At 44.6% G+C, this 95049-nt stretch carries 127 protein-coding genes, 1 rRNA gene, 2 pseudogenes and 1 other annotated feature; of the genes and pseudogenes, 13 read left to right on the plus strand and 117 right to left on the minus strand.

Annotated elements, in window-relative coordinates:
* Positions 1-394: 394 nt before the first annotated feature.
* Together MH117_RS24425 and MH117_RS24430 are read right to left on the minus strand one after the other, a co-directional pair.
* Positions 395-619 (minus strand): hypothetical protein, encoded by a 225-nt coding sequence (locus MH117_RS24425; protein ID WP_028543547.1) that lies wholly within the window; start codon positions 617-619, stop codon positions 395-397.
* A 250-nt stretch (positions 620-869) separates the two neighbouring features.
* Positions 870-1484: a stage II sporulation protein M gene (locus MH117_RS24430; protein ID WP_239333435.1), complete on the minus strand. Its 615-nt coding sequence runs from the start codon at positions 1482-1484 to the stop codon at positions 870-872.
* Between the two features lie 130 nt (positions 1485-1614).
* Here MH117_RS24430 and pdaB point away from each other — a divergent pair, with 130 nt between their 5' ends.
* On the plus strand, positions 1615-2379 hold the full coding sequence (pdaB, locus tag MH117_RS24435) for a polysaccharide deacetylase family sporulation protein PdaB (protein WP_239333437.1): 765 nt from the start codon (positions 1615-1617) through the stop codon (positions 2377-2379).
* Positions 2380-2405: 26 nt separating this feature from the next.
* On the opposite strand, the gene MH117_RS24440 is transcribed toward pdaB, so the two are convergent.
* Entirely contained in the window at positions 2406-2966 is a 561-nt protein-coding gene (locus MH117_RS24440; RefSeq protein WP_239333439.1) for a KinB-signaling pathway activation protein, read from the minus strand.
* A 190-nt stretch (positions 2967-3156) separates the two neighbouring features.
* On the opposite strand from MH117_RS24440, the gene gerD reads away from it, so the two are divergent.
* Complete coding sequence (gene gerD, locus MH117_RS24445) at positions 3157-3831, plus strand: spore germination lipoprotein GerD (RefSeq protein ID WP_239333441.1); 675 nt, start codon at positions 3157-3159, stop codon at positions 3829-3831.
* An 89-nt stretch (positions 3832-3920) separates the two neighbouring features.
* Here the strand turns inward: gerD and MH117_RS24450 are convergent, their stop codons facing one another.
* From MH117_RS24450 to rpsI (MH117_RS24470), 5 genes and pseudogenes are all read right to left on the minus strand, one after another.
* A complete protein-coding gene (locus tag MH117_RS24450) occupies positions 3921-5048 on the minus strand; it encodes an Mrp/NBP35 family ATP-binding protein (protein ID WP_239333443.1) in 1128 nt (375 codons plus the stop codon).
* Positions 5049-5118: 70 nt separating this feature from the next.
* Entirely contained in the window at positions 5119-5916 is a 798-nt protein-coding gene (cwlD, locus tag MH117_RS24455) for an N-acetylmuramoyl-L-alanine amidase CwlD (RefSeq protein ID WP_239333445.1), read from the minus strand.
* A gap of 90 nt (positions 5917-6006) precedes the next feature.
* The gene (gene sat / locus MH117_RS24460) at positions 6007-7185 is read right to left on the minus strand and encodes a sulfate adenylyltransferase (protein WP_239333447.1); all 1179 of its coding nucleotides are present in this window, start codon (positions 7183-7185) and stop codon (positions 6007-6009) included.
* 27 nt (positions 7186-7212) lie between these two features.
* Positions 7213-7905: a phosphoadenylyl-sulfate reductase gene (locus MH117_RS24465; protein WP_239333449.1), complete on the minus strand. Its 693-nt coding sequence runs from the start codon at positions 7903-7905 to the stop codon at positions 7213-7215.
* A gap of 360 nt (positions 7906-8265) precedes the next feature.
* Positions 8266-8331, minus strand: a pseudogene (rpsI, locus tag MH117_RS24470) (30S ribosomal protein S9); the annotation flags it as partial.
* A gap of 224 nt (positions 8332-8555) precedes the next feature.
* Here rpsI (MH117_RS24470) and MH117_RS24475 point away from each other — a divergent pair.
* Positions 8556-8960, plus strand: a complete 405-nt coding sequence (locus MH117_RS24475) for a hypothetical protein (protein WP_239333451.1) — start codon at positions 8556-8558, stop codon at positions 8958-8960.
* Positions 8961-8993: 33 nt separating this feature from the next.
* On the opposite strand, the gene MH117_RS24480 is transcribed toward MH117_RS24475, so the two are convergent.
* A complete protein-coding gene (locus MH117_RS24480; protein WP_275444823.1) occupies positions 8994-9200 on the minus strand; it encodes a helix-turn-helix domain-containing protein in 207 nt (68 codons plus the stop codon).
* 108 nt (positions 9201-9308) lie between these two features.
* On the opposite strand from MH117_RS24480, the gene MH117_RS24485 reads away from it, so the two are divergent.
* The 5 genes from MH117_RS24485 to MH117_RS24505 all read left to right on the plus strand — a co-directional run bounded on the left by MH117_RS24485 (position 9309) and on the right by MH117_RS24505 (position 10842).
* Positions 9309-9476: a hypothetical protein gene (locus tag MH117_RS24485; RefSeq protein WP_239333453.1), complete on the plus strand. Its 168-nt coding sequence runs from the start codon at positions 9309-9311 to the stop codon at positions 9474-9476.
* A gap of 204 nt (positions 9477-9680) precedes the next feature.
* Positions 9681-9869, plus strand: a complete 189-nt coding sequence (locus MH117_RS24490) for a hypothetical protein (protein WP_239333455.1) — start codon at positions 9681-9683, stop codon at positions 9867-9869.
* A 14-nt stretch (positions 9870-9883) separates the two neighbouring features.
* Positions 9884-10072 carry a hypothetical protein gene (locus tag MH117_RS24495; protein ID WP_239333457.1) on the plus strand — a complete coding sequence of 63 codons (189 nt, stop codon included), beginning with the start codon at positions 9884-9886 and terminating at the stop codon, positions 10070-10072.
* 57 nt (positions 10073-10129) lie between these two features.
* Positions 10130-10333: a hypothetical protein gene (locus MH117_RS24500; protein ID WP_239333459.1), complete on the plus strand. Its 204-nt coding sequence runs from the start codon at positions 10130-10132 to the stop codon at positions 10331-10333.
* A gap of 50 nt (positions 10334-10383) precedes the next feature.
* Complete coding sequence (locus MH117_RS24505; RefSeq protein WP_239333461.1) at positions 10384-10842, plus strand: hypothetical protein; 459 nt, start codon at positions 10384-10386, stop codon at positions 10840-10842.
* Between the two features lie 46 nt (positions 10843-10888).
* Here MH117_RS24505 and MH117_RS24510 read toward each other — a convergent pair whose 3' ends face one another.
* The 39 genes from MH117_RS24510 to MH117_RS24690 all read right to left on the minus strand — a co-directional run bounded on the left by MH117_RS24510 (position 10889) and on the right by MH117_RS24690 (position 36075).
* Positions 10889-11545 carry an N-acetylmuramoyl-L-alanine amidase gene (locus MH117_RS24510; RefSeq protein ID WP_239333463.1) on the minus strand — a complete coding sequence of 219 codons (657 nt, stop codon included), beginning with the start codon at positions 11543-11545 and terminating at the stop codon, positions 10889-10891.
* Positions 11535-11777, minus strand: a complete 243-nt coding sequence (locus MH117_RS24515) for a hypothetical protein (protein ID WP_239333465.1) — start codon at positions 11775-11777, stop codon at positions 11535-11537. The genes MH117_RS24510 and MH117_RS24515 overlap by 11 nt, the downstream gene beginning before the upstream one ends.
* A gap of 3 nt (positions 11778-11780) precedes the next feature.
* Entirely contained in the window at positions 11781-12035 is a 255-nt protein-coding gene (locus MH117_RS24520) for a hemolysin XhlA family protein (RefSeq protein WP_239333467.1), read from the minus strand.
* Between the two features lie 87 nt (positions 12036-12122).
* Positions 12123-13511 (minus strand): hypothetical protein, encoded by a 1389-nt coding sequence (locus MH117_RS24525; protein WP_239333469.1) that lies wholly within the window; start codon positions 13509-13511, stop codon positions 12123-12125.
* Positions 13504-14037, minus strand: coding sequence for a putative phage tail protein (locus tag MH117_RS24530; RefSeq protein ID WP_239333471.1), 534 nt, complete (start codon positions 14035-14037; stop codon positions 13504-13506). The genes MH117_RS24525 and MH117_RS24530 overlap by 8 nt, the downstream gene beginning before the upstream one ends.
* On the minus strand, positions 14030-15076 hold the full coding sequence (locus tag MH117_RS24535; protein ID WP_239333473.1) for a baseplate J/gp47 family protein: 1047 nt from the start codon (positions 15074-15076) through the stop codon (positions 14030-14032). Before MH117_RS24535 ends, MH117_RS24530 begins: the two co-directional genes overlap by 8 nt.
* The gene (locus tag MH117_RS24540; RefSeq protein WP_239333475.1) at positions 15069-15509 is read right to left on the minus strand and encodes a DUF2634 domain-containing protein; all 441 of its coding nucleotides are present in this window, start codon (positions 15507-15509) and stop codon (positions 15069-15071) included. Before MH117_RS24540 ends, MH117_RS24535 begins: the two co-directional genes overlap by 8 nt.
* A complete protein-coding gene (locus MH117_RS24545; protein WP_239333477.1) occupies positions 15509-15769 on the minus strand; it encodes a DUF2577 family protein in 261 nt (86 codons plus the stop codon). Before MH117_RS24545 ends, MH117_RS24540 begins: the two co-directional genes overlap by 1 nt.
* The gene (locus tag MH117_RS24550) at positions 15769-16755 is read right to left on the minus strand and encodes an XkdQ/YqbQ family protein (protein ID WP_239333479.1); all 987 of its coding nucleotides are present in this window, start codon (positions 16753-16755) and stop codon (positions 15769-15771) included. Before MH117_RS24550 ends, MH117_RS24545 begins: the two co-directional genes overlap by 1 nt.
* Positions 16752-17162: a hypothetical protein gene (locus MH117_RS24555; RefSeq protein ID WP_239333481.1), complete on the minus strand. Its 411-nt coding sequence runs from the start codon at positions 17160-17162 to the stop codon at positions 16752-16754. The genes MH117_RS24550 and MH117_RS24555 overlap by 4 nt, the downstream gene beginning before the upstream one ends.
* Before the next feature lie 12 nt (positions 17163-17174).
* Positions 17175-18380 carry a phage tail tape measure protein gene (locus tag MH117_RS24560; protein WP_239333483.1) on the minus strand — a complete coding sequence of 402 codons (1206 nt, stop codon included), beginning with the start codon at positions 18378-18380 and terminating at the stop codon, positions 17175-17177.
* A 348-nt stretch (positions 18381-18728) separates the two neighbouring features.
* Positions 18729-19460, minus strand: coding sequence for a phage tail tape measure protein (locus tag MH117_RS24565; RefSeq protein ID WP_239333485.1), 732 nt, complete (start codon positions 19458-19460; stop codon positions 18729-18731).
* A 17-nt stretch (positions 19461-19477) separates the two neighbouring features.
* Positions 19478-19606, minus strand: a complete 129-nt coding sequence (locus tag MH117_RS26620; RefSeq protein ID WP_275444824.1) for a hypothetical protein — start codon at positions 19604-19606, stop codon at positions 19478-19480.
* A gap of 38 nt (positions 19607-19644) precedes the next feature.
* A complete protein-coding gene (locus tag MH117_RS24570) occupies positions 19645-20034 on the minus strand; it encodes a hypothetical protein (RefSeq protein WP_239333487.1) in 390 nt (129 codons plus the stop codon).
* A gap of 48 nt (positions 20035-20082) precedes the next feature.
* The gene (locus MH117_RS24575; RefSeq protein ID WP_239333489.1) at positions 20083-20508 is read right to left on the minus strand and encodes a phage tail tube protein; all 426 of its coding nucleotides are present in this window, start codon (positions 20506-20508) and stop codon (positions 20083-20085) included.
* Between the two features lie 12 nt (positions 20509-20520).
* Positions 20521-21600 (minus strand): phage tail sheath C-terminal domain-containing protein, encoded by a 1080-nt coding sequence (locus MH117_RS24580; RefSeq protein WP_239333491.1) that lies wholly within the window; start codon positions 21598-21600, stop codon positions 20521-20523.
* A 5-nt stretch (positions 21601-21605) separates the two neighbouring features.
* Entirely contained in the window at positions 21606-22043 is a 438-nt protein-coding gene (locus MH117_RS24585; RefSeq protein WP_239333493.1) for a phage tail terminator family protein, read from the minus strand.
* Positions 22044-22472, minus strand: a complete 429-nt coding sequence (locus tag MH117_RS24590) for an HK97 gp10 family phage protein (protein WP_239333494.1) — start codon at positions 22470-22472, stop codon at positions 22044-22046.
* On the minus strand, positions 22469-22798 hold the full coding sequence (locus MH117_RS24595; RefSeq protein ID WP_239333496.1) for a head-tail adaptor protein: 330 nt from the start codon (positions 22796-22798) through the stop codon (positions 22469-22471). Before MH117_RS24595 ends, MH117_RS24590 begins: the two co-directional genes overlap by 4 nt.
* 1 nt (position 22799) lies before the next feature.
* A complete protein-coding gene (locus MH117_RS24600) occupies positions 22800-23060 on the minus strand; it encodes a head-tail connector protein (protein WP_239333498.1) in 261 nt (86 codons plus the stop codon).
* 60 nt (positions 23061-23120) lie between these two features.
* On the minus strand, positions 23121-24341 hold the full coding sequence (locus tag MH117_RS24605; RefSeq protein ID WP_239333500.1) for a phage major capsid protein: 1221 nt from the start codon (positions 24339-24341) through the stop codon (positions 23121-23123).
* A gap of 15 nt (positions 24342-24356) precedes the next feature.
* Positions 24357-24968 carry an HK97 family phage prohead protease gene (locus MH117_RS24610; protein ID WP_239333502.1) on the minus strand — a complete coding sequence of 204 codons (612 nt, stop codon included), beginning with the start codon at positions 24966-24968 and terminating at the stop codon, positions 24357-24359.
* Positions 24952-26148 (minus strand): phage portal protein, encoded by a 1197-nt coding sequence (locus tag MH117_RS24615; protein ID WP_239333504.1) that lies wholly within the window; start codon positions 26146-26148, stop codon positions 24952-24954. Before MH117_RS24615 ends, MH117_RS24610 begins: the two co-directional genes overlap by 17 nt.
* A 13-nt stretch (positions 26149-26161) precedes the next feature.
* The gene (locus tag MH117_RS24620; RefSeq protein WP_239333506.1) at positions 26162-27910 is read right to left on the minus strand and encodes a terminase large subunit; all 1749 of its coding nucleotides are present in this window, start codon (positions 27908-27910) and stop codon (positions 26162-26164) included.
* The gene (locus MH117_RS24625) at positions 27903-28268 is read right to left on the minus strand and encodes a P27 family phage terminase small subunit (protein WP_239333508.1); all 366 of its coding nucleotides are present in this window, start codon (positions 28266-28268) and stop codon (positions 27903-27905) included. The genes MH117_RS24620 and MH117_RS24625 overlap by 8 nt, the downstream gene beginning before the upstream one ends.
* A 92-nt stretch (positions 28269-28360) precedes the next feature.
* Entirely contained in the window at positions 28361-28666 is a 306-nt protein-coding gene (locus MH117_RS26895) for an HNH endonuclease (protein WP_481857297.1), read from the minus strand.
* Positions 28667-28827: 161 nt separating this feature from the next.
* Positions 28828-29382, minus strand: coding sequence for a site-specific integrase (locus tag MH117_RS24630; RefSeq protein WP_239333510.1), 555 nt, complete (start codon positions 29380-29382; stop codon positions 28828-28830).
* Between the two features lie 269 nt (positions 29383-29651).
* Complete coding sequence (locus tag MH117_RS24635) at positions 29652-30125, minus strand: sigma factor-like helix-turn-helix DNA-binding protein (RefSeq protein WP_239333512.1); 474 nt, start codon at positions 30123-30125, stop codon at positions 29652-29654.
* A gap of 65 nt (positions 30126-30190) precedes the next feature.
* Complete coding sequence (gene dnaN / locus MH117_RS24640) at positions 30191-31276, minus strand: DNA polymerase III subunit beta (RefSeq protein ID WP_239333514.1); 1086 nt, start codon at positions 31274-31276, stop codon at positions 30191-30193.
* Positions 31277-31285: 9 nt separating this feature from the next.
* A complete protein-coding gene (locus MH117_RS24645) occupies positions 31286-31624 on the minus strand; it encodes a hypothetical protein (protein ID WP_239333516.1) in 339 nt (112 codons plus the stop codon).
* A complete protein-coding gene (locus MH117_RS24650; RefSeq protein WP_239333518.1) occupies positions 31593-32180 on the minus strand; it encodes a hypothetical protein in 588 nt (195 codons plus the stop codon). The genes MH117_RS24645 and MH117_RS24650 overlap by 32 nt, the downstream gene beginning before the upstream one ends.
* 134 nt (positions 32181-32314) lie before the next feature.
* Positions 32315-33622, minus strand: coding sequence for a replicative DNA helicase (locus tag MH117_RS24655; RefSeq protein WP_239333520.1), 1308 nt, complete (start codon positions 33620-33622; stop codon positions 32315-32317).
* Positions 33619-33921 carry a replicative helicase loader/inhibitor gene (locus MH117_RS24660; protein WP_239333522.1) on the minus strand — a complete coding sequence of 101 codons (303 nt, stop codon included), beginning with the start codon at positions 33919-33921 and terminating at the stop codon, positions 33619-33621. The genes MH117_RS24655 and MH117_RS24660 overlap by 4 nt, the downstream gene beginning before the upstream one ends.
* Positions 33848-34834, minus strand: coding sequence for a phage replisome organizer N-terminal domain-containing protein (locus tag MH117_RS24665; protein WP_239333524.1), 987 nt, complete (start codon positions 34832-34834; stop codon positions 33848-33850). The genes MH117_RS24660 and MH117_RS24665 overlap by 74 nt, the downstream gene beginning before the upstream one ends.
* Before the next feature lie 55 nt (positions 34835-34889).
* Positions 34890-35051, minus strand: a complete 162-nt coding sequence (locus MH117_RS24670; RefSeq protein WP_239333526.1) for a hypothetical protein — start codon at positions 35049-35051, stop codon at positions 34890-34892.
* A 9-nt stretch (positions 35052-35060) separates the two neighbouring features.
* Positions 35061-35342, minus strand: coding sequence for a hypothetical protein (locus MH117_RS24675; RefSeq protein ID WP_239333528.1), 282 nt, complete (start codon positions 35340-35342; stop codon positions 35061-35063).
* Positions 35339-35584 (minus strand): ORF6C domain-containing protein, encoded by a 246-nt coding sequence (locus MH117_RS24680; protein ID WP_239333530.1) that lies wholly within the window; start codon positions 35582-35584, stop codon positions 35339-35341. The genes MH117_RS24675 and MH117_RS24680 overlap by 4 nt, the downstream gene beginning before the upstream one ends.
* Positions 35581-35898: a DUF771 domain-containing protein gene (locus MH117_RS24685; protein ID WP_239333553.1), complete on the minus strand. Its 318-nt coding sequence runs from the start codon at positions 35896-35898 to the stop codon at positions 35581-35583. The genes MH117_RS24680 and MH117_RS24685 overlap by 4 nt, the downstream gene beginning before the upstream one ends.
* An 18-nt stretch (positions 35899-35916) precedes the next feature.
* Positions 35917-36075 carry a hypothetical protein gene (locus MH117_RS24690; RefSeq protein ID WP_239333555.1) on the minus strand — a complete coding sequence of 53 codons (159 nt, stop codon included), beginning with the start codon at positions 36073-36075 and terminating at the stop codon, positions 35917-35919.
* Positions 36076-36303: 228 nt separating this feature from the next.
* On the opposite strand from MH117_RS24690, the gene MH117_RS24695 reads away from it, so the two are divergent.
* From MH117_RS24695 to MH117_RS24710, 4 genes are all read left to right on the plus strand, one after another.
* Positions 36304-36624 carry a helix-turn-helix domain-containing protein gene (locus MH117_RS24695; protein ID WP_239333557.1) on the plus strand — a complete coding sequence of 107 codons (321 nt, stop codon included), beginning with the start codon at positions 36304-36306 and terminating at the stop codon, positions 36622-36624.
* A gap of 33 nt (positions 36625-36657) precedes the next feature.
* Positions 36658-37098 carry an ImmA/IrrE family metallo-endopeptidase gene (locus MH117_RS24700; protein WP_239333559.1) on the plus strand — a complete coding sequence of 147 codons (441 nt, stop codon included), beginning with the start codon at positions 36658-36660 and terminating at the stop codon, positions 37096-37098.
* Between the two features lie 71 nt (positions 37099-37169).
* Entirely contained in the window at positions 37170-37358 is a 189-nt protein-coding gene (locus MH117_RS24705) for an Arm DNA-binding domain-containing protein (RefSeq protein ID WP_239333561.1), read from the plus strand.
* The gene (locus MH117_RS24710) at positions 37330-38532 is read left to right on the plus strand and encodes a site-specific integrase (protein ID WP_239333563.1); all 1203 of its coding nucleotides are present in this window, start codon (positions 37330-37332) and stop codon (positions 38530-38532) included. The genes MH117_RS24705 and MH117_RS24710 overlap by 29 nt, the downstream gene beginning before the upstream one ends.
* Positions 38533-38584: 52 nt before the next feature.
* Here MH117_RS24710 and rpsI (MH117_RS24715) read toward each other — a convergent pair whose 3' ends face one another.
* The 61 genes and pseudogenes from rpsI (MH117_RS24715) to MH117_RS25020 all read right to left on the minus strand — a co-directional run bounded on the left by rpsI (MH117_RS24715) (position 38585) and on the right by MH117_RS25020 (position 85097).
* Positions 38585-38977 carry a 30S ribosomal protein S9 gene (gene rpsI / locus MH117_RS24715; protein ID WP_028543538.1) on the minus strand — a complete coding sequence of 131 codons (393 nt, stop codon included), beginning with the start codon at positions 38975-38977 and terminating at the stop codon, positions 38585-38587.
* A 20-nt stretch (positions 38978-38997) separates the two neighbouring features.
* A complete protein-coding gene (rplM, locus tag MH117_RS24720; protein WP_239333565.1) occupies positions 38998-39435 on the minus strand; it encodes a 50S ribosomal protein L13 in 438 nt (145 codons plus the stop codon).
* A gap of 258 nt (positions 39436-39693) precedes the next feature.
* A complete protein-coding gene (gene truA / locus MH117_RS24725; protein ID WP_239333567.1) occupies positions 39694-40470 on the minus strand; it encodes a tRNA pseudouridine(38-40) synthase TruA in 777 nt (258 codons plus the stop codon).
* Positions 40471-40653: 183 nt separating this feature from the next.
* Entirely contained in the window at positions 40654-41019 is a 366-nt protein-coding gene (gene rplQ, locus MH117_RS24730) for a 50S ribosomal protein L17 (RefSeq protein ID WP_239333569.1), read from the minus strand.
* A gap of 33 nt (positions 41020-41052) precedes the next feature.
* A complete protein-coding gene (locus MH117_RS24735) occupies positions 41053-41997 on the minus strand; it encodes a DNA-directed RNA polymerase subunit alpha (RefSeq protein ID WP_028543534.1) in 945 nt (314 codons plus the stop codon).
* 136 nt (positions 41998-42133) lie between these two features.
* Positions 42134-42529, minus strand: a complete 396-nt coding sequence (rpsK, locus tag MH117_RS24740) for a 30S ribosomal protein S11 (protein ID WP_028543533.1) — start codon at positions 42527-42529, stop codon at positions 42134-42136.
* Positions 42530-42545: 16 nt separating this feature from the next.
* The gene (gene rpsM / locus MH117_RS24745; RefSeq protein WP_028543532.1) at positions 42546-42914 is read right to left on the minus strand and encodes a 30S ribosomal protein S13; all 369 of its coding nucleotides are present in this window, start codon (positions 42912-42914) and stop codon (positions 42546-42548) included.
* An 18-nt stretch (positions 42915-42932) separates the two neighbouring features.
* Complete coding sequence (gene rpmJ / locus MH117_RS24750; protein ID WP_003333770.1) at positions 42933-43046, minus strand: 50S ribosomal protein L36; 114 nt, start codon at positions 43044-43046, stop codon at positions 42933-42935.
* A 98-nt stretch (positions 43047-43144) separates the two neighbouring features.
* A complete protein-coding gene (gene infA / locus MH117_RS24755; RefSeq protein ID WP_006676514.1) occupies positions 43145-43360 on the minus strand; it encodes a translation initiation factor IF-1 in 216 nt (71 codons plus the stop codon).
* 2 nt (positions 43361-43362) lie between these two features.
* Entirely contained in the window at positions 43363-43674 is a 312-nt protein-coding gene (locus MH117_RS24760) for a KOW domain-containing RNA-binding protein (protein WP_239333571.1), read from the minus strand.
* Positions 43675-43683: 9 nt separating this feature from the next.
* Positions 43684-44436 (minus strand): type I methionyl aminopeptidase, encoded by a 753-nt coding sequence (gene map, locus MH117_RS24765; protein ID WP_239333573.1) that lies wholly within the window; start codon positions 44434-44436, stop codon positions 43684-43686.
* Positions 44437-44441: 5 nt separating this feature from the next.
* The gene (locus MH117_RS24770; RefSeq protein WP_239333575.1) at positions 44442-45086 is read right to left on the minus strand and encodes an adenylate kinase; all 645 of its coding nucleotides are present in this window, start codon (positions 45084-45086) and stop codon (positions 44442-44444) included.
* Between the two features lie 145 nt (positions 45087-45231).
* On the minus strand, positions 45232-46530 hold the full coding sequence (gene secY / locus MH117_RS24775) for a preprotein translocase subunit SecY (RefSeq protein WP_239333577.1): 1299 nt from the start codon (positions 46528-46530) through the stop codon (positions 45232-45234).
* Positions 46530-46970 carry a 50S ribosomal protein L15 gene (rplO, locus tag MH117_RS24780; protein ID WP_239333579.1) on the minus strand — a complete coding sequence of 147 codons (441 nt, stop codon included), beginning with the start codon at positions 46968-46970 and terminating at the stop codon, positions 46530-46532. Before rplO ends, secY begins: the two co-directional genes overlap by 1 nt.
* A 90-nt stretch (positions 46971-47060) precedes the next feature.
* Positions 47061-47246 (minus strand): 50S ribosomal protein L30, encoded by a 186-nt coding sequence (gene rpmD, locus MH117_RS24785; protein WP_239333581.1) that lies wholly within the window; start codon positions 47244-47246, stop codon positions 47061-47063.
* Between the two features lie 13 nt (positions 47247-47259).
* Positions 47260-47757, minus strand: a complete 498-nt coding sequence (gene rpsE, locus MH117_RS24790) for a 30S ribosomal protein S5 (RefSeq protein WP_028543525.1) — start codon at positions 47755-47757, stop codon at positions 47260-47262.
* A 26-nt stretch (positions 47758-47783) separates the two neighbouring features.
* Positions 47784-48152 carry a 50S ribosomal protein L18 gene (rplR, locus tag MH117_RS24795; RefSeq protein WP_239333583.1) on the minus strand — a complete coding sequence of 123 codons (369 nt, stop codon included), beginning with the start codon at positions 48150-48152 and terminating at the stop codon, positions 47784-47786.
* 62 nt (positions 48153-48214) lie between these two features.
* A complete protein-coding gene (gene rplF / locus MH117_RS24800) occupies positions 48215-48757 on the minus strand; it encodes a 50S ribosomal protein L6 (protein ID WP_028543523.1) in 543 nt (180 codons plus the stop codon).
* Positions 48758-48790: 33 nt separating this feature from the next.
* Complete coding sequence (gene rpsH / locus MH117_RS24805; RefSeq protein WP_028543522.1) at positions 48791-49189, minus strand: 30S ribosomal protein S8; 399 nt, start codon at positions 49187-49189, stop codon at positions 48791-48793.
* Positions 49190-49221: 32 nt separating this feature from the next.
* A complete protein-coding gene (locus tag MH117_RS24810) occupies positions 49222-49407 on the minus strand; it encodes a type Z 30S ribosomal protein S14 (RefSeq protein ID WP_028543521.1) in 186 nt (61 codons plus the stop codon).
* A gap of 101 nt (positions 49408-49508) precedes the next feature.
* On the minus strand, positions 49509-50051 hold the full coding sequence (rplE, locus tag MH117_RS24815) for a 50S ribosomal protein L5 (RefSeq protein WP_028543520.1): 543 nt from the start codon (positions 50049-50051) through the stop codon (positions 49509-49511).
* A 26-nt stretch (positions 50052-50077) separates the two neighbouring features.
* The gene (gene rplX, locus MH117_RS24820; RefSeq protein ID WP_084159035.1) at positions 50078-50431 is read right to left on the minus strand and encodes a 50S ribosomal protein L24; all 354 of its coding nucleotides are present in this window, start codon (positions 50429-50431) and stop codon (positions 50078-50080) included.
* A gap of 38 nt (positions 50432-50469) precedes the next feature.
* Complete coding sequence (rplN, locus tag MH117_RS24825) at positions 50470-50838, minus strand: 50S ribosomal protein L14 (protein WP_028543518.1); 369 nt, start codon at positions 50836-50838, stop codon at positions 50470-50472.
* A 36-nt stretch (positions 50839-50874) separates the two neighbouring features.
* Positions 50875-51141 (minus strand): 30S ribosomal protein S17, encoded by a 267-nt coding sequence (rpsQ, locus tag MH117_RS24830; RefSeq protein WP_028543517.1) that lies wholly within the window; start codon positions 51139-51141, stop codon positions 50875-50877.
* Positions 51142-51203: 62 nt separating this feature from the next.
* Positions 51204-51404: a 50S ribosomal protein L29 gene (gene rpmC, locus MH117_RS24835; protein WP_028543516.1), complete on the minus strand. Its 201-nt coding sequence runs from the start codon at positions 51402-51404 to the stop codon at positions 51204-51206.
* A complete protein-coding gene (gene rplP, locus MH117_RS24840) occupies positions 51394-51828 on the minus strand; it encodes a 50S ribosomal protein L16 (protein WP_028543515.1) in 435 nt (144 codons plus the stop codon). The genes rpmC and rplP overlap by 11 nt, the downstream gene beginning before the upstream one ends.
* A gap of 2 nt (positions 51829-51830) precedes the next feature.
* Positions 51831-52496, minus strand: coding sequence for a 30S ribosomal protein S3 (gene rpsC, locus MH117_RS24845; protein WP_239333642.1), 666 nt, complete (start codon positions 52494-52496; stop codon positions 51831-51833).
* A gap of 13 nt (positions 52497-52509) precedes the next feature.
* Positions 52510-52842 (minus strand): 50S ribosomal protein L22, encoded by a 333-nt coding sequence (rplV, locus tag MH117_RS24850; RefSeq protein WP_028543513.1) that lies wholly within the window; start codon positions 52840-52842, stop codon positions 52510-52512.
* 33 nt (positions 52843-52875) lie between these two features.
* On the minus strand, positions 52876-53154 hold the full coding sequence (rpsS, locus tag MH117_RS24855) for a 30S ribosomal protein S19 (protein ID WP_239333593.1): 279 nt from the start codon (positions 53152-53154) through the stop codon (positions 52876-52878).
* Between the two features lie 71 nt (positions 53155-53225).
* Positions 53226-54056: a 50S ribosomal protein L2 gene (rplB, locus tag MH117_RS24860; protein WP_239333595.1), complete on the minus strand. Its 831-nt coding sequence runs from the start codon at positions 54054-54056 to the stop codon at positions 53226-53228.
* Positions 54057-54089: 33 nt separating this feature from the next.
* Positions 54090-54380 (minus strand): 50S ribosomal protein L23, encoded by a 291-nt coding sequence (gene rplW, locus MH117_RS24865; protein WP_028543510.1) that lies wholly within the window; start codon positions 54378-54380, stop codon positions 54090-54092.
* Positions 54380-55003 carry a 50S ribosomal protein L4 gene (rplD, locus tag MH117_RS24870; protein ID WP_239333597.1) on the minus strand — a complete coding sequence of 208 codons (624 nt, stop codon included), beginning with the start codon at positions 55001-55003 and terminating at the stop codon, positions 54380-54382. The genes rplW and rplD overlap by 1 nt, the downstream gene beginning before the upstream one ends.
* A 25-nt stretch (positions 55004-55028) precedes the next feature.
* A complete protein-coding gene (gene rplC / locus MH117_RS24875; protein ID WP_239333599.1) occupies positions 55029-55652 on the minus strand; it encodes a 50S ribosomal protein L3 in 624 nt (207 codons plus the stop codon).
* A 47-nt stretch (positions 55653-55699) separates the two neighbouring features.
* On the minus strand, positions 55700-56008 hold the full coding sequence (rpsJ, locus tag MH117_RS24880) for a 30S ribosomal protein S10 (RefSeq protein WP_005544556.1): 309 nt from the start codon (positions 56006-56008) through the stop codon (positions 55700-55702).
* Positions 56009-56362: 354 nt separating this feature from the next.
* Positions 56363-57721: a globin-coupled sensor protein gene (locus tag MH117_RS26625; RefSeq protein WP_275444829.1), complete on the minus strand. Its 1359-nt coding sequence runs from the start codon at positions 57719-57721 to the stop codon at positions 56363-56365.
* Between the two features lie 237 nt (positions 57722-57958).
* Positions 57959-59149 (minus strand): elongation factor Tu, encoded by a 1191-nt coding sequence (gene tuf / locus MH117_RS24895; protein ID WP_239333601.1) that lies wholly within the window; start codon positions 59147-59149, stop codon positions 57959-57961.
* Positions 59150-59256: 107 nt separating this feature from the next.
* Complete coding sequence (gene fusA, locus MH117_RS24900; protein ID WP_239333603.1) at positions 59257-61335, minus strand: elongation factor G; 2079 nt, start codon at positions 61333-61335, stop codon at positions 59257-59259.
* A 56-nt stretch (positions 61336-61391) separates the two neighbouring features.
* Positions 61392-61862, minus strand: a complete 471-nt coding sequence (gene rpsG, locus MH117_RS24905) for a 30S ribosomal protein S7 (protein ID WP_028543504.1) — start codon at positions 61860-61862, stop codon at positions 61392-61394.
* 50 nt (positions 61863-61912) lie between these two features.
* Entirely contained in the window at positions 61913-62332 is a 420-nt protein-coding gene (gene rpsL / locus MH117_RS24910; RefSeq protein WP_028543503.1) for a 30S ribosomal protein S12, read from the minus strand.
* Positions 62333-62474: 142 nt separating this feature from the next.
* Complete coding sequence (locus MH117_RS24915) at positions 62475-62726, minus strand: ribosomal L7Ae/L30e/S12e/Gadd45 family protein (protein WP_239333605.1); 252 nt, start codon at positions 62724-62726, stop codon at positions 62475-62477.
* Between the two features lie 283 nt (positions 62727-63009).
* Positions 63010-66627 (minus strand): DNA-directed RNA polymerase subunit beta', encoded by a 3618-nt coding sequence (gene rpoC / locus MH117_RS24920; protein WP_239333607.1) that lies wholly within the window; start codon positions 66625-66627, stop codon positions 63010-63012.
* A gap of 191 nt (positions 66628-66818) precedes the next feature.
* Positions 66819-70361, minus strand: a complete 3543-nt coding sequence (gene rpoB / locus MH117_RS24925; RefSeq protein ID WP_239333609.1) for a DNA-directed RNA polymerase subunit beta — start codon at positions 70359-70361, stop codon at positions 66819-66821.
* Between the two features lie 409 nt (positions 70362-70770).
* Positions 70771-71379, minus strand: coding sequence for a class I SAM-dependent methyltransferase (locus MH117_RS24930; RefSeq protein WP_239333610.1), 609 nt, complete (start codon positions 71377-71379; stop codon positions 70771-70773).
* A 146-nt stretch (positions 71380-71525) separates the two neighbouring features.
* Positions 71526-71888: a 50S ribosomal protein L7/L12 gene (gene rplL, locus MH117_RS24935; RefSeq protein ID WP_028543498.1), complete on the minus strand. Its 363-nt coding sequence runs from the start codon at positions 71886-71888 to the stop codon at positions 71526-71528.
* A 68-nt stretch (positions 71889-71956) separates the two neighbouring features.
* Entirely contained in the window at positions 71957-72460 is a 504-nt protein-coding gene (gene rplJ, locus MH117_RS24940; RefSeq protein ID WP_239333612.1) for a 50S ribosomal protein L10, read from the minus strand.
* 55 nt (positions 72461-72515) lie between these two features.
* Positions 72516-72681, minus strand: a sequence feature (ribosomal protein L10 leader region).
* A gap of 92 nt (positions 72682-72773) precedes the next feature.
* The gene (gene rplA / locus MH117_RS24945; RefSeq protein WP_028543496.1) at positions 72774-73466 is read right to left on the minus strand and encodes a 50S ribosomal protein L1; all 693 of its coding nucleotides are present in this window, start codon (positions 73464-73466) and stop codon (positions 72774-72776) included.
* Positions 73467-73526: 60 nt separating this feature from the next.
* Positions 73527-73952, minus strand: coding sequence for a 50S ribosomal protein L11 (gene rplK, locus MH117_RS24950; RefSeq protein WP_239333614.1), 426 nt, complete (start codon positions 73950-73952; stop codon positions 73527-73529).
* A gap of 77 nt (positions 73953-74029) precedes the next feature.
* Positions 74030-74563 carry a transcription termination/antitermination protein NusG gene (nusG, locus tag MH117_RS24955; RefSeq protein ID WP_028543494.1) on the minus strand — a complete coding sequence of 178 codons (534 nt, stop codon included), beginning with the start codon at positions 74561-74563 and terminating at the stop codon, positions 74030-74032.
* Between the two features lie 24 nt (positions 74564-74587).
* On the minus strand, positions 74588-74779 hold the full coding sequence (secE, locus tag MH117_RS24960; protein WP_028543493.1) for a preprotein translocase subunit SecE: 192 nt from the start codon (positions 74777-74779) through the stop codon (positions 74588-74590).
* Between the two features lie 38 nt (positions 74780-74817).
* Positions 74818-74967, minus strand: coding sequence for a 50S ribosomal protein L33 (rpmG, locus tag MH117_RS24965; RefSeq protein WP_028543492.1), 150 nt, complete (start codon positions 74965-74967; stop codon positions 74818-74820).
* Between the two features lie 368 nt (positions 74968-75335).
* Positions 75336-75992 (minus strand): RNA polymerase sporulation sigma factor SigH, encoded by a 657-nt coding sequence (gene sigH / locus MH117_RS24970; RefSeq protein WP_028543491.1) that lies wholly within the window; start codon positions 75990-75992, stop codon positions 75336-75338.
* Positions 75993-76326: 334 nt separating this feature from the next.
* Positions 76327-76872, minus strand: coding sequence for an NYN domain-containing protein (locus MH117_RS24975; RefSeq protein ID WP_239333616.1), 546 nt, complete (start codon positions 76870-76872; stop codon positions 76327-76329).
* Between the two features lie 5 nt (positions 76873-76877).
* Positions 76878-77618: a 23S rRNA (guanosine(2251)-2'-O)-methyltransferase RlmB gene (gene rlmB / locus MH117_RS24980; protein ID WP_239333618.1), complete on the minus strand. Its 741-nt coding sequence runs from the start codon at positions 77616-77618 to the stop codon at positions 76878-76880.
* 101 nt (positions 77619-77719) lie between these two features.
* Complete coding sequence (locus MH117_RS24985) at positions 77720-78160, minus strand: Mini-ribonuclease 3 (protein ID WP_285109335.1); 441 nt, start codon at positions 78158-78160, stop codon at positions 77720-77722.
* A gap of 20 nt (positions 78161-78180) precedes the next feature.
* Entirely contained in the window at positions 78181-79626 is a 1446-nt protein-coding gene (gene cysS, locus MH117_RS24990) for a cysteine--tRNA ligase (RefSeq protein ID WP_239333620.1), read from the minus strand.
* A gap of 200 nt (positions 79627-79826) precedes the next feature.
* Positions 79827-80471, minus strand: a pseudogene (gene cysE / locus MH117_RS24995) (serine O-acetyltransferase); the annotation flags it as partial.
* A gap of 21 nt (positions 80472-80492) precedes the next feature.
* The gene (locus MH117_RS25000) at positions 80493-80666 is read right to left on the minus strand and encodes a hypothetical protein (RefSeq protein WP_239333622.1); all 174 of its coding nucleotides are present in this window, start codon (positions 80664-80666) and stop codon (positions 80493-80495) included.
* 402 nt (positions 80667-81068) lie between these two features.
* On the minus strand, positions 81069-82529 hold the full coding sequence (gene gltX / locus MH117_RS25005; protein WP_239333624.1) for a glutamate--tRNA ligase: 1461 nt from the start codon (positions 82527-82529) through the stop codon (positions 81069-81071).
* 61 nt (positions 82530-82590) lie between these two features.
* Positions 82591-83073 carry a 2-C-methyl-D-erythritol 2,4-cyclodiphosphate synthase gene (gene ispF, locus MH117_RS25010; RefSeq protein ID WP_239333648.1) on the minus strand — a complete coding sequence of 161 codons (483 nt, stop codon included), beginning with the start codon at positions 83071-83073 and terminating at the stop codon, positions 82591-82593.
* 184 nt (positions 83074-83257) lie between these two features.
* Complete coding sequence (ispD, locus tag MH117_RS25015; protein ID WP_239333626.1) at positions 83258-83968, minus strand: 2-C-methyl-D-erythritol 4-phosphate cytidylyltransferase; 711 nt, start codon at positions 83966-83968, stop codon at positions 83258-83260.
* A 43-nt stretch (positions 83969-84011) separates the two neighbouring features.
* Entirely contained in the window at positions 84012-85097 is a 1086-nt protein-coding gene (locus MH117_RS25020; protein WP_239333628.1) for a PIN/TRAM domain-containing protein, read from the minus strand.
* A 220-nt stretch (positions 85098-85317) separates the two neighbouring features.
* Here MH117_RS25020 and MH117_RS25025 point away from each other — a divergent pair, with 220 nt between their 5' ends.
* Positions 85318-85713 (plus strand): nucleoside triphosphate pyrophosphohydrolase family protein, encoded by a 396-nt coding sequence (locus tag MH117_RS25025; RefSeq protein WP_028543482.1) that lies wholly within the window; start codon positions 85318-85320, stop codon positions 85711-85713.
* Between the two features lie 94 nt (positions 85714-85807).
* On the opposite strand, the gene pssA is transcribed toward MH117_RS25025, so the two are convergent.
* The 8 genes from pssA to rrf form a co-directional block, all read right to left on the minus strand.
* Entirely contained in the window at positions 85808-86539 is a 732-nt protein-coding gene (gene pssA / locus MH117_RS25030) for a CDP-diacylglycerol--serine O-phosphatidyltransferase (RefSeq protein ID WP_239333630.1), read from the minus strand.
* Between the two features lie 50 nt (positions 86540-86589).
* Entirely contained in the window at positions 86590-87669 is a 1080-nt protein-coding gene (disA, locus tag MH117_RS25035) for a DNA integrity scanning diadenylate cyclase DisA (protein WP_028543480.1), read from the minus strand.
* A 16-nt stretch (positions 87670-87685) separates the two neighbouring features.
* Positions 87686-89053: a DNA repair protein RadA gene (radA, locus tag MH117_RS25040; RefSeq protein WP_239333632.1), complete on the minus strand. Its 1368-nt coding sequence runs from the start codon at positions 89051-89053 to the stop codon at positions 87686-87688.
* 229 nt (positions 89054-89282) lie between these two features.
* Complete coding sequence (clpC, locus tag MH117_RS25045) at positions 89283-91727, minus strand: ATP-dependent protease ATP-binding subunit ClpC (RefSeq protein WP_239333634.1); 2445 nt, start codon at positions 91725-91727, stop codon at positions 89283-89285.
* 51 nt (positions 91728-91778) lie between these two features.
* Positions 91779-92885 (minus strand): protein-arginine kinase McsB, encoded by a 1107-nt coding sequence (gene mcsB / locus MH117_RS25050; protein WP_239333636.1) that lies wholly within the window; start codon positions 92883-92885, stop codon positions 91779-91781.
* A gap of 50 nt (positions 92886-92935) precedes the next feature.
* Positions 92936-93490, minus strand: coding sequence for a protein-arginine kinase activator protein McsA (gene mcsA, locus MH117_RS25055; RefSeq protein ID WP_239333638.1), 555 nt, complete (start codon positions 93488-93490; stop codon positions 92936-92938).
* 96 nt (positions 93491-93586) lie between these two features.
* Positions 93587-94051: a CtsR family transcriptional regulator gene (locus MH117_RS25060; RefSeq protein WP_028543475.1), complete on the minus strand. Its 465-nt coding sequence runs from the start codon at positions 94049-94051 to the stop codon at positions 93587-93589.
* 881 nt (positions 94052-94932) lie between these two features.
* Positions 94933-95049, minus strand: a 5S ribosomal RNA gene (gene rrf / locus MH117_RS25065).

A 95049-nucleotide genomic window follows, 5' to 3' on the forward strand; every position in this document is an offset into this window, starting at 1 on the left:
GAGATAAATCTCGTGATTCTTAACATTCCCGTTCAATGCGCTTCATGATCAAGATCATGTCCTTCATTCAACGTTGCTCGTTGTTCAGTTTTCAAGGAACAATTGTAAGTTACTTTCTTTTCTTCACCGCCGTTCAGCGGCGACTTTTATAATATATCATGTTGTTCAATCGAAGTCAACAACTTTTTTTAAGTTTATTTCTTCAATTCAACTTCTGTTTCTTCTTTAAGCTTGTTCGCTCAAGAAGGGAACGAAAGATAATTTATCATAAATTGATATTATACGTCAACCCTTTTTTCAAAAAAGTTTGAAAGTTGGTTATCCCCGCTCTTTCTTGCCTGCCCCATCACATTCATACAGTGAACTTTCTCAATACCAGACTACAGTCGGATAACTACATCGGAATTAACCTGTGATTGCGCGCATAGCGCGACAAGTCTTTGGGTGTCGCAATACGGGCATACATCCTAAATACAGTTCGGTATCTAGCAGCGATAGCTCTGCGAACATCTTTGTCTAATCGATTATCTCCTAGATCCAACAGCATTTCATCCAGCTCTTTGCGCAGCATATAACCTAGCTCTTTACATTCCTGTTCATTAAATAGAAATCCCAACATGGCTACTAACCCCCTTAACAACTTCGACTTACGTTTAAAAGAACAAAAGCGGTCCGCTCTCTTTGTCAATGATGACGAGCTGTCCTCGTTATGCGTGACTAAGATGGACCGCTTTACTGTTATGCTCATTTTTACTGATTTTTATCACTATGTGTGTGCTTATTTTAAGATATTGCTAAGACTACCTAAGCAAATCTGATAGTTACATGCCAGTATGCAGTTTCAAATCGTAATTTAGAAATGCATTTACTTAAGCTGCTCCACTCATCAACCAGAACGTTATTGTACTTTCTATAATAGCCGCAACCAGCAACACTAAAGTAATCCAAACTGCTCCCGCTGCCGTCTTCTTCGTCCACATTCCAATGGTTGGGTTAGCTGTATTGGATCGATAACGCTTACTCATACGCTGCAATACAAGAACACCAAATCGCATTCCAAATGCTGCCGCTATCAGGATGGCTGGTATCTCTAATATGCCGTGTGGCAGCAATCCACGAACGACAACGGTAAGGAGATCCACGTTGTTTTCTGACATAACCCTGATCAAAAAACCTATAACCATACCGTTAATGACTAAAAAACCCAAGGGTAGCAGACCAAAGGCTATCCCTGCAAACATGATAAAGATTGCCTTTAATGCATTATTGTAAAAAATAAACACAAAAAAGGATAACTCTTTGTTTGAAGAATTCGACAGTGAATCTTTAATCTGTCCGATCCCTTCAAGCTGTTGCTTCAAAAAGGTTTCTAACCCGCTCCAACCATGACCAATAAAATATCCCCCAACAAACAAAACGCACGCTAATGCGATATACCATTTGATTTCATTAAGTGTTGCGCAAAACGATCGCAAGCTCAACATGGTCTTCGTCCCTCTCCCTTTTGTAAGTCATAATTCTATTAACTCAGCATACAGTGTATTAAACAAGCGTGACAAGCCCGCAATGGCCTGCCGCTAACGTTAGCTACGTAACGAGAGGAGCGCACGTTGCATGAATTCTTTTTATGTGTTTAGCGGTAAAAAAATTAAACGCGTCTTCTTCCTGATTGTTGCCGCATTATTTGCGGCAGGTGTTGTCTATGTGGAAAGCGACAATATTACTGTCTTTTCAGAAGGAAGTCCTTCCGCTATTTACAGCATTCCAACCGACAAGAAAGTTGTGGCTCTTACGTTTGACATCAGCTGGGGAGACAAGCGTACACAGCCAATTTTGGACATCCTGCAGCAGAAGGACTTAAAAAAAGCAACCTTCTTCTTATCTTCTCCATGGAGCAAAACGCATACTGATACGGTAAAGAAGATGGTTGAGGCCGGTTATGAAATTGGTAGTCATGGGCATAAGCATGTTAATTACAGCAGCTTAAATGATGATGAAATTCGTAAGCAGATTTCGACCGCACATCAAATGTTATCTGAAATTACGGGCAAAGAGCCTAACTTAATCCGAATGCCTAATGGAGACTTTGACAAACGTGTGCTACGTATTGCTGAGCAGCTTAATTATAAAGTTATCCAGTGGGATACAGATTCTCTGGACTGGAAGAACATCGGAGCGGACAACATTACGAAGCGTGTTATTGACAGAGCCCATCCAGGAGACATCATTTTGATGCATGCCAGCGACTCGAGCAAGCAGACTCACCTTGCACTGCCTGCTATTATCGATCAGTTAAGGGCCAAGGGCTATGAGTTCGTCACCGTGTCCGAATTAATCCAACAAACAGAAATGAAAAATAAAACGATACAAGATCAATAATATGTAAAAAAGCTGACGGATATCCGTCAGCTTTTGGCTGTTACAGGTAAAACTTCTGTATTTGCGGTATTTGAACGTAAAAGGCGGTGCAGAATTAAAATCTGATAAGCATTACATGAAACTAAAGGAATAAATACAAACCAGGTTGCCATATGGCTGACATTTAAAGCAGACAATGTCTCAATGGTCGTCGCTACAATCATAAAGAACATGGTTGGAATGAACGCTGCGCGATTCGTGCCTTTGACTTTGAATAAGGTTACAACAATGGCCACAATAAGCATCGCAACTCCAATGATTACATCAGAGGTTATATCCCGTTCCTCACCAAGCATCGTGCGTAAAAACATAACATCAAGCAGAACAAATACGGTTAAGACGACTTGAATATACTGCCAGCCTTTTTTGAACAGACCCAGGGCAATATAATTAAGCGTCAAATACGCAAAGAATCCCATCTGTGCATATACGCTAATCATAAAGCCGCTAATGGCCAATTGGAACACGTTAATTACAACGTCTACAGGGCCTCTAAGGTTACCTAACTCTTGCTGGAACAATTGCATGGACAGTCCTGTCAGCAACATGACTGCTCCCCCCACGCACAAGGTTGTCCAAAATAAGAAAGACCATTTTCTAAGATTCAAGGGGCTCCACCTCCGCAATGTTCATTATTTTACCAATATTCGCATAAAAAAACTATCGCTTTCGAACATAATTCATAAATTATTCCGCCATACTACGCGTGAAGTGAGATGAGAAAGGAGTTCCATGACTATGCGATTAGCGGTCATCCGTACTACTTTATTAGGTATTGCACTTATGTTGTTAGTCACCTCCTGTGACCAAGACCAGCAGGCTTCCAGCAATCAAATGGATTACAAGGAACTTAAAACGATGGTCGTTGATATTCTTAAAACAGAAGAAGGGCAAAAAGCGATTCAAGAGGCGCAAGGCTCCACCAATAACGTTCAAATGCAATCCATGAATATGCAGCAGCAGGAGCAAGTACGACTCGCTGTAAAAGATACACTTGTATCGCCCGATTACCATAAGGTGCTTGAGCAGGTGATGAAGGATCCTAAATTTGCAGGGGAATTCGCCAAAGCAATCAGTAAGGAAAATAAACAGCTTCATAAAGAGCTGATTAAAGATCCTTCCTATCAAAAGTCAGTTGGGGATATATTAAAGTCACCTGACACGATGAAGGCTTATCTGGATGCCATGAAATCACCTGAATATCGAAAACAAATGATGACCTTAATGAAAGATGCCATGAACAGTCCGATGTTTAAGCTTGAAGTGATGGAGATTATGTCTAAGGTTGTAAAGGAAGAGCTTCAGCCTAAAGAAGAAAAATCCAAAGGTGATGGGCAAAGTAGTGAATCGGGTGAGGAATCCGGTTCGTCAGGCGGGGACAGCGAAGGCGGTCAAGATAAGAAAAATAGCTAGCCTCACCTCATATTTGAAAGGGTGACTAAAGGGAGCGTGATAACACGCTCCCTTTTAAAAGTATGCGTATTCATAATTACTTAAAACAATTAAATGGTTCCTTCATTATCTAACAATGACTGTGCTAATTCCAAATACAAACCACCTATCTTGGAATCAGCTTTATATACGGATGGTGAAAAGTCAGGTTCAGAAGGATGATTATCAGGCGCCCCTAATGGAATCTGTGCCAGCAGCTTCGTGGACAATGCTTCTGCCAATCTTCCTCCGCCTCCGCGACCGAATACATACTCTTTCTCGCCACAAGATCCACATTCTAGATAAGCCATATTTTCCACAACACCTATAATCTCATGCTTGGTTGAAATCGCCATCGTACCGGCGCGCGCTGCAACAAATGCGGCAGTTGCATGTGGTGTAGTTACAATAATCTCCTTGCTGTGTGGAAGCATTTGATGAATATCGAGGGCTACATCTCCGGTACCCGGCGGCAAGTCAAGCAGCACAACGTCCAGTTCTCCCCATTCCACCTCTTGGAAAAAGTTGCGCAGCATCTTGCCAAGCATAGGACCTCGCCATACAACCGGACTGTTATCTTCTACAAAGAAACCCATAGACATAACTTTGACTCCAAAACGCTCTATTGGAATGACCCGTTCATTCACAATGACTGGTCTATCCTCAATTCCCATCATATCTGGGACGCTGAAGCCGTAAATATCGGCATCGATCAGGCCCACTTTCTTCCCTAATCGCGCCAATGCTACCGCCAAGTTCACCGTAACTGTTGACTTGCCAACTCCGCCTTTTCCACTAGCAATCGCAATAAAGGTTACGTTAGAGGACGCCGCAAGCAGTGGACTAAGATTCTCTAATCCTGCACCATGACCTTGTGGAGCACGCTCAGATGAGGTTCCCTGGTTAGAATCCGGCTGAGCTGCCTGAATACCAATGGCTGATAATTCCTGTTCAGAGGCAATTCTGGTACGCACATGTACATCTGCAACGTCTAAGGTATGAACACGGCGCTTAATCTCCTCGATGAGCTGTTCACGCTGCTCTGCAGATGCATTGTCTGGTGCAACGATGGCTGTCAGTGAAACTTGATCAGGCTTGATCATCATGTCACGAATCCATTGGATGTCGGTTAAGTCACGTCCGCTTACTGGTTCTTTAATCCCTTGTAGCACGTCTATACACTGTTCCCTAGTTATCAAGCGAAGCACCTCGTCTCTATCTATACTTGAGCATTATACTTCCTCCATACATGTCCATTATATCACACCGTTAATCATTACCAACGGATTCTCCAGACATGTAACGCAAAATGCCCTTGTATACAGACGCAGCTACTTTTAGTTGGTACTGTTCATCAGCAAGCTGCCTGGATTCCTCAGGATGCGACAAAAAGCCTACCTCGACCAAAGCTGATGGAATCTTCAGCATACGCAGCAAATATAAATTTCGATCGTCCGACTTGGCCACACGTTCGGTATTTTCCAGATTGCGTCTAATTTCTAATTGTATGAACTTGGCCAGCAATTCATTGTTGGGCATACTCTTGGCATAGAACGTTTGTGCACCACTCCATCTATTGGATGGGATACTATTCATATGTATGCTGATCAACAAATCCGCTTGCTTCTCTGAAATAAATTGGACTCTGCGGTTTAAATCTTCCGCTTTTCGCTTGGCGTATCCCTTCGTATCCTTGTCCGCCAGATCATAATCCCCTTCTCTAGTCATAACCACAACAGCCCCTGCCTGCTGTAAGTAATCCCTCAATTGGAGAGCTATCGCGAGATTAATATCTTTCTCAATAACACCTTGCTTGCTGCTTGCACCACCATCTGCCCCGCCGTGACCTGCATCTATAGCTACTATTTTCCCTGACAACGGTGTCGTCCAATAAGTCCAGGTCTGTGTTGCAGGCATATCAGCCGTCATTATAACAATAACCAAGATTACAAGACATATGCTTATTAGCCACTGTCGGACATGCCTTAATGGTATCCACAAAATTCGACTTTTGCGCTGTCTTCGTTGTGATGATCGAGCATTATTATTGTTGTTCGTTCTCCACATAAGAAATAGTCCACCTCCGCCCCATTACCTTATAACATCTATATGGGGGAAGGTGGACAAATATACGCATGTCCTGCCAAGCTTATTTAATTATACGCGAACCGTTGGCTCGGTCATCCCTTCAATTAAAATCCGAGCGACTTCAGGACGGGAGAACTCAGGCGGCGGGCATACACCATCACGCAGCATCGCTCTTACCTTCGTCCCAGACAACGTGAGGTGCTGTTCCTTAGGATGTGGGCAAGTCTTGCTTGAAGCCATGTTGCCACACGCTTTACAAAAGAAGCTATGTTCGAAAAATAACGGTGTAATTCCTAGCTCTTTGGCTTCAAAACGACGGAAAATTTCTTGTGCTTCATAAGTACCATAATAGTCGCCTACACCTGCATGATCTCGTCCAACGATAAAGTGTGTACATCCATAATTTTTCCGTACAATAGCATGGAAGATAGCCTCTCTCGGTCCTGCATAACGCATAGCTGCTGGAAAGACACCTAAAAATACCCGATCCGAGGGATAATAACCGTCAATCAGTGCCAAGTAACTTCGCATGCGCACATCAGCCGGCACATCATCAGACTTGGTCTCCCCTACTAATGGATTCAAGAACAAAGCGTCCACTATTTCCATCGCACTCTTTTGAATGTATTCGTGTGCGCGGTGAACAGGATTTCGGGTCTGGAAACCTACAACTGTACGCCAGCCTCTCTCTGCAAATAATATTCTTGTCTCAGATGGGTCATAATAGTAGTCCTGAAAACGCTCTGGCTTCGGACGCTCAATTAATTGAATACTCCCGCCAACATAAGTAGTTGGACGATCCAACAACTTCTGTACACCTGGATGTGCAATATCAGAGGTCTTAAATACATTAATTGCTTCGTGAAAAGGATCAATCCCATAGATAGACTCCACTACTATCGAGCCATACAATACATTATCCTCTTCGCCTACAAGCGCAGCCAATTTGCCGACTTCCAATTCCTTTACGGTCGCAGGCGCTACTGCAAGCGTAATTGGAATGCTCCACACCGTACCGTTAGCCAATCGCATCTCAGACACTACACGATTGTAATCCTCTTCGTTCATAAAGCCTGTTAATGGTGAGAATGCGCCTACACCAATTAGGTCAAGATCCGATAGCGCCCAGCGATTAATTTTAATAACAGGCGCTCCTGTCAAATCTGATCGCAATTGTTCTCGAGCCTCGCCTTCGACAAGACGATTAATCAGTTGACCACCGTGTGGCGGTATTGCCCATGCCGTCATTACATGTTCCTCCTAATCACTCAATGCTTACTTATGAAGACCACACTCGACTTTTCCTGTACCTGCCCATCTTCCTGCTCGAGGATCTTCCCCATCCATTACAGGACGAGTGCAGTGTATGCAGCCTATACTCGGAAAATTACGATCATGTAGTGGATTGTAAATAAGATTATTGGCCCGAATATAAGCCCATACATCGTCCCATGTCCAAGCTGCCAGCGGGTTGAATTTTACGAGTCCAAACTTGGTATCGTATTCGACCTTTTTGGAATTAGCGCGTGTGGGTGCTTGATCACGGCGAATACCAGTTATCCACGCATCATATTTGCTTAAAATGTTAGTCAAGGGATCTACTTTGCGAATGTTGCAGCACTGATTGGGGTTAGAACTCCAAAGTTCCTCACCATGTACTTCGGCCTGCTGTTCTGGGGTTAGTACTGGAGCCACACGTACGAAATTTAAATTATAGTGGGAAGATATGCGGTCGCGAGTCTCGTACGTCTCATCAAAGTGAAACTGTGTATCCAGGTAGAAAATATCGGTTGAAGGACTAATCTTCTGCAGCATATCAACTACAACAACATCTTCTGCACCGAAGCTGCATGCAAACGTAAGATTAGGAAAGGTTTGTACCGCCCATGCAATCACTTCTTCAGCAGAAGCCGGTTCAAATTGCACGGCCTTTTCCGCAATTAACGCTTCTTTCTCCAATAGATTCATGATACCGCATCCTCCAATTTATATTCCTACTATTTAGGTGTGTTTTATCTACTTTATAGATTATTCAGTTTGGCTCTAAATGTCAATTCATTTTTTTCATTTTGGTTAGAAGTATATTCACTATTTGGGCCTAAGGTGTTTGGATTAAAGAAATACACGAGGAAATTATAGATGATACTTGCGAAAAGAAAAAAAGCCCCCTTCCATTTCAGGAAAAAGGCTCATTAAGCGTATGTATCTATGTTTTTATGGGGAACATCATGTTGAATATTTCATAAGTCGTTTCATAAAAATAAGCCTTATAAAATAAAAAACCCCGGACCGATAGGTCCGAGGCTGAAATCCCTGATTGATAAGGGATTAACGTTTCGAGAATTGTGGCGCGCGACGAGCTGCTTTAAGACCGTATTTCTTACGCTCTTTCATCGACCGTTAATGTAGGTTAATAAATGCGTTATATAATAGGAAGTCTTTATTTTTACCTTCGCATAATTTAACATTGTTTCACTTTATAATATGGTCAAAAATATGGTCAAATGATAACGTTAAGCCCTGAAGAAATTCGGGGCTTATTTTTTTATAAGTTAGCGAGCCCACATATGTTCAATTATTATATAATACACTTAAACAAATTGTGGAGGTTTTGACATATGGGCTTCTGGAAAAAGTTGAAAGATGATGTGAACGTTGTAAAACAGCGACAACAAAAAAGTATGTTTATTGATTACTTAGGGGGACACCCAGAGATTAAGCCAGGAAAAGTATTTGTTATTCAAGGAGGTTCTAATCACGAAATATTAATAGATAACCATCCAATAACAATAACTAAATTAGAGTGGGACGAGAAAGGTACACGAAGCGCTGGAAAAGCTGCTGCTGGAGCCATCGTTGGAGGTGTCTTGACTGGTGGTATCGGACTACTGGCAGGAGCAGCGGTTGGAGGAAGGAAAGAAGACAACTCACTTGCAATCATAACTTACGGTGATGTAATAGAGAGACAAATCTTTCTTCGAGCAAATAAAGATGAATATGCAAAGCTTTCCTCTCTTATCTAATCTTTTATAAATATAAAGAAAGAGCCTCGGGGTTTACTCCTGCGGCTCTTTGACCTTAAATAAGCTTTCTATTGTTACTCCTAGTGCTCTTGCGATCGCAAACAAATGCACATCATCATGACGGCTGTTCTTATCAAATCGAGATATGGAACCCTGCGGGACGCCGCTTAAATCAGATAATTCCATTTGTGTCATACCTCGTTCTGACAATATTTCTCCTAACCTTGGAATTACTATCAACCCAACCACCTCCAAAGTAATTATACGATATCGAATAATATTTAACAATCCGATTGACTGTTTGTATACGATATCGTATAATGAATATATGGAAAGGGGGTGAACACGATGGCAAAGCGTCGCAAACGATATCGACCGCAACCCAGACCACCACAAGAACCACAGCAAAAAGACGACCGATCAAAGACCAAAGAGTTAATCCAGCTCACCACAGCATTAATTAACTTACTGGTCACAATGACAAATCTTATCATCATCCTCTTAAAGGAAAAGTGATAAGCAAGCTACTCACCCCTACGGGGGTGGGTAGTCTGATCGGTCGTCTCACTAAATAGTATATCACAGTCAAGGAGGGGTTAAGCATGAGCAAGTTGCAAAAAGTAACCTTGTCACTAAATCTCATAACAATAGCCCTCGGCCTTTGCATATTAGGGTTAATCATAAGCAAGTGAGGGGCTTCGGCCCCTCCAAGGAGGGCGCATGAATCAGATACAAGTTGACTATATCGCGGCTAAGGCGGCGTGGGATGCTGCAATAGACCAGCAGAACATGAATGAACTTGAGGCATTAGAAGAGAATCTTTTGGATGCAGAAGAAGCCTTAATACAGTTCGTTGTCGAACAATCCAGCAATGAACTAATTAACTTAGGCTTGAGCCTACCTGCATAGGAGGAATTGATCTTATGGAAATAATCGTCCAGCATGCGTTATGTGGCTGCTGCGGCAAAGGCTTTTACCTTGTACCTTGGGTGGATCGAGACTGCCCGCATTGTAAGGCCGACGCCAGGTACATTAAAGGCGATGCAATTGCAGCCGTGTACACATTTGCATTTAATAAGACAAATGGCAAGCTTGAGCTTATGAGTGTTTAAAATATCATCGTCAATGCAGCACCTCCATGTTAAACTTTGGATATGGAGGTGCTTGGCATGAAATTTGGCATGCGTAAGCCTAGTTTGAAAAGACGAATATCAGCACGTACAAGCCTAAAACGGCAGCTCGTACACCGCATGGGGCTAAAGATGCCCAAGGGATATGGATGGCTGAGAAACCCTAAAAAAGCAGCGTATAACAAGGTATATAACAAGACCACGTTTGATATATTTAAAGTGATAAAGAAGCTGTTCAAATAAAATTTAAGGCTATGGATAGATTTAAAGTGAATAGCGAAGGAGTGAAGAAAATGGAAATTGATGTTTATGAGAACCGTTATGGAAGCAAGTTGGTTGCTTTTTTGGTGGCGGACGATGGATCGAAACGGGAATTGATAAGGTCAGAAATAGGCAATGATGATTTGTTAAACCAAATTGAAGCTATGAATTTATCACATCTGACAGTTACCTTCCACTGGGCGGCTGACGTGAAGGATAAACATTTGAACTGGCATCTGTTAAATGATAAGAGTAATCTAACAGACGGAGAGTACACATCGTTGGTTTTACACGCTTTGAGGCAACTCGCAAGCACAGCAAAATCCAGTTTTCAAAATGATAGATTAGAAGACCAAAGATCGTTTTATGAGGATCAACTCAAAGCATTGAAAGACGCTATGCACAGATTTAGATATGATCACGATGTTCCTGCAGATGATGACGAGGATGAAGAAAAAGAAGAAAGAGATATATTTTCAGGCATTAAATGAGAAAAAGCCGCTAGGGAAGCACCCTGCGGCTTTTTTTGTACTAATATCACTTTGTAATCATGTCCACATGGACTTTTTCAGGGTTCCATACGATTTTTCCGCCTATCGCCTCACCTATCGCGCGGACAGGCACATAAGTAACACCATTGATTATCAAGCCATCCTTTATAGGTTTGCCGTCAACACTTACTGTAACAGCGTTATCCGGTTTGCTAGGCCTGTCCGGCTGCTGCGCTTGCTTGATATATTTGATAATGTCAGGCCACCTTTTGAGTAACCGTTGTGGACAGTTTTTGCCCGACCAATATTTGTGTGCCACAACGTTATCGAGCGGAATCTTATGTGCAGCCATTAGCGATACCACCAGCTCTGCGACATTACGTAAGGTGCGCTCATAGTCATTTCCTGTATTAACACATATCTCTATACCAATGCTGGATGCGTTCCCTTTGCCCGATCCGTCCCCGCAATGCCAACCTTGTTCGTTAGTCCGCAAGTGCTGGTAAATGGAATTTTGATCAACAGTAAAGTGCCAAGACTTTTCAGCGCCGTTACTTCCATTTAGTACAAAGCGGCTGTGTGCTTCTGCCGTAGCAGTTTCACCGAAGTTATCCGTTTCGTGCAGTGTAATATATTTTGGAGCCATGACCTTATTTGGTTTGTTTTTCTTTCCATCTGGAAGTAAGCGTTGTTTAATTTCCATTAGTGTCACCCTTCTTTTTTGTAAATTGATATGCTCCGGTTGCAGACAGCCCCACTACCGATATGGTAATGAGCTGCTGCTGAATATAATCAGGAACCAAAATAAAAACGGCTGCTACAAAGAGCGCCGTTATATGAGTCCATTTGTCTTTTAATCCAAAGCCCCGCGCTACTCCTACATAGGCAGCCACGAGTGCCGCCAACGTCATGATATCGTTAGAGATCACTTCCATATGTTACGCCCTCCCATCCATAGCAAGCTTGATTACTCCCATAATGACCGCACCTATTACGGTCGTGCCAAGCCAGAATATTGTCTTGTCGATCTTATCTAGGCGGTGGTGTGCTGATCGTGTGGACTCTAATGCCTTATTTGCTATTTCTTTGGCCTCGTCTGCCACATCTCGAACATCCGTCATAGAGTCCAACTTTGTCTCAACTCGTACAATGCGCTCGCGAATGTCCGTAAGCATCTGTGTCTGTGCATCCATATGTCTCCCCCTTTTAGGCATAAAAATAGCACCTACCATATGGCGGTGCTTACTGTTTTAATTTGCTTTGTTGCGGTTTCCGATGTATTACCAGTTTGGTAAATCCCCGTTCGCCCCTAGAAAGAGAACGTTTATTTTGGAATACAGGCTCCACGCTCTATGCGCATAATCTGAGGTTGAGTAATTTAGTCGGATGAACGAAGGTCTTACCCCCGCAGGAGGGGTAACACCATTCAGGTCAGTTAGCCAACAGGACACCCATATTTGCCCTATGCCACCTTGTCCGCGGAAGGACATACTCGTGCCGGAGTTAACTGTAAAGTAGTAGTCCTGCATCCCTCCATCAAAGTAACATTTCCACGTAAATAGGGCTCTCTTAGCATTAATGTGCGCGGGTATCTGAATCATCATCGGAATGTCTTTACGCCATTCTGTCTCAGGAACAGCTATTTCGGTAGCCCACACAGCATCTAGGCCTTGCGGCATAGTCCCAGTGATGCCCATGATATCAACACCTGCTCTGATGTTCTCCGGCTTGAAGCCAGGTGCAGGTGTTGTAACCCAAGAGTTGTTATAGTACCCTTCGTGCGGCATTAAAAAGACTCTATCCCCGGGCCATACAGTGAAGGAGGCCGCAGGCGAGTGGTGATTTTCTACACTACGGTTAGGCATAGTCCCGGCATACGGCCCGCCTGCCTCATTGCTGAAAGTGAACCCCGAGAGTACACCAGACGGTTGTATGTTACCTGCCGCGCGTTTGGCTGCACCGTTAACCTCCATGATGGTAGTGCCCTCAATGATGTTGTATGGAACGCAGTGTGGTTGATGTAGCGTAACCTTGTGCTTACCGTCAGCATCTGGTCTAACATACGCCCCGGGGTTAACGCCTACAACTGGTACGCCATCTGCCAAAGGAGGGTATACATAAGCGAGTTCCAGTTCGCTGTGGTCGCGCATCTCGCCGTGCTTAATACCGTCACTTGTTCCAAATGGAACACCTTGCAATACTTGCCACGGTTCTACAACTCCGTATTCACCCCCTTCACCCGACAATATAAAATTTGTGCCATTATGACGTAGGTTGTATATAGCATCCTTTTTCAGATAGTTTGCTGGCAAATCGGCCCCGCCAGCACGTTTTATTGCAATTGCCCCTAGACCGCTGATATTAATCGTACATGGTCCTGTGTTGGCAAGGTGTATCTTTATAGCAATCGGCAGTCCGTCCTTATATTGCACGACGGCAGGGGTAGGGTTAAGTGTATAGGCTGCTCCTGTGCCTCCGGTCAATCCATATATGGTATGGGCTAAATGGTCGTTAACATGATTCTGTACGTCTGCATTTTTGGCAGTATTGTCATGCAACTCCTTGACGGCGGTATCGATTTTATCCAAGTTTTGATTTGTAATATCAATGTCGTAATACTCACTAGCTTGTGGCTTGGCTAAATTAAGGTTTGGTGTAAATTCAGGCATTGGCCTTACCTCCTCTTATTTGATCGTGCGTAAAGGCACTCAATTTCATGTGCGTTAACCCTTTTAAATCCTTGTGCATTGTATATTTAATCACGTACCTAACACTTAGGTGAGCGGGCGCGATTTGGCGAATAACGGTTTTTAGATCCTCCAAGTTAGGAGGTATTCCATAGATGCTTCTAAACTCAATTACTATGCCTTTATCAAGTGTCACTTCCACATCGCCATGTGTATATGAGTCAGCAACTAATTTAATTTGTGCAGCTCCTACCGTTCCGCTGCCGCGCAGCTTGGACTTGACCAGGCTGCGACGTTGATCCAGTGGTTTTGTAGGATCGAGTGAAATACCTAACTCTCTTTCATAGACCACTAACGCCCACGTCGCAGTATCAATATCAAGCTGCTTGACAAAGTTGTCTATCCTCCCGTCCATATTTTTCAAGGAAACATCAATAGACCCACTTAGGGCATTAACAAGTGGGTCTTGTCTCATAATCTTATGCATATTGACTTTGACACTACGCAAGCATTACACCACCTAATACGGCCACCTGCTTAGGCCCTACATCAACGTTAGATGTGCTGCCGTTTATCAGCAACTTGTCGTAGTCCTCGACGCCCTCGCTATTGATAATCGCTTCCCCTATCTTCGCGAAGCTCACATAGTCACTAACAAACGCAATGCTAGTTAGGTAGTTATTGATAGACAATTTAATGTTATTGATAATCGCTGTATCCTCATAGCCTGGTGACTTAACAACTGTGACATTTATGTTCAATGGCAATCCCTCGGCTGCCACAACGTAGCACTTGGCCCCTATAGGAGCTTCGCCATAACCTAGCCCTTTGCTATCAGGATCAATATGCTCTTGCACCGCTAATACAAGTGCGGGTGTAGCTGGCAAGTCAAGTTGGTCAATGATAACAACTTCTACTGTTCCTTCACCGCGATCCAAGGGAAATACCTTGGCGTCACCAACGCCTGGAACCTCCTTAGCCCATTGCAAGTAATGATAGACGTTGCCGCTTGTTGGCGGCGTCTGCATGGCAATGTAATATCGCTCTTTAATGCTTGCATCGGACTCTGCTTCGTAGCCACCTCCCGTGGCTGCTGGATTGGTCACGGCCGTAATGCCAGGCAATGTTATAGGCATCTGTGTTATCTGATTTGCAGGTATGTTTCCGACTATTCCTTTCAGCTTGCACTTGATGAAGACAAGGCTGCTGTTTGTGATTGACTTGCTTTCTGTCGCCTCAAACTGCACACCGCTCTTTGTTTCAAACAGATCACCCACATTGACCATTCCCGTTCCTGTGACAAGCAATTTACCAGTTGCAAATGTTGCAGGAGTGCGCTTGATACCTTTGCGCTGGCTAACAAACTGCTCCAGCAGTTGACCTGTAAGATTATCAACATTTAGCATTTGTTCCACATCAGTTACTTTGACATCCAACGCCGTCAGCAATATAGCTACAGCCTTTAAAATGTCATGAACTAAATAGCCCTCTGTCTTGTCATATTGGTTGTCAATGTGATCAAGCAGGAGAGTTAGGATCTCATCCACTGTATTTCACCTCATTTTCAAATCCTGTGAAGACCCCTCGCTTTGTCTCTACATCAAAGGACATATGAGCCACATTGTTATCTCGCGTCATTGAAAAGTTGCTCAAGCTCTCGATTTCAGGGTGGCGTATGGCCTGTTCTTCAAGCTGCCGCTTAACTTCGCTTACCACGACACCAACAGGCAAATCACGGCTGCCTATAAATTCGCGGAATGTCATGCCAAAACCAGTGTCCTGATAAATTGCGTACTTGTCCAAGTCCGTGATAAGCAGCATAGTAAGCCATTGCTGTATAGCCTGTTCATATGTGGCTTCAACGGGCTTTCCGTCTTGGACGACATGACGCTTCTCTTTAAAATCAAAAAGGAACACTTTCCCCATTGCTGGCGCAACGGCTGCTGTGTCCTCTTGTTCATAATCATTTACAGGGAACATCAAACCCCCACCTTGTCAATTACATAATAAACTTGCTCGTTCGATGTCGGCATAAGGATTACTTGGTCACCCCGTCGTAAGGCTAGGCTGTGAACACGATTAGCTATAATAAGATGTTCCGTGTCCAATATAATCTCTTCCCCCAGACCAATACGCATGTTAGGCATTGGATCAATAATAACGGCTGCCGTTATGTCCATCGACTTTTTGTTGTCTCGATCCCTGAATATTTTTGCTAATTCAACTTCCCAATTTTCCATTACACCGCCTCCAAATCCACTGAAACCTTGTGTATACCATTTGATACACTATGATTAGCAGATTTAATGACGTAACGTCCTTTTATTCCAGTGATAGGCTCATCTACAACCAATATGCGCCCCGCTCGAACATCATCATGCCCTAGCAGCTCAATAGAAACATCCTCAGTGATACGGTTTAGTTCAGACAGAATATTGCTGGCGATATTACGGGCCTGCGCTTCGTTTTTCTCGTCCACTGACACTACTTCGGTCAATTGGCCGTAACGGGCTATACTGGATGCGGACTTAATGGAAGCTAATACTTTACTGGATTCCTCATTGCTACTTACAATAAGAATGTTATTTTTCATTTCCTCTATGCTTCTTGATCGGCTTGGACTGGAAATCATGGAAGTGATCGGTACTAATGGCGTGTTAGCGCTTAATCGCACTTTGGGATTAATGACAAGATCGGCCATCTTATTAATAGTTAATATGTCCTTATCCATCTCAATCCGGTACTTGTGTTTAGTCTCTTGTGTCGCTTGCTCTAAAATGTCTTTAATAATGTCACTTACCGTCATGTCTTTGTAAATCTTAGTTATGGCTGTCTTAATTGGAGCAATTTTATGCTTAACTCCGAACTTGTCAAGTAGCTTCTGAATTGCTTGACTAGCAGAAGCTTTCTTGAACTGTATTACCGTCTCATTTTTATTTAGATACCATGCGTAATCAAAACAAGTATAAGACTTGCCGAACCGACCGGATACACTCTCACTAACAATCACAAAATGGCTGATTACCTTACCACTGTTGGACAAGACAATATGAGCGCCCATTTCTAAAATATCGCGCTTGGCAAAATGCTGCGAATCGTTATAAGCGTAGTCAAAACTAAGTTCCACGCCAAGCGCATCAATATTACTTGACCAGGAAAGGTTGCCCACGAGCTGTGTAATGTTCTTTTGGGTTTTACCCTTTATCAGATATAGTTCGTGCATCATGTCACCTTCGGGATAATAAATTCTTTGATTTCTAGCGTATATGGAATGTCTCCAGCCCGATCCATTCCATATTCAAATTTTTCGATAGTACAGGCCATATTCAAAATCTCATTCGACTTGTTGTCCGTAACGATGATCCGAATGGGGACGCGATTATTAGCCCATTTGTTAAAAAGCCGAACACAGTCCCAACCGTTCTTTTGAACCTTTGCAAACTTGTATTTCCGATTGGGAAAAAAAGTGGATATCGTTAGTGTTTTCAATCCGCGCATCCCAATCAGGTTTAACGGCCCGTTAATCGTGTCAAATTCTTCGTTTAGCCTGGGAATGCTAAACGCAAAATCTGGTGGAATAATGGGCAATGTCAGCCTCTCCCGCATATTGTTAGCACCAAATACAATGTCCATGTCAACCCCTCCTTACTGATTGCCTAACGCCAATGTCAGTTTACGGACAATGTGGTCGCCCATCTGGTTAGCAAACTGCTCATTACCTATCACATTGCCCTGCACTGTCACGTTAACGATAATACCGCCTTGACCGCTTAACATACGCTTGGATAGATCATGAGGGATAACCTTCGTCCCGTTAGGAAACTCTTTAATTTCGCCCCCATGTTCGTCCGTGCGGGCAAGTCCGCCTTTGAAGTAACCCGTTCCGGTTTTAAAGGCAGGAATCTTAGGGATGGAAACACCAAAGGTTTGACCGCCACCAGCCCATTCAGGCATCCAGTCAGGCACTTCAAAGCTGATACTGTTGAGTCCGTCAATTACTTTATTGATCATGTTAATGACGGCATTAATGGGCGTTTTGATAAAGCCTACGATACTAGTAAATGATCCTCTCACCTTTTCCCCTATGCCGCTAAAGGCATTAATTGTTGCTGTCCTGATGTTTGTCCATATGCCCGTAAGCCATGTCCATAACTCGGACGCCTTGGCTTTAACTGTGTCCCAATTTTTCCATAGAAGCACTCCTGCGCCAACTACAGCTCCAATCGCAATCGCAATCCAACCGAATGGACTTGCAGACATCGCAACATTAAGCAGCGTCTGAGCCAATGTAAGTCCCGTTGTAGCTGCTGACCAGGCTTTATATAGTCCTGATACCACACCAACTACTTTTTGCGCTACAAACGCCGTTGTGAGACCTGCGACGACAGGTATCAACCAATTGGCATTATCCTTAGCAACTTGGATTGCCTCGGCAAATTTATCTATTACTTTTTTCCCAAAGCTAAAGGCATCCTCAATTTTTGCTCTTATGTTCGGCATATTAGTCTTGACCCATGACGCAAATTCATTAACTTTTGGTAAAGCCTTCTCAGACAATGGCATGAACAAACCGACTTCGATATCCCGCTTGATTCCCCTAAATGCAGAACCAATGTCGCTATATTTGGCATTAGCTATTTCGTTTATTGAATCCTTTGACATATCAAATTGAGACCTGGCGTTGCCCATTGCTTTTACAACGTCTTTTTCCAAATCCTCAAACTGGGTGCCAAACAAGCCAACGCCTATAGCGTTTTTTTGTACGGGATCTTTAATACTTGAGATAGATTGTACAATCTGTTTGAAAGCCGCTTGCGCCTTTGGGCCACCATTAGCGAATGTTTGAGACATTTTTTCTGCGTTAAAGCCTAATGCTTTATATGCGTCAACGGACGTAGCAGACATATCCTTGGATCGGATATTGAACTCCTTAATTGCGTCCCCGACTTTATCACAAATTGTTCGGCAAGGTTCGCTAATCCCTGCCCGCCTTTTATTAAGGCAGCTCCATGTCTCCATGGACGTTCAGACTATATCAAAGACTCAATCGAGTCCCCTCCCATTTCCACGCGCTTGCGTGTACTCGGTGTTTCACCGATAGTCGTTGCACGTTCCCGTAAAAAAAAACGGGCTTCGCTCATGATTGCCCTCGTCTTGACGTTAGGGTTTCCCATGAATTAGAGAGGTTTCGATATGGCGTCACCGCCATAAAGCCCTGATTAAAAGGTTGAAGGCCCCGGCCTCAAGGCCTGAGCTAAATGTATCAAACATCTGATTCGCACTAAAGCCAAGTGTCGCAAAGTGAGGGGCATATTCATTCGCTGAATCTATCAATTCATCTGATTTATTCAGTCCCTTTTGCGCTCCTTGGACAAGCAAGTTGTAAGATTGAGCAGAGGTAATACCAAAGTTACGCATCATCGTGTCAGCAGCCTTGATGGACTGTGATACCTCTTCGCCAAACACATCCTTATACACGGCTGCTTGCTTCGTCGTCTCTCTCAGGGCCGCTCCTGTTTGTCCTGTGACCTGCTTTGCCGTAGACATGGATGCCGCTAAATCCGACCAACTTTCACCAATATTTTGCGCGTATAAGCTTTCTAAATCCTTCTTCATCACTGCGATTGCACCGTCTGTTGCTCCGGTCGTCGCTTTTAATGAGGCGAGCGAAGCATCCATGCCTTTAACAAAGTCTATACCAGCAGACAGGCCAACAGCCGTTCCCGCAAGCGCCCCAAATCCTACTGCCAACCCCGCCGCTGATTTAGCAGCAGAAGCAAACCCGCTAACCGCCGTTTGCCTAAAATTGCGAACACGGTTATCTAATATTCGCACTTGCCTTTGCGTTTCTTCGGTCTGTCCCGCTGCTCGTCTTAGCCCTGCGGTAAATCGGTCGCGAAGCTGCAATATGGTGTGTACAACACGTGCCAATCGTTCCTCCCCCCTCCTTATTTCTGGAACATAGCCGCATATCTTGCGGCCTCTTCTTCATAGTGACGTTCCATAAAGAGCCTATAGGTTAATTTCTCAATCGCTGTTAGGTTCGACAACTTATCAGGATCGTGACCCCGCAACATCCAGAATTGTATGAGCTGCATGTCCGGATCACGCTTGATTAGTTTTTTATGTTGTCCTCGAATTTGTCCATGTTCGACATACCCATAATTAACTCGCCGATTTTGATTCGTTCTTTCACATCCAAGAGTTTTTTAACAATATCTAAAGGGTCTAAAACGTCGCATTGCTCGTGCAGCTCAGGTGAACGGAACAGGGCAACAGAATGATAGATGAGAAATGAATAAGATTCCAGCACACTAGCTAACGTTTCATCTTTGAGCATATCTGCCCCCTTAATGATTATTTCTTCATCTGGTAGTGCGATAGTGATCCATCCACCTAACGATTCAACATAATGATCCATTTTGTTATTTTCTCGCTTTTGTTCTTTTTGCAGTTTGGCCGCTACTAAGTCGGCTAAGGTCAACTTCTTGTTGTCTTTTGTCATGGTTATTCCTCCATAAAGAGGGATGGCAGCCCATCCCCCATGAGTTTGTTAGATCATTTCAATGTAGTCGTAATCTGAGAATGTGAACGGCAACTCTTCTTCCACAATCGAGCGATTTTCGAACTTGGCTAAGTTGAACTCGGAAAACACAATATCTTTAATAACGGCCCGCTCCGATTTTCCTGTCTGCTTATTGGTCAACTTCGTCACGATCTTAATTTCTGGCATGACCCCTGTCTTAAACGCTTGAGCCATGATTTTAGCGCCGCGACTACTTGTTTTGAGTAGGGTTATTGTCCCCTCTCCCGTGCGTCCCATAAAGCGCTTGTACGTGTTGTAATCTCCGCAAAAGTTAATGTCCTCGAACTCTCCTGTAACTTTAGCTTCAAGGGCCTTAACCTCTGCCCATTCTTCGCCGTTTACCCATACTGTACCGTCCGTACCGGACAGCACTTCATTTCCTCTATTCGCCATAGCTTAATCCTCCTATTCCATGTTGACCGTGAACGTAAAGTCTTCCATGGCGTCCAGAATCTTAACGCTGCCGCCCAGAAAGACATTACTTCGAAACGTCTTGATTCGCACGCTTGCGTCGTCCCAATCTTGGGCTTCGGCCTTGCCGCTCTCGATCCATGCCTTGCGTTGTGTCTCCACATCCACAAAACACCTGTTATCATACTCAGGATCTAAAATATCCTCGGATGCCAAAATATCAAAATATGTGTTAATAGCACTAATGAACAGCACCTGATTGTCATACTTGTTTTTGTATTTTCCCAGGTAATCATTTTTAAAGGTGCTAAAGATATCTTCTTTTATCAGGTGAATTGTCTCGCAGACAATAATTTTTTTCATGTCCTCTGACTTACCATTTCCTAATGTTACTAGCGAGTTTACCGCCCTTCCGATCCGTACTGTATCCTCGTCATTGATTAACACCAGTTTGCCCGCATTGATAGCCGCTTCGACGTCTGTCGGCTCCTTGACGATAGACAACTCAGCTAATGGCTTATACGTACCCGATTGAGTCATTGGAAGACCCGCAAACACGCCTAGCAGCCTAGCGACATATTTATCACCTGTGACTGTCTTACCATCTTGGTAAGTCACATCCTCATTAACAAAGTTAACTACCGACATGCTGTCAGGGCTGGTTGTGTTATATACAACAGCCTTGATGTTCTTTTTATTGGCAGTCTCTTGCTCTTTTACATAAGCAACTAACGCCTGTTGATCCGCAACAGCCCCCTCCGCAAATCCAATCCAATTGTATTTGCGAGAACCCAATGCCTTCACTGCATCTGCTGAAGCGGTCTTACTGTCTGGTTCGACCCTCACAACAATAACTTTGCTAGGTCCACCCTCAAATACGTCCTTGATGTACTTAGCATTGGCGATAGTGTACTTGGCTGCTTCCACTTCGGACGCCAGTTTGTACTCTTTTACCTCGAAGGTTGTATCCGTCTTATCCTTAACGATCAAGGCCACAATCCCCCGTGCGGATCGCGCTATGGCTGTTTGCGCCAACTGCTTAAATGTAATTTCTATCTTTGGTAATCCGATCAACGCATTCACCCCTTGTAGTGTAATTCTTCCATGTATTCAAGTGCGGCATCATCACTATCACTAGAACCAATCTCAGTGTAAACAATGTCAAAACTGAGCTGGAGAACACCATCCGTCTTAGATGCTGACAGCTCACCCATATACAGCCGAACATTATCGTTTAGCACCAGCTCATCCATGAACGCATCTTCAAGTTTTTCCTGTACTTCTAACATCTCAATTTTGTGTTGATATCTATCGGTTGGAAAAAAGTAAATGATGCAACTAATGCTGCGGTCTATGCGCCTAGTGCTTTGCTGCTGCCTTTTGCTACTGTTGAAATCCACAAAAAAAGAGGGCCTTGCGAAGCCCTCACTAATGTCTGTAGAGTTGATAACGATGTCAGGAAATACAGTCTTTAGTTTTTTATTGATAGCTATAGCAATGTCTTTAAGTGAGAGCAACTAACCCAACCCCTCCTCCAGCAAGTCAGTTACAAACTGCTCACAATTTTTTGTAAACTCATCTTGAAATTCGGCGGCAGCTTGCTTAAAAATGAATTTCCCACGTTCAAATCCATGTTCTGATCCATCCTTGCCGACGATCCTATGACCTTGCTCAATTAAGTGGCTATGAGGCATAGAATTATATACCCGTACGCTGGTGTCTTGCCCTGCAAATTTGTAGACCTTGCCCCGCTTGATTCCTTTAAGGTAAAAGCCTGTCTTTTTTTTAACCTTCTGCTTGGCTTTCTTCGTTGTTGCTCTTTTCAGCTTAGTACCTTGATCCCTCAGAAATTTCCGTGTTTCGCGTGGATATTTTTTTGATGCAGTCCGCATGAGCTGCTTGGACAGTTCGTCCAGCTCCCCGAAATCGATTCCGTCACGGTTCATCCAACCACCTCTTCAACAAAGATTTCAAGCGATTCATTACGAAAATACGGGTTAAGGATATATTTGATATCAAAACGCTGCACTCCAAATTGGAGCCACATATCAGGTTTAATGTCTTTGCCCGATCCATAGCGCATTTTGATTTTATGAGTACATTTGCTAATGATTGTGTCAGCTTGAGCACGTTGCATCGTACCTGTTTGGGGTATGATTTCGCACCATACGTCACGCATTCTTTTTGGTTTAATAGAAGTTTCTAATAACTCATTAATAGAATCGACATTCCCCCACAACTCCATACGATGCCGCATCTTACCAGCATCCATACTAAAAACCTTCTTTCAATTTGGGAATGATATGATTAAAAACGTCGTTGTACCCATCCAACTTATCGTTAGGGTTGCGGTTTTCATAATGCATCGCGACGTGTAGGATTACAGCAAGTTTATATAACGCTCCTGTAGTCACGGCAACCCCAGACTTACTAAGACTTTCTTTTGCAGCCTCCATCAATAGTGAAAGCGTTAAATCGTCATCATCGCCCTCGATACGCAAATATTCTTTTACTTCTGATATTGTAGGCTCCACAATGCGCTCCCTTCTGGATGAATAAAAAGGGACTAACACATTGTTAGTCCCTCCGGTTGATTATTTCGTAGTGAATCCCCAATAGGTAAATGTCTCTTTCGCAAACATAGGAGTACCACCACTGTAAACCTTTCCTCGCCACATGGTTTCGTCTTTACCGAATGTATCGTCTCCAACACTAGAAGATTCTATAACGATTTCCTGCGACTCATTTACGATATATTGATTAATGTCACCAAACAAAATATCGTCTTCCACCATTGCCGTCGTAAAGATGACCGTATGTCCATCTAGTACAAACTGAGTCTTTCCGTTCCCTGTAATTACAGGGATTGAAGTTGTGATCGGCAAACCTGCGGCATCCGTCATTTTCCGAAAACGATTGAAGAAGGTTTTACGACGCATGATAAAAATGCCTTCGTCACCATATGGGCTATCAACTTCTCCTTCAATGTCCATGAGTTTACCCCAATTCATTTCTGTATAAGTTTTCTTGGCAGATGGTGCAGCGGTGATAGATGGAATAATCCCTTTAAAAGATCCATCTACCCCATCGCCATTCAGCACAGCGTTATCCAAATACACGCCAAGGTATTTCCCCATTTCAGTTGCTAAATAATTTTCAAGTGCTGAGATACTGTTTTTGAGTAGTAAGTTCTTTATTTTAATAGTTGCGACAATCGCTGACTGACCAATCCTAGCCTCGGTAAAAGAAAAGTTTAACTTAACCGTACCATCGGGATTGATCTCAGGAGCACCAGCCGTTCCCACTGGTAAAGCTACATCGCCAGTGAATCCGTATTTTGTAACTGCTGCGTATAGTTGGCCGTACTTTGATATAACAGATTTAATTACATCTAGCGTAGTTTGTGGCACTAAAAAAGCAGCGCCACTTGTGACGCTGCCACCATTCATGTCTGTAATTGATCTCTTACCCATTTCCATGACTTCGGCATCATCCGTAGAGACGGCGCGATTGATGTAACTGCGGAAGAATGCGTCACGATATTGGGTAGAACTGCGGAAGTTCTCTTGTGTAAGTTCATTGGTCTTCATTTGGTGCAATCCCCCTCGGTGATTAGGCTCTGGCGCATCAACTAATTCCTCGTTTATTTCGTCGATTCGCTCCGATAAACTTCGTAATTCATCGGCTGCCGCATTCATATCCTCCTTTGACATGCTGCGATGGTTTTTAGCCTTTTCTTTAAGTGCTAACCTTTTTTGCTCAAGCTCTGATTTTTCGCGTTTCAATTCTGCTGCTTGCTTCTGTGTTAATTTCATAATCCATTCATCTCCTTATAATTGACTCATTAAATTAGCGAGCGCTTCTTTTTCATCATCATCTATAGCCTCGATCTGTTCCTCAACATTCTCAGCCACAATAACCGTTTCATCGTAAGCAGGGAATGTAACTAAACTCACTTCAAATACCTGGTTAATTTTCAGGATGACATCAATTTTGTTTTCCCAATCTGTAGCAATCACAGCGTTATTATCGAACCAAAACGACATACCATCTATGATTTCCCGCTCCACACGATCAAAAGCATAATCATCAATCCATGTATCACCCAATGTAACCTCAACAAACAATCCTACATCGTCAATTTCTGCTCGCATATTTTTACCAACGCGCCCTAGTACCCATGTCGTATTATGATCCAGCAGAATGACAAGCCTTGAGAAGTCAACGCCCTCCAACGCTTTCTTGTCCACCTTTTCTATCCACTGGCTGGATACCCACGGTTTGCCTGGTACATCAAATAAGATCGGATAACCTCGTAACCGTCGAATGACCTTTCCATCTACTTCATCTGATACAGCCCTGAAACCTGTACCCTTACTTTCGAAATTTACTTTCCGTTTTTCTTGAGCCGCAAGCGGCGACTTTTTAACCGTCGTCTCCATCTGTCTCACCTCCCCCTACCACATAATTCCCTTCCGGTAACGTTTGAAAATTCTTGCTTTCCATAAACTCATCAAGCTCAGCAGGGCCGCGCGGTAATCCGATACGCTTTCTTATCTCGTTCCGGTTCACAACACCCCCGAATAACATTTCTTTAAAAAATGTTGTCTTTGCGGTTAGTGTACTAACTTCCAAATCCACTAACTCAGCCAATACTTTGTTGTTATGACCAATCTCAATAAAGGAAAATAACTTGTAAGTTAATTCTTCTATAGCCTGGAATACGATAGGTTTAATTGTGTTGTCGACGAACTGTTCGACCTGAATTTCCGTCGCGGTATGCGTCACAATTTCTTTCGACATGCCAAAATAGTTATAAAGATAACTAATGATCGATTCAAGCAAGTCCTTATTTAGTGGACTGATCTTCATATCTAATTTGTGGATGTCGTATTCCGCTCCGATCATTCCGAAACCCGTAGTGTTTTCAGATGTAAGGAATAAGTCCTTAAACTCGTCCAACTTCTTTTTCATGTCTGATCCCTTGAGCGCTGTTTTAACTTGTAATAACGCAGCAATTCGTTGGCTGTTCTCGCTGTCCTTTACAGCTTGCGCTTGTAAGGTGTTTACAATCTGCACATACGAACCAGTCGCTTGCTTCTGTGCCCCACCCGTTTGCGTGGGAAAGCGCTGAAGGTGAATAATGTCGTCATAATAAAAGCTGTAGCTCTTTGCATGAGGGAAATGGATTATGATGCGTCCATCCTCGCTTTGCTGGAACTGGAATTGAGTAAACGGAAGAACATATAATGCTTGCAACTCTCCATTATCGTTCCAATCAGGAAAGATAAACACGTTGTTATGAATCAATAACCGTGTCGTGACATAAGTCCAAAATACTTGTGGAGACTGATATGGATTTGTTCTAACGCTGAGTACATAATGCAATCTATCGTTAACCAGAACCTCATTCCCTTTGTCATCTGCCCTTGCATGGTAAAAAGGGACGCTGCCTATTTTTTCTGCTACAAAATTGATTGCTGTACGTACTTCGGGAATATTGTAAAGCTCACGTCCGAAGAACCCTAATGGCGTGCCTTGATTGAGTAAGTCAATGATTTGTGCCGCTGAAAACTCTTGTTCTTTGCGGAACAAGTTCTTAGCCCGCTGCCAAACATTCAAACTATCACCCCCTTTATGATTGATACACTTCGAACTGATCTTTAACTTTCTTATATGCAATATAAGCAATCAAAAAAGACACGTATCCATCTATACGCGCCCTGCTCCTTGCCTTATCTGGTTGGATATTCGTGTTTACATCAATCTTTGCTGCCGTATTAGTAGTACACCATCGAAACAACCCGTTGTATTCACTATATTCAATCACCTTGTCTTTAAATAATGACTTTGTTTCTTTCATGGGGGTTGATAATGATTTTGCCCCCATTGCAACAGGGAATGTAACCCCCCTACCATTTGCATCCTCTTTAGGGAACCCGTGAATCTCCATATCATCCACCCAATCGCCACCATGCCAGCGATCATATCCGATCTTCCAGAACGTCACACCATACTTTTCTGCCAACTCAACATACCATGCTGTGACATCAGACTTTTTAACCATACTACCATCGCAAATGTGTAGCAATTCTTTGTTGATTGGATCGGTTGCCAAGGTGTTACAAAAGCTTTCGTATGCCATTTTGTCTGCTTCGCTGTTTTGTTTGATACGCTGGCTCGCAATAAAATATTTCTGTATTAATCTAAGCTTACCATTCAAGGGAATGAGTGCAGAAGCACAACAAAGGTCTGTTGTTTCGGCCATGTCTACACCACCTACTGCGTACATATCCTGTATCATGTCGAGCGACATGCTTACAGCACATGCATCGACAATAGTAAGATCAAAATAGATGATACTCAAACTGCTCGCCCTATTTAGATGCTTAGCGAGGAAGGAAGGCATTTGAGCTGGATCTTCTAGCGCCTTCTGATATTCCCCCTCCAAATAACTCATTGTTGGATGGCTACCTAGTCCTGGATTGGCCTTGATCCATGTTGAACGTTCTTCCGGTTGATCATCATCATCTATCCTGAAGATCATTGGGAATAATCGTTCTTGGCTCTCACCAGACAATACTTTTAAACAGCGGTCAAGGATGCTATCAAATATCCCTTCGCGTACAAAGCCAAATGTCGATATGATTACACCTAATGGCTGTGCTCTCGCTCCTACCGCTGACGTAAACACGTCATAAGTATTACGCTGTGTTATGGCGTGACATTCGTCAATAATGTAAGCATGAGGATTCAATCCATCTTGTGAATTGCTGTTTTTGCTCCCAGCTTTCATGTAACTGTCTGTTGCTAGAAATATTAATTTTTCGGCGTTGTCCTTATCCCGCTTCGTTCTCCAATACCTGCGTGGATTACTCGATGGAGTCAGCACATCGCTAGACATTAGTAAGGCTTTGGCATTATCATACACGATACCTGCTTGTGCCTTGATTGTAGCTAAACACCACACCTGTGCAGCAGCTTCTTTGTCGGCCATTAGCAAGAATAATCCTAATGCAGAAATAAAGAAGGACTTGCCCCACTTACGGGCAACAAACAAAACAAGCTCTCTGAAATATCTGACTTCCATTTCAAGTTCTTCGTCATAAATTTTGAATCCAAAAATACAAGCAACTATATACTTTTGTTCGATAGTTAGTTCGAATGATTGTCCTGCCCATCTTCCTTCACGATGCTTCAATAACATGCAAAAATCAATAAACGCATCAACGTCTATCGGATCGTAAAATACCTCTTTACTTTTGAGCAGCTTTTCAACTAACCTTTTTAAGTCCTTGATGTCCTTGCCGTGCTTCTCCGGTTCTCGTTCAACATATTTGTGCCAATCTGATATATATTCAGGGACGAAAGCCAAGTTAACCACCGCGACCCATTATTTTTTGGAATGGATCGTTTCCATCTGTTTTTTTCTTTTCGGCAGGGATTAAGTCGGTTAGTTGTTTACAAGCATTTGTGTAGTTTTTAATTGTTGCGTTATATATCGTTGCTGCTGGCCGCTGCCGATCATAGGTATTCTCACCCTGCGTAAATTCTTCAACAGTGCCATTATCGTTAATATCGTCTTCTAAGTCTTCTAACGTAATCGCCATGAAAGCAACCCTTTTAATAACTCCATCGGCTGCCGATAGTTTTTCTTTTGGCAACTCCTTTAATAGTCGCTTGAGGCGATTGTATTCTTTTTTTATCCGGTCTTCTCTCGAATGTCCTGAGATAATCGCCAACTTTATCACAACCTTTCAATACTTCGGGGAGGGGGGTATAAAAAACGACTCGCGCGCTTTTGAAGCTTCCCCAATCGGTATTCAGACTTTTTTTATTTTTTTTCACCCCGGGGGGATTTGATTCCAGGAGGAAATAAAAAGTTCTGAAGCCCAATACTTCTATCATGCTTGTGGTTATGGCAGTCGCTGCAAAGATACTGAAGGTTCTCAGGGTTGTAGGCTATGTTCCAATCATGTTTATTATTATCAGTTAGTTCAATGATGTGGTCGACTTCCTTACCTGGCTTAACCTTCTTGTCTCGTATACAGGATTCACACAAACCATCGGCCCTAGAGATTACATAGCGCCTTACTCGACTCCATTCAGCGGTTGCGTATATCTCGGGATGACGGGCCATTTTACACCTCTTTTCCCAATCGTAATTTACATTATTTGTTACTACGAATTACACATATCTTATTCTTGTGTTGAACTCATAAATCCTCATCCAAGCCAATGGTTATAAGGATTCTGTAACAATAAACTCTAATGAGTTACACACTGGCTTAACGAAGGTAACTAAAGGCCGAAATTGTCCATTGCTGCATCCATTCTATCCTGATCCATGCCAATGTACCTTAATGTGTAATCATCTGATGAATGATTCAGCATTTTCTGAACGAGTGTAAGATCCTTCGTTTTTTGATATAAGTGATAGGCCCAGGTCTTACGCATGGTATGAGTACCGATATCAACCAAATCAAACTCTGATGCCGCTTTCCTAAGAATCTTATATGCCATTTCACGCGAGATTGGTCTGTTGTATCCTTGACGGCTTTGAAATAAAAACTCATTCCCAGCTCTGCCCTCTGTATACTGCTTTAACTCACGTTTTAAGACGGGCGTAATTTTGAGGAATTTTTTCTTTCTTGTTTTCATTTCAATCATGATAATATGGTCGCCTTGAACATCTCGTACGCGAAGCTTCAAAATATCCTGTATTCTAAGGCCGCTGTTAATACCAAATACGAACATCATCCGATTACGTACACCGTACTTATCACTTGACCTCAAGAGATAATCTTTAATTTCTTCAAGCAAATAAGCGTCACGAATTGGTTGGACAAAGTTCATTTCTTTTCACCGTCCAACCGTATACATTTAATTGGTTTAAGGCAGAACTGAGCAGGTGCATCCCATCTACCCCACACGCACCCCCTGCATTTCAAGGGCTGCTTAACCATAGGTTTCTTGATATTCTTCACTCTAACTCGTCCACCCCTTCCAAAAGTAAAATACCGCCCCCGAAGGAGCGGTTATGAGAAAGGTTATGAATACCTCGTCCACATGTAGTTATTTGTGCGTCTCACTAATAGGTGGCAATCGTACGGCAAAAATGAGACTTATAAAAAAAGGTTGAATTGCTTTTCTAGCGAAATCTTTTCATCCGCTCTGTCTAGGTAACTTTGTACGGTGCTTTTTGACACATCCATTTCAAGTGCAATTTGACTTAATGGAAATGATAAACCACGGTGCAATGTGTAAGCTTGACGCTCTTGTTCAGTTAAAGTGGATAGAGCTAGGTCGATTTGTAATCGTTCTGTGTCGGATAGCGTGGCGTGGCTGCCACATGATGCAGGTGAAGCATATGATTGCATCCATAACGGATCAAGAATAGTTGTTCTTTGCTGGCCTGATCTCCTATGTATGCCTCTTCTATTTTCTGGGTAATATCCCTTTTTAATGTAATCTATAGAAAATTGCGTACTTGATATCATTTCAGATAAGGTTCTGACATCTCCAGTATCAAGCGAGCTTTCTTTCGCTCGTTGAAGCTGCTTGATTGTCTGCTTGTACTCTGGCAATAAATCCTGCATCGTCTTCTCCCTCCTTGGGTAGCTCGAACGCATCATTCACAATAATCATCTCGATTTGTTTCATGTTAAAACACCTCCCGACTTTTTATTGCACTTATTACATAAGTGCCTTCATCCCCAGAAATGATCAATGGTGAATCAGCTCCGACGAAACCAAGCTCGGCCTTGCTCATTGCTGCTGCTTTGACTGCGTGGATGAGATGACTTGAATCGTAAACAACCTTTACCTCATCCCCTTCTGTCGCGGCTTCGATATAGTCATTTGTAGACCCCAATTCGTTACGGGCTACAATGGTCAATCCATCCTCTTTAGTACTTAGATAAACTAACTTTGTGCCTTTTGTGGTTGTTTTATCGGCAGTGACGGTTGCGAGTTCCACTGAGTTAATCAGCACGTCTGAATCGAGTGTTATTTTGCAGACGGGTTTCAATGCGAGCATTTTTAAAAGTGATGGATAAGGGCCGTTGAGTGTTCTTGTATACAAAACGTGCGTACTTGTTGCAAACACCCCAAAGTTGTCCTGTAGTGCAAAGCTCACTTCACCAGAACCTAAGATGTTCTCTAGCCATTTAAGGTGCTCTTTGGGGATAATAGCCTCGAAATGTTCCTCGCTCGGAAGCTCTAGTTTAAACATTGCGAATTGCTTCTTATCTGTCCCAATAAAGATTAGTTCATTTCCTGAAGCTTGGATTTGCAAACCTTTGAGCGTATCTGGCACTTTTTCTGACTGGATAGCATGATTTGTCTTCTTTATGGCCTTTTTTAAATCACTACTCTGAATAGTAAAGAGCCAATTATCAGGCTCAGTGATTTGGTAAGGGAAATTCACCATGTCCAAAAGTGCTATAGATACCGTTGTTTTTAATCCCTTTACTAATAATGTTTGTTCCTTTGTTTCAAATGTTACATAATCGCCGCGCAGCTTGGTGAGAATATCATATAGTACCGTCGCCGACACGCAAGCACTGCCAACCTCGTCAATAATGGCCTCTACATGTGATTTCGTCATAACTGTATTATCTGAACTAGTAAAATTTATCTGACCAGATGCAACTATAAGAAGGACTGACTTAGGGAACGTCATATTTTTAAGAATGCTAATAAGTTCATTTTTCGGAGCCTTCCATTTCATTTTCTTCGCCCCTTTCATGATCATTGTTTATTTTCCGTACTTCCGCTCTATCTTAGGCCAATCACTTGCAACCGCCTTTAAAGTCTCTCTTGCTTCCTGTTCTCTTTCTTTCATTTCCTCAAAAAGAGATAGGTCACAATGTTCTATTACTGTATCTCTTATCAAATTTTCAATAATTTCAGGACGTAACGCATCTAATTCCCAACACTCATAACCATGCCGATCTATATAATTATTTGCTCTACTATCTGTTAATTTAGTCGGGTTTGGTGGTGGTGAATACTCTTCAATCTGATGCATGTTTAATGCGATTCGGTAAAACTCTGGTGAAATATCAAAAGATTCCCAGTCTGTCCACGATGTCACGGCTCATATCAACGCCGCTAGGATCGTGATCCCCTAAATGAATGATTACGGTTTGTTTGTCGCTAGACATGCGTCTTAATCTACGTGCTGCCATCCACATCTCAGACTGGCTTACATAACCACGACAAGAAAAATAGGGAACATCAAGTTTGTTGCATATCTGCCCAACAATTCCGACCAAGGCGTCTTTTTCAACCCAAACTTCAACATATTTTTCTTGCCCCTCCCATTTGTCATAGGCGAAGGAGTAAGCAGCGGAATTAATGATGTCGCCAGGTGTGTCCCAATGGGAATTACCTCTAAGATTTCTTGTTCTATCTTCAATTGCCATCCAATCAATTAAGCCTGCTATACGTCCATCTGAAATTAGGTTTCCAAGGTTTTTATAACTGCGCTCGTTATTAGGAATGACATCCCTAGCAACTAGTTGGTAATATACTTGGCGTAACGTGAGTGAATAACCTTTTGCTTGATATTCTTCGATGATTCGGTTAACTCTTTCGATTAACTCAAGACTGTTTTGTCTAAATTTAATGTCACGATAGCAGATTTTCATGAGAAACCCCTCCGCATTGAATATTATAAGATCATACGTTCTGTTTTAAGGCGATTAAGTGCCTATTCGGTATATTTTCACTACCGAAGTTCTAAAACGCTGTGGCACCCTCTTAAATTAGTTCTGGTGATGAATTAAGACGCCCTATAATCCAAGTCAAGGAACTTGTTAATGTGTTTAAGGTAAACCATCTCAAACATTCCCGTGCCCGTGTTGCGGCCTTTTGCAATGTTTACCTCAACGATGTTTTTATGCTCAGAATCGTGATTGTAATAATCATCCCGATACAGGAAGATGATTGAATCAGCATCAAACTCCAACTTACCTGATTCCCTAAGATCGGACATCATTGGCCGTTTATCTTGGCGTTGCTCAACTGCCCGACTCAATGAGCTGATGACAACTATTGGACAATCATTTTCGCGGGCAATGCGCTTGAGCTGCCCACTCACGTATTCCGTTTCCTCGCGCGAGTTGGCAAACTTTTTGCCGCCACTTATAAGCTGTAAATAGTCGATGTAAATAATAACTCTGCCAAACGTACGTTTAAAGTTTCTAACCTTAGTCGCGATTTCGCGTATCGTTGCTCCTGGCGAATCGTCAATGTACAAAGGCATGTCTTTTACAATCTGCCTTGACATTGTGTACTTGCTCCAATCCTCATCGTCCAGACGTCCGGTTCTTATCTTCATACTGTCTATATTTCCGACGGATGAAATGATTCGTTCTGCTATCGGCATATCGGGCATCTCAAGACTTATTATCCCGACTGCATCCACTGTGTCCGATTGAGCAGCCGCCCTCGCATCGTTTAGCATAAATGCCGTTTTACCAACGGAAGGCCGTGCAGCGATCAATATTAAATCTTGATTTTGGTGACCACCTGTAAGCTTATCCATCACGCTACTGGCTGTCTTGACTCCGGTCAGCCCCTTCATGGATTGCCTTGCGACGATTAAATCCTCGTGATCCTCAAGCACTTCCGACATCGGCCTAAAGGATTTTCCGCCGTTGCTCTCTTCGGCCAAGTTTGTTACGCCATCCTGTATGTCAGCAATGAATTGCTCGGCACTCTCTATTGACTTGCCGTCACTCATCTTTTCCGCAAGCAAATCCATCGTCCTACGTCTGAGGGATAACTCACTTACGATGCCTTCGTACTGTTTAAAGTTTCCCACAGTCGGAATGCTGCTTTGGAGCTGCGCCAAGTATGTTATACCGCCAACGTCGTACAGCTTGTTTCCCAAGCGATTAGCAACAGTTGTAATATCTATCGGCTCGTTCGCTTCGTTCATCTCTAGAAGTGAACCGAAGATGGTTTGATGATTTTCGATATCGAAATCAATTGGATTTAACTTGCAATCAAGCAGCAGGTCAGGTTTGGCGAGGAAGCAGCCTAACACTGATTGTTCAGCTCTAAGGTTTACAAAGTTCTCGTTCATAGGCCTCTTCCCTCTGGTAAATAGACTGCATTGTCCCAACTGGATATTAAGGCAAGTCGTTCCTGCGTCTCGTTGAGTTTACGGGTTGCACTTACTACTCCGTTGTTCGCAGCAATATCCGCAATCGTTGGCGGGTACTTGCTTGATAACATGTGCTTATGCAGGTTCTGAGCTGCAAGGGCGTAATCCACGTCTTTCAACATAGTTTCCCAAAGGGCGATGAATTCATCTGTCATTTCTACCGTCTGGAAGGCTGTTGTAATTAAAGAAAGGATCTTGGTTACCTCCAATGGCTTCATGCTCAATTTCCCCCATTCGTTTTTGAAGTAGTGCTTTATTATTTTGAGTGCGGCTTTTTGTTGGTTTGGAACCTCCATGCATTTTTAAGCCAAGCTCTGGATATTTTTCTCTTAGCTTTTTCGGGCTAAGTATGTTGGTTTGCCAAAATGAATCTGTTGTACACCAATCAATAACGGCTTTTAGTTCTTGCAACGCTCTCTTGTCCAACTCGACTATTTTTCTAAATTCATCTGCCCATTTTTTCATATTGGGCTTCTTGATCAAGTGAGCCACTTTGTTAGCTTCTGCATGTTCCATCACTTTGTTGTGAAAATAACATGCCATTTCAAAATACCGCCCTTCATCATCGTTTTTATGATGAGGGTATAGAGTAATATCTTTATCTATATCTATATCTATATCTAATTCTATATCTGTTGCGTGACAGTCACGATTTGTCACATTGTTACTTGTGACTTGTCCTGTCACCGTCACAACATCGGTCACGCAGTTGTCACGTGACATTCCATCCGACAAGAGGAGTTCTTTTTGTCTCTCTCGCTGACGTTTTTTTCTAAGCCTAGCTTGTTCCTTAACCTTTTCCATTCCGTCTATGTTTTGATGCTTTTCCCAGTTGGGAAGAGACACTCGGCCATCTTCCCACATTTCTATCATTTCAAACTGTTGAAACAACTTGAGAGCCATTTTTACGGTTGTAATTGGACGCCCCATTAGTGATATGAGTAAATCCTCTGTATAAGGGATTTTTTCAGTGAGCATAATAAACCCACCTGCATTAACTTTTCCTGCCATGGTCATCAGCTTGAGCCATATAACGATAATAGAATCCGCTTCTGGCATAGACTCAATAACCTTTATTTTTTCATCGTCAAATAACCCAACTGATAATTTAATCCACTTGATTTCAGACATAACGTCTCCCTCCTATTGCAAAAGGGGCAATATTCGCTTACAATTTGCATGACAATTATTTTTTATCAATTGAACCCTTTGCAGAGGGTTCTTTTTTTGTATGGGGTACAGTAGGAATAAAGGCCACATTTGGCGGTAGCTTTTCAGCAGTACCAATTATTACTCCTTGCTCATTTCGTCTTACCCATATAAGTTCTTGCATCCACGGTTTAGGCATTTTGACCTCCTAAAAGAATCTAATTTGAATTGCTTGCAACGCAAGCTTTTTGTTATAGCTATCAAGTCGATCCATATCAGACAAGTTAACCTTGTTGCGTTCGCTATAAAGGTGCAATGCAAGCTGTAACATAAATCTTTCAGATGCAGACCATGGTTTGGAAACTGTTTGGAGCTTTTTGACATGTACTGTTCCAGCAGCGAGGTCTATATACTCAGATGTGGCATAACGACTTAGTTTTCCATTCTCTTTAAACAAAAAAATCAAAGCTAACCAATACTTGTCCATCATGCTTCTGTCGCTCCTTTTGGCTGCCACGCAGCTATAAATCGAACAATCGCTAACATGTCCTTAGATTGCAAATCGTGATAGGTTGTAACGTTGTACTCGGACTTAATCGCACGATGTAGCTGTCTAAATAATTCTTCGAGAGCTAGTCCAGGCGTAGCAAGCTTGTATACCCGATCATTAATCGCCCTTTGAATACGCTTTTTTTCACCAATCCCCAAAGATTGCACCGATGTATGATTCATCCCGTTTTCTTCTTTCGAGATTGATTCAACTCGTGGAAATTATCCTTTAAAAATTTACTCATCAAATCCCCTCTTATTATCCAACGCCCACCATCACACAAATTTGTAATAGTGGACATTTCTTTTTTATAGACAGGATTGAGCAAGATGTTATCTAATAACCAAACTCGTTTACGACAGGTTTCTGCTTCAAGACGTTTCAGATCCCACCAACATCCTATCTCCAACTCTTTTAAAATGCGTCGAATTTGCTCAGTTGCTACTTGTTGTATGTAATCTTCGTCAACAATAACCTGTACAATTGGTACGCTCATCGTAAATCCCCCCTTTAACTAAGCGCTCTTGTTGTGAATTTGTTCAAATAAATATTCTAGCGAACAAGTAGGAAAAAATAATGTTCGAATCCGGTTAACTTCGCTCCAAGTAAATTCAGTTTTTCCCGACAACTTGTTCCCAAGCGTGCGTTCATTAAGTTTCAACTTTTTTGCCATGGATGAGATTAAAAGATTACTTCTCGCCATTTCAGCGCGGATGTTTGGAAACACTTTTCTCGCCCCCTTTCTATGATGCATCGTATCCCTTGAACAAACAATATTACAATGCATCATAGTTTGTCAACCTTAAATCGACAAAAATCTACACTGTATCGAATTATACTCCTTTACATCGCATATTCTTTGTTATACTATGTAAATATAATTACGATGGAGGGTAGAAAAATGACTCTACAAGAAAAATTAAATCAACTAATGGAACAAAGAGGTATTAATCGTCCTGAACTGGCTAAAGGATCAGGCGTTCCTTATACAACGATTGTGGCCTTGTTTGATAAAGGGGCCGACAATATAAAATTATCTACACTAAGGAAACTATCTGATTTTTTTGGGGTTACTTTAGATGATCTCGCAGGAACAAAAAATAACGTGTATGGGGAATTTGAAACAATCGCCGCACATCATGACGGTGAAGAATGGACAGAGGAAGAATTAGAAGAGATTGAACGTTTTAAAGAGTTTGTAAAACTCAAACGAGGTCAGTAGAGGTGGGATTATTTGCTATACGATAAACTACTTATGAGAGCGCAGAATGACGGGATAGTCGTATATGAATACCCCTTGAAAGGGAATTTAAAAGGCCTTTACAAAGACGGAATCATTTGTATTGACAAGCGCCTCGATACCAGTACAAAAAAAGCCTGTATTCTCTCGGAAGAAATCGGTCATCATCATACATCATGCGGAAACATACTTGATAAAAGAGATTTGAATAGCATTAAACAAGAAAAGTTAGCCAGGGTGTGGGCTTACAAAGAAGTGATTCCTATAGAATCTTTCATCAATGCACATGTACGGGGTATACGCAACCGATATGAGTTTGCCGAGCACTTGGAAGTAACCGAAGAATTTCTAGAAGCATCAATCAATTATTACAAAGAAAAGTATGGCCTCTTCATTAAAATGGGGGCGTATACAATATGTCTTGAGCCTTTAGGCGTACTTGAATTTTTTGAATGAGCAAATTCCAGCCGAAAGGCTGTTTATTATACATACAAAACAGAACATTCGTTCTAAAAGGAGTATTGTTTATGGCTAATATCAGTCACTATCAAACAAAGGAAGGCACAAGATGGAGATATTCATGTTATGTATTAGATCCAACAGGGAAAAGAAAATCTTTAAGAAAGTCAGGTTTCCTAACAAAAAGCGAAGCTCATTTAGCAGCTAGATTAATGGAGGTTAGTTTGAATGGCGAGTTATCAAAAGTACAAAACTAAAGAGGGTATAAAGTGGCTTTACAAGTATTATGGTGAATTAGATCCATCCACCGGAAAGCGAAAACCCTCAACAAAGCGTGGATTTAATACAAAAAAAGAAGCTCAACTGCATGCTGCTCAAACCGAAAAGGAAATTATTGAAGGTTCATTTTTATTACCGTCTGTTAATCCCACATACGGCGAAGTATACAAACAGTGGTATAAAATATACGAAAAAAAAGTGAAAGCTCCCACATTAAAAACAGCTACTTCGAAATTTTCTAATCATGTTCTACCCTTTTTTGAGAAATTAAAAATTAAGGAGATAACCAAATCTTATTGTCAAGACGTGATAAATCAAGTGGCAGAAAAAATTAAGTCAGCAAATGAAATTAAGATGTACGCAGATCAAATTTTTAAATATGCAGTTAGCATGGAGATAATTAGAGATACTCCCATGAAGCACGTCATAGTCCCAACACCAAAGGATGAATACATCCCCGATGACGATGACACCAGAAATTACTGGGAAAAAGAAGAAGTAAAAAATTTTCTGACAATAGCAAAAAACAATTTGAATTTTATTGACTATTTATTGTTTCACCTTCTTATATACACAGGTGGCAGAAAAGGAGAAGTACTTGCTTTAAAATGGTCTGACATAAACGTTAAGAATCAGACGATTCGTTTTAATAAGACACTTTATTTTGAGGATGATAATTTTTATCTTATCACCCCCAAAACGGCTGCTTCTAAGCGTTTGATTAGCATTGATGATGCAACAGTCCAAATGTTAAAAAAGTGGCGTACAGAGAATTCTACGATCTCTGACAACGTGGTAGAATTAAAAGATAAATTTATTTTCTCAAGATTTGACGGTTTACCATATAGGTTAGCTTATCCAAATGATAAACTTGATTCGATAATAGAAAACCACGATCTATACAGTATCACTGTACATGGTCTAAGGCACACTCATGCATCCATCCTGTTTGCAGCAGGAGCTACTATGAAAGAAGTTCAAGTACGACTTGGACACTCTGACATCAAAATGACCATGAACATTTACACTCACGTTACAAAGGCGGTAAAAGAACAAACTGCCAATAAGTTTAAGCTATTTATGGAGGATGACGACGATTACGAAGTTAAAAATGGTCAAAATATGGTCACGACCAAAAAAATAGCAAAATAAAAGCCCCGAACCAAAAAGGTTCGAGGCTGCAATCCCTTGTAGGGCAAGGGTCTTAACGTTTCGAGAATTGTGGCGCGCGACGAGCTGCTTTAAGACCGTATTTCTTACGCTCTTTCATACGTGGGTCGCGAGTCAAGAATCCAGCTTTTTTCAATGCTGGACGAAGTTCTGGGTCTGCTTTAAGCAATGCACGGGAAATCCCGTGACGAATTGCGCCAGCTTGGCCGGAGATACCGCCGCCATGAGCCAACACCAACACGTCGTACTTGCCGACTGTCTCTGTGAGGTTCAATGGTTGCTTAACGATAAGTTTCAAAGTCTCCAAACCGAAGTATTCGTTAAGGTCACGTTTATTGATAACGATGCGGCCTTCACCTGGTACGAGGCGAACACGCGCTACGGAATGCTTACGACGACCTGTCCCATAGTATTGTACTTGTGCCATGGTACTGTCCTCCCTTTCGATTATCCGCGAAGTTCGTAAACTTCAGGTTGTTGTGCTTGATGTGGATGTACTGCGCCTGCATAAGCTTTAACACGAAGCTTCATTCTGTTGCCCATGCGTGTCTTAGGCAACATGCCTTGAACAGCGAGTTCAACCATGCGCTCAGGTTTGTTGTTCAACATTTCTTGAGCGCTTGTCACTTTCAAACCACCTGGATGCATCGAGTGACGGTAGTACATTTTGTTTTGCAATTTCTTACCTGTTAACACAACTTTGTCAACGTTGATGATGACAACAAAGTCACCGCCGTCAACGTGTGGTGTGAAAGTAGGTTTGTGTTTGCCGCGGATCAGTGCCGCAGCTTCGGAAGCGAGACGACCAAGCGTCTTGCCTTCTGCATCGATAACGAACCATTTGCGTTCAACATCAGCTGGTTTCGCCATGTAAGTGGTACGCATGAAACTTCCTCCTCTGGTGAATATGCTGCATTTGAAAGTGTCAGCTCAGCATCATGTGTAATGACACTGCAGCACTTTCAAACTGCGGTATTCGCAATGCTGTATATATCGTTCAAGTCATATGTTACATTTGATTATTAGGTTCTAGACAGTAATGTAATTTCTTTATTGGGGGCCGTGGGAAGCCATAAAGAAACACATTTGTTATTGTACAATAATAAGGGCTTTTACGCAAGTTGTTTTTCGAAAAAAGAAACGCTACAGACGCTCTTCCCCGCCGTAATCAATACTCCATAACATAAGACCGTGAGACATTGCAGTAGGACCTGCTGCTCCGCGATCACATGCGGCTAAAATACCCGGAATTGCTTCCGGTAATATCTTACCTCTGCCCACTACGAGTAAAGTACCTGCAATAATGCGCACCATATTATATAGAAACCCATTGCCTGTGACAAATAAATGATATCTGCCGCGTCCTGGCTCACCGCTCTGGCTCGGCTCATACTCCATCCACGCCTGATATATCGTGCGTACGTGAATCTGCTTTGTCGATTTCGGCGAAGCGAAAGACGTAAAGTCATGCTCTCCTTCCAAATGCTTAAGAGCTGCACGCATCGGTTCCAGTTGTAGGCGTCCCGGATGATGAAACTCATAATGGCGTTGGAACAGATCCGGAATACGTTCTGACAGAATGGAGTAACGATACGTCTTTCGTTTAGCCGAGTAACGGGCATGAAAGTCCATGGGCGCTTCCCAAGCATCCTTAATGACAATGTCACGAGGAAGTCTAGAATTCATCGCCAAGGCCCACCGCTCAATTGGGATAGCGGAGGTCGTAATAAAATTAAACACTTGCCCCTGCGCATGAACACCGGCATCTGTACGGCCTGAAGCCGTAATAACGACATGTTCTTCGGTCAGCATGGCAATCGCTTTTTCAATACGCCCTTGAATGGTATCCAATTCTGGCTGCGACTGAAAGCCGCAGTACGCAGTTCCGTCGTAAGCAACGGTCATCCCTATATTTCGCATGCTAACCTCCGTGACGTACGATAGAATGGCTCTAGAAAAGCACGTTCTATCTCAGACGGTAAATCGTAGTAAGTCGAGCTTAATTGGCATAACCGCAAGATCCCGACAAAAAGAAAAGCTCCTCAAGGGGAGCCTTCTTCCACACTGCTCACACAGTGTTATATCGTGTGTACCGTGTCGTAATTACGCGCGGTCAACGAGTTCCAAGTACACCATAGGCGCTGAATCGCCACGGCGAGGACCAAGTTTCAAGATACGCGTATATCCGCCCGGACGCTCTGCATAACGAGGTGCAAGCTCCGAGAACAGCTTTTGGATAGCGTCTTTCTCCCCATCAACTGTTTCACGACGTACGAATGCTGCCACTTGACGACGAGCGTGCAAGTCACCGCGCTTCGCTTTAGTGATCAACTTTTCAGCAATCGAACGAACTTCTTTCGCTTTAGCTTCAGTTGTTTGAATGCGCTCATACAAGAACAAGTCGGTTACCAAGTCACGGAATAACGCTTTACGCGCGCTGGAATCACGACCCAATTTTTGATATGCCATTGTAGTTTCCCCTCCTTCTAAGACAAGTCCCGTTTAGTCTTCCATTCTCAGGCCCAAACCAAGTTCTTCGAGCTTTTCTTGAACTTCTTCCAAAGACTTGCGGCCCAAGTTACGGACTTTCATCATGTCTTCTTCTGTTTTCGTAATCAGCTCTTGAACAGTGTTGATGCCTGCACGCTTCAAGCAGTTATAAGAACGAACAGAAAGATCAAGCTCTTCGATAGTCATCTCAAGTACTTTTTCTTTCTTATCTTCCTCTTTCTCCACCATGATTTCAGCGTCTTTTGCTTCGTCTGTCAGACCTACGAAGAGCATCAAATGCTCCGTCAAGATCTTCGCGCCGAGGCTCACCGCTTCTTCAGGGCGAATGCTGCCATCAGTCCATACTTCAAGCGTAAGCTTGTCATAGTTCGTCACTTGGCCTACACGCGTGTTCTCTACGCTATAGTTAACGCGGGAGATAGGCGTGTAGATGGAGTCAACAGGAATGACACCGATCGGTTGATCTTCATTCTTGTTGCGATCCGCAAGCACGAAGCCACGTCCACGATTCGCATAAATGCGCATGTGGAGTCTGGAACCTTGAGCGAGTGTTGCAATGCGGAGATCCGGGTTCAAAATTTCCACATCGCTGTCCGCACGGATGTCACCAGCCGTTACAACCCCTTCGCCATCCGCATCGATTTCGAGAATTTTCTCTTCATCGGAGTGGATTTTAAGCGACAGGGATTTCAAGTTCAAGATAATTTCCGTTACGTCTTCGTAGACGCCTGGAATCGTCGAGAACTCGTGCAGTACACCGTCAATTTGAACGGATGTTACTGCAGCGCCTGGCAAAGAGGACAGCAAAATACGGCGCAGGGAGTTCCCTAGCGTTGTGCCGTAGCCGCGTTCAAGCGGCTCCACCACAAACTTGCCGTAAGTGCCTTCCTCATTGACATCAACGGTTTCGATTTTCGGCTTTTCGATCTCAATCACTTGTATAACCCTCCTTCAAAACGTCGCTGGCGTTAACTTAGAAACACCTAAGGTCGGTCGATTCATGCAGTATGCCTAAACAACCATTATTACCAACAGGCGTAAGTTATATACGACATTTGAGTCGTGCGTATAACTATACGCGACGACGTTTTGGCGGACGGCAGCCGTTGTGCGGGATTGGAGTTACGTCTTTAATGGAGCTAACTTCCAAACCTGCAGCTTGCAAGGAACGGATGGCAGCTTCACGGCCTGCGCCTGGGCCTTTAACCATTACTTCTACCGTCTTCATGCCATGTTCCATAGCTGCTTTCGCAGCTGTTTCTGCAGCCAATTGAGCGGCGAACGGAGTAGATTTACGTGAGCCTTTGAAGCCCGATCCACCTGAAGTCGCCCAAGAAATTGCATTACCGTGTGTATCCGTGATTGTTACAATCGTGTTGTTAAACGTGGAACGGATATGTGCCACACCAGTGTCAATATTTTTGCGATCACGACGTTTAGTACGTACTGCTTTTTTCGGTTTAGCCATTGCTACTTATCCCTCCTTACTTCTTCTTATTAGCTACCGTACGACGAGGACCTTTGCGTGTACGAGCATTAGTCTTAGTACGTTGTCCGCGAACAGGCAAGCCACGGCGATGACGGATACCACGATAGCATCCAATCTCAACCAAACGCTTGATGTTCAAAGAAATTTCACGGCGAAGGTCACCTTCAACCTTAACCTTTTTGTCGATTGCTTCACGGATTGCGTTAACTTCTTCTTCCGTCAAGTCACGAACGCGAGTATCTTTGTTTACGCCAGTTTCCGCGATGATTTTTTGAGAAGTAGTCTTCCCAATACCAAAAATGTATGTTAAGGCGATCTCAACGCGTTTATCACGTGGCAAGTCTACACCAGCTATACGAGCCATTAACGCTACACCCCCTTCTTATCCTTGTTTTTGTTTGTGTTTCGGATTTTCACAGATTACCATAACGTTACCTTTGCGGCGAATAACTTTGCATTTTTCGCAGATAGGTTTAACAGAAGGTCTTACCTTCATGCTGAATACCTCCCAGTCCTAAAGTTGCACACGTCAAACCGCTTTCGATATACCGGACGGTTTGCAAGGCATTGCAAGCGCCCTTCGAGTTCCGAGTGCTATTTTCGATAAGTGATGCGACCTTTGCTCAAATCGTATGGCGACAGCTGTACGACCACTTTGTCCCCAGTAAGGATACGGATGAAATGCATCCGCAGCTTTCCGGAAACATGGGCAAGAATTTGGTGTCCATTTTCAAGTTCAACTCTAAATGTCGCATTTGGCAACGGCTCAATTACCGTGCCTTCAACTTCAATCACATCTTCCTTAGCCAACGTCATTCTCCTTTCTGATTACCATTTGCAGCGGCCAGTTGCTCCGTGTATTTTGCAATAACATAGCGTAGCTTACTGTTTGTGACCCGTCCGCTTTCCTTTAAACTATCGACAACTTCATGGCTTATCGCCTCGTGCAACTCCAAATGAAGCAAGTTTTTACGTTTCGGCTGGTCAAACTTTCGTTTGTCCCCATCCGCTATGTTAACGTATCGCGAAGGCTCCACACCAACAATGATGGCAAGCTTGCCTTCACCGCGGCCCTGAAGCACCTTAACGAACTGGCCGAGCTGCGGGTTCGGAATGCTGCTCATCCCAATCACCTACTTCTCTAATGTCGTTAAGATTTCACAACCGTCCGGTGTTACAGCCACTGTATGCTCAAAATGAGCACACCATGTTCCGTCCACCGTTACAACCGTCCAGTTATCCGCGAGCGTCTTCACATAACGTTCCCCGATAACGACCATCGGCTCAATGGCGAGCGTCATGCCCGGTTTGAGACGAGGTCCGCGATCCGGAGTGCCATAGTTCGGAATTTGCGGTTCTTCATGAAGATCCGCACCTACCCCGTGACCAACGTACTCACGTACAACGGAAAAACCTGCATCCTCGATCACGCGTTCAATCGCATGGGATATCGTGTACAGGCGGACATCCGACTTGATAAGTTCAAGTCCGGCATAGAGCGAACGCTCCGTGACGTCGAGCAGCCGCTGAGCGGTGTCCGAAATCTTGCCGACTCCATACGTCCAAGCAGAGTCGCCATGGTATCCGCGATACTGCGCACCGATGTCGATGCTAATGATGTCGCCTTCGTTTAAAATCCGATCGCCGGGAATGCCATGCACCAGCTCTTCATTCACTGATGCGCAAATGCTGCCGGAAAATCCGTTGTAGCCTTTGAAAGAAGGGGTTGCCCCCTTACTGCGAATGAATTTGTCAGCGATGGCGTCAAGTTCCCGAGTTGTAATACCCGGCTTGACGGAGTTGGCCATGAGACGGTGCGTTTCCGCAACAATTCGCCCTGCTTCCCTCATGAAGCCTAATTCCACTTCGGACTTACAAATGATCATTCGTTTTAACCTCGCAGTAAAGATACGATCTCAGACGTCACCGTATCGATTTCCTTCTCACCGTCAACCTGACGCAACAAGCCTTTGTCTCCATAGTATGAAAGCAAAGGAGCCGTCTTGTTGATATATTCGTCAAGGCGTGTTCCAACTTTCTCTTCGGAATCATCCGAACGCTGGTACAACTCGCCTTGGCATTTATCACATACGCCCTCTTGTTGTGGCGGGTTAAAAATGACATGGTACGTCGCGCCGCAAGACTTGCAAATACGTCTGCCTGTGAGACGTGCCAGCAATAAATTACGGTCAACGCTCAGGTCGATGACATGATCAAGCTTACGTCCCATAGCTTCGAGCATATCGTCTAATGCTTCCGCTTGTGCCAAAGTACGAGGGAAGCCGTCCAACAGGAAGCCTTGTTCACAGTCCGGCTGAGCAAGTCGTTCACGAACGACACCAACCGTAACGTCATCTGGAACGAGCAGACCTTGATCAATGTATTCCTTTGCCTTTAGACCGATTGGCGTTCCTTCTCGCATTGCTGCGCGGAATGCATCGCCTGTGGAGATATGAGGAATTCGGAATTCCGTAACAATACGTTCAGCCTGTGTTCCTTTACCTGCCCCAGGAGGCCCCATGAATAGAATGTTCATCGAATGTCACTCCCTTTTTGGTAAGCATAGGCTTAACTTTCGTCGGAAGTGTTAATCTTTCGATGGCATTCGTTAAGCCTCTGCTCTACAAGAAACAGCACAATAGGTGCCGATGAGCCTTAACGGCTCTATCAGAACCTATTGACTATTTGTTGATAAAACCTTTGTAATGGCGTTTGATCAACTGGCTTTCGATCTGTTTCATCGTATCAAGTGCTACGCCGACAACGATGAGCAGCGCTGTACCACCAATTTGTACAGTTCGCGGCAATCCTGCCAGTGCTCCAAAGAACACTGGTATAACAGAAATTACGGCCAAGAAGAGTGCACCTGCAAGCGTGATACGAGACATTACACGTGTCAAGTACGTCGCTGTAGCTTTACCCGGACGAATGCCTGGGATATAGCCACCATTCTTTTTAAGTTGATCCGCCATTTGTTGCGGATTCATTTGAACGAACGTATAGAAGAATGTGAAACCGACGATTAACAGCACGTACAGCACCATGCCAAGCGGCTTGTCGTAGTACATATTGTTAATCACCCAGTTAGCCCATGCTTTCCCCGTCCAGAACTGTGCTATTGTAATTGGGAACATCAATAGCGAAACCGCAAAGATGACCGGAATTACACCAGCACCATTCACTTTAAGCGGAATGTGCGTATTTTGTCCGCCGTACATTTTATTGCCGACGACACGTTTTGCGTATTGCACCGGAATCTTGCGGTTACCTTGCTGAATGTAGATAACCCCTACGATAATAAATACGATGAATAGCGCAATTACAAGCATTTTGACAATGTTTAGGAAGAGCGATCCGTCGCCATTGACAAATTGCGATTGATAAATCTCACCCATATGTGTAGGTATTCCTGCCACGATACCGGCAAAGATTAAGATCGAGATGCCGTTGCCGACACCTTTCTCCGTAATTTGTTCACCAAGCCACATCAGAAACGCAGTTCCGGCCGTTAGAACAATGGCGATTACAATGTAATCTGTTAAAGTCGCGTTCGGAACCATTTGCAACCCGTACAAGCGGTTGAAGCCAATCGCTGTACCGAATGCTTGAATCAGACCCAGAATTATCGTTCCATAACGAGTAATTTGAGCTAACTTGCGTTTACCGACTTCACCTTCCTTCGCCCACTGTGCAAACCTCGGCACGACATCCATCGATAGAAGCTGCACAATAATCGATGCCGTGATATACGGCATGATTCCTAGTGCGAAGATAGAGAATTTGAATAACGCTCCCCCGGAGAACGTGTTCATGAGACTGAACAAGTCACTGCCTTGGTTGGTTGCCTCAAAGACCGATTTATCGACGCCGGGAACAGGAATAAATGACCCAACGCGATAGACGATCAAGATCATAAGCGTAAATAATATCTTACGTCTAAGATCTTCGACCCGCCATATATTCGATACGGTCTTAAACATTAGATCACCTCGGATTTGCCGCCGGCAGCCTCGATCTTCTCTACCGCAGCTTGAGAGAACTTATTAGCCTTAACCGTAAGTTGAACAGACAAATCACCGTTACCCAAGATCTTAATACCGCTCAATGGGTTCTTGATGATGCCTTGTTCCATGAGCAATTCCGGAGTAACTTCTGTTCCAGCTGCAAAGCTGTTCAAGTCAGCTACGTTCAACACCGCATACTCTTTACGAGTAGGATTGGTGAATCCGCGTTTAGGCAGACGACGGTACAGTGGGTTTTGACCGCCTTCAAAGCCCGGACGAACACCACCGCCGGAACGAGCATTTTGACCTTTGTGACCGCGACCTGCAGTTTTACCGTTACCAGATGCAATACCGCGTCCTTTGCGGTAACGCTCCTCACGGGAACCAGGTGCTGGAGAAAGTTCATGTAACTTCATCGTTCGTCGCACCTCCTTAATTATTTATGCCGTTAATGTATTATAAGTTGTTTCATTGTGGTTGAACAAGTTGAAGCTAAGCTGCTTGGCTTAGCCTTCAATTTCTTCTACTTTAACCAAGTGATTCACTTGATTAACCATGCCACGAATCGCAGGGTTGTCATTTTGAACAACCGTCTGATTCATCTTACGCAGGCCCAAAGTGTTCACCGTCTTACGCTGATTCTCTGGACGACCGATCAGACTGCGAACGAGGGTAATCTGCAATTTTGCCATCGTAGTCCCCTCCTTATCCTAACAGTTCCTCAACGGATTTGCCACGCAACTTCGCTACTTGTTCTGCCGTTTTCAGACGAGACAGACCTTCAAGCGTAGCATTTACCATGTTCATTGAGTTAGAAGAGCCAAGCGATTTTGTCAAGATATCGCCTACACCAGCCAACTCCAACACGGCACGAACCGGGCCGCCAGCGATAACCCCAGTACCTTCGGAAGCTGGTTTCAAGAGCACTTTACCAGCGCCAAAGCTTCCAGTTACCAAGTGAGGGATTGTCGTATTGACGAAAGGAACATGAATGAGATTTTTCTTAGCATCGTCGATGCCTTTGCGGATAGCGTCAGGAACCTCGGAAGCTTTACCGATGCCAGCGCCTACCCAGCCTTTGCCGTCTCCGACAACAACGAGTGCACTAAAGCTAAAACGACGTCCGCCTTTTACGACTTTAGACACACGATTGATTTGAACAACTTTTTCAGACAGTTCTAACGTGTTTGGATCAACTCGCAAGTCGTCAACCTCCTTTTGTTAAATTCTTAGAACTCAAGACCAGCTTCACGAGCTGCGTCTGCCAATGCTTGGACACGTCCATGATACAAGTAACCGCCACGGTCAAATACCACTTCAGTTACGCCTGCATCTTTCGCACGCTTCGCTACCAACTCGCCAACTTTGCGAGCGGATTCGACGTTACCGCCGTTAGAGATGCCTTCTGCAACCTCTTTATCCATAGTGGAAGCTGCTGCGATTGTTACGCCCTTAACATCATCGATGAGTTGAGCGTAGATATGTTTAGAGGAACGGAATACGTTTAAACGCGGACGTGCTGTCGTTCCTTCAATTTTCTTACGCACACGAAGGTGACGTTTCAAACGAGCTTTGTTCTTATCGCCTTTCGTAATCACGATTGTTTCACTCCCTTCAGTTTAGCCATTAAGCTACACGGGTAAGCGAGCTGGGCAAGATCTTACTTCTTCTTGCCAGCTTTACCTTCTTTACGCAGAATGCGTTCGCCTTCGTACTTGATACCTTTACCTTTATATGGCTCTGGCTCACGTACGGAACGAATTTTAGCTGCATAAGCACCAACGCGCTCTTTGTCGATACCTTTAACGATGATTTTCGTTTGTGCAGGAACGTCGAATTCGATGCCTGCTTCCGGAGTGATTTCTACCGGATGGGAATAACCAACGTTTAATACAAGTTTGTCCCCAGCTTTGTTAGCACGGTAACCTACGCCAACCAGCTCCAAAGTTTTGGAGTAACCTTCAGTTACACCATTAACCATGTTGCTAATTACGCTACGAGTTGTTCCGTGCAGGGAACGGTGAAGTTTATTATCAGAAGGACGAACAACGTTAATTACGTTCTCTTCTACAGATACTTGCATATCTTTATGAAGTTCACGAGACAACGTTCCTTTCGGTCCTTTAACCGTAATCACGCTATTGTCCAAAGTAACTGTTACGCCACCTGGAACGTCAATTGGTTTGCGACCAATACGAGACATGTGTTGTTGCACCTCCAATCATTATGCGATTAATTACCAAACGTAGCAGACTACCTCGCCGCCAGATTTGGATTGACGAGCTTCTTTATCCGTAACAACGCCTTTAGACGTCGAGATGATCGCGATACCAAGACCGCCGAGTACACGAGGTACCTCGTTCGATTTAGAGTATACACGCAATCCTGGCTTGGAAATACGTTTCAAGCCTGTGATGACACGCTCATTGTTAGCACCGTACTTCAAGAAGATACGGATGATCCCTTGTTTGTTGTCATCGATATATTCTGCATCACGGATAAATCCTTCACGCTTGAGGATCTCAGCGATTTGCTTCTTCATTGTAGAAGCAGGCATTTCCACCGTTTCATGACGTACTGTGTTAGCATTGCGAATGCGTGTAAGCATATCAGCAATTGGATCAGACATAACCATTAGTGTAAACCTCCTTCCCGCAACAGGGTTGATTACCAGCTTGCTTTTTTAACGCCAGGAATCTGGCCTTTATATGCCAATTCGCGGAAACAAATTCTGCAAATTTTGAATTTACGTAATACAGAATGCGGACGACCACAACGCTCACAACGAGTGTATCCTTGCACTTTGAACTTCGGTTTGCGTTGTTGTTTTACCAGCATCGAAGTTTTTGCCACGTGTTGACACCTCCTATGATATTTGTTGGACCAAGGTCACTAACAAATTCATTGTCCTTATTACTTATGAATCGAAGAGATTACTCTTTCGATTTTGACGATTATTTCGTGAAAGGCATGCCGAGTTGCGTCAACAATTCACGGGACTCTTCGTCCGTTTTCGCTGTAGTAACGATAACGATGTCCATACCGCGTACTTTATCGATTTTATCGTACTCGATCTCAGGGAAAATGATTTGCTCTTTCAGACCGAGCGTGTAGTTACCGCGGCCGTCAAACGCTTTGTTAGAGATACCGCGGAAGTCGCGGACACGTGGAAGCGTGACGTTGAACAATTTGTCCAGGAAGTGATACATACGCTCACCACGTAGTGTCACCTTCACACCGATCGGCATTCCTTCACGAAGCTTAAAGCCTGCGATGGATTTTTTAGCGCGAGTGATAACTGGCTTTTGACCAGAGATCAATTGCAATTCGGCAACAGCTGTATCCAAGACCTTGGAGTTCGAAACTGCCTCACCCATACCCATGTTGATGACGACTTTTTCTACTTTAGGTACTTGCATTACCGTTGTATAGTTGAACTTCTGCATCAGAGCAGGAGTTATTTCGTTCAAATAACGTTCTTTCATGCGAGCTGCCATGTAAAATGGACCTCCTTTCCTAGCGATTAGTCGATGATTTCGCCGGAGCGTTTTGCAACACGTACTTTTTTACCGTTCTCCAACACTTTGTAACCAATACGTGTTACTTTGCCCGACTTAGGATCCACGTGCATTACGTTCGATACGTGAATTGGAGCTTCTTGTTCAACGATACCGCCTTGCGGGTTCTTTTGGTTAGGCTTTTGGTGTTTTTTCACCATGTTAACACCTTCAATAAGAACACGGTTTTGACGTGGGAAAGCTGCGATAACGCGGCCTTTTTTACCTTTGTCTTTACCAGTGATAACGATGACAGTGTCATCTTTTTTCACGTGCAATTTGTTGTTATGCGACTCCAGTACTTTCTTCATTCGTGGCATGTGTCACACCTCCTGAACCTTGCTTGCAGGCAAGTTGATTAAATAACTTCCGGTGCCAAGGAAACGATTTTCATGAAGTCTTTATCGCGAAGTTCGCGAGCAACTGGTCCGAAAATACGTGTTCCACGTGGGCCTTTATCGTCTTTAACAATTACCGCTGCGTTCTCATCAAATGCGATGTAAGAACCGTCTTTACGACGAACGGAACGCTTCGTACGAACGATAACTGCTTTTACAACGTCACCCTTTTTGACAACGCCGCCTGGTGTTGCTTGTTTTACAGAGCAGATGATCAAGTCTCCAATGTGGCCTACGCGACGTCCCGTACCACCCAAGACACGAATACACATCAGTTCTTTTGCACCAGAGTTGTCTGCTACAGCTAAACGTGTAAATGGTTGAATCATTCTGTTTTCCTCCTTCCGGTTAAAACTAACCGAGCATTAAACGATTACAGCTTTCTCAACGATCTCTACCAGTCTCCAGCGTTTGTCTTTCGACAAAGGACGCGTTTCCATGACTTTTACAGTATCGCCGATCTTAGCTTCGTTGTTCTCGTCGTGAGCTTTGAACTTTTTCGTATATTTAATGCGTTTGTGGTACAAGTCATGCTTTTTGTACGTTTCAACCGCGATTACGATTGTTTTGTCCATTTTGTCACTGACCACTTTACCAACTTGCACTTTACGAGCGTTGCGTTGTTCACTCATGAGTGTGTTGCCTCCTTCCTGAGTACAGGATGTCTATTTATAGTCAAGATCTTGACGCTAAATTAGCTAGTAATCCCAAGTTCTCTTTCACGCAATACCGTTTTAGCACGAGCAATTGCTTTACGTACATCACGGATGCGAGTTGGGTTGTCAAGCTGTCCAGTAGCCAATTGGAAACGGAGGTTGAAAAGTTCTTCCTTGAATCCGACAATCTTTTGTTCAAGTTCAGCAGTGGTCAAGTTGCGGAATTCACTAGCTTTCATTTGCTTCACCACCCATTTCTTCGCGTTTCACAAACTTCGTCTTGATAGGGAGTTTGTGTGCAGCGAGGCGCATTGCTTCACGAGCGACTTCCTCAGGAACACCAGAAAGTTCGAACATGATCTTACCAGGCTTAACAACAGCTACCCATTTCTCAACGTTACCTTTACCGGAACCCATCCGCACCTCAAGAGGCTTTTGCGTAATTGGCTTATCCGGGAAGATTTTGATCCATACTTTACCGCCACGTTTAATGTAACGAGTCATCGCAATACGAGCAGCCTCGATTTGACGGTTTGTGATCCATGTAGGCTCAAGAGCTTGTAAACCGTATTCACCGAAGTTTACAGTTGTGCCGCCTTTAGCGCGACCTTTCAAGCTACCGCGTTGTTGTTTACGATGTTTGACACGTTTAGGTACCAACATGATTAGTTGCCTCCTTCCTCAACAGCCTTTTTCTTAGCCGTAGGAAGTACCTCTCCACGATAGATCCATACTTTTACGCCGATACGGCCGTAAGTTGTATGAGCTTCTGCCGTGCCATAATCGATGTCGGCGCGAAGCGTATGAAGTGGTACAGTTCCTTCGCTGTATCCTTCAGAACGAGCGATTTCAGCACCGCCCAAACGACCACTTACCGCTGTTTTAATTCCTTTTGCACCTGAACGCATAGAACGTTGAATCGCTTGTTTCAGCGCGCGACGGAAAGAAACGCGGCGCTCCAGTTGTTGTGCAATGCTCTCAGCAACGAGAATTGCATCCAAGTCTGGAGTTTTGATTTCCGAAATGTTGATGTGCACTTTTTTGCCGCCAGCAATTTTAGTTACTTCACGACGAAGAGCTTCAACCTCGGAACCGCCTTTACCAATTACCATACCTGGTTTAGCGGTGTGAATCGTAACGTTCACGCGATTAGCGGCACGTTCGATTTCGATTTTAGACACAGCTGCGTCTTTAAGTTTATTTTTAAGGTACTCACGAACCTTAACGTCTTCAATCAGCAATGCGCCGAAGTCTTTCTCAGCGTACCATTTAGATTCCCAATCACGGATAATACCTACTCGAAGTCCGACGGGATTTACCTTTTGACCCACACGTTTTCCCTCCTTATTTCTCGGATACCACAAGCGTGATGTGGCTAGTTCTCTTATTGATACGGCTTGCACGTCCCATTGCGCGAGGACGGAAACGTTTCAATGTTGGACCTTCGTTCACGAATACTTGCTCAATTACGAGCTTATTCACGTCCAATTGATAGTTATGTTCTGCATTGGCAATAGCAGAGTTCAACAATTTTTCAACCACTGGGGACGCCGATTTTGGCGTGTGGCGTAAAATTGCAATTGCTTCGCCTACTTGCTTTCCGCGGATCAAGTCGATAACGAGCTTGACTTTGCGGGGAGCGATGCGAACACTATTTGCATGAGCTTTCGCTTGCATGTTAGTACCTCCCCTCAAATGCTAAGTTCTGAATTATCGTTTGCCCGTTTTCTTGTCATCATCATGACCTTTGTACGTACGAGTAGGTGCGAACTCTCCGAACTTGTGTCCTACCATATCTTCTGTAACGTAAACTGGTACATGTTTGCGGCCATCATATACTGCAATTGTGTGACCGATGAATTGAGGAAAAATTGTGGAACGACGGGACCAAGTCTTAATTACGACTTTCTTGCCGCCTTCGTTCATAACTTCAACTTTCTTCAAAAGGTGACCATCAATGAATGGTCCTTTTTTCAAACTGCGACCCATGTGTGAATCCTCCCTTCACGAGACCTGTTTGTTTCGCTTGTTACGCTGCTGCGTATCGAACCGAACAAATATTATTTCGTGCGACGACGAACAATATATTTATCGGAGTGTTTGCCTTTTTTACGCGTTTTGTAACCGAGCGTAGGTTTGCCCCATGGAGACAATGGCGATTTACGACCGATTGGAGCGCGACCTTCACCACCACCATGTGGGTGATCAACCGGGTTCATTACAACCCCGCGGACTGTTGGACGTTTGCCCAACCAACGGTTACGACCTGCTTTACCGATCTTAATGAGTTCATGATCTTGGTTACCAACGGAACCGATAGTAGCGCGGCAAACTTTCAAGACTTTACGAACTTCACCAGAGGACAAGCGAACTGTTACATAACGTTCTTCTTTACCAAGCAATTGAGCTTCCGTACCAGCTGCACGAACCAACTGAGCACCTTTACCTGGTTTCAACTCGATGTTGTGGATAACTGTACCTACTGGAATGTTCTCAAGCGGCATTGCATTACCGATCTTGATATCAGCTCCAGCGCCGGACATAACAACATCGCCGACTTTCAAACCTTTAGGTGCGATGATATAACGTTTCTCACCATCAGCATAGTGAATCAATGCAATGTTAGAAGTACGGTTTGGATCGTACTCAACTGTAGCAACGCGGCCTTGAATGCCATCTTTGTTACGTTTGAAATCGATGATACGATACTTACGTTTGTGACCACCGCCATGATGGCGAGTAGTAATTTTACCTTGGTTGTTGCGGCCAGCTTTTTTGCTAAGAGGCGCAAGCAACGATTTCTCCGGTGTGCTTGTTGTGATCTCTTCGAACGTCGAAACGCTCATGCCACGACGAGCCGGGGATGTCGGTTTATACTTTTTGATTGGCACTTGTTTTCCCTCCTTACTTCAAAACTTGTTTATTTATACCGTTTCAAAGAACTCAAGCGGTTTGCTGTCAGCTGTCAAAGTTACGAAAGCTTTCTTCCATTCGGAAGTGTAGCCATTGTAGCGGCCATAACGTTTCGGCTTAGCCGGAACACGCAACGTGTTCACGCTCGCTACTTTCACTTTGAAGATTTGCTCGATAGCACTCTTGACTTCTGTTTTGTTGGCACGAATGTCAACCTCAAATACGTATTTAAGGCCATCCATCATCTCAGCAGTACGCTCAGTGATGATAGGACGCTTAATGATATCACGAGGATCTTTCATTACGCGAACACCTCCTCTACCTTCGAAACAGCATCCTTCGTGATGATCAGGTTCTGGTGGCGAAGCACGTCATAAACGTTAACTCCATCAGCCGCAACCAATTTCACGGATGGGATGTTGCGAGCGGAGAGCGCCACGTTGTCGTTGTACTCAGGTACTACAACAAGCGCTTTGCGTTCCACTTTCAAGTTGTTCAAGATCGCTTGGAATTCTTTCGTTTTCGGCGCGTTCAAGTTCAACTCGTCAAGTACAATAATTTTATTTTCCAACACTTTGGAAGAAAGTGCGGATTTGATCGCCAAACGACGAACTTTTTTAGGAAGCTTATATGCATAGCTGCGTGGTGTTGGTCCGAATACTACGCCGCCGCCTTTCCATTGTGGCGAACGAATCGAACCTTGACGCGCGCGGCCAGTTCCTTTTTGTTTCCATGGCTTACGGCCACCGCCGCGAACCTCGGAACGACCTTTAACTTTGTGTGTACCTTGACGCAACGATGCAAGCTGCATCACAACTGCATCATGAAGTACATGTTTGTTAGGCTCAATTCCGAATACACTGTCAGCCAATTCAATCTCGCCAACTTGCGTACCGGAAATGTTGTACAATGCTACTTTAGGCATTCTGAGCTCCTCCTTTCCTCACACATTACTTTTTAATTGCGGATTTAACGTTAATGAAGCTGTTTTTAGGTCCTGGAATGGAGCCTTTAACGAGGATTACGTTACGTTCCATATCCACTTTAACAACCTCAAGATTTTGAATTGTAATTGTTACGCTACCCATATGTCCTGGAAGACGTTTGCCTTTAGGAACGCGGTTCGCTTGGATAGAACCCATGGAACCTGGGCCACGATGGTAACGGGAACCGTGGGACATAGGTCCGCGGCTTTGACCCCAACGTTGGATAACGCCGGAGAAACCTTTACCTTTAGAAATACCTGTAACGTCTACGAATTCACCTTCAGTGAACAAGTCAGCTTTCAACTCCTGGCCAACTTCGTATTGCGAAAGATCGATACCACGGTATTCCTTAATGTAGCGCTTAGGCGTTGTGTTAGCTTTTTTAGCATGTCCGATTTCTGGCTTGTTGGCACGCTTTTCTTTCTTGTCAGCAAAGCCGACTTGAATTGCTTCGTAACCATCGTTCTCAAGATCTTTCTTTTGAAGAACGACACAAGGACCAGCTTCGATAACTGTTACTGGCACAACATTACCCTCTGGAGTAAATACTTGAGTCATGCCGAGTTTTTTTCCTAAGATACCTTTCATGTTGACACCTCTTTTCCTTCCATATTCCGTTCATACTTAAGCTGTTCTTACAGCTTGATTTCGATATCTACACCGGACGGCAGGTCCAGTCGCATCAACGCATCAACAGTTTGCGGCGTTGGGTTCACGATGTCGATAAGACGCTTATGAGTGCGCATTTCGAACTGCTCGCGAGAATCCTTGTACTTATGCACCGCACGAAGAATGGTGATGATTTGCTTCTCTGTTGGCAACGGGATTGGACCGGATACTCCTGCACCGGAACGCTTAGCCGTTTCAACGATCTTCTCAGCTGATTGATCAAGAATTCTGTGGTCGTATGCTTTCAAGCGAATACGAATTTTTTGCTTTGCCATTTTATTCCCTCCTTTAATCGCCCAATTTTGCATCGGACATACTCCGTGAAAATTTTCCGTGCACACCGTCCATGGCAAAGGGGCCGGGTGTGTCGGTAACCTCTCACTTCATCGCAACGTCGACGAACAACATTCACTATTATATATAAATGTCCCGATAATTGCAAGCATTTGTAGCAAATTCGTTTATACATATAAAATAAGAGAAATATTACGGTATACCAAGCAACTTAGTATTGTCGTCAGTTCATCTCAAAGTCGGCTGCTAGGACATTATATAATGAAAAATTCATATAATGCCACGGTAATCCATACCAACTGTCGCGAGTTCCTTCTATATAAGAAGAAGTCCGCTTACAGCTTCATCGTTGTATGATTTAATTGTTCAGCCGATTCAGCAACTTGCCGTGTTGCCTGACCGATTCCTGCAATCATTTCCATAAGAAGCTCAAATTCTCCTTGAATGCTATCCATGGAGTGCCTGCTTGTTTCAACCTTTTGAACGATATTTATGAAAGCTCCACTAGTTTCTTCTGATTGCTCCTTTACGGAGGCCACACTAGCACGTACCTCACTAATAATTTGAACAACAGAGTTATTAACCAAAGTTGAGTTCCCTATCAACTCTTCAATGTCCGCTACCGTTTGCTTCGTATGGTCGGCCAATTTATTTACTTCTTTGGCTACAACAGCAAATCCCAACCCATGCTCTCCTGCACGTGCAGCTTCTATAGAAGCGTTTAATGATAATAAGTTAGTCTGATCTGCTATCTCCCTTACAGCTCCAATAATAGTTCTTATTCGTATAGACGTATCTTTTAAATTGATAATCCGAATTTGCATTTCATGAGCATGGTCATTAATCCGCTGAATACTCTCAGACACTCCGGTCATCAATTGTTTGCCTTCCATAGCGACCTCTTGTGTCATACTTGTTGATTGCGCTGCAGCTTGAACTCTATCGTTAAGCTCTACACCTTTATGACTAAGACTGGATATTGTGAGATTGGTTTCAGCTGCCAGTGCCGCAAGTTGTTCACTTAGCTGGCTTATATTTTGTTTCAACTCATTTTTAACTACTTCATATTGCTGGGCCATTTGCATATGGAAACGCTCCTCATAAGCATCCAGCACAAGCTGTTGTTCCAGATTAAATATTTTGTTCAGAGCATGAATACATGATATTGAACACTCTTTATCCGGAATGCGGCGCAGCACAAGATCAGTAATGATGGCCTGCAAATTTTGAAAAGCTCCCATATACCATTTCGACTCAAGTCCTATATGCTGATGTACAGAAGCAATTTTTATACGTTTTATAATATAGGGACCATCAATCACACCATTAAACATTTCTTCAATATGGATGCGGAGCGTTGACTTCAACTTTTCCACTGAACTGTTATTTCGAATCAACATATCCAGTTGAGCTATACTTATAATCGTGTCATAAAATTGAGTTGTCAATGCCTCTACTTCCATAGAAATATAAGGCTTTAAACATCTTAATAGTCTAAGGTCAACTTCCGTTAATGAGATCATGTTTAGTTGTTTCCATAAGGGATGTTCATCTGGTAAATTTATTTTTCCCCAAGCCTCACTTACCTGTTGCTGATCATCTATGTTCCATATGGGCTCTGAACCCTTCCTTGTAGCACTGAATTGCCCTAACTCCGTTGTGTTATCGGAAAACCATTTCGTTATAAAGTTCATCAGGATGCATCCTTCCCTAAGAAGTGTACACTCTGTCCCGCAAGAGTTATCCACACCCTTGTGACATATAGGACATTACTCCTATTATAGTCCGGTAAATAGTCCCGCATAGGCATCCCATATATCCAAGCTGTGAATATTGTATTAGAACATTCTGAACTTATCCACATAAACAAAAACAATCCCTCTCCGTTAGGAAAGGGATTGTGATTAATGTCGGCTAATGCCGAACATTAATTATTTTTGGATGGATGCAACCGCACCGGCACCTACTGTACGTCCGCCTTCACGAATCGCGAAGCGTGTTCCTTCTTCGATAGCGATTGGGCTGATCAATTTAACAGTAACTGTGATGTTGTCACCAGGCATAACCATTTCAGTGCCTTCTGGCAATTCGATGATACCTGTTACGTCAGTTGTACGGAAGTAGAACTGTGGACGGTAGCCAGTAAAGAAAGGCTTGTGACGGCCACCCTCTTCTTTAGTCAACACGTAGATTTGGGAAGTGAACTCTGTATGTGGTTTAACCGTACCTGGTTTAACCAATACTTGTCCGCGCTCGATGTTGCTGCGGTCTACACCACGAAGCAACGCACCGATGTTGTCACCAGCTTGAGCGGAATCAAGAAGTTTACGGAACATTTCTACGCCCGTAACAACCGATTTGCGAGTCTCTTCTTGGATACCAACGATTTCGATCTCTTCGCCTACTTTAACAGTACCGCGCTCTACACGACCAGTAGCAACTGTACCACGTCCAGTGATGGAGAACACGTCCTCGACAGGCATCAAGAAAGGCTTGTCAGTTTCGCGCTCTGGTTGTGGAATGTAGTTGTCGATTTGTTCGAACAATTCAACAACTTTATCAGCCCACTCACCATCTGGGTTTTGAAGAGCTTCACGAGCGGAACCACGGATGATTGGAGTGTCGTCGCCTGGGAACTCATATTCGTTCAACAAGTCACGAACTTCCATTTCAACCAATTCAAGCAACTCTTCGTCTTCTACCATGTCGCATTTGTTCAAGAATACAACGATGTAAGGTACGCCTACTTGGCGGGACAACAAGATGTGCTCACGTGTTTGTGGCATTGGACCGTCAGCTGCAGATACAACCAAGATCGCGCCGTCCATTTGAGCAGCACCAGTGATCATGTTTTTAACGTAGTCCGCGTGACCTGGGCAGTCAACGTGTGCATAGTGACGAGCTGGTGTTTCGTACTCTACGTGAGATGTGGAAATTGTGATACCGCGTTCGCGCTCTTCTGGAGCTTTATCGATTTGATCGAATGCAATTGCAGCACCGCCATAACGTTTGGACAATACTGTAGTGATTGCAGCTGTCAAAGTTGTTTTACCGTGGTCAACGTGACCGATAGTACCGATGTTAACATGCGGTTTATTACGTTCAAATTTTGCCTTTGCCATTTTGAACAATTCCTCCTTAATAGTGGAATAATATATGGGATTGAAGGTCGGCATGAAGATTTAGATCAACTTCCCGACCTTGTGTAAACTTAGATTAAGCAGTTAAATTACTCAGCGCCTTTGTGCTTCGAAACAATCTCTTCCGAGATGCTGCGAGGAACTTCTTCATAGTGCGAAAGCTCCATGGAGAATACGCCACGGCCTTGTGTACCAGAACGAAGAGTTGTGGAATATCCAAACATCTCAGCGAGAGGTACCTTAGCACGAATAATTTGAGCTCCTGAGCGAGTATCCATACCTTCGATACGACCACGACGGGAATTCAACATCCCCATAACGTCGCCCATGTACTCTTCAGGAACTGTAACTTCAACTTTCATGATTGGCTCAAGCAAGACAGGATTACACTTGTCTTTAGCAGCTTTAAGTGCCATCGAACCGGCAATCTTAAACGCCATTTCACTGGAGTCAACATCATGATAAGATCCGTCAAAAATAGTTGCTTTAATATCAACGAGTGGGAAGCCCGCAATTACACCGTTCTTCATTGACTCTTCGATACCAGCTTGAACTGGAGCGATGTATTCACGAGGAACGACACCACCGACAACTTTGTTTTCGAATGCGAAGCCTGCGCCCGGCTCTTGTGGTGCAAATTCGATCCATACGTGTCCGTATTGACCGCGACCACCAGATTGGCGTACAAACTTACCTTCGACTTTAGCGCCAGTTTTGAATGTTTCACGGTAAGCAACTTGTGGTTTACCAACATTCGTGTCAACCTTAAACTCACGACGCATACGGTCAACGATGATCTCCAAGTGAAGCTCACCCATACCAGCCAAAATAGTTTGACCAGTCTCTTCATCTGTATGCGCACGCAGAGTTGGATCTTCCTCTGTCAATTTGCTCAAAGCAACACCCATTTTATCTTGGTCAGCTTTGGTTTTAGGCTCTACTGCGATTTCGATTACCGGATCAGGGAAGTTCATGGACTCCAAGATTACCGGATTTTTCTCATCACAAAGTGTATCGCCAGTACCTGTATCTTTCAAGCCTACTGCAGCTGCGATATCTCCGGAGTATACTACGTCGATTTCTTCACGGCTGTTAGCGTGCATTTGAAGAATACGGCCGATACGCTCACGTTTGCCCTTTGTAGCATTCAATACATAAGAACCGGAGCTCAATACGCCTGAATACACACGGAAGAACGTAAGTTTACCAACATAAGGGTCTGTCATGATCTTAAACGCAAGTGCCGAGAACGGCTCTTCGTCAGAAGAATGACGGATCGCTTCTTCACCATCTTCAAGATGACCTTTAATATCAGGTACATCAAGTGGGGATGGCAAGTAGTCAACAACTGCGTCAATCATCAATTGAACGCCTTTGTTTCTGTAAGAAGAACCGCATACTACTGGGAAGATTTGAACGGAACAAACACCTTTACGGAGAGCAGCCTTGAGTTCTTCAACTGTTGGCTCTTCACCCTCGAGGTATTTCATCATCAAATCTTCGTCGAGTTCTGCAACCTTCTCAACTAATTCCATACGAAGTTCAGCAACTTGCTCTTTGAACTCTGCAGGAATTTCTGTAATTTCGACATCACGACCAAGGTCATCTTTGAAGATGTGAGCAACTTGCTCTACCAAGTCAATGATACCAACAAAATCATTCTCAGCGCCGATAGGCAATTGAATCGCAACTGCGTTCGCTTGCAAACGATCTTTCATGGACTCAATAACGTTGAGGTAATCAGCGCCAATGATGTCCATTTTGTTAACGTAAGCAATACGAGGTACACCGTAACGGTCAGCTTGACGCCATACCGTTTCGGATTGCGGCTCTACGCCTTCTTTTGCAGAGAATACGCCTACGGCTCCGTCCAATACGCGAAGGGAACGTTCAACCTCTACTGTGAAGTCAACGTGACCCGGAGTATCGATGATATTAACACGATGACCTTTCCACTGCGCTGTAGTCGCAGCGGATGTGATCGTGATACCACGTTCTTGTTCTTGCTCCATCCAGTCCATTGTAGCTGCACCTTCGTGCACCTCACCAATCTTGTGAGTACGGCCTGTATAGTACAAGATACGCTCCGTTGTTGTTGTCTTACCAGCATCGATGTGAGCCATGATCCCGATATTACGCGTATTTGCCAAGGAGAACTGTCTTGCCATGGTTGGATCTCCCTTCAAATATGAGTTGGTTAAATGCGAGTAGCTTTAACTCAATCCTACCAACGGTAGTGAGCAAATGCTTTGTTCGCTTCAGCCATTTTGTGCGTATCTTCGCGTTTCTTAACAGCTGCTCCAGTGTTGTTGGAAGCATCGATAATCTCTGCTGCCAAACGCTCTTGCATTGTTTTTTCACCGCGGTTACGCGAATAGTTAACCAACCAACGTAATCCCAAGGATGTACGGCGTTCTGGCTTAACTTCTACTGGTACTTGATAGTTAGATCCGCCTACACGGCGAGCTTTAACTTCTAGAACCGGCATGATGTTCTTGATTGCTGCTTCAAACACTTCCATAGGGTCTTTACCCGTACGCTCTTCAATGGACTTGAAAGCATCATACAGAATAGTTTGAGCAACACCACGTTTACCATCGATCATAACACGATTGATTAGGCGAGTAACCAACTTGCTATTGTATACCGGATCTGGCAACACGTCGCGCTTAGTAACTGGTCCTTTGCGTGGCATGTGTATCCCCCTTTCCACGTGAGCTCATGAATATATCATGAAACTATTAATTATTTTTTAACTTTAGGACGCTTCGTACCATATTTGGAACGAGCTTGCATACGGTTGTTCACACCAGCAGTGTCTAATGCACCGCGAACGATGTGGTAGCGAACACCCGGAAGATCCTTAACACGGCCGCCGCGCACGAGCACGACACTATGCTCTTGCAGGTTATGTCCAATACCGCCGATGTACGCCGTTACCTCTACACGGTTCGTCAAACGAACACGAGCATATTTACGAAGTGCGGAGTTCGGTTTCTTCGGAGTCATTGTACCTACACGAGTACATACACCACGTTTTTGAGGCGCGCTCAAATCTGTCTCAGCACGTTTCAGGGCGTTAAACCCTTTTTGCAATGCTGGGGATTTGGATTTTGTTACTTTAGCTTTGCGGCCTTTGCGAACTAATTGGTTAATAGTTGGCATGTTGCCACCCCCTTCCCATGTTATTAACACCTTTAACAATTCACTCTTTTAAGTCCACAGATCCAGGCGGTTCATAAATGAGCAAATGAAAAGTTTTTGCCTCGGAAACCATTCCGTCATCCTTAACAAAAACATCGGTTACTTACTCTTCGACTATCGCTGCCATAGCAGCTCCAACTTCGATGCCACACATTTTGCCAAGTTCCAACATCGAGCTTATTTCAATAAGCTTAACGTTTCTCTTGCGGCAAAGGGATACGATCTTATTAAGAAGCTTCGTATCGGCATCTAGTGCAACATACACTTCAATGGCAAGACCTTGCTCAACCATCTTTAGTGTCTGCTTGCTCCCAATCTTAACTTTAGCATCCTGTAGACTCTTTTCATTAGACATGAATCTTAATCCTCCAAAAGCACAGGCATCCGTCTTGGGCACACTACGACATTTTAGCACTTCGAGAGTATGCTGTCAAGCACTTTCTCTTCTGATGCTACTCTTTCAATATTGCGTACTATTGCGGCACAAAGAGCATTCTATCAAGAATCCGTCCTCATGTCGAGTAAAATATTGAATTAGCAATTATTAAATATCGCTGTGCATCATACATGAAAAAGCCGCCGATTACTGTTACTTGAAGCAACAGTAATCGGACGCCTTCTTTATCATTAGGCTGAACTTATTCAGTTGCGCCTACACCTGCATGCTCAAGTGCTTCTTCCATTTGCTCATTCAGAGGATTGATAAGCTTAACGCTGCGATAACGGTTCATCCCCGTACCTGCAGGGATCAGCTTGCCGATAATAACGTTCTCTTTCAGACCGAGCAATTGGTCAACTTTACCTTTGATTGCAGCATCTGTCAAGACACGAGTTGTCTCTTGGAATGAAGCTGCGGACAAGAAGGAATCTGTCTCCAAGGAAGCTTTCGTAATACCGAGCAATACTGGTTTAGCAACAGCCGGTTCTTTGTCAGACAAGATAGCATCTTTGTTCGCAGACTCGTATTCATGCATATCAACGAAGGCGCCTGGCAATAGAACCGTGTCTCCATTATCGATGATACGAATCTTACGAAGCATTTGTCGAATCATAACTTCAACGTGCTTATCGTTAATTTCAACCCCTTGGTTCCGGTAAACGCGCTGAACTTCCTGAAGGATATAGTTCTGAACGCCTCGAATACCTTTGATGCGCAGCATCTCTTTAGGGTCAATCGAACCTTCTGTAATCTCGTCGCCCGCCTCGATCGTCTGACCTTCATGTACACGAATACGGGAGCCATAGCTTGCTGCATAGACTTTAGTCTCTGCTTCACCTTGGACTTCCACTTCGCGACGGTCTTTCGTCTCGCGGATTTCTTTGATTACACCATCAATCTCGGAAATAGTTGCTTGACCTTTAGGATTCCGGGCCTCGAACAACTCCTGGATACGCGGCAAACCTTGCGTAATATCATCCCCGGCAACACCGCCGGTATGGAACGTACGCATCGTCAACTGTGTTCCTGGTTCCCCGATGGATTGAGCGGCGATAATGCCTACTGCTTCCCCGATCTCTACATGCTTACCTGTCGCCAAGTTACGGCCGTAACAAATCTTACATACGCCATGACGAGCGCGGCAGCTCAATACTGAGCGGATTTGCAGCTTCTTCACACCAGACTTCACGATCTCTTCGGCTTTGTCGGAATCGATCAGTTCATTGCGGTTGACAATGACTTCACCCGTCTCAGGATGCTTGATCGTTTGGAAGGAGTAACGTCCTTCGATACGATCGTACAATCCTTCGATAACCTCTTTACCGTCAGAAATATCGCTGACCAAGAAGCCTTTATCTGTACCGCAATCGTCTTCGCGAACGATGACATCTTGGGCAACGTCAACGAGACGACGGGTCAAGTAACCCGAATCCGCTGTACGAAGCGCCGTATCCGCCAAACCTTTACGCGCACCATGCGTCGAGATAAAGTATTCCAAGACCGTAAGGCCTTCACGGAAGTTCGACTTGATTGGCAATTCGATAATACGACCAGATGGATTCGCCATCAAACCACGCATACCGCCGAGCTGTGTGATCTGCGATTTGTTACCGCGGGCTTTGGAGTCCACCATGAGCATAATCGAGTTGTAACGATCCATCGATTTCATCAAAATATCGGTAATCTGGTCTTTTGTTTTCGACCATACTTCGATAACACGGTCATAACGCTCATCATTCGTGATCAAACCACGACGATATTGGTTCGTAATGACTTTGACTTTCTCTTCGGATTCTTTCAGGATTTCAACTTTTTCTGGCGGAACGATTACGTCCGACACCGCGATAGAAATACCTGCACGCGTAGAATAAGTGAATCCAAGCTGCTTGATATCATCCAAAATAACAGCCGTTTTGGTTGTATGGAAGATCTCGAAACAACGGGCAATAATTTGACCCAAGTAGTCTTTACCAACTGCTCCGGTCTGTGGAACTTCCATCATGTACTCACGGATGTTCGCACCTTTATCGTATACAAAGTAATGATCCGGTGTTCCCTCGAACAAGTTGCGCTTAGTCGGCTCGTTGATGTAAGGGAAATCAGCCGGGAAGATTTCGTTAAAGATAATACGTCCAATGGTCGTAATCATGAACGCACTTTGTTGTTTCTCCGTAAAGTTGGTCTTGCCAAGCGCCTTAACCGGAATGGCTACACGCGCATGCAAGGATGCTGTACCACGTTGGTATGCGGATACGGCTTCATTTACATGAGAAATGATCATACCTGAACCTTTAGCGTCTTTGTTATCCATGGTCAAGAAGTGAGATCCGAGGACCATATCCTGAGATGGCGTAACAACAGGTTTACCGTCTTTAGGGTTCAAGATGTTACCCGATGCAAGCATCAGAAGACGTGCTTCCGCTTGTGCTTCAGCAGACAATGGTACGTGAACAGCCATCTGGTCACCGTCAAAGTCCGCATTGTACGCTGTACATACGAGTGGGTGAAGCTTAATTGCGCGTCCTTCAACCAGAATCGGTTCAAATGCTTGAATACCGAGTCTATGAAGGGTAGGGGCACGGTTCAACAGTACTGGATGCTCACGGATAACTTGCTCCAGAACGTCCCATACTTCTGGGCTTACGCGCTCTACTTTACGCTTTGCACTCTTAATATTGTGAGCCAAGCCTTTGTTCACAAGTTCTTTCATGACAAACGGCTTGAACAATTCCAAGGCCATTTCTTTAGGCAGACCGCATTGATACATCTTGAGGCTAGGCCCTACAACGATAACGGAACGACCAGAATAGTCAACCCGTTTACCGAGCAAGTTCTGACGGAAACGTCCCTGTTTACCTTTGAGCATGTGGCTCAACGATTTCAATGGACGGTTACCAGGACCTGTAACAGGACGGCCGCGACGACCGTTGTCGATCAGAGCATCTACAGCTTCTTGAAGCATACGCTTCTCATTCTGTACGATGATATCTGGAGCGCCAAGGTCCAGCAAGCGTTTCAAGCGGTTGTTCCGGTTAATAACACGACGGTACAGATCATTCAAGTCAGAAGTCGCAAAGCGACCACCATCCAATTGAACCATCGGACGTAGTTCAGGTGGAATAACCGGCAGCACGTCAAGAATCATCCAATCCGGACAGTTGCCCGAGTTACGGAAAGCTTCGATTACTTCGAGACGCTTAATCGCACGGTTACGGCGTTGGCCTTGAGCCGTACGCAGCTCTTCCCTCAGCGTTTCGAGTTCTTTATCGAGGTCGAGATCCTGCAGCAACTTCTTAACCGCTTCAGCACCCATTCCGGCATGGAACGCATGTCCATACTTTTCACGGTAACTGCGATATTCCTTCTCGGACAAGAGCTGCTTCTTCTCCAAAGGCGTATCTCCTTGATCTGTAACTACGTAGGAAGCGAAATAAATAATCTCTTCCAAAGAACGCGGAGACATATCAAGCGCCAAGCCCATACGAGATGGGATACCTTTGAAATACCAGATATGTGATACAGGAGCAGCTAATTCAATATGACCCATACGCTCACGGCGTACTTTTTGACGTGTTACTTCAACGCCGCAGCGGTCACAGACTACACCTTTATAACGAACACGTTTGTACTTGCCACAGTGACATTCCCAGTCTTTCGTCGGTCCAAAAATCTTTTCACAGAACAAGCCCTCTTTCTCTGGCTTGAGCGTACGATAGTTAATCGTTTCTGGTTTCTTGACTTCGCCGCGGGACCATGAGCGAATCTTCTCGGGAGAGGCGAGCCCGATCTTCATAAATTCAAAATTGTTGACGTCCATCTAGGAGCGACCCTCCTTAATCTGTACTTGAGATCACCGTCTACTTGAAATAGACGGCCTAGTGAACTTCGGTCTATTTCGAGAGAGCGTCTTGACAAGGAAATCAATGATTTCCAGAATAGACGGCCAATATCGTGTAACGATGGCATTCAGCATCTTGCTGTCTACCATCGTTAGCACGAGTATTACTATTATTCGATTGCGTAGTCATCTTCCAAGCCCAAGTTCAGCTTGTCTTGAGGAGTTTCCTCATCCTCATCGAATTCACGCATTTCGATTTCTTCTTCGTTTTCAGTCAAGATCTTAACATCCATACCTAAGCTTTGCAGCTCTTTAATCAAGACTTTGAATGATTCTGGAACGCCTGGTTCCGGTACATTCTCACCCTTAACGATGGATTCGTAAGTCTTCACGCGACCAACCACATCATCAGACTTGACTGTAAGAATCTCTTGCAGTGTATATGCGGCACCATATGCTTCAAGTGCCCATACTTCCATCTCACCGAAGCGCTGTCCACCGAACTGTGCTTTACCACCGAGCGGCTGCTGCGTAACAAGTGAATATGGTCCTGTAGAACGAGCATGAATCTTATCGTCAACCATGTGTGCCAATTTGATCATGTACATGACACCAACAGTAACTTCACGTTCGAACGATTCTCCGGTTCGTCCGTCATATAAGACGGTCTTACCATTTCGCTGCATGCCTGCTTCTTCCATCGTATCAAACACGTCATACTCCGTTGCACCGTCAAATACCGGTGTTGCAGCATGGAAGCCAAGATAACGAGCAGCCATACCCAAGTGGACCTCGAGTACCTGACCGATATTCATACGGGAAGGAACGCCCAACGGGTTCAATACAACTTGAACTGGTGTTCCATCTGGCAGGAATGGCATATCTTCTTCTGGCAAGATACGAGCGATGACACCCTTGTTACCATGGCGTCCCGCCATCTTGTCGCCTTCAGAGATTTTACGTTTCTGAGCGATGTATACACGAACAAGTTGATTAACACCCGGTGGCAACTCATCGCCATTTTCACGCGTAAACACTTTAACGTCTACAACGATACCGTCAGTACCATGCGGTACGCGAAGTGATGTATCACGAACTTCACGTGCTTTCTCACCAAAGATCGCATGCAACAGGCGTTCTTCCGCTGTAAGCTCGGTTACACCTTTCGGTGTTACTTTACCAACGAGAATATCACCAGCTTTGATCTCTGCGCCGACACGAATAATACCGCGCTCGTCGAGATTCTTCAACGCTTCTTCCCCTACGTTTGGAATATCACGCGTAATTTCTTCCGGTCCGAGCTTCGTATCACGTGCTTCAGACTCATACTCTTCGATATGAATCGAAGTATATACGTCTTCTTTCACAAGCTTCTCGGAGAGAAGAATCGCATCCTCGTAGTTGTAACCTTCCCACGTCATAAACGCAACGACGACATTACGTCCGAGCGCCAATTCGCCCATTTCAGTGGAAGGCCCATCCGCCAGAATATCGCCTACTTTGACAATATCGCCTTTACGGGCAAGCGGACGTTGGTTGATGCACGTCCCTTGGTTGGAACGCATGAATTTCTGCAGCTTATGTTTAACAAGATCACCGCGAACCTCGCGGCCGTCAATCACTTCAATATGACGAACATTGATCTCATTTGAGCTAACACGCTCCACAACACCGTTAATTTTGGACACGATGCATACACCGGAGTCCTTAGCGGATTTGTGTTCCATTCCCGTACCTACGAACGGCGCTTGCGGTATCAGAAGCGGTACCGCCTGACGCTGCATGTTCGATCCCATGAGTGCACGGTTCGAGTCATCGTTCTCCAGGAACGGAATGAGCGCTGTCGCAACCGACACAACCTGTTTAGGCGATACGTCCATGTAATCTACACGGTCAGTAGGCATTGTCAGAATGTTGTCAGACTGCTTGTTATAACGAACAATTGCCGTTTCGTCGCGGAATGTGCCATCATCGTTCAGAGCAGCATTCGCTTGGGCAACGACATAATTATCTTCTTCATCTGCTGTCATGTAATCGATATGTTCCGTAACACGACCGCTTTTCGGATCTACCCAACGATATGGCGCCTCAATGAAGCCATACTCATTCACACGTGCAAACGTGGACAAGGAGTTGATCAAACCGATGTTCGGACCCTCTGGTGTCTCGATCGGACACATACGGCCATAGTGAGACGGATGGACGTCACGAACTTCAAAGCCCGCGCGCTCACGCGTCAGACCACCAGGTCCGAGTGCAGAAAGGCGACGCTTATGCGTCAATTCAGCCAGCGGGTTCGTCTGGTCCATAAACTGCGACAACTGGGAGCTTCCGAAGAACTCCTTAATCGAAGCAATAACCGGACGAATGTTGATCAAAGCTTGTGGCGTGATCACATTAGCATCCTGAATCGACATACGTTCGCGTACAACACGTTCCATACGGGACAATCCAATACGGAATTGATTCTGCAGCAATTCACCTACAGAGCGCAAACGACGATTACCAAGATGGTCAATGTCATCCGTACTGCCAATGCCATGCAGCAAATCGATAAAGTAGTTAATCGATGCGATAATATCCGCAGGCGTAATATGTTTAACGGACTTATCAATTAAGCCGTTGGCAATAACTTTCACGATTTTACCGTCTTCAATTGGAGAATATACATCAATACATTGGAGCGGAATATCATCCGAATCCAACACACCGCCGGCGACCTGATAAGTCTTAAAGCCGACATTGCTCTCAAGACGTGGTAAGATTTCGTCCAGCAAGCGACGGTCAATCATCTGGCCTGCTTCTGCAACAATCTCTCCCGTATCCGGATCAATAAGTGTTTGTGCTAACTTCTGATTGAAGAGTCGGTTTTTAATGTGAAGCTTTTTATTTATTTTGTAACGACCGACATTCGCCAGATCGTAACGCTTCGGATCAAAGAAACGGGCAATCAGCAAGCTTCTTGCATTTTCCAACGTAGGCGGCTCGCCTGGACGAAGTCGCTCGTAGATCTCGATGAGCGCTTTCTCCGTGGAATCCGTGTTGTCTTTGTCCAGCGTATTACGAATATATTCGTCGTGACCGAGCAATTCTAAAATCTGCTCGTCAGTTCCAAAACCTAGTGCGCGAAGCAGCACGGTTACCGGAATTTTACGTGTACGGTCGATACGAACGTAAATGATGTCTTTTGCGTCGGTTTCAAGTTCGAGCCACGCACCGCGGTTAGGAATAACCGTTGCCGTGTACGTCTTCTTACCGTTCTTGTCAACCTTCGTACTGAAATAGACACTCGGGGAACGAACTAACTGGCTGACAATGACACGTTCTGCACCGTTGATGATGAACGTTCCTGTTTCCGTCATGAGTGGGAAATCACCCATGAATACTTCTTGTTCCTTCACTTCGCCGGTGTCTTTGTTGAGAAGTCGCACCTTCACACGGAGTGGTGCCGCATATGTTACATCGCGTTCCTTAGAATCATCGACCGAATATTTCGGTTCACCTAAGCTGTAATCGATAAACTCCAGAACGAGATTACCTGTGAAATCCTGAATCGGAGATATGTCTTGGAACATCTCTCGCAATCCTTCATCCAAAAACCATTGGTACGATTTCTGTTGGATTTCAATCAAGTTCGGAACTTCGAGAACCTCTTTGATGCGCGCATAGCTGCGCCGAGTGCGTCGTCCATAATGAACAAGATGTCCTGCCAACTTATACTCACCCCTCATGTCTACTTAAAAAATGGATTGCGAATCCTTTTCGATATCCTTTATAATAAAGTCCACGAAAGAGACTCAGAAAACGTGATAAAATGGAAAAAGAGGGACAAAAAGAAAAACGCACGTTCACGACAAAACGCAAGTTGCGATGGACGCCGTTTCTCCGTGCCGTCGTTTCTGGGTTGTCTCACTACACTTCATATCGATAGATTTGCCCAAAATGTAAACATTATACGTCATATAACGAAAATGTATGCATCCTTTTCAAAAAAAGGCTTGACATTTTAGCAAAGTAAAGACATGAAGTCCATCCTAATACTGACATTTTATAATAATACCACATTGGGCATACGCAGTCAACTTAGAATTGAGATTTTCATACTTATTTTCGCATTGTAATTTATCCCAACTCTTTGGTCGCCCGAAATACTCGGTAGCCCTTATCCTTAATAACTTCCTTCACTTGCCCCTCACCAAAGAGCAATTGCAGCTTAGCCTCGGCCGAGGGAGCCCCCTGCTTCTTCTGAATAACAATCCATAAGCACCCGCCATCGTTCAGATGCTCGTAGGATTCCTCGAAGATACGATGCACTACCTCTTTGCCTGCTCGGATAGGCGGATTCGTTATAATAACATCAAATCGACTTCCACCTAATTCCGCTAAACCATCGCTTGATTGAATGGTTATATTGGTTATGCCATTCGCAGCTGCATTCTCACGCGCTAACGCCAACGCACGATCATTTACATCCACCATCACAACATGGCCTTCAAAAGCCAGTTTAGCTGCCGTCAGACCAATCGGGCCATAACCACAGCCTACATCCAACACCTTAGCATTTGGTGCTATATCTAACTGCTCAATTAATACTCTACTACCATAATCAATGCTATCTTTTGAGAATACGCCAGCATCAGACATAAATCGCAACTGATAGCCGCGCAATGTAAATTGCAGCTGCTTGCGATCATGACTAACTTCCTGATTTTTGCTATAATAGTGCGCCATATATCCACCTCCATCATCGGTAAGCACGAGCGTTCATTGTCTAGGGCGCGTCATAACTACGAGGATTGCCAAGATACCCCTTTCGTATCCTAGACAACAAACCCCTTGAAGGATCTTCAAGGGGTTTGTACTTACAGAAGTGGTTATTACTTCACTTCTACAGATGCGCCTGCTTCTTCAAGCTTAGCTTTGATAGCTTCAGCGTCTTCTTTGCTTACTTTTTCTTTGATTGCTTTAGGAGCGTTGTCTACTACTTCTTTAGCTTCTTTCAAGCCAAGACCAGTGATTTCGCGAACTACTTTGATAACGTTGATCTTACCAGCGCCAGCGCTAGTCAAGATTACGTCGAATTCGGATTGCTCTGCTGCTGCTTCTGCTCCGCCGCCAGCTACAACTGCTACTGGAGCAGCTGCTGTTACGCCGAATTCTTCTTCGATTGCTTTAACAAGATCATTCAATTCCAATACGGACATGCCTTTAATGGCTTCCAAGATTTGCTCTTTGCTCATTATAGTAACCTCCATCAATGTTTTCATATTTTATGATACTGCCGCTAGATTCCAATAGAAGACGCTGCTTACGCTTCGGCTTCGTTCTTCTCTGCGACTGCTTTGACTGCCAATGCAAAGTTGCGCACAGGTGCTTGGAGCACGCTGAGCAACATGGACAACAAACCATCGCGGGAAGGCAATGCTGCCAACGCTTTGATTTGGTCTACGTCTACAACGCGACCTTCTACTATGCCACCTTTGATTTCAAGGGCTTCGTTTTTCTTTGCGAAATCGTTTAAGATTTTCGCAGGAGCAACTGCGTCTTCACGGCTGAATGCGATTGCTGTAGGACCAGTCAATGCTTCGTCAAGTTCAGTAAACTCAGCTGCAGCAGTAGCACGACGAACCAATGTATTTTTCAATACTTGGAACTCGATACCAGCTTCACGAAGTTGCTTACGAAGTTCTGTCACTTGCGCAACGCTCAAACCACGGTAGTCAGCAACAACTGTTGTTACGCTCTCACGCAATTTACCAGCAATCTCGGTAACAGCTTGTTGTTTGGATTCAATCACTTTCGCGTTTGCCACTCGATACACCTCCTACATATTTCATGATCAACCGTATTACATCCGTTCTTCCTACCCGAGCATTAGAAAAGCCTCTGCAGCGAACTACAGAGGCATTACGAAGCGATTGGTGTACGAGGTACGTATACAACGCACACCTTCGCACTCAGTCTATTCGAACACCTCGGTAGGGGATTAAGCCTCTCGGCACCTACTGTCTACGGTACGATTATTCAATGTTATTTACGTCGTCATTAACAACTCTATTAGAGTAACACGTCCAGTCGAACCATGTCAACAGTATCCGTTACTTACCAATTGAGCCGCATTTATCTTAACGATAAGTTGCTGTGTTAACGCGAGCTGCAGGGCCCATCGTCGAAGAAATCGCGATGTTTTTCATGTAAACACCCTTAGCCGCTGCGGGCTTAGCACGGTTCAATGCGTCGATCAAAGCTTTCAAGTTGTCATTCAACTGTTCAGCACTGAAAGATACTTTACCGATAGGTGCATGAATTTGACCTGCTTTATCCAGACGATACTCGATTTTACCAGCTTTAATTTCTTGAACAGCTTTAGTAACATCAAAAGTAACCGTACCGGCTTTAGGGTTAGGCATGAGACCTTTACCACCAAGGATACGTCCCAATTTACCTACTTCACTCATCATGTCTGGTGTTGCTACGCAGACATCGAAGTCGAACCAACCTTGTTGAATTTTGTTGATGAGTTCTTGGTCGCCAACATAATCCGCACCAGCTGCTTCTGCTTCTTTTACTTTCTCGCCTTTTGCAAACACGAGAACGCGTTTTGTTTTACCAGTACCGTGTGGCAATACAACTACACCACGAACAGCCTGATCTTGTTTACGAGGGTCTACACCCAAACGAACAGCCACTTCAACTGTTTCGTCAAATTTCGCTGCTGCCGCTTTCTTCACCAATTCAATGGCTTCAGAAGCTTCATAAGTTGCTTCTTTGTCGATCAACTTTGCAGCTTCAACATATTTTTTACCATGAGATGCCATGTTCTTTTCCTCCTTTGTGGTAGTAACGGATTAACCTCCCACTGCGTACGAAGACGGGAATTAGTCTTCTACTACGATACCCATGCTGCGAGCTGTACCTTCAACCATACGCATTGCTGCTTCAACGGAAGCTGCGTTCAGGTCAGCCATTTTCTGTTCAGCGATTTGACGAACAACGTCGCGCTTAACAGTTGCAATTTTTTTCTTGTTAGGTTCGCCGGAACCTTTCTCTACCTTAGTTGCTACTTTCAACAAGACAGCAGCTGGTGGAGTTTTAGTGATGAACGTAAAGGAACGGTCTTCGAATACAGAGATCTCAACTGGAATAATCAAACCAACTTGATCTGCAGTTCTCGCATTAAATTCCTTTGTGAACGCCATGATGTTAACCCCTGCTTGACCCAATGCTGGACCTACAGGAGGTGCAGGATTCGCCTTACCCGCTGGAATTTGCAACTTGACCACTTTAATGACTTTCTTTGCCACGTGGAACACCTCCTTGCGCTAGTTATGCGGCCATCGGCACAAACGTGCTTATCCGCAACAGAAACCAATAAGATCTATTAAATCTTCTCTACTTGGTGGTAATCCAACTCAAGTGGGGTTTCTCGACCAAACATGTTTACGTGAACCTTAAGCTTCTGCTTCTCGGTCACGATTTCTTCGACTGTACCAACAAAGTTCGCAAAAGGACCAACTTTGATGCGCACTGATTCTTTCAGTTCGAACTCAACCGTCATTCTCGGTTCTTCCATACCCATTGTTTTCAGAATCTGTTCAACTTCTTCTGGAAGCAATGCAGTTGGCTTGGAACCCGAGCCTGTGGAACCAACAAATCCGGTTACGCCTGGCGTATTACGCACAACGTACCAAGACTCATCCGTTTGAACCATTTCAACAAGAACATATCCTGGGTAAACTTTACGCATGACAGTCTTCTTCTTACCGTCTTTGTTTACCAGCTCTTCTTCCATCGGAACAAGAACGCGGAATATCTTGTCTTCCATGCCCATGGATTCGACGCGCTTTTCCAAATTGGCTTTGACTTTGTTTTCATACCCTGAATAGGTATGGACAACGTACCATCTTTTTTCCATACTGAAGCCACCTTGGGACTTTTATTAAATAATCGCTTCGACGATCGCAGAGATCCCGATGTCCAGGACCCAAAAATAGAGCGTAACAAAGATGACCGTGGACAATACGACGATCGTATAGCTTGTCAACTCTTTACGGTTGGGCCAGCGAACCTTCTTTAATTCGCCCCAGCTGTCGGCAAAGAAGGAAAACATAGAACCAAAACTACGTTTCACATTTCCTAAGAAAGCCACGGACTACACCTCCACCTGACTTATCTTGTTTCGCGATGAGAAGTATGCTCGTTGCAGAACTTGCAGAATTTCTTCAACTCGATGCGGTCTGGGTGATTACGTTTGTTCTTCGTAGTTGTATAGTTGCGTTGTTTGCAGCCAGTGCAAGCCATCGTAACAATTACCCGCATGTTGTACACCTCCTGAAGACACCTTTTTAGATAAAGAAGCGTCGGAATATATTCCTAAAAACGTACGCATATTTAGGGCTACCCAAAACACTTTATCATATAGGGTATTTCATGTCAATGAAAAGATATTGACGCAATAGGTCTTCCGCCACTTGCTCTATCATATACAACACTGGGATATAACACAAAGGTTCGCTTTTCCAATCGTCTCTTTCTCATTATGCTATAAACCTGCTTGAGTTAAACCCTTCTGATTAACTTCACTGGATCGATAGCATAATCGTGCCATACCTGACTATTACCACAGTGGAATAATAAAAAGAAAGTGCCCAATGACTGCGTGTTATCACGTGTCCTGAACACTTTCTTTATATCGACTCGCCACCATCGCGCACTTCCAGATATCTTTCCAACTTCCGCTTCACACGCTGCAGGGCATTGTCTATAGACTTCACATGTCGGTCGAGATCAACTGCAATCTCCTGATAGGATCTGCCGTCCAAATAAAGCATAAGCACCTTGCGTTCAAGGTCGCTTAATATTTCAGACATTTTGTCTTCAAGACCAACGAATTCTTCTTGATTAATGATGAGCTCTTCAGGGTCTGATACACGAGAGCCTCCGATAACATCCAAGAGTGTCCGATCGGAATCCTCGTCGTAAATGGGTTTGTCCAAGGAGACGTAAGAATTAAGTGGAATGTGCTTCTGTCGCGTAGCAGTCTTAATCGCAGTTATGATTTGTCTCGTAATACACAATTCAGCAAATGCTTTGAACGATGCGAGCTTGTCTCCCTTAAAATCTCGTATAGACTTGTACAGTCCAATCATACCTTCCTGCACAATGTCCTCCCGGTCAGCGCCGATCAGAAAATAGGAGCGTGCCTTCGCACGTACAAAATTGCGATATTTGTTAATCAGATATTCCAGTGCATCGCCGTCACCTTCGCGAACGGCATCTACAAGCTGTTCATCCGTTAACTTATCGTATGGAAACGTGCTTATTTCTTTGAGGTCAACACTCACTAGCAATCCCTCCGGCCTGCAACGCAATCCACCCGTTACATAAGATACCCCGCTTCGCATATTGTTCTGTATGTACATGAACATCAGGCTAGTAAGCATTGGGTCTGTTCTGTTGATAGAATCGATAACCATTCAAATTGACTATCGCTTCCAAAACTGTTGAAATAGCTGATCCGACAAAATGATAGATTCAGTATATATGAATAGCTTCCCAAGCGTCAACCGCGAGAATACTTGATTCTACGGGAAAAATGGAGCCTTTAATGGTTTGAACACTTTTGACAACTCAAGAAACAACATACGTTTCAGTAAAAATGTGCTAGTCAGTTTGAATCTACTCCATTTTATCCCCTCTTCGCAGCCGTTCAAGCTTCAGCATAACGTCCAGACTTAATTTGTCTTCAAGCGGATTGCGCTTGATTGGACGCAGCGCTTGCTCTCGAATCTGTACTTCCACCTCACGTCGCGCCTGTTCGATGACTATTCGTAGTTCACGCGCTGATACACGGAGCGCGCCCAGGGCAAAGATGACATTCTGCTCAGTCATATCTGAAGTGGCCACATAGATCGTGCGGCGGCGATGCTTTAACTCACGCACGAGTCTTTCGATGCATTCATCCGCCGTTTCCTTCTCCTTCGTGAAACTAACCGTTACGTCACCTTGCTTGTAAGTTGCTCCAATGCCCGGTACGCGATAAGCATCGAATACGGCAATGACACGTCTGCCGGAATATGCTTGGTAATCCGTAAGCATGTCCAACAGACGATCACGCGCCTCCTCCAACTTGGTATCCGCCAGCTTCTTCAGTTCAGACCATGCGCCGATCATATTATATCCGTCTACCAGAAGCACGTCGCGCCAATCTGCCTGTTGTTGCATCGCGATTAGCCTCTACGACGGCGTACAACCTCATACATGACGATGCCCGCTGCCACCGAAGCATTCAGGGAATTGATACGCCCCGCCATCGGCAGCTTTAATAATACATCACACGATTCACGGATGAGTCTGCCCATGCCTTTATTCTCATTGCCGATTACAATGGCAACCGGGGAGTCCAAAATATCAGCGTCGTATACTTCCTGTTCAGCCGTTACATCGGTTCCTACTACCCAGACCCCTCGTTCTTTCAGCTGATCAATGGTTTGAGCAAGGTTGGACACTCGTGCAACAGGTACATACTCAACAGCCCCAGCAGATATTTTCGATACAGTTGCCGTTAAGCCAACTGAACGACGTTTCGGAATAATAACACCATGTACCCCCGTGCAATCTGCCGTCCGCAGCATTGAACCAAGATTGTGTGGATCTTCAATCTCATCCAGCACAAGAATAAACGGCTTTTCCCCTCTCGTTTCCGCAAGTGCCAAAATATCCTCGACTTCCACATAATCATAGGCTGCCACCTGCGCAACAACACCTTGATGCTGGATACCTTCAACCATCTGATCCAGCTTACGCTTATCTGCCGACTGAACGATAATGCCGGCCTTTTTAGCTTCGGCGATAATCGGCTGCGTCAAGTGTTTCTGCGCCTGTTCAGCGATCCATATTTTATTGATCGTTCGGCCGGAACGCAGCGCCTCCATGACAGAGTGCTTGCCAGCAATCATTTCTTCTTGCATATAATAAAGTACCTCCTAGTTGCTCTATAATTCCTTTTATGTTATCGGTATTAGATGTCTGGTTAGATGTAAAAGGGTACAACCCCTGCCCGTCGCAACCGTCATCCTACTTCATTTTCGCTTTCTTTCAGCATGAGATGAACCAGTTCCTGCAAGCGTTCTAACTGCTTTTCATAGTATAAATAACCGAACAATGCCTCTAGTGCCGTAGCATGCCTATACTCTTGAACGTTGGCGCTCTTTGGGACAGTAGACTTGGCATTGCGCCCTTGACGAACAACGTCCGCTTCCTCCTCTGTCAACATTGGCGCTAACTTGTTTAGAAATTTGGCCTGCGCTTTTGCTGATACATATTTAATCGTCTCCTGGTGCATATGGTGAGGTCGGTGATTCGGCTGTGCAATTACGTATTGCCGCACAGCAATCTCGTATATAGCATCTCCCATATACGCAAGGGCTATCGGGTTTAACAACTTCGCCCCTTTCGCAGGGGCAAAGTCGAACAGCCAATCATCCTTCTTCACATCACGTTCTTCATCCACTGTTATGACTTCTGCTCCTTTCACACCCGTTTCCAACGAACACCTTGCGGTGTATCCTCTAATACGATTCCTTGTGCCGTAAGCAGATCACGAATCTCATCGGCGCGCGCCCAGTTGCGCGATTGACGCGCTTCCGTTCGCTCTTGGATTAAGTGATCGATTTCCTCATCCAAAAGCTCTACTTCTTGCTCGATTACAATTCCTAATACATCGTTCATCGCTTCAAATGCATCAAGAAGCGCAAGCAGGTCAGCAGGACGTAGTGTTCCGGCAGCATTCCCTTGCTGTACGTACACATTCGCTTCACTCGCCCAATCGAACATCGCCGTGATCGCATCAGCCGTGTTAAAGTCATCTTGCATCTTCGTGTCGAACGTTTCTAAGATTCCAGCCAGCTTCACCTGCAGTGCTTCATTAGGCTCCCCGAAAGAAGCAGCTGCCTGCATCGCTTCATCCAAAGACATGCCTGTTGCCTGTAGAGCATGCTTTACATTCGAAACCGCATTAGTTAATCGTTCCGTTGAGTTTACAGCCTGCTGCATCGCTTCATCCGTAAAGTTAAGCGGGTTGCGATAATGTGTGGACAGCATAAAGTAACGAATAGCTCCCGGGTTGTAATGTGTGAGCAAATCTTTAACGAGCACACCGTTGCCAAGAGATTTAGACATTTTCTCGTTATTGATATTAATATATCCGTTATGCATCCAGAACCGCGACAAAGGCTTGCCCGTCACCGCTTCCGATTGTGCCGATTCACATTCATGATGTGGGAACGTCAGGTCTTGGCCGCCGCCATGAATGTCCAGTGTATCCCCCAGGTATTTACGCACCATAGCCGAGCATTCGATATGCCAGCCTGGTCTTCCATCCCCCCATGGACTCGGCCAAGCAATTTCGCCTGGCTTTGCTCCTTTCCAGAGCACAAAGTCTTCTGCCGCTTCCTTGCGGGCATCTACTTCGATTCGAATTCCGAACTGGAGTTCCTCCAGATTCTGATGGGACAACTTTCCGTAGTCTGCGAACTTCTTCGTACGGAAATATACATCCCCTCCCGATGGGTATGCAAAATCCTGCTCCACTAGTGTTGAAATAAAGCTTATGATTTCATCGATATTATCCGTTACACGTGGATTATTGGTGGCACGGCGAATGCCCAGCCCATCGCAATCTGCGTAATAAGCGTCAACAAACATATCTGCCACTTCTGGCACGGTCAGGTTCATCTCGCGCGCTTTTGTGATCAGTTTGTCATCTACATCCGTAAAGTTGATCACATAGTTAACATCGTAACCTGTTGTTTCCAAATACCTGCGAACCATGTCAAAGACGATTGCTGGTCTGGCATTTCCAATATGAATATAACCGTACACGGTTGGACCGCATACGTACATGCTGACTTCACCCGGCTTCTGTGGAGTAAAGGGCTGCTTCTTGCGTGTCATTGTGTCATAAATCGCTAATGTCATGCGCGCATAACCTCCTTGGAGTTTTTGTCCTTAGTATCCTTATCTTTATCTTGTCGTTCTTCTTCATCTCTACTTTGAGCATTATCCGTACGTCCTTCTTTATCTGGGCTACCTTTTTCCTCTGCCTGACCATTTTCTTTATCCCAATTAACATTGCCTTCACTATACGCCTCATCTGCCGAGTTAGTGAGGGTCTCGATTGTCTGCGATCGTAGATGCTGAACTTCCTGCTCCAGCTTATCGATCTGCCCCTGCAGCACACGGAACATATCAACGACCGGGTCAGGGAGTTGAGCATGATTCAAACGATCAATACGCACGCCATCCTGCTTGACGATCCGGCCAGGAATACCTACAACGGTACAATTGCCTGGTACTTCACGCAGTACTACTGAATTGGCTCCAATACTTGTATTATCTCCAATGCTAAAAGAACCAAGCACCTTGGCGCCGGATGCAATTACGACGTTATTGCCAATGGTAGGGTGTCGCTTGCCCTTTTCTTTACCAGTCCCACCGAGAGTAACACCTTGATAGATGACAACGTCATCTCCAATTTCGCATGTCTCCCCAATGACTACTCCCATACCATGATCAATAAACAGGCGTTGGCCGATAGTGGCGCCTGGATGAATCTCGATGCCTGTCATAAATCGACTTACTTGAGCTATTGTGCGGGCTACGGTATACCATCTCCGTTTGAAGAACCAATGGGCCACTCGATGTCCCCATATCGCATGCAAACCGGAATAGGTAAAGATGACTTCAAATCGACTGCGTGCCGCGGGATCATTTTCAAATACCGTTCGAATATCGGATCGCATCTGTTGCAGTATACGTCCCATGGCCTATTCCTCCCGAACCGTTCATAATTGAAAGTCCGCCTCATGACAAAAAATGGCGCCCCCGCAGCGATATGCTGCAGAGACGCCATGCGCGGTCCCACTCTGCTTGAACAATACGAATGCCAACGTAACGAGAGTTAATGCATAAAGGAACACCTCTTTGCCTAACGTAACATTACTGCTGTATTGCTCCACTTTATCGTTCTATAACGTAAACGACTCGTCATTCTCTACCTGAAAAATATACAATCTGCATATTCTACACTCAAGAATGAAGCTTCCGGGCGCAGTGCGTATCGCGAGGCATGGAACTGCTTGCAGCCCCGAAGTCATGGTGTCGTTGCACCCGCTTCATCGGCAGTCCTCTCTGTGCACGCCTATCTGCAAATACGCTCTCCCGTTCAACGCTGTTGCATATAGTACTGATTGGTTGCTATGTGAATCTGTTGTCGAAAAGTCTCTACTTAATTCTAATTTACATTGGTTATGACCAGTATACTGGAAGACACCTGATATTGACAATAATACTTCTTCTGTAAAATAAACCGAGCCGCCCATTTATTGTGTTACGATCACACGGCTAATCTGGTAAGAACGTTACGCTTGCAGGCGATTGCTTAATCGGCGCAGCACAGTCTCGCGTCCCAGTAGAACGATAGTTTCATTCAGATCGCGACCATGCATCTGTCCTGAAACTGCCACACGAACTGGCATGAACAATCCTTTGCCCTTCGCACCTGTTTCTTTCTGTACTTCTTTAATAGCGCCTTTGACTGTATCTACATCCCAATCAGAAGCTGCTGCAAGCTTCGTATGAAGGGCAGCCAGCACAGTCGGAACTTGCTCTTCAGCCAGAACTGCGGATGCTTCCTCATCTAATGTTAACTCTTCACGGAAGAACAGATCGGAAAGCTCCACAATGTCGGATGCACAATTCATTTGCTCCTGATACAGCTTAACCAGAGCATGGGCCCAAGCTTGTTGTTCATCGCTTAATGAGGCTGGCAAACGGCCCGCCTTCTGCAGATGTGGGATCGACATCGCCGCAATCCGGTCAGGATCTGCTTTCTTCATGTACAAATTGTTCAGATGAGTCAGCTTATTCGTATCAAATACAGCAGGACTCTTAGACAAGCGGTTCTCATCGAAAATGCGGATCAGTTCATCACGGGAGAACATCTCCTCTTCTCCCTCAGGCGACCAGCCAAGCAGTGCAATAAAGTTGCACATAGCCTCAGGAAGATAACCCAATTGATCATACTGCTCAATAAATTGAATAATGGATTCGTCGCGCTTGCTCAGCTTCTTGCGGTTCTCGTTGACGATAAGCGTCATATGTCCGAACTTCGGTGCATCCCAGCCAAACGCTTCATAAATCATCAACTGGCGCAGCGTGTTAGTAATATGATCTTCTCCACGCAGTACATGGGACATCTTCATCAAATAATCGTCGATGACTACAGCGAAGTTATAAGTTGCGATACCGTCCTTTTTAACGATGACCCAATCACCAGTCGTATCCGATTCAAAAGTGATATCACCCTTGACGATATCATCAAACGTATACGAACGTCCCGTCGGCACAAGGAAACGCACGCTTGCCTGACGACCTTCCGCTGCTTTAGCAGCTTGCTGCTCTGGTGTCAGGTGACGGCAAGTTCCCGCATACTTAGGTGTCTCACCACGTTCCGTCTGTTCCTCGCGCTCCTTCTCCAACTCCGCTTCCGTACAATAACACTTGTAAGCAAGCCCGCGTTCCATAAGGTCTTGCGCATGCTGATTATAAATATCAAGTCGTTCCGTCTGACGATAGGGCCCAAATTCACCCCCAACATCAATACTTTCATCCCACTCGATGCCAAGCCATTTCATGTATTTGAACTGGCTCTCTTCTCCGCCTGCCACATTACGCTTTATGTCCGTATCCTCGATACGTACGATAAACTTTCCTCCATGGTGGCGCGCAAACAAATAGTTAAATAACGCGGTGCGCGCGTTACCAATATGTAAATGTCCTGTTGGACTTGGCGCATACCGTACTCGGATGTCTTTACTCATGGTTTTGTCCCTCCGAACTATGCCTTTTATCGGCTTGTATAAGCCTATATTCATCCCGTTATCATACCATATTACGAATTAAGCAGACAACCGCTTGTGCGGCAATTCCCTCGCCACGACCTGTAAAACCCAGCTTTTCTGTCGTTGTCGCCTTGACATTAATCTGGGAAGCTTCAGCCTCCAACACTCGTGCAATATTATCCACCATCGCGGGTATGTGTGGCAGCATCTTGGGCTGCTGTGCAATAATCGTACAATCCAGATTACCGAGTTTATACCCACGATCAACAGCCATCCGCCAGACATGCTCCATTAGTTTAACACTGTCCGCATCTTTGAAAGCTGGATCTGTATCCGGAAAGTGCTTGCCGATATCGCCTAAGCCAAGCGCACCAAGGACAGCATCACTGATGGTATGCATCAGCACGTCCGCATCTGAGTGACCCAACAGTCCTTTCTCGTATGGAATCGTCACGCCGCCAATAATACACGGACGTCCCTCCACCAACTGGTGTACATCAAACCCTTGCCCTACTCGGATCATGTTGTTCTCCGCTCCCATCTGTTAAGTAAAATCCCATGACTCCACCGTATCCGACTTCCAATCACAATTCCAATCACCATTCCAACTAGCTTAGATCTTTGTGCTTCATCTTGTCACCTTGCCCATTACATACATCAGTCTTGTCCATCACTCACATCAGACTGATAGCTCTTATCCAGCCTTGTCATGCTTGTGCTGGCTCATTGCTCCTGCTCAGCCACCAATCAGCCCATGCCAGGTCTTCTGGTGTCGTCAGCTTAATATTGGAGTAGCTGCCTTCAACGATATGCACTTCAATGCCGATCTGCTCAACAAGCATAGCATCATCAGTACCGATACGTCCCGCTTTACCCGCTTCGTCATGGGCACGCATCACATCTTCAAGACGAAAAGCCTGTGGGGTCTGAATCGCCCACAAGCTGCTTCGGTCAGGAGTTGCTGTAATGACACCATTCGCATTGACTTGCTTAATCGTATCTTTAACGGGTACGGCTAGCACAGCCGCTCCATATGTAATTGCCGCTTCTCCAACAGCAAGTACCTGTTCTGCCTCTACAAAGGGTCTAACCCCATCATGTATAAGCACAATATTCAGGCCTCGCGCTTGGATCGCCTTCAGTCCTTCATATACAGAATGCTGACGTTCTTTCCCGCCAGGCACAATATCAAGTACTTTAGTTAAATGATACTGTTCCACCCAAATGCGGCAGCGCTCCAAATCGTGTCTGCCTGTTACCAGAGCGATGGATGCACATTGCTCCATAGCTTCAAATCGTTCCAGCGTATGTATCAATACTGGCTTGTCCTGCAGCAGCAAGTACTGCTTGCTCTCCTGCATTCCCATACGAGTACCCTTACCTGCCGCTACAACGATAACACCGAATTGCTGCTCCATCTCTGCTAACCCTCCATGATGGTAATACACCCATCATACCTGTTTATTGGGCTTTTTCCAACAGTTTCGGCTTGGCAAATATCATACGGCCCGCGGACGTCTGCAATACGCTAGTTACAAGCACTTCCATCGTGGTACCGATGTACTCTCTACCTCCTTCCACAACGATCATCGTCCCGTCATCCAAATAGGCTACACCCTGACCATGCTCCTTACCATCCTTGATCACTTGTACGACGATCTCTTCGCCCGGTAGTACAACTGGCTTGACAGCATTGGCCAGATCGTTAATATTTAAGACAGATACACCTTGTAGCTCGCACACTTTGTTTAAGTTATAGTCGTTGGTTACGACTTTACCCTTTAACAGTTTGGCCAGCTTCACCAGCTTGCTGTCTACCTCAGATATTTCATCAAAGTCACCTTCGTATATTAGCACTTTTACTTCCAGTTCCTTTTGAATTTTATTTAAGATATCCAGTCCCCGCCGACCGCGATTGCGCTTGAGCAAATCAGAAGAATCTGCGATATGCTGCAGCTCTTCCAGCACAAACTCAGGTATAACGATGGTTCCTTCAATAAATCCCGTCTTGCAGATGTCTGCAATACGACCGTCAATAATAACACTCGTGTCCATGATTTTATGCTCTTCGAAACCGAGGCTCGTGTTGTTTTCTTCTGCTTTAGGTTGCTTCCATAACTGCATCCACTCCAGCACTTCTTCCTGCTTCCAGTGGGCAATCTGTACGCCTATAATGCCACACCCCGTCGTACAAAGAACGGCTACCAATTGACCGATAAGTCCAAAGTGGCTTAATAAAGGCATAAGCAGCGCAGAAAAGCAAAGACCGATTAAGAGTCCACTTGTGTGTATAATGAGTTGTGCTGGGGACATCTCCGTAATTCGAGTGCGCCATATGTTCCATAACCGTGCTGCAGGTGTAGCAATTGAATGACATAGAACCATTGCTGCTACAGCGCCTCCAAGAGCCCACCATATCCGACCTGACGTCCAACCGTTCACGGCGGATGACCATTCCATCGTTCTGGCATACAGGGCAGCGTGCACTTCCATGCCACACCATGCCCCTAAAATTCCAGCCAGCACCGTAAATGTGCGTCTGAACATAAACGTCCACCTCCTTGATTATTGTCTTATCTTTACAATTATGGCCCAAGGAGTGACGGTCTAATCCGTACGGAAACGTTTTTTCCTTTTCATGCAGGTTGATATATGGGAATTATTAGTTTTATAATGAATACGGATGCACGTGGTTATTTTAAAGAAGAGCGTTCAAGTGCGGTGAACATCATCGCTGCACCATTTCAAGAATAGAGGTGGATTTGAAATGAGCACTCCTAATTTGCAAACGTTTCAAGACCAAGTTGCCGACCTATTACTAAGACACCGGAGTCTGTTAGACGTTCTCTCCAAATGCGGACAGTCGGACTCTTCTGTTAATCGTGCCGTCACCAAAGCAATCACAGAATGCGGATGTTTGGAGGTTCATGCAAAGCGCCAGCCCTACCAGCCAGAGATGGATCTTGATCAGGCCAAGCACAGCCTAGAGAGCCATCTGCAAGGCCATCTATGCGAGAATTGCAAAGACGTCATCCGTGCGGAACTGGGCAAACATTTGTTCTATATGTCCGCGCTTTGTAATCTGCTTGATATTCGCCTGGACGAGGTTGTAAAGCAAGAGTCCAGCAAATGTTCAACTTTGGGAGTTTTTAACCTGTCTTAATTCGCTAATATAGCAGTTCAATGCAAAAAGCACCTGTTCCTCGGAACAGGTGCTTTTTAAGTAAGGGACACTGTTATTGTATTAATCAGAGTTCCTAAGAAGAATGCTTGCGTTGCGTCCAATCATCCGCTTCCACCGTCTTTTTGCGACGGCGATTCAGCATTCTAACGTTTTTTTTTAAGCCGAGCAGCGCGTACAAGACGAGCGGCACGAATATAAGCTTAGGTGTCTGCTCCGGCTTCCACAATGCAATAGCTACCGCACCAGCAATAACAAATGGTGTAATCCAAATGGCTTTCTTCGGAATGCCATGCTTCTTGAAATTCGGATAACGAACAGTACTAACCATCAAATAGGATACGAGCAGCATGGCTACGATCAAATATGGCGCAGCAATACTCTTATGGAACAAAGCAAGCGTACATACCACACCACCAGCTGCTGGAATCGGAAGACCTACAAAGTAGCCAGGGATTCCTTCGATAACATTAAACCGCGCAAGACGCAACGCTCCACAGATCGGGAAAATAGCCGTTACAACCCATGCAAGCGCAGGGTTCAATTCACTAAATGCACACACATACATAACAAATGCCGGAGCAACTCCAAACGAAATAACATCCGATAATGAATCCAATTCTTTGCCGAATTCACTCTGCACGTTAAGCGCACGAGCGACACTTCCATCTAAACCATCCAACAGCATTGCAATAATAACCATGAGGGCAGCAAGGTTGACCTCATCGTTAAACGCAAGCATGATGGATATGATTCCGAGAAACAAGTTACCAATGGTAAACAGGTTCGGAATGGACTTTGTAATCATAGGTTCACCTCTAATTTTACTATGCCCAACGTGTTTTCATTTTAGGTACACTAAATCTGCCTGTCAATGAACACTTGCTCCTGAATTCGCTTCAGCCCTTCTTTAATCGTACGGGCCCGAACTTCTCCAATTCCATCTACCTCATCCAGTTCCTCAATAGTGGCCATCATGACCTGCGGCAAAGAGCTGAAGGTGTCCACTAAATTATGGATGACAATGTTAGGTAAGCGCGGGAGCTTGTTCAGCACGCGATAACCTCGCGGTGAGATCGACTCATCTTGAGCCGTGCTGGTTGCCGGGTATCCAAGTATACGAATCAGATGATGCGTATCCAGCAGTTCATCAGCCGTACACTTCTTCAGTTGGGCAAGAATGTCGCGGATCTTCTCGTCACTAGAGTCGCGCGCATAGTCTTTAAGCAGAAGCCATGCGTCGTCCTCCGTATTGCTGACGAGCTCTTCGAGCTGCATGCTAATCAGGCGCCCTTCGGTTCCAAGTTCGTTAATATAACGTTTGATCTCTAACTTAATACGTAATACCATCTCTGTACGTTGCACAACATTCACGACATCTACTAATGTGACCAGTTCCTCGAACTCGGAAGCGGTTAGATTAGTCAAACCTTGAACCAGCACCGCTTTGTATTTCTCCAGTGTCTGAATGGCTTGATTTGCTTTTGTCAAAATAACGCCCATCTCTTTGAGCGCATATCTTAGACTGCCCTGATACAGCGTGATCACATTCCGGCGCTGGGATATAGACACGACCAGCTTTCCCGTCTGCTTCGCTACTCGCTCTGCCGTACGATGTCTGATACCTGTCTCGATGGATGGAATCGAGGAATCCGGAATCAGCTGCGTGTTAGCGTACAAAATCCGCTTCATGTCTTCGCTCAAAATAATGGCGCCGTCCATCTTAGCTAATTCATATAAATAGCTTGGCGTAAAATCGCAATTAATGGAGAATCCGCCGTCAACAACCTCCATTACTTCCGGACTGTAACCAACTACGAGCAGCGCTCCGGTCTTTGCGCGAAGAACGTTCTCTAATCCCTCGCGAAAAGCAGTGCCCGGAGCAACCAGCTTTAATAAATCATTCATAATGTCGAGCTGACTTTGACCGTCTTTCATTCTATATCTATGCCCCCTAACCTAACGCCGCTGTTAATGCTTCCGCAACTGTATTAACTCCAATGATCTCAATATGTTTAGGCTGTGTCCAGCCTCGAAGACTATTCACAGGCATAATAATTCGCTTAAAACCAAGTTTCTCTGCTTCCTTAACACGCTGCTCGGCTCGGGATACTGCCCGTACCTCGCCTGTCAATCCCACTTCGCCAATAACGACATCAAACGGCTGTGTCGGCATATCCCGAAAGCTCGATGCAATGGCAACCGCAATCGCCAGATCAACCGCTGGTTCATCCAGACGCATGCCACCCGCTACATTGACATAAGCATCCTGATTCTGCAAGAACATGCCCATCCGCTTCTCAAGCACGGCAATAATCAGGGCTAGACGATGATGATCGATACCTGTCGCCGTGCGGCGCGGTGATGGGAAATTCGTGGCAGCGACGAGCGCCTGCATTTCCACTAGTACAGGACGTGTTCCCTCAAGGCTCGCTACAACAGTAGAGCCTGATACACCTAATGGACGCTCCTGCAAGAACAACTCGGACGGGTTCTTGACTTCAACCAGCCCACCTTCGGTCATCTCGAATATGCCCATTTCGTTGGTTGAACCAAAGCGATTCTTCACTGCGCGCAATATGCGATAGGAATGATGCCGTTCCCCTTCAAAATAAAGCACACAGTCTACCATGTGCTCCAAGAGCCGAGGTCCTGCGATTGCCCCCTCCTTGGTTACATGGCCCACAAGCACCGTTGCAATCCCTTTGCCTTTTGCTACACGCATAAACGCACTGGTGCACTCTCGAACCTGAGCAACACTGCCCGGGGCTGATTCAACCGATGGTTGATAGACAGTCTGAATCGAATCTATGACAAGGAAATCCGGTTGTATCTGTTCTATCGCCTCTTCAATGTGAAGCAAGTTGGTTTCACTTAGTACAAACAACCGTTCAGACAACGACCCTAAACGATCAGCACGCAGCTTGGTCTGGCGCATCGATTCCTCACCTGATACATACAACACCTTCAAACCACTAACGGCTATCGCATTAGAGGTCTGGAGCAGCAGCGTTGACTTGCCAATGCCCGGATCACCGCCGACCAGAATTAAGGAACCTGGGACAACACCCCCGCCAAGTACACGATTAAGTTCGGAAATCGTCGTGCTTAGTCGTGGTTCACGCCCACTCTCTATATGTATGATCGGTTGCGGCTTTTCTTTCGTAACGAGAAAGGATGATTGTACGCCAGCCGTCTTCACAACCGTCTCACGCTCTTCAACCATTGTATTCCATTCATTGCAGCCCGGACATTTCCCCATCCACTTAGGTGATTCATAACCACATTCCGTGCAATAAAACTTGGTCTTTACTTTGGCCATACCAGCCGACAACTCCTAACCTTTCATTCTGCGGACGAATTCATCTGCTTCTCGCTGTGAGACATATCGCTCTGTTCATAAGATTTACAGATGATGTCGACTGTAGCAGAAGATGGCTCAACTTTGCCCGTAATCTCAATATTCTCAAGTTTACCATTTTTGAGGGGACGTGGAAAGGAGCGGGCACAAAAAAACGAGCCCTTATTAGGGCCCGTCTCAGATCATCTGCTTAATTTGTTGCAGCTGGTTCTGTATTCAGTTGAACGACCAATCCGCCGTCCTGCTCATCAATTGTGACATAGTCACCTTTGTTAATATGACCTCTCAGCAGTTCCTCAGACAATTTGTCCTCGATATGCTTCTGGATCGCACGACGCAGCGGACGCGCTCCATAAGCTGGATCATATCCTTCCTTCGCAAGGAATTTCTTCGCTTCATCCGTTAAGCTGAAGTGAATATCCTGCTCGTTCAGACGTTTGCGGAGATCGTCAGCCATCAAGCTAACAATTTCTGAAATATGTTTCTCATCCAAAGAGTGGAACACGATAATCTCATCGATACGGTTCAAGAACTCTGGACGGAAGCTCTTCTTAAGCTCGACCATTACTTTATCTTTCATGTTGTTGTAGTCGCGCGCATTGTCATCTATTGCCGTAAAACCAAGCGTAGAATTGCGCTTAATCGCCTCAGCGCCCACATTTGACGTTAAGATGATCAATGTGTTGCGGAAGTCGACTACACGCCCTTTGGAATCTGTAAGTCGTCCGTCTTCCAACACTTGCAGTAAAATGTTAAATACTTCGGGATGAGCCTTCTCAATTTCGTCCAGCAGGACTACCGAGTATGGCTTGCGGCGAACTTTCTCGGTTAATTGGCCACCTTCTTCATAACCAACATAACCTGGAGGCGCTCCTACAAGTCGTGATGTCGAATGTTTCTCCATATACTCGGACATATCAATACGGATAACGGCGTTGTCATCTCCGAAGAGCGATTCGGCAAGTGCTCTCGCCAATTCCGTCTTACCTACACCCGTAGGACCGAGGAAAATAAACGAGCCCATTGGACGTTTCGGATCTTTAAGCCCTGCACGTGCGCGACGGATTGCGCGGCTAACCGCCTTAACCGCTTCGTCCTGCCCAATCACACGCTCATGGAGAATCTCCTCCATCTTCAACAGACGCTCAGTCTCTTCTTCTTTAAGTTTAATGACAGGGATACCAGTCCAGCTTGCAACGACTTGTGCGATATCTTCTGGAGTAACCTCCGAATCCATGCGTCCTTGCTTCTCTTTCCACTGATTGCGGAACGTCTCTAGTTCTTCGCGCATCTTCTGCTCCGTATCACGCAGCGCTGCCGCTTTTTCAAACTCCTGGCTTTGCACAGCAGCATCTTTCTCCTTGCGAATATCCTCAAGCCGCTGTTCCAGCTCTTTCAGATTAGGCGGTACGGTGTACGTGTGAAGCCTTACTTTGGAACTTGCCTCATCGATCAAGTCGATTGCTTTATCCGGCAGGAAGCGATCCGTAATATAACGATCAGAGAGCTTAACCGCTTGCTCAATCGATTCATCGGTGATCTTCACACGATGATGCGCTTCATAACGATCGCGCAAGCCCTTCAAGATCTGGATGGCCTCTTCAGGAGTTGGCTGATCTACCGTAATCGGTTGGAAACGACGTTCAAGCGCAGCATCCTTCTCAATATATTTGCGATACTCATCAAGCGTTGTAGCCCCAATGCATTGCAGCTCTCCGCGAGCAAGCGCCGGCTTTAGAATGTTGGACGCATCAATCGCCCCTTCTGCGCCACCTGCACCGATCAACGTGTGAAGCTCGTCGATAAAGAGAATGATGTTGCCAGCCTGGCGAATCTCATCCATAATTTTTTTCAATCGATCCTCGAATTCGCCGCGATATTTCGTACCTGCCACGACTGAACCCATATCGAGTGTCATCACTCGCTTGTCTCGTAATGTCTCCGGAATTTCATTATGAATAATCTTCTGCGCAAGTCCTTCAGCGATAGCAGTCTTACCTACACCAGGTTCGCCAATAAGTACCGGGTTATTCTTCGTACGACGGCTCAGTACTTGAATGACACGTTCGATTTCTTTACTGCGCCCAATTACAGGATCTAAGTTGCCTTCTTTTGCGATCGAAGTTAGATCGCGTGCCAAGCCATCCAGCGTTGGCGTGCTCACGTTCTGTGGTGTACCATGATGGCTGGATACCGCTTCACTGCTGCCAAGCAGCTGCAGCACTTGCTGACGTGCTTTATTTAGACTAATGCCCAGGTTGTTTAATACGCGAGCTGCCACACCCTCACCCTCACGAATAAGGCCGAGCAAAATATGTTCTGTTCCCACATAAGTATGACCAAGCTTACGTGCTTCATCCATGGACAATTCGATAACTTTTTTGGCACGCGGTGTGTAAGCAATGTTTGTCGGCTGCTCTTGACCGCGTCCAATCAAGGACTCGACCTCGTCTTGAATTTTCTCCAAGCCTAAACCTAATGCGACTAATGCTTTTGCTGCAATGCCCTCTCCTTCACGGATCAGACCGAGCAAAATATGCTCTGTTCCAATGTTGTTATGTCCCAAGCGCACGGCTTCTTCCTGAGCCAATGCCAATACTTTCTGAGCTCGTTCTGTAAATCTACCGAACATCATCGACTTGCACCTCCACATGATTCATTATTTGTTAATTCGTTATTACTCGGTTCATTCCTGCAACTTCTTGCTTTTGTCGGATTGACGTGGTGTAGACTGTTTCCTTACCAGAGTCTCCCGAATGAGGCGGGCGCGGTAAATATCGCGTTCATCCGCATTCATTTGTTTATTATAAATATGCTGCAGAAATCCAGGTTGGGTCATTACCATCAATTCATTCAACATGGTAGGCGAAACATCCTTCAACAATCCAAGATCTGCGCCTAAACGAATATCAGAAAGACGCTGTGCCGCTTCTTTGGTCTCCATAATAGCTGCATGCTTCAAGATACCGTAGGAACGACATACTTTATCCGTGAGACGTGTAATGTTCTCTTGTCTTAATTGTTCGCGTGCAGCCTTCTCATGCTCGATAATTTGTTTGACAACACCATACAAGTTATCGATTATTTCTTCCTCGGATTGACCAAGCGTAATCTGATTGGATATTTGAAACAGATTCCCAATCGCCTCGCTGCCTTCCCCATACAAGCCACGAACCGCAAGACCGACTTGCGCTACTGCTTGCAAAATACGATTGATTTGCTGTGTCAGCACAAGAGCTGGCAGATGCATCATCACAGAAGCACGAATCCCTGTACCAACATTAGTTGGACAACTGGTTAAATAGCCGCGTTTCTCATCAAAAGCATAATCTACTTTAGCTTCAAATACATCATCTAGCTGACTTGCAGCCTCCCATGCCTCTCGTATTTGGAGACCTGGATACAAACATTGAATACGGAGATGGTCCTCTTCATTTAACATAATACTAATCGATTCGTCATCCTTCAGCAGTAGTCCCCCATTGCGGGATTCATTAGCCAAATTAGGACTGATGAGATGCTTCTCGACTAGTACCTGTCTTTCCGTCACGTTTAACTCTGTCAGCTTCATCACATAAAAATGCCCTAGCTCCGCAAAATCAGGCGACTCAGCCACAGCAGTCAAGCGAGTAAGCGATTCAGCGGACTGTTGGTTCGTTGCCAAAAGCGGAAACGGTATCCCATGCAAGTTGCGGGCAATCCGAATCCGGCTGCTAATCACAATATCCGAGTCAGGCCCTGTACCACGCATCCAATCGCTGACAGGCTGTTTCATAAAGGAATGATTAGACATAAGCTTTACTCCTCCTTACCCGTCTGAACGTTTCTTAACACCACTCTATATTATTGCGCTTCTGCTCCGCCGGTCAGTTCTTTCTCCAGCATACGAATGTGATCCCGTAATTGAGCCGCCTCTTCAAATTGTTCCATACGAATACACTCTTGCAGCTTCTCACGTAGTTCATCCAATTCACGCTTTCGCTGTAACACAATACCATTACGCTTCGGAATCTTGCCAACATGAATAATGTTGCCATGAACTCTTTTCAGCAGCGGATCAAGTCGTGAACCGAATGACTTATAACACTCGTCACAACCGAATCTACCCATCTTGCTGAACTGCGAAAACGTAAGGCCGCAGTTGTCGCAGCGCATCGCCTCAGATGTTGCCTTAAACCCATATACTCCATTTTTGAGATTACCCGCTCCGTTCGATAAGTCAAAATCCAACAATCCTGAAAGCAGATTATGAATAGAAAACTCATGCGCGGGATCAGCATTCAATTCTCCCTTCTCACGGGCACATCCCTCGCAAATATGGGACTCAGTCTTCTCTCCATTAATAATCTTCGTAAAATGTAAGGTTGCGGGCTTCTGGCCGCACTGTTGACACATCATAGTCCCGTTCCTCCTAGTCAGGTGCATTCTTTACTTACACCTTCAAACTTGAGCATAACAAAAATGAACGCTGTGTCCTTCATGTCACCATCATAACTATGACTTCCCTAGCAAAGCAACCAGCATCGCGCGCAACAATCTCGCACGCAGCTCGTCTCGATAAGGCAGTTTTAACATTAAGTTGTCACGTGACATAGCTGCACGAAGCAAACTTGCTTCTCGTCGGGAGATAATCTTCGCTTCTTCCAGTTGATAGATAAGGCCATCTGCCGGATCTTGTCCAATACATTCACCGATCGTGTCACACACGTGCGTATGTATGGCATGCTGAGCCGGAAGTTCAATGCGTTGAATGCGAATATATCCACCGCCACCGCGCTTGCTTTCCACGACATAACCTTTTTCTAACGTAAACCGTGTGCTAATCACGTAATTAATCTGTGATGGAACGCAAGCAAATTGTTGAGCAAGATCGTTACGCTGAATTTCCACAGCGCCCTCGCGGCTGTCCAACAGCATAATTTTCAGATGCTGTTCGATCAAATCCGAAATGTTGCGCAACTTACTCCCTCCTTTCTATGCATCTATATTAGGTTTAACCAATTTTGACGTATTATTATTCGGAGTTGGTAATCATTTATTGACTTTGACTTTCTTTGACCTTGAATTTATTATAACAAATCGGTTTCCGTTTGCCAAATATAAATTTGCTTAGCCTTTATTCTTCTGTAAGGACGTTAATCATTAATGATCCGAACTATGGCGCCTTACGAGAAAACATGTACACATCAAATTGTATTAGAGAAACGCTCACTTAAGGTATTACTTGTAATGAGATCCAACTTTCTTTTCTAATCATATGAAGCGAGGCTAGATGAAGTGACATCAGATTTGATTACAGCCTGTGTTACTTGGTGCACAAGTAACTAGGCAAATGTAACTTCAGCCGTTTAACGATCTGCGTCCGCTTATTCCGTAAACGCTTAACTTAGGTACTTGTAGATAACATTTATAATTTGGATTCAAAATCTTTGAAATCATAAATAAATGGATAAATATATGTGGATAATTGGTTCATTGGGGGGAATAAAGAGATATATTTCTTATGAGATTGTGAACAACATATGACATTTCCACAAGCAGTGGACAAAAAGTGGACAACTATCTTAATAACATTAATATTCAGCCCTATAAACGGAGCAATATACCGTGGTTTCATCGTTATGTGCTGCTAAAATGGATATATAAATTAAATCTCATTAGTTATACACATGTGGATAACAGATAAAAACACAAATAATATCCACTATTCACACGGTGGATATCACGTTTTATATTCAGATAACGATGATGACTCAGTGACCGGTGTACTTATAGTTACTTAAGTCATTGCCTGCAATAGAGAAAACAAAGCCCATCGACATAAGTCAATGGGCTTTACTGCTTGGCAACGTCCTACTCTCCCAGGACCCTGCGGTCCAAGTACCATCGGCGCTGGAGGGCTTAACGGTCGTGTTCGGGATGGGTACGCGTGGAACCCCTCCGCCATCGCCACCAAA

It is taken from the genome of Paenibacillus sp. ACRRX, assembly GCF_022346885.1.
In the GTDB taxonomy this organism is placed as follows: Bacteria; Bacillota; Bacilli; order Paenibacillales; family Paenibacillaceae; genus Paenibacillus_B.

What these genes read in the sequence shown, in the direction of transcription:
- MH117_RS24425 (WP_028543547.1), bottom strand. Translation starts at nt 619, where the DNA reads ATGTTGGGATTTCTATTTAATGAACAGGAATGTAAAGAGCTAGGTTAT.
- MH117_RS24430 (WP_239333435.1), bottom strand. Translation starts at nt 1,484, where the DNA reads ATGTTGAGCTTGCGATCGTTTTGCGCAACACTTAATGAAATCAAATGG.
- pdaB (WP_239333437.1), top strand. Translation starts at nt 1,615, where the DNA reads ATGAATTCTTTTTATGTGTTTAGCGGTAAAAAAATTAAACGCGTCTTC.
- MH117_RS24440 (WP_239333439.1), bottom strand. Translation starts at nt 2,966, where the DNA reads ATGTTGCTGACAGGACTGTCCATGCAATTGTTCCAGCAAGAGTTAGGT.
- gerD (WP_239333441.1), top strand. Translation starts at nt 3,157, where the DNA reads ATGCGATTAGCGGTCATCCGTACTACTTTATTAGGTATTGCACTTATG.
- cwlD (WP_239333445.1), bottom strand. Translation starts at nt 5,916, where the DNA reads ATGTGGAGAACGAACAACAATAATAATGCTCGATCATCACAACGAAGA.
- sat (WP_239333447.1), bottom strand. Translation starts at nt 7,185, where the DNA reads ATGACGGCATGGGCAATACCGCCACACGGTGGTCAACTGATTAATCGT.
- MH117_RS24465 (WP_239333449.1), bottom strand. Translation starts at nt 7,905, where the DNA reads ATGAATCTATTGGAGAAAGAAGCGTTAATTGCGGAAAAGGCCGTGCAA.
- MH117_RS24475 (WP_239333451.1), top strand. Translation starts at nt 8,556, where the DNA reads ATGGGCTTCTGGAAAAAGTTGAAAGATGATGTGAACGTTGTAAAACAG.
- MH117_RS24485 (WP_239333453.1), top strand. Translation starts at nt 9,309, where the DNA reads ATGGCAAAGCGTCGCAAACGATATCGACCGCAACCCAGACCACCACAA.
- MH117_RS24490 (WP_239333455.1), top strand. Translation starts at nt 9,681, where the DNA reads ATGAATCAGATACAAGTTGACTATATCGCGGCTAAGGCGGCGTGGGAT.
- MH117_RS24495 (WP_239333457.1), top strand. Translation starts at nt 9,884, where the DNA reads ATGGAAATAATCGTCCAGCATGCGTTATGTGGCTGCTGCGGCAAAGGC.
- MH117_RS24500 (WP_239333459.1), top strand. Translation starts at nt 10,130, where the DNA reads ATGAAATTTGGCATGCGTAAGCCTAGTTTGAAAAGACGAATATCAGCA.
- MH117_RS24505 (WP_239333461.1), top strand. Translation starts at nt 10,384, where the DNA reads ATGGAAATTGATGTTTATGAGAACCGTTATGGAAGCAAGTTGGTTGCT.
- MH117_RS24510 (WP_239333463.1), bottom strand. Translation starts at nt 11,545, where the DNA reads ATGGAAATTAAACAACGCTTACTTCCAGATGGAAAGAAAAACAAACCA.
- MH117_RS24515 (WP_239333465.1), bottom strand. Translation starts at nt 11,777, where the DNA reads ATGGAAGTGATCTCTAACGATATCATGACGTTGGCGGCACTCGTGGCT.
- MH117_RS24520 (WP_239333467.1), bottom strand. Translation starts at nt 12,035, where the DNA reads ATGGATGCACAGACACAGATGCTTACGGACATTCGCGAGCGCATTGTA.
- MH117_RS24525 (WP_239333469.1), bottom strand. Translation starts at nt 13,511, where the DNA reads ATGCCTGAATTTACACCAAACCTTAATTTAGCCAAGCCACAAGCTAGT.
- MH117_RS24540 (WP_239333475.1), bottom strand. Translation starts at nt 15,509, where the DNA reads ATGTTCCCTGTAAATGATTATGAACAAGAGGACACAGCAGCCGTTGCG.
- MH117_RS24545 (WP_239333477.1), bottom strand. Translation starts at nt 15,769, where the DNA reads ATGGAAAATTGGGAAGTTGAATTAGCAAAAATATTCAGGGATCGAGAC.
- MH117_RS24550 (WP_239333479.1), bottom strand. Translation starts at nt 16,755, where the DNA reads ATGATGCACGAACTATATCTGATAAAGGGTAAAACCCAAAAGAACATT.
- MH117_RS24555 (WP_239333481.1), bottom strand. Translation starts at nt 17,162, where the DNA reads ATGGACATTGTATTTGGTGCTAACAATATGCGGGAGAGGCTGACATTG.
- MH117_RS24560 (WP_239333483.1), bottom strand. Translation starts at nt 18,380, where the DNA reads ATGTCTCAAACATTCGCTAATGGTGGCCCAAAGGCGCAAGCGGCTTTC.
- MH117_RS26620 (WP_275444824.1), bottom strand. Translation starts at nt 19,606, where the DNA reads ATGTTGCGGGGTCACGATCCTGATAAGTTGTCGAACCTAACAGCGATT.
- MH117_RS24570 (WP_239333487.1), bottom strand. Translation starts at nt 20,034, where the DNA reads ATGACAAAAGACAACAAGAAGTTGACCTTAGCCGACTTAGTAGCGGCC.
- MH117_RS24575 (WP_239333489.1), bottom strand. Translation starts at nt 20,508, where the DNA reads ATGGCGAATAGAGGAAATGAAGTGCTGTCCGGTACGGACGGTACAGTA.
- MH117_RS24590 (WP_239333494.1), bottom strand. Translation starts at nt 22,472, where the DNA reads ATGAACCGTGACGGAATCGATTTCGGGGAGCTGGACGAACTGTCCAAG.
- MH117_RS24595 (WP_239333496.1), bottom strand. Translation starts at nt 22,798, where the DNA reads ATGGATGCTGGTAAGATGCGGCATCGTATGGAGTTGTGGGGGAATGTC.
- MH117_RS24605 (WP_239333500.1), bottom strand. Translation starts at nt 24,341, where the DNA reads ATGAAATTAACACAGAAGCAAGCAGCAGAATTGAAACGCGAAAAATCA.
- MH117_RS24610 (WP_239333502.1), bottom strand. Translation starts at nt 24,968, where the DNA reads ATGGAGACGACGGTTAAAAAGTCGCCGCTTGCGGCTCAAGAAAAACGG.
- MH117_RS26895 (WP_481857297.1), bottom strand. Translation starts at nt 28,666, where the DNA reads ATGGCCCGTCATCCCGAGATATACGCAACCGCTGAATGGAGTCGAGTA.
- MH117_RS24630 (WP_239333510.1), bottom strand. Translation starts at nt 29,382, where the DNA reads ATGAACTTTGTCCAACCAATTCGTGACGCTTATTTGCTTGAAGAAATT.
- MH117_RS24635 (WP_239333512.1), bottom strand. Translation starts at nt 30,125, where the DNA reads ATGCAGGATTTATTGCCAGAGTACAAGCAGACAATCAAGCAGCTTCAA.
- dnaN (WP_239333514.1), bottom strand. Translation starts at nt 31,276, where the DNA reads ATGAAAGGGGCGAAGAAAATGAAATGGAAGGCTCCGAAAAATGAACTT.
- MH117_RS24650 (WP_239333518.1), bottom strand. Translation starts at nt 32,180, where the DNA reads ATGAAAATCTGCTATCGTGACATTAAATTTAGACAAAACAGTCTTGAG.
- MH117_RS24655 (WP_239333520.1), bottom strand. Translation starts at nt 33,622, where the DNA reads ATGAACGAGAACTTTGTAAACCTTAGAGCTGAACAATCAGTGTTAGGC.
- MH117_RS24660 (WP_239333522.1), bottom strand. Translation starts at nt 33,921, where the DNA reads ATGAAGCCATTGGAGGTAACCAAGATCCTTTCTTTAATTACAACAGCC.
- MH117_RS24665 (WP_239333524.1), bottom strand. Translation starts at nt 34,834, where the DNA reads ATGTCTGAAATCAAGTGGATTAAATTATCAGTTGGGTTATTTGACGAT.
- MH117_RS24670 (WP_239333526.1), bottom strand. Translation starts at nt 35,051, where the DNA reads ATGCCTAAACCGTGGATGCAAGAACTTATATGGGTAAGACGAAATGAG.
- MH117_RS24675 (WP_239333528.1), bottom strand. Translation starts at nt 35,342, where the DNA reads ATGATGGACAAGTATTGGTTAGCTTTGATTTTTTTGTTTAAAGAGAAT.
- MH117_RS24680 (WP_239333530.1), bottom strand. Translation starts at nt 35,584, where the DNA reads ATGAATCATACATCGGTGCAATCTTTGGGGATTGGTGAAAAAAAGCGT.
- MH117_RS24685 (WP_239333553.1), bottom strand. Translation starts at nt 35,898, where the DNA reads ATGAGCGTACCAATTGTACAGGTTATTGTTGACGAAGATTACATACAA.
- MH117_RS24690 (WP_239333555.1), bottom strand. Translation starts at nt 36,075, where the DNA reads ATGGCAAAAAAGTTGAAACTTAATGAACGCACGCTTGGGAACAAGTTG.
- MH117_RS24695 (WP_239333557.1), top strand. Translation starts at nt 36,304, where the DNA reads ATGACTCTACAAGAAAAATTAAATCAACTAATGGAACAAAGAGGTATT.
- MH117_RS24700 (WP_239333559.1), top strand. Translation starts at nt 36,658, where the DNA reads ATGAGAGCGCAGAATGACGGGATAGTCGTATATGAATACCCCTTGAAA.
- MH117_RS24705 (WP_239333561.1), top strand. Translation starts at nt 37,170, where the DNA reads ATGGCTAATATCAGTCACTATCAAACAAAGGAAGGCACAAGATGGAGA.
- MH117_RS24710 (WP_239333563.1), top strand. Translation starts at nt 37,330, where the DNA reads ATGGCGAGTTATCAAAAGTACAAAACTAAAGAGGGTATAAAGTGGCTT.
- rpsI (WP_028543538.1), bottom strand. Translation starts at nt 38,977, where the DNA reads ATGGCACAAGTACAATACTATGGGACAGGTCGTCGTAAGCATTCCGTA.
- rplM (WP_239333565.1), bottom strand. Translation starts at nt 39,435, where the DNA reads ATGCGTACCACTTACATGGCGAAACCAGCTGATGTTGAACGCAAATGG.
- truA (WP_239333567.1), bottom strand. Translation starts at nt 40,470, where the DNA reads ATGCGAAATATAGGGATGACCGTTGCTTACGACGGAACTGCGTACTGC.
- rplQ (WP_239333569.1), bottom strand. Translation starts at nt 41,019, where the DNA reads ATGGCATATCAAAAATTGGGTCGTGATTCCAGCGCGCGTAAAGCGTTA.
- rpsK (WP_028543533.1), bottom strand. Translation starts at nt 42,529, where the DNA reads ATGGCTAAACCGAAAAAAGCAGTACGTACTAAACGTCGTGATCGCAAA.
- rpsM (WP_028543532.1), bottom strand. Translation starts at nt 42,914, where the DNA reads ATGGCTCGTATAGCTGGTGTAGACTTGCCACGTGATAAACGCGTTGAG.
- rpmJ (WP_003333770.1), bottom strand. Translation starts at nt 43,046, where the DNA reads ATGAAGGTAAGACCTTCTGTTAAACCTATCTGCGAAAAATGCAAAGTT.
- MH117_RS24760 (WP_239333571.1), bottom strand. Translation starts at nt 43,674, where the DNA reads ATGAGCAGCATTCCGAACCCGCAGCTCGGCCAGTTCGTTAAGGTGCTT.
- map (WP_239333573.1), bottom strand. Translation starts at nt 44,436, where the DNA reads ATGATCATTTGTAAGTCCGAAGTGGAATTAGGCTTCATGAGGGAAGCA.
- MH117_RS24770 (WP_239333575.1), bottom strand. Translation starts at nt 45,086, where the DNA reads ATGAACATTCTATTCATGGGGCCTCCTGGGGCAGGTAAAGGAACACAG.
- secY (WP_239333577.1), bottom strand. Translation starts at nt 46,530, where the DNA reads ATGTTTAAGACCGTATCGAATATATGGCGGGTCGAAGATCTTAGACGT.
- rplO (WP_239333579.1), bottom strand. Translation starts at nt 46,970, where the DNA reads ATGAAGTTACATGAACTTTCTCCAGCACCTGGTTCCCGTGAGGAGCGT.
- rpmD (WP_239333581.1), bottom strand. Translation starts at nt 47,246, where the DNA reads ATGGCAAAATTGCAGATTACCCTCGTTCGCAGTCTGATCGGTCGTCCA.
- rplF (WP_028543523.1), bottom strand. Translation starts at nt 48,757, where the DNA reads ATGTCTCGTATTGGTCGCAAACCAATTGACGTTCCAGGTGGCGTAACA.
- rpsH (WP_028543522.1), bottom strand. Translation starts at nt 49,189, where the DNA reads ATGGTTATGTCTGATCCAATTGCTGATATGCTTACACGCATTCGCAAT.
- rplE (WP_028543520.1), bottom strand. Translation starts at nt 50,051, where the DNA reads ATGGCAGCTCGCATGAAAGAACGTTATTTGAACGAAATAACTCCTGCT.
- rplX (WP_084159035.1), bottom strand. Translation starts at nt 50,431, where the DNA reads ATGCCACGAATGAAGAAAGTACTGGAGTCGCATAACAACAAATTGCAC.
- rplN (WP_028543518.1), bottom strand. Translation starts at nt 50,838, where the DNA reads ATGATTCAACCATTTACACGTTTAGCTGTAGCAGACAACTCTGGTGCA.
- rpsQ (WP_028543517.1), bottom strand. Translation starts at nt 51,141, where the DNA reads ATGAGTGAACAACGCAACGCTCGTAAAGTGCAAGTTGGTAAAGTGGTC.
- rpmC (WP_028543516.1), bottom strand. Translation starts at nt 51,404, where the DNA reads ATGAAAGCTAGTGAATTCCGCAACTTGACCACTGCTGAACTTGAACAA.
- rplP (WP_028543515.1), bottom strand. Translation starts at nt 51,828, where the DNA reads ATGTTGGTACCTAAACGTGTCAAACATCGTAAACAACAACGCGGTAGC.
- rplV (WP_028543513.1), bottom strand. Translation starts at nt 52,842, where the DNA reads ATGCAAGCGAAAGCTCATGCAAATAGTGTTCGCATCGCTCCCCGCAAA.
- rpsS (WP_239333593.1), bottom strand. Translation starts at nt 53,154, where the DNA reads ATGGGTCGCAGTTTGAAAAAAGGACCATTCATTGATGGTCACCTTTTG.
- rplW (WP_028543510.1), bottom strand. Translation starts at nt 54,380, where the DNA reads ATGAAAGATCCTCGTGATATCATTAAGCGTCCTATCATCACTGAGCGT.
- rplD (WP_239333597.1), bottom strand. Translation starts at nt 55,003, where the DNA reads ATGCCTAAAGTAGCATTGTACAACATTTCCGGTACGCAAGTTGGCGAG.
- rplC (WP_239333599.1), bottom strand. Translation starts at nt 55,652, where the DNA reads ATGAAAGGTATCTTAGGAAAAAAACTCGGCATGACTCAAGTATTTACT.
- rpsJ (WP_005544556.1), bottom strand. Translation starts at nt 56,008, where the DNA reads ATGGCAAAGCAAAAAATTCGTATTCGCTTGAAAGCATACGACCACAGA.
- MH117_RS26625 (WP_275444829.1), bottom strand. Translation starts at nt 57,721, where the DNA reads ATGAACTTTATAACGAAATGGTTTTCCGATAACACAACGGAGTTAGGG.
- tuf (WP_239333601.1), bottom strand. Translation starts at nt 59,149, where the DNA reads ATGGCAAAGGCAAAATTTGAACGTAATAAACCGCATGTTAACATCGGT.
- fusA (WP_239333603.1), bottom strand. Translation starts at nt 61,335, where the DNA reads ATGGCAAGACAGTTCTCCTTGGCAAATACGCGTAATATCGGGATCATG.
- rpsG (WP_028543504.1), bottom strand. Translation starts at nt 61,862, where the DNA reads ATGCCACGCAAAGGACCAGTTACTAAGCGCGACGTGTTGCCAGATCCG.
- rpsL (WP_028543503.1), bottom strand. Translation starts at nt 62,332, where the DNA reads ATGCCAACTATTAACCAATTAGTTCGCAAAGGCCGCAAAGCTAAAGTA.
- MH117_RS24915 (WP_239333605.1), bottom strand. Translation starts at nt 62,726, where the DNA reads ATGTCTAATGAAAAGAGTCTACAGGATGCTAAAGTTAAGATTGGGAGC.
- rpoC (WP_239333607.1), bottom strand. Translation starts at nt 66,627, where the DNA reads ATGGACGTCAACAATTTTGAATTTATGAAGATCGGGCTCGCCTCTCCC.
- MH117_RS24930 (WP_239333610.1), bottom strand. Translation starts at nt 71,379, where the DNA reads ATGGCGCACTATTATAGCAAAAATCAGGAAGTTAGTCATGATCGCAAG.
- rplL (WP_028543498.1), bottom strand. Translation starts at nt 71,888, where the DNA reads ATGAGCAAAGAGCAAATCTTGGAAGCCATTAAAGGCATGTCCGTATTG.
- rplA (WP_028543496.1), bottom strand. Translation starts at nt 73,466, where the DNA reads ATGGCATCTCATGGTAAAAAATATGTTGAAGCTGCAAAGTTGATCGAC.
- nusG (WP_028543494.1), bottom strand. Translation starts at nt 74,563, where the DNA reads ATGGAAAAAAGATGGTACGTTGTCCATACCTATTCAGGGTATGAAAAC.
- rpmG (WP_028543492.1), bottom strand. Translation starts at nt 74,967, where the DNA reads ATGCGGGTAATTGTTACGATGGCTTGCACTGGCTGCAAACAACGCAAC.
- MH117_RS24975 (WP_239333616.1), bottom strand. Translation starts at nt 76,872, where the DNA reads ATGCAACAACAGGCAGATTGGCGCGACGTGCTTCTGGTAGACGGATAT.
- rlmB (WP_239333618.1), bottom strand. Translation starts at nt 77,618, where the DNA reads ATGCAAGAAGAAATGATTGCTGGCAAGCACTCTGTCATGGAGGCGCTG.
- cysS (WP_239333620.1), bottom strand. Translation starts at nt 79,626, where the DNA reads ATGACATTAGCGATTTATGACACAATGACACGCAAGAAGCAGCCCTTT.
- gltX (WP_239333624.1), bottom strand. Translation starts at nt 82,529, where the DNA reads ATGAGTAAAGACATCCGAGTACGGTATGCGCCAAGTCCAACAGGACAT.
- ispF (WP_239333648.1), bottom strand. Translation starts at nt 83,073, where the DNA reads ATGATCCGAGTAGGGCAAGGGTTTGATGTACACCAGTTGGTGGAGGGA.
- ispD (WP_239333626.1), bottom strand. Translation starts at nt 83,968, where the DNA reads ATGGAGCAGCAATTCGGTGTTATCGTTGTAGCGGCAGGTAAGGGTACT.
- MH117_RS25020 (WP_239333628.1), bottom strand. Translation starts at nt 85,097, where the DNA reads ATGTTCAGACGCACATTTACGGTGCTGGCTGGAATTTTAGGGGCATGG.
- MH117_RS25025 (WP_028543482.1), top strand. Translation starts at nt 85,318, where the DNA reads ATGAGCACTCCTAATTTGCAAACGTTTCAAGACCAAGTTGCCGACCTA.
- pssA (WP_239333630.1), bottom strand. Translation starts at nt 86,539, where the DNA reads ATGATTACAAAGTCCATTCCGAACCTGTTTACCATTGGTAACTTGTTT.
- disA (WP_028543480.1), bottom strand. Translation starts at nt 87,669, where the DNA reads ATGAAAGACGGTCAAAGTCAGCTCGACATTATGAATGATTTATTAAAG.
- radA (WP_239333632.1), bottom strand. Translation starts at nt 89,053, where the DNA reads ATGGCCAAAGTAAAGACCAAGTTTTATTGCACGGAATGTGGTTATGAA.
- clpC (WP_239333634.1), bottom strand. Translation starts at nt 91,727, where the DNA reads ATGATGTTCGGTAGATTTACAGAACGAGCTCAGAAAGTATTGGCATTG.
- mcsB (WP_239333636.1), bottom strand. Translation starts at nt 92,885, where the DNA reads ATGTCTAATCATTCCTTTATGAAACAGCCTGTCAGCGATTGGATGCGT.
- mcsA (WP_239333638.1), bottom strand. Translation starts at nt 93,490, where the DNA reads ATGATGTGTCAACAGTGCGGCCAGAAGCCCGCAACCTTACATTTTACG.